96 protein-coding genes and 5 pseudogenes (1 of these 101 only partly in view) are annotated in these 97,686 nt (G+C 64.2%); 47 read left to right on the plus strand and 54 right to left on the minus strand.

Annotated elements, in window-relative coordinates:
* From E2L06_RS19100 to E2L06_RS22850, 14 genes are all read right to left on the minus strand, one after another.
* On the minus strand, positions 1-745 hold the 5' portion of the coding sequence (locus tag E2L06_RS19100) for a hypothetical protein (protein WP_138783144.1). The gene continues 500 nt to the left of window position 1, outside the view; only the first 745 of its 1,245 coding nucleotides appear in the window; the start codon lies at positions 743-745; its stop codon lies off the left edge, out of view.
* Positions 746-883: 138 nt separating this feature from the next.
* Complete coding sequence (locus E2L06_RS19105; protein WP_138783145.1) at positions 884-2,464, minus strand: tryptophan--tRNA ligase; 1,581 nt, start codon at positions 2,462-2,464, stop codon at positions 884-886.
* Between the two features lie 65 nt (positions 2,465-2,529).
* Positions 2,530-3,681, minus strand: a complete 1,152-nt coding sequence (locus tag E2L06_RS19110) for a cell division protein FtsZ (RefSeq protein ID WP_138783146.1) — start codon at positions 3,679-3,681, stop codon at positions 2,530-2,532.
* Positions 3,682-3,780: 99 nt separating this feature from the next.
* The gene (endA, locus tag E2L06_RS19115; RefSeq protein ID WP_138783147.1) at positions 3,781-4,839 is read right to left on the minus strand and encodes a tRNA-intron lyase; all 1,059 of its coding nucleotides are present in this window, start codon (positions 4,837-4,839) and stop codon (positions 3,781-3,783) included.
* 275 nt (positions 4,840-5,114) lie between these two features.
* Entirely contained in the window at positions 5,115-5,891 is a 777-nt protein-coding gene (locus E2L06_RS19120) for an endonuclease NucS domain-containing protein (protein WP_138783148.1), read from the minus strand.
* A gap of 50 nt (positions 5,892-5,941) precedes the next feature.
* Entirely contained in the window at positions 5,942-6,172 is a 231-nt protein-coding gene (locus tag E2L06_RS19125) for an Lrp/AsnC family transcriptional regulator (RefSeq protein WP_138783149.1), read from the minus strand.
* A gap of 174 nt (positions 6,173-6,346) precedes the next feature.
* Positions 6,347-7,036, minus strand: a complete 690-nt coding sequence (locus E2L06_RS19130) for a hypothetical protein (protein WP_138783150.1) — start codon at positions 7,034-7,036, stop codon at positions 6,347-6,349.
* Between the two features lie 163 nt (positions 7,037-7,199).
* Positions 7,200-8,321: a hypothetical protein gene (locus E2L06_RS19135; RefSeq protein WP_138783151.1), complete on the minus strand. Its 1,122-nt coding sequence runs from the start codon at positions 8,319-8,321 to the stop codon at positions 7,200-7,202.
* 115 nt (positions 8,322-8,436) lie between these two features.
* Positions 8,437-8,682 (minus strand): hypothetical protein, encoded by a 246-nt coding sequence (locus E2L06_RS19140; protein ID WP_138783152.1) that lies wholly within the window; start codon positions 8,680-8,682, stop codon positions 8,437-8,439.
* A 104-nt stretch (positions 8,683-8,786) separates the two neighbouring features.
* Positions 8,787-9,137 carry a hypothetical protein gene (locus E2L06_RS19145; RefSeq protein ID WP_138783153.1) on the minus strand — a complete coding sequence of 117 codons (351 nt, stop codon included), beginning with the start codon at positions 9,135-9,137 and terminating at the stop codon, positions 8,787-8,789.
* Positions 9,138-9,232: 95 nt separating this feature from the next.
* A complete protein-coding gene (locus tag E2L06_RS19150) occupies positions 9,233-9,958 on the minus strand; it encodes a DUF4382 domain-containing protein (RefSeq protein WP_138783154.1) in 726 nt (241 codons plus the stop codon).
* Positions 9,959-10,246: 288 nt separating this feature from the next.
* The gene (locus E2L06_RS19155; protein WP_138783155.1) at positions 10,247-10,618 is read right to left on the minus strand and encodes a hypothetical protein; all 372 of its coding nucleotides are present in this window, start codon (positions 10,616-10,618) and stop codon (positions 10,247-10,249) included.
* A gap of 10 nt (positions 10,619-10,628) precedes the next feature.
* A complete protein-coding gene (locus tag E2L06_RS19160) occupies positions 10,629-11,159 on the minus strand; it encodes a hypothetical protein (protein WP_138783156.1) in 531 nt (176 codons plus the stop codon).
* A 122-nt stretch (positions 11,160-11,281) separates the two neighbouring features.
* Positions 11,282-11,416, minus strand: coding sequence for a hypothetical protein (locus E2L06_RS22850; protein WP_283241373.1), 135 nt, complete (start codon positions 11,414-11,416; stop codon positions 11,282-11,284).
* A gap of 51 nt (positions 11,417-11,467) precedes the next feature.
* On the opposite strand from E2L06_RS22850, the gene E2L06_RS19165 reads away from it, so the two are divergent.
* Positions 11,468-12,124, plus strand: coding sequence for an HAD family phosphatase (locus E2L06_RS19165; RefSeq protein WP_138783157.1), 657 nt, complete (start codon positions 11,468-11,470; stop codon positions 12,122-12,124).
* A 409-nt stretch (positions 12,125-12,533) separates the two neighbouring features.
* Here the strand turns inward: E2L06_RS19165 and E2L06_RS19170 are convergent, their stop codons facing one another.
* From E2L06_RS19170 to E2L06_RS19180, 3 genes are all read right to left on the minus strand, one after another.
* Positions 12,534-14,888, minus strand: a complete 2,355-nt coding sequence (locus E2L06_RS19170; protein ID WP_138783158.1) for a DEAD/DEAH box helicase — start codon at positions 14,886-14,888, stop codon at positions 12,534-12,536.
* A 52-nt stretch (positions 14,889-14,940) separates the two neighbouring features.
* Positions 14,941-15,540, minus strand: a complete 600-nt coding sequence (locus E2L06_RS19175; RefSeq protein ID WP_138783159.1) for a hypothetical protein — start codon at positions 15,538-15,540, stop codon at positions 14,941-14,943.
* A gap of 75 nt (positions 15,541-15,615) precedes the next feature.
* Positions 15,616-16,131 carry a PH domain-containing protein gene (locus tag E2L06_RS19180; RefSeq protein ID WP_138783160.1) on the minus strand — a complete coding sequence of 172 codons (516 nt, stop codon included), beginning with the start codon at positions 16,129-16,131 and terminating at the stop codon, positions 15,616-15,618.
* A 210-nt stretch (positions 16,132-16,341) separates the two neighbouring features.
* Between E2L06_RS19180 and lipA the strand changes: the two genes are divergently transcribed.
* The 4 genes from lipA to E2L06_RS19200 all read left to right on the plus strand — a co-directional run bounded on the left by lipA (position 16,342) and on the right by E2L06_RS19200 (position 21,268).
* On the plus strand, positions 16,342-17,307 hold the full coding sequence (gene lipA, locus E2L06_RS19185; RefSeq protein ID WP_138783161.1) for a lipoyl synthase: 966 nt from the start codon (positions 16,342-16,344) through the stop codon (positions 17,305-17,307).
* 224 nt (positions 17,308-17,531) lie between these two features.
* The gene (gene pdhA / locus E2L06_RS19190; protein ID WP_138783162.1) at positions 17,532-18,638 is read left to right on the plus strand and encodes a pyruvate dehydrogenase (acetyl-transferring) E1 component subunit alpha; all 1,107 of its coding nucleotides are present in this window, start codon (positions 17,532-17,534) and stop codon (positions 18,636-18,638) included.
* 4 nt (positions 18,639-18,642) lie between these two features.
* Complete coding sequence (locus E2L06_RS19195) at positions 18,643-19,638, plus strand: alpha-ketoacid dehydrogenase subunit beta (protein ID WP_138783163.1); 996 nt, start codon at positions 18,643-18,645, stop codon at positions 19,636-19,638.
* A gap of 1 nt (position 19,639) precedes the next feature.
* Complete coding sequence (locus E2L06_RS19200; RefSeq protein WP_138783164.1) at positions 19,640-21,268, plus strand: dihydrolipoamide acetyltransferase family protein; 1,629 nt, start codon at positions 19,640-19,642, stop codon at positions 21,266-21,268.
* Positions 21,269-21,305: 37 nt separating this feature from the next.
* Here the strand turns inward: E2L06_RS19200 and E2L06_RS19205 are convergent, their stop codons facing one another.
* The gene (locus tag E2L06_RS19205; RefSeq protein ID WP_138783165.1) at positions 21,306-22,559 is read right to left on the minus strand and encodes a hypothetical protein; all 1,254 of its coding nucleotides are present in this window, start codon (positions 22,557-22,559) and stop codon (positions 21,306-21,308) included.
* A 169-nt stretch (positions 22,560-22,728) separates the two neighbouring features.
* Between E2L06_RS19205 and E2L06_RS19210 the strand changes: the two genes are divergently transcribed.
* The 6 genes and pseudogenes from E2L06_RS19210 (at position 22,729) to E2L06_RS19230 (ending at position 26,461) form a co-directional block, all read left to right on the plus strand.
* A complete protein-coding gene (locus E2L06_RS19210; protein WP_138783166.1) occupies positions 22,729-24,450 on the plus strand; it encodes a phage tail sheath subtilisin-like domain-containing protein in 1,722 nt (573 codons plus the stop codon).
* Positions 24,451-24,504: 54 nt separating this feature from the next.
* On the plus strand, positions 24,505-24,963 hold the full coding sequence (locus E2L06_RS19215) for a phage tail protein (protein ID WP_138783167.1): 459 nt from the start codon (positions 24,505-24,507) through the stop codon (positions 24,961-24,963).
* The gene (locus tag E2L06_RS22120) at positions 24,960-25,124 is read left to right on the plus strand and encodes a hypothetical protein (RefSeq protein ID WP_171052439.1); all 165 of its coding nucleotides are present in this window, start codon (positions 24,960-24,962) and stop codon (positions 25,122-25,124) included. Before E2L06_RS19215 ends, E2L06_RS22120 begins: the two co-directional genes overlap by 4 nt.
* The gene (locus E2L06_RS19220; RefSeq protein ID WP_138783168.1) at positions 25,121-25,681 is read left to right on the plus strand and encodes a hypothetical protein; all 561 of its coding nucleotides are present in this window, start codon (positions 25,121-25,123) and stop codon (positions 25,679-25,681) included. The genes E2L06_RS22120 and E2L06_RS19220 overlap by 4 nt, the downstream gene beginning before the upstream one ends.
* A gap of 44 nt (positions 25,682-25,725) precedes the next feature.
* Positions 25,726-25,941, plus strand: coding sequence for a DUF6760 family protein (locus tag E2L06_RS19225; protein ID WP_138783169.1), 216 nt, complete (start codon positions 25,726-25,728; stop codon positions 25,939-25,941).
* A 51-nt stretch (positions 25,942-25,992) separates the two neighbouring features.
* Positions 25,993-26,461 (plus strand): annotated as a pseudogene (locus E2L06_RS19230) (phage tail protein).
* Here E2L06_RS19230 and E2L06_RS19235 read toward each other — a convergent pair.
* The 3 genes from E2L06_RS19235 to E2L06_RS19245 form a co-directional block, all read right to left on the minus strand.
* Positions 26,458-27,458, minus strand: a protein-coding gene (locus E2L06_RS19235) for an IS630 family transposase (RefSeq protein WP_138782927.1) whose coding sequence is annotated in 2 segments (ribosomal slippage) — positions 26,458-26,966 and positions 26,966-27,458 — 1,002 coding nt in all. Because the reading frame shifts where the segments join, the coding sequence is not laid out codon by codon here. The pseudogene E2L06_RS19230 and the gene E2L06_RS19235 overlap by 4 nt on opposite strands.
* Before the next feature lie 81 nt (positions 27,459-27,539).
* Positions 27,540-29,597, minus strand: a complete 2,058-nt coding sequence (gene uvrB, locus E2L06_RS19240; RefSeq protein ID WP_138783170.1) for an excinuclease ABC subunit UvrB — start codon at positions 29,595-29,597, stop codon at positions 27,540-27,542.
* Positions 29,598-29,689: 92 nt separating this feature from the next.
* Positions 29,690-30,406: a DUF4397 domain-containing protein gene (locus E2L06_RS19245; RefSeq protein WP_138783237.1), complete on the minus strand. Its 717-nt coding sequence runs from the start codon at positions 30,404-30,406 to the stop codon at positions 29,690-29,692.
* 273 nt (positions 30,407-30,679) lie between these two features.
* Here E2L06_RS19245 and E2L06_RS19250 point away from each other — a divergent pair, with 273 nt between their 5' ends.
* Together E2L06_RS19250 and E2L06_RS19255 are read left to right on the plus strand one after the other, a co-directional pair.
* Positions 30,680-30,949, plus strand: a complete 270-nt coding sequence (locus tag E2L06_RS19250; protein WP_138783171.1) for a hypothetical protein — start codon at positions 30,680-30,682, stop codon at positions 30,947-30,949.
* Positions 30,950-31,188: 239 nt separating this feature from the next.
* Positions 31,189-33,195 carry an SLC13 family permease gene (locus tag E2L06_RS19255; RefSeq protein ID WP_138783172.1) on the plus strand — a complete coding sequence of 669 codons (2,007 nt, stop codon included), beginning with the start codon at positions 31,189-31,191 and terminating at the stop codon, positions 33,193-33,195.
* Positions 33,196-33,222: 27 nt separating this feature from the next.
* On the opposite strand, the gene E2L06_RS19260 is transcribed toward E2L06_RS19255, so the two are convergent.
* Positions 33,223-34,353 carry an ORC1-type DNA replication protein gene (locus E2L06_RS19260; protein ID WP_138783173.1) on the minus strand — a complete coding sequence of 377 codons (1,131 nt, stop codon included), beginning with the start codon at positions 34,351-34,353 and terminating at the stop codon, positions 33,223-33,225.
* A gap of 131 nt (positions 34,354-34,484) precedes the next feature.
* Here E2L06_RS19260 and E2L06_RS19265 point away from each other — a divergent pair, with 131 nt between their 5' ends.
* Positions 34,485-34,805, plus strand: a complete 321-nt coding sequence (locus E2L06_RS19265; RefSeq protein WP_138783174.1) for a hypothetical protein — start codon at positions 34,485-34,487, stop codon at positions 34,803-34,805.
* 129 nt (positions 34,806-34,934) lie between these two features.
* Here E2L06_RS19265 and E2L06_RS23060 read toward each other — a convergent pair whose 3' ends face one another.
* Together E2L06_RS23060 and E2L06_RS19275 are read right to left on the minus strand one after the other, a co-directional pair.
* A complete protein-coding gene (locus tag E2L06_RS23060; RefSeq protein WP_394348751.1) occupies positions 34,935-35,060 on the minus strand; it encodes a hypothetical protein in 126 nt (41 codons plus the stop codon).
* 120 nt (positions 35,061-35,180) lie between these two features.
* Complete coding sequence (locus E2L06_RS19275) at positions 35,181-35,876, minus strand: hypothetical protein (protein ID WP_138783175.1); 696 nt, start codon at positions 35,874-35,876, stop codon at positions 35,181-35,183.
* A gap of 151 nt (positions 35,877-36,027) precedes the next feature.
* On the opposite strand from E2L06_RS19275, the gene E2L06_RS19280 reads away from it, so the two are divergent.
* The 6 genes from E2L06_RS19280 to E2L06_RS19305 all read left to right on the plus strand — a co-directional run bounded on the left by E2L06_RS19280 (position 36,028) and on the right by E2L06_RS19305 (position 40,714).
* Positions 36,028-36,798, plus strand: coding sequence for a GTP cyclohydrolase IIa (locus E2L06_RS19280; RefSeq protein ID WP_138783176.1), 771 nt, complete (start codon positions 36,028-36,030; stop codon positions 36,796-36,798).
* A 4-nt stretch (positions 36,799-36,802) separates the two neighbouring features.
* A complete protein-coding gene (locus E2L06_RS19285) occupies positions 36,803-37,867 on the plus strand; it encodes a zinc-binding alcohol dehydrogenase (RefSeq protein ID WP_138783177.1) in 1,065 nt (354 codons plus the stop codon).
* Positions 37,868-37,956: 89 nt separating this feature from the next.
* Positions 37,957-38,334 (plus strand): 6-carboxytetrahydropterin synthase, encoded by a 378-nt coding sequence (locus tag E2L06_RS19290; RefSeq protein ID WP_138783178.1) that lies wholly within the window; start codon positions 37,957-37,959, stop codon positions 38,332-38,334.
* Between the two features lie 4 nt (positions 38,335-38,338).
* Complete coding sequence (locus E2L06_RS19295; RefSeq protein ID WP_249361525.1) at positions 38,339-39,427, plus strand: glycosyltransferase family 4 protein; 1,089 nt, start codon at positions 38,339-38,341, stop codon at positions 39,425-39,427.
* Positions 39,428-39,470: 43 nt separating this feature from the next.
* On the plus strand, positions 39,471-40,394 hold the full coding sequence (locus tag E2L06_RS19300) for a bifunctional 2-polyprenyl-6-hydroxyphenol methylase/3-demethylubiquinol 3-O-methyltransferase UbiG (protein ID WP_138783179.1): 924 nt from the start codon (positions 39,471-39,473) through the stop codon (positions 40,392-40,394).
* A 65-nt stretch (positions 40,395-40,459) separates the two neighbouring features.
* The gene (locus E2L06_RS19305) at positions 40,460-40,714 is read left to right on the plus strand and encodes a hypothetical protein (protein WP_138783180.1); all 255 of its coding nucleotides are present in this window, start codon (positions 40,460-40,462) and stop codon (positions 40,712-40,714) included.
* 24 nt (positions 40,715-40,738) lie between these two features.
* On the opposite strand, the gene E2L06_RS19310 is transcribed toward E2L06_RS19305, so the two are convergent.
* Positions 40,739-42,724, minus strand: a complete 1,986-nt coding sequence (locus E2L06_RS19310) for a helix-hairpin-helix domain-containing protein (protein ID WP_138783181.1) — start codon at positions 42,722-42,724, stop codon at positions 40,739-40,741.
* Positions 42,725-42,966: 242 nt separating this feature from the next.
* Between E2L06_RS19310 and E2L06_RS19315 the strand changes: the two genes are divergently transcribed.
* The gene (locus E2L06_RS19315) at positions 42,967-43,926 is read left to right on the plus strand and encodes a DUF368 domain-containing protein (RefSeq protein WP_138783182.1); all 960 of its coding nucleotides are present in this window, start codon (positions 42,967-42,969) and stop codon (positions 43,924-43,926) included.
* A 434-nt stretch (positions 43,927-44,360) separates the two neighbouring features.
* On the opposite strand, the gene E2L06_RS19325 is transcribed toward E2L06_RS19315, so the two are convergent.
* Positions 44,361-44,921 carry a hypothetical protein gene (locus tag E2L06_RS19325; protein WP_138783183.1) on the minus strand — a complete coding sequence of 187 codons (561 nt, stop codon included), beginning with the start codon at positions 44,919-44,921 and terminating at the stop codon, positions 44,361-44,363.
* A 147-nt stretch (positions 44,922-45,068) separates the two neighbouring features.
* On the opposite strand from E2L06_RS19325, the gene larE reads away from it, so the two are divergent.
* Together larE and E2L06_RS19335 are read left to right on the plus strand one after the other, a co-directional pair.
* On the plus strand, positions 45,069-45,914 hold the full coding sequence (larE, locus tag E2L06_RS19330; RefSeq protein WP_138783184.1) for an ATP-dependent sacrificial sulfur transferase LarE: 846 nt from the start codon (positions 45,069-45,071) through the stop codon (positions 45,912-45,914).
* A 184-nt stretch (positions 45,915-46,098) separates the two neighbouring features.
* Entirely contained in the window at positions 46,099-46,455 is a 357-nt protein-coding gene (locus E2L06_RS19335) for a hypothetical protein (RefSeq protein WP_138783185.1), read from the plus strand.
* A gap of 6 nt (positions 46,456-46,461) precedes the next feature.
* On the opposite strand, the gene E2L06_RS19340 is transcribed toward E2L06_RS19335, so the two are convergent.
* From E2L06_RS19340 to E2L06_RS19350, 3 genes are all read right to left on the minus strand, one after another.
* The gene (locus tag E2L06_RS19340; RefSeq protein ID WP_138783186.1) at positions 46,462-46,746 is read right to left on the minus strand and encodes an amphi-Trp domain-containing protein; all 285 of its coding nucleotides are present in this window, start codon (positions 46,744-46,746) and stop codon (positions 46,462-46,464) included.
* A gap of 286 nt (positions 46,747-47,032) precedes the next feature.
* Positions 47,033-49,096, minus strand: coding sequence for an assimilatory nitrate reductase NasA (gene nasA / locus E2L06_RS19345; RefSeq protein WP_249361528.1), 2,064 nt, complete (start codon positions 49,094-49,096; stop codon positions 47,033-47,035).
* Between the two features lie 116 nt (positions 49,097-49,212).
* The gene (locus tag E2L06_RS19350) at positions 49,213-50,133 is read right to left on the minus strand and encodes a twin-arginine translocase subunit TatC (protein ID WP_138783188.1); all 921 of its coding nucleotides are present in this window, start codon (positions 50,131-50,133) and stop codon (positions 49,213-49,215) included.
* 140 nt (positions 50,134-50,273) lie between these two features.
* Between E2L06_RS19350 and E2L06_RS19355 the strand changes: the two genes are divergently transcribed.
* Entirely contained in the window at positions 50,274-52,634 is a 2,361-nt protein-coding gene (locus tag E2L06_RS19355; protein ID WP_138783189.1) for a twin-arginine translocase subunit TatC, read from the plus strand.
* Positions 52,635-52,711: 77 nt separating this feature from the next.
* A complete protein-coding gene (locus E2L06_RS19360) occupies positions 52,712-52,888 on the plus strand; it encodes a CopG family transcriptional regulator (protein WP_138783190.1) in 177 nt (58 codons plus the stop codon).
* Here the strand turns inward: E2L06_RS19360 and E2L06_RS19365 are convergent, their stop codons facing one another.
* Positions 52,889-53,665, minus strand: a complete 777-nt coding sequence (locus tag E2L06_RS19365; protein ID WP_138783191.1) for a 23S rRNA (uridine(2552)-2'-O)-methyltransferase — start codon at positions 53,663-53,665, stop codon at positions 52,889-52,891.
* Between the two features lie 293 nt (positions 53,666-53,958).
* Here E2L06_RS19365 and E2L06_RS19370 point away from each other — a divergent pair, with 293 nt between their 5' ends.
* Together E2L06_RS19370 and E2L06_RS19375 are read left to right on the plus strand one after the other, a co-directional pair.
* Positions 53,959-54,702 carry a DNA polymerase sliding clamp gene (locus E2L06_RS19370; protein ID WP_138783192.1) on the plus strand — a complete coding sequence of 248 codons (744 nt, stop codon included), beginning with the start codon at positions 53,959-53,961 and terminating at the stop codon, positions 54,700-54,702.
* A 97-nt stretch (positions 54,703-54,799) separates the two neighbouring features.
* Positions 54,800-55,111, plus strand: coding sequence for a HalOD1 output domain-containing protein (locus tag E2L06_RS19375; protein ID WP_138783193.1), 312 nt, complete (start codon positions 54,800-54,802; stop codon positions 55,109-55,111).
* 39 nt (positions 55,112-55,150) lie between these two features.
* Here E2L06_RS19375 and E2L06_RS19380 read toward each other — a convergent pair whose 3' ends face one another.
* Positions 55,151-56,020, minus strand: a complete 870-nt coding sequence (locus tag E2L06_RS19380; RefSeq protein ID WP_138783194.1) for an alpha/beta fold hydrolase — start codon at positions 56,018-56,020, stop codon at positions 55,151-55,153.
* Positions 56,021-56,132: 112 nt separating this feature from the next.
* On the opposite strand from E2L06_RS19380, the gene priL reads away from it, so the two are divergent.
* Positions 56,133-57,212: a DNA primase regulatory subunit PriL gene (priL, locus tag E2L06_RS19385; protein WP_138783195.1), complete on the plus strand. Its 1,080-nt coding sequence runs from the start codon at positions 56,133-56,135 to the stop codon at positions 57,210-57,212.
* A 179-nt stretch (positions 57,213-57,391) separates the two neighbouring features.
* Here priL and E2L06_RS19390 read toward each other — a convergent pair whose 3' ends face one another.
* Positions 57,392-57,646: a hypothetical protein gene (locus tag E2L06_RS19390; RefSeq protein WP_138783196.1), complete on the minus strand. Its 255-nt coding sequence runs from the start codon at positions 57,644-57,646 to the stop codon at positions 57,392-57,394.
* A 199-nt stretch (positions 57,647-57,845) separates the two neighbouring features.
* Here E2L06_RS19390 and E2L06_RS19395 point away from each other — a divergent pair, with 199 nt between their 5' ends.
* On the plus strand, positions 57,846-58,466 hold the full coding sequence (locus tag E2L06_RS19395; protein WP_138783197.1) for an SWIM zinc finger family protein: 621 nt from the start codon (positions 57,846-57,848) through the stop codon (positions 58,464-58,466).
* A 27-nt stretch (positions 58,467-58,493) separates the two neighbouring features.
* Here E2L06_RS19395 and hjc read toward each other — a convergent pair whose 3' ends face one another.
* The 3 genes from hjc to E2L06_RS19410 form a co-directional block, all read right to left on the minus strand.
* Positions 58,494-59,021 carry a Holliday junction resolvase Hjc gene (gene hjc, locus E2L06_RS19400; protein WP_138783198.1) on the minus strand — a complete coding sequence of 176 codons (528 nt, stop codon included), beginning with the start codon at positions 59,019-59,021 and terminating at the stop codon, positions 58,494-58,496.
* Positions 59,022-59,083: 62 nt separating this feature from the next.
* Complete coding sequence (locus E2L06_RS19405; protein ID WP_138783199.1) at positions 59,084-59,893, minus strand: CPBP family intramembrane glutamic endopeptidase; 810 nt, start codon at positions 59,891-59,893, stop codon at positions 59,084-59,086.
* 73 nt (positions 59,894-59,966) lie between these two features.
* Positions 59,967-65,285 carry a PAS domain S-box protein gene (locus tag E2L06_RS19410; RefSeq protein ID WP_249361526.1) on the minus strand — a complete coding sequence of 1,773 codons (5,319 nt, stop codon included), beginning with the start codon at positions 65,283-65,285 and terminating at the stop codon, positions 59,967-59,969.
* A gap of 271 nt (positions 65,286-65,556) precedes the next feature.
* On the opposite strand from E2L06_RS19410, the gene E2L06_RS19415 reads away from it, so the two are divergent.
* Genes E2L06_RS19415 through E2L06_RS19420 form a run of 3 tightly spaced genes read left to right on the plus strand, consistent with a single transcriptional unit; the run spans position 65,557 to position 66,742 of the window.
* Positions 65,557-65,814, plus strand: a complete 258-nt coding sequence (locus E2L06_RS19415; RefSeq protein WP_138783200.1) for a HalOD1 output domain-containing protein — start codon at positions 65,557-65,559, stop codon at positions 65,812-65,814.
* Positions 65,801-65,929 (plus strand): hypothetical protein, encoded by a 129-nt coding sequence (locus E2L06_RS22855; protein ID WP_283241374.1) that lies wholly within the window; start codon positions 65,801-65,803, stop codon positions 65,927-65,929. The genes E2L06_RS19415 and E2L06_RS22855 overlap by 14 nt, the downstream gene beginning before the upstream one ends.
* Positions 65,930-66,742 (plus strand): PAS domain-containing protein, encoded by an 813-nt coding sequence (locus tag E2L06_RS19420; protein ID WP_138783201.1) that lies wholly within the window; start codon positions 65,930-65,932, stop codon positions 66,740-66,742.
* A 174-nt stretch (positions 66,743-66,916) separates the two neighbouring features.
* Here E2L06_RS19420 and E2L06_RS19425 read toward each other — a convergent pair whose 3' ends face one another.
* The 3 genes from E2L06_RS19425 to E2L06_RS19440 all read right to left on the minus strand — a co-directional run bounded on the left by E2L06_RS19425 (position 66,917) and on the right by E2L06_RS19440 (position 71,081).
* Positions 66,917-68,206, minus strand: a complete 1,290-nt coding sequence (locus E2L06_RS19425) for an adenosylhomocysteinase (protein WP_138783202.1) — start codon at positions 68,204-68,206, stop codon at positions 66,917-66,919.
* 269 nt (positions 68,207-68,475) lie between these two features.
* Entirely contained in the window at positions 68,476-69,582 is a 1,107-nt protein-coding gene (locus E2L06_RS19435) for a hypothetical protein (RefSeq protein WP_212750814.1), read from the minus strand.
* A 200-nt stretch (positions 69,583-69,782) separates the two neighbouring features.
* Positions 69,783-71,081, minus strand: coding sequence for an amidohydrolase (locus tag E2L06_RS19440; protein ID WP_138783203.1), 1,299 nt, complete (start codon positions 71,079-71,081; stop codon positions 69,783-69,785).
* A gap of 94 nt (positions 71,082-71,175) precedes the next feature.
* On the opposite strand from E2L06_RS19440, the gene E2L06_RS19445 reads away from it, so the two are divergent.
* Both E2L06_RS19445 and E2L06_RS19450 read left to right on the plus strand, forming a co-directional pair.
* The gene (locus E2L06_RS19445; RefSeq protein WP_138783204.1) at positions 71,176-71,850 is read left to right on the plus strand and encodes a stage II sporulation protein M; all 675 of its coding nucleotides are present in this window, start codon (positions 71,176-71,178) and stop codon (positions 71,848-71,850) included.
* 95 nt (positions 71,851-71,945) lie between these two features.
* A complete protein-coding gene (locus E2L06_RS19450) occupies positions 71,946-72,809 on the plus strand; it encodes a DUF4382 domain-containing protein (protein WP_138783205.1) in 864 nt (287 codons plus the stop codon).
* A 132-nt stretch (positions 72,810-72,941) separates the two neighbouring features.
* Here the strand turns inward: E2L06_RS19450 and E2L06_RS19455 are convergent, their stop codons facing one another.
* Together E2L06_RS19455 and E2L06_RS19460 are read right to left on the minus strand one after the other, a co-directional pair.
* Positions 72,942-75,548 (minus strand): heavy metal translocating P-type ATPase, encoded by a 2,607-nt coding sequence (locus E2L06_RS19455; RefSeq protein WP_138783206.1) that lies wholly within the window; start codon positions 75,546-75,548, stop codon positions 72,942-72,944.
* A gap of 191 nt (positions 75,549-75,739) precedes the next feature.
* Positions 75,740-76,327: an AsnC family transcriptional regulator gene (locus tag E2L06_RS19460; RefSeq protein ID WP_138783207.1), complete on the minus strand. Its 588-nt coding sequence runs from the start codon at positions 76,325-76,327 to the stop codon at positions 75,740-75,742.
* A 126-nt stretch (positions 76,328-76,453) separates the two neighbouring features.
* Between E2L06_RS19460 and E2L06_RS19465 the strand changes: the two genes are divergently transcribed.
* Positions 76,454-76,651, plus strand: a complete 198-nt coding sequence (locus E2L06_RS19465; RefSeq protein WP_138783208.1) for a heavy-metal-associated domain-containing protein — start codon at positions 76,454-76,456, stop codon at positions 76,649-76,651.
* Positions 76,652-76,942: 291 nt separating this feature from the next.
* On the opposite strand, the gene E2L06_RS19475 is transcribed toward E2L06_RS19465, so the two are convergent.
* A complete protein-coding gene (locus E2L06_RS19475; protein WP_138783210.1) occupies positions 76,943-78,340 on the minus strand; it encodes a permease in 1,398 nt (465 codons plus the stop codon).
* A gap of 406 nt (positions 78,341-78,746) precedes the next feature.
* Here E2L06_RS19475 and E2L06_RS19480 point away from each other — a divergent pair, with 406 nt between their 5' ends.
* A complete protein-coding gene (locus tag E2L06_RS19480; RefSeq protein WP_138783211.1) occupies positions 78,747-79,121 on the plus strand; it encodes an SHOCT domain-containing protein in 375 nt (124 codons plus the stop codon).
* On the opposite strand, the gene E2L06_RS19485 is transcribed toward E2L06_RS19480, so the two are convergent.
* Positions 79,113-79,388: a hypothetical protein gene (locus tag E2L06_RS19485; RefSeq protein WP_138783212.1), complete on the minus strand. Its 276-nt coding sequence runs from the start codon at positions 79,386-79,388 to the stop codon at positions 79,113-79,115. The genes E2L06_RS19480 and E2L06_RS19485 overlap by 9 nt on opposite strands.
* A gap of 144 nt (positions 79,389-79,532) precedes the next feature.
* Between E2L06_RS19485 and hisG the strand changes: the two genes are divergently transcribed.
* On the plus strand, positions 79,533-80,393 hold the full coding sequence (gene hisG / locus E2L06_RS19490; RefSeq protein ID WP_138783213.1) for an ATP phosphoribosyltransferase: 861 nt from the start codon (positions 79,533-79,535) through the stop codon (positions 80,391-80,393).
* A 22-nt stretch (positions 80,394-80,415) separates the two neighbouring features.
* Here hisG and E2L06_RS19495 read toward each other — a convergent pair whose 3' ends face one another.
* Together E2L06_RS19495 and E2L06_RS19500 are read right to left on the minus strand one after the other, a co-directional pair.
* Positions 80,416-80,823, minus strand: coding sequence for a hypothetical protein (locus E2L06_RS19495; protein WP_138783240.1), 408 nt, complete (start codon positions 80,821-80,823; stop codon positions 80,416-80,418).
* A gap of 408 nt (positions 80,824-81,231) precedes the next feature.
* Positions 81,232-81,792: a TATA-box-binding protein gene (locus tag E2L06_RS19500; RefSeq protein ID WP_005554970.1), complete on the minus strand. Its 561-nt coding sequence runs from the start codon at positions 81,790-81,792 to the stop codon at positions 81,232-81,234.
* A gap of 346 nt (positions 81,793-82,138) precedes the next feature.
* Here E2L06_RS19500 and E2L06_RS19505 point away from each other — a divergent pair, with 346 nt between their 5' ends.
* Positions 82,139-83,251 (plus strand): THUMP domain-containing protein, encoded by a 1,113-nt coding sequence (locus E2L06_RS19505; RefSeq protein ID WP_138783214.1) that lies wholly within the window; start codon positions 82,139-82,141, stop codon positions 83,249-83,251.
* On the opposite strand, the gene E2L06_RS19510 is transcribed toward E2L06_RS19505, so the two are convergent.
* From E2L06_RS19510 to E2L06_RS19520, 3 genes and pseudogenes are all read right to left on the minus strand, one after another.
* Positions 83,245-83,682 (minus strand): acyl-CoA thioesterase, encoded by a 438-nt coding sequence (locus E2L06_RS19510; RefSeq protein ID WP_138783215.1) that lies wholly within the window; start codon positions 83,680-83,682, stop codon positions 83,245-83,247. The genes E2L06_RS19505 and E2L06_RS19510 overlap by 7 nt on opposite strands.
* Before the next feature lie 121 nt (positions 83,683-83,803).
* Positions 83,804-84,807, minus strand: a pseudogene (locus tag E2L06_RS19515) (AAA family ATPase).
* A 38-nt stretch (positions 84,808-84,845) separates the two neighbouring features.
* Entirely contained in the window at positions 84,846-85,943 is a 1,098-nt protein-coding gene (locus E2L06_RS19520; protein ID WP_138783216.1) for a DUF4179 domain-containing protein, read from the minus strand.
* Between the two features lie 321 nt (positions 85,944-86,264).
* Here E2L06_RS19520 and rnz point away from each other — a divergent pair.
* From rnz to E2L06_RS19545, 5 genes and pseudogenes are all read left to right on the plus strand, one after another.
* A pseudogene (gene rnz / locus E2L06_RS19525) lies at positions 86,265-87,197 on the plus strand (ribonuclease Z).
* 275 nt (positions 87,198-87,472) lie between these two features.
* A pseudogene (locus E2L06_RS23065) lies at positions 87,473-87,610 on the plus strand (PAS domain-containing protein); the annotation flags it as partial.
* 25 nt (positions 87,611-87,635) lie between these two features.
* Positions 87,636-88,379: a GAF domain-containing protein gene (locus E2L06_RS19535; RefSeq protein WP_283241375.1), complete on the plus strand. Its 744-nt coding sequence runs from the start codon at positions 87,636-87,638 to the stop codon at positions 88,377-88,379.
* Positions 88,380-88,528: 149 nt separating this feature from the next.
* Entirely contained in the window at positions 88,529-88,960 is a 432-nt protein-coding gene (locus E2L06_RS19540; protein WP_138783219.1) for an ATP-binding protein, read from the plus strand.
* Positions 88,961-89,053: 93 nt separating this feature from the next.
* Positions 89,054-91,027 (plus strand): annotated as a pseudogene (locus tag E2L06_RS19545) (DUF460 domain-containing protein).
* A gap of 21 nt (positions 91,028-91,048) precedes the next feature.
* On the opposite strand, the gene E2L06_RS19550 reads toward E2L06_RS19545, so the two are convergent.
* The gene (locus E2L06_RS19550) at positions 91,049-91,309 is read right to left on the minus strand and encodes a hypothetical protein (RefSeq protein ID WP_138783220.1); all 261 of its coding nucleotides are present in this window, start codon (positions 91,307-91,309) and stop codon (positions 91,049-91,051) included.
* Between the two features lie 66 nt (positions 91,310-91,375).
* Positions 91,376-91,555, minus strand: coding sequence for a hypothetical protein (locus tag E2L06_RS19555; RefSeq protein WP_138783221.1), 180 nt, complete (start codon positions 91,553-91,555; stop codon positions 91,376-91,378).
* A gap of 144 nt (positions 91,556-91,699) precedes the next feature.
* Here E2L06_RS19555 and eif1A point away from each other — a divergent pair, with 144 nt between their 5' ends.
* Together eif1A and E2L06_RS19565 are read left to right on the plus strand one after the other, a co-directional pair.
* Entirely contained in the window at positions 91,700-91,990 is a 291-nt protein-coding gene (gene eif1A, locus E2L06_RS19560) for a translation initiation factor eIF-1A (RefSeq protein WP_138783222.1), read from the plus strand.
* A 134-nt stretch (positions 91,991-92,124) separates the two neighbouring features.
* A complete protein-coding gene (locus E2L06_RS19565) occupies positions 92,125-93,036 on the plus strand; it encodes an alanine--glyoxylate aminotransferase family protein (protein ID WP_138783223.1) in 912 nt (303 codons plus the stop codon).
* A 234-nt stretch (positions 93,037-93,270) separates the two neighbouring features.
* Here E2L06_RS19565 and E2L06_RS22125 read toward each other — a convergent pair whose 3' ends face one another.
* The 3 genes from E2L06_RS22125 to E2L06_RS19575 form a co-directional block, all read right to left on the minus strand.
* The gene (locus E2L06_RS22125; protein ID WP_343192877.1) at positions 93,271-93,504 is read right to left on the minus strand and encodes a plastocyanin/azurin family copper-binding protein; all 234 of its coding nucleotides are present in this window, start codon (positions 93,502-93,504) and stop codon (positions 93,271-93,273) included.
* A gap of 238 nt (positions 93,505-93,742) precedes the next feature.
* On the minus strand, positions 93,743-94,249 hold the full coding sequence (locus E2L06_RS19570; protein ID WP_171052429.1) for a hypothetical protein: 507 nt from the start codon (positions 94,247-94,249) through the stop codon (positions 93,743-93,745).
* A gap of 514 nt (positions 94,250-94,763) precedes the next feature.
* Positions 94,764-95,180 carry a hypothetical protein gene (locus E2L06_RS19575; RefSeq protein ID WP_394348752.1) on the minus strand — a complete coding sequence of 139 codons (417 nt, stop codon included), beginning with the start codon at positions 95,178-95,180 and terminating at the stop codon, positions 94,764-94,766.
* A 494-nt stretch (positions 95,181-95,674) separates the two neighbouring features.
* Here E2L06_RS19575 and E2L06_RS22130 point away from each other — a divergent pair, with 494 nt between their 5' ends.
* On the plus strand, positions 95,675-95,848 hold the full coding sequence (locus E2L06_RS22130; protein ID WP_171052440.1) for a hypothetical protein: 174 nt from the start codon (positions 95,675-95,677) through the stop codon (positions 95,846-95,848).
* Positions 95,849-95,962: 114 nt separating this feature from the next.
* Here the strand turns inward: E2L06_RS22130 and E2L06_RS19580 are convergent, their stop codons facing one another.
* Together E2L06_RS19580 and E2L06_RS22135 are read right to left on the minus strand one after the other, a co-directional pair.
* Entirely contained in the window at positions 95,963-96,469 is a 507-nt protein-coding gene (locus E2L06_RS19580; protein WP_138783224.1) for a hypothetical protein, read from the minus strand.
* Positions 96,470-96,719: 250 nt separating this feature from the next.
* Complete coding sequence (locus tag E2L06_RS22135) at positions 96,720-96,881, minus strand: hypothetical protein (protein ID WP_171052274.1); 162 nt, start codon at positions 96,879-96,881, stop codon at positions 96,720-96,722.
* A 132-nt stretch (positions 96,882-97,013) separates the two neighbouring features.
* Between E2L06_RS22135 and E2L06_RS19585 the strand changes: the two genes are divergently transcribed.
* Positions 97,014-97,686, plus strand: a 673-nt coding sequence (locus tag E2L06_RS19585) for a CBS domain-containing protein (RefSeq protein WP_138783225.1), incomplete at its 3' end; no start/stop codon positions are given.

The raw sequence follows: 97,686 nt of genomic DNA on the forward strand, positions 1-97,686 counted from the left end.
TACCAGTCGACGGTTCCGCTTCGTCGATGAGCGATTCGACGCCGTCGTGTTGCATAGCCGTGTCCGTTCTTCGGGTATCGTGCTCGAGTGCCCACTCTGGCCACGGTTCGCCGTCTCCCGACTCGATCGCGTCGTCAGGCTTCGCATCGGGGACGTACGCCGCGAGGCCGTGGTCGGGACACAGCGGCTGATCGGCCACGTCGATTCGCGGGCCATAGTGATCGCGGAGCCGCTTGAGTTCGGTTTCGTCGGTCAGGGCAGCCCGCCAGCGATCGATGCCGGCCGAAAGGAGGACGAACCGCGCGTCGGTTCCCGTGAAGATGGCGTCGTTGATCGCCCACAGGACGGCCGGGAGGTTGTCGGTTCCAAGCGGGGTGTCGGGATACGTGACGGTCGTCTCACGCCGTCGATCGTGGTGATCGGTCGCGGTGAGAGCCAATCCGTCAGGAGTGTGAGAGACGGACAGCGACCAGCCGATGGCCTCGAAAGCGGCGACGAGTTCGCGCTCGAGGTCGACCGTCGAGTACCGGGCTGGGCAGGCGAGCCCGCGGTCGCTTCGGGTGATGGTCCGGCGCAACACCGTCGTTCGGTCGACACCTGCCGCGAGCGTGTCGGCAAGCGCCGCCTCGAGAGAGCTATCGCTGGCCGGTGCATGCTCGAGGTCCGCCAGTGTGACGCCGAACGCACCGAGAACGTCAGCGGAGACCCAGAGGTCGTCGTCCGACGGGCGGAGGGACCGACCCATCAGTACTGCTTCGTTTCACGAACAACCGTATATAGCTTCGTCAGACATCAAGTCCCGTCCTCGTTCGCGCCCGAAACTCGGTCGCACGCACGGTAGGTGGTGCCACGACCGGGCGGAAACCGCGTGTGGATCGCCCTGCTAGCGACGCCGTGGCGACTCGAGTTCGATGTCGACGTCTGCGAGCAGGTCCTCGACTTCGTCGCGTTTCTCCTGGTGGTCCTCGAGGAACTCTCGCATCAACTGTGCCGCCTGTTCCTTGCAGTCGCCACAGAGGCGCTCGCCGCCGACACATTCGTCGTAGACGCGTTTGGCGAACTCGTCGTCGTCGCCGGACAGCAGATAGGCGTAGAGTTCGTAGACGGGGCACTCGTCGGCCTTTCCGCCTTTCTCGCGCTGTTCCTCGGCGGTCTCGCGGCCGCCGGTGGTCGCCGCCTTGACCTTGTCGTAGCCGTCCTGAGGATCGTCAAGCAGCGAGATGTGGGAGGCAGGGATCGAGGAGGACATCTTGCCGCCGGTCAGGCCGGTCATGAAGCGGTGATAGATCGACGACGGTGGCTGGAAACCGTAGCCGCCAGTGTCGACTTCGACCTGACGGGCGAGTTCTTCGGCCTCGGCGAGGTCGATCTCGAAGGCGTCGACGTGGTTCTCGTAGACTCGCTTTTCGCCGTCGATGGCGTCGATGAGCGCGTCGAACGCCTCGTCGGTCGCCCGTCGATCGAAAAAGCGCGTACGCGGTCGGATCGGCTCCATGCCGGCTTCGTTCAACTTCGTCAGGACCGAATCGAGCACGTCGGCACCGATGTCGAGGTCCGATAGCGGCGTCCCCTCGAGCTCCTCGGCGACGTGGACACACCGGAGCGTGTCGTCGTCGAACTCGGCAGGCTCGAGTCGCTCGTAGAAGTCGGCGACCAGACCCCGTTCGTCGGGCTCGAGTTCGAAGCTGGCGTAGGCCTCGCTCACCTTGAAAAAGCGCATCCGTTCGGCCAGGTCGCGGGCCAGCCGGACGTGGGGGTCCTGGTCGGGGCCGACGGGGATAACCGTGGGTTTGGGCTCCTCGAGTTGCGGGTAGAGGATGTCGGCCATCTGGGTGACGACCGACTGCATGTGCGAGACGTCGGTTTCGCCGTCGAAGCCGTAGATCGCCTGCAGCTCAGAGAAGTTGGCCTCCGCGCCGAGTTCGAACGCCAGATCCTGCAGTTCGCGGTTTTCCGACTGGCGGTAGAGTTCTCCCTCCTCGGGGTCGAAGCCGAGCGCGAGCAGCGAGAGCAGGTAGTCGCGCGCGTGTTCGTCGATTTCCTCCCAGCTCATTCCGCGGGCCGAATTGGCCTCGAGGTCGGCGATCAGGGCGTAGGCGTCGGCCCCCTGTTGCTGGTGCCAGATGATCTCGTCGAAGACCAGCTTGTGGCCGATGTGCGGATCGCCGGTCGGCATAAAGCCCGAGAGGACGGCCGCGGGCTCGTCGTTTTGTAGCGCCTCGGCGACCGGGCGATAGTCCCGGTGACCGAAAATGACGCCCCGTCGCATCAGATAGTGCGGGTTCGGTACCTCCTCGAGTACTTCGTCGAACTCCTCGATCCCGAACTCCTCGAACAGCTTGCGGTAGTCGGAGACGCTCGAGGATCCCCAGGGGTCCAGCGCAACGTCATCGGCTCCAGCGGCCCCTCCGTCAGTCAGCGGTTCCCCTGACTCGGACTCCTCGAGTGGGTCGTCTCCGGTCATTACCCGGGTTTGGCTCGGCAGCGCGCAAAAGCCTTCGGCTTCGGTCCTGGTCGTGGCCCACTAACCTACGGCTCGGGCGGCCGCTCGGCTGCCGCCCGCAACGCCGCGAGGCGGTCCGACTCGACGCCGGCGAGGACGACCCCCGCGAAGACGGACTCACCGTCGGGTCGCGGCGCGTCACCGCCGAGGACGCCCGCCCCATCGAGTGCCGACTCGAGGGTTTGCCGACCCCCGGCGATCGCCTGACGGTTGAGCCACACCGGCGGCCCGCCGACAACCAGCAGGCCGCGTGCGGCCGTTTCAGGGTCACACTCGAGGGTGAGTTTGCCGCGAATCCCCTTCCTGACCACGGTCTCGATGGCGCTGACTGCTTCACTCGTCTCGACGTCGGGCGACGACGAGAAGAGTCCGAGGCCAAAGCGCGAGCCGCCCGTTTCGACAGCCTGCTCGTCGTAGCCGAGCGTGACGATGGCCGACTGGTCGCCGACGATCCGCCGAACGTCGCTCGCGTCGATGACGGTCTGGGCGACTGCCCCGTCCGACCGCTCGCCGGCAGCGAAGACGGCCTCGACTCGCGTCGCCAGTTCGCGGTTACAGCGGTCGCGAGCGTCAGCGAGCGTTTCGCCGGGGCGGAGCCACGCCTCGTTGTCGAAACAGATGATGGCGCTTGCGATCCCGTCGAGTCGCTCGAGGGTGGCGACCGCGTTCGTCGCTGCGTTCGGTCGCGGTGGCGTCTCGTCGGCAGCGGTCTGATTTCGCTTACGGCGTCCCGGGCCCGACCCCGAGGTGGCGGCCGTCGCGTCGAACTCGCGATCGGCCGGCAGCGTCGCGAGGACGGAGACCGGCACGTCGGCGCGCTGCTGGAGTGCCGCGACGAGTGCGGGGGCCGTTCCGCCGCCGGTCGCCCCGCCGAGGCCGACCGCGACGAGAACCGCGTCGGCCGTCGGAGCGTCTCGATCACGCCGCTCGAGCAGGTCGTCGGCGGACTCCTGGCCGAGTGTCAGACCCCGCTCGAGATCGCCCTCGAGTCCGCCGTCACCGGCGGGGCCGTACTGGACGCAGTGTGACTCGGGGACGACGGTTCGGTTCAGGGCCGCTTCGTCGGTGTCGAAAACCGTGACATCGGTGAGAAACGAATGCTCTGCCGGCTCCGCCGCACGGATCGCGTCGGCGATCCGACAGCCTGCGCCGCCGACGCCGAGTACCTCGAGTTGCATGGTGCGATCCTCGTCCGTCGGGGCTTTCAGGGTACCTGTTTGCCGGCGGGTACACGCGACAGGGAAGGTGTCTGTCGCGTCGACGTGCAACGGGCAGTTTCAGGGCGTCAGCCGCTCGATCGACCACCACTCGGTCGTTGCCTCGGCGTCGTCCACCAACGCGAACACCATCGTCTTCCGGACGCCGTGGGCGAGCCGAACGTCGAGTGCCAGATCGCGCGGTTCGAAGACGTAGTCGGCCGGATGCACCCGTACGAGCAACTCGGAGTGACCCAGGTTTTCGACGGACTCGACGTCGGCGTAGGTTCGAAAGTCCGCGCCGAACTTGTAGCCCGTCTTGGGGACGACGTTGCGGTCCCGAAGTTCGGTGTAGACGGTCAGCCGCCGATCGAACCGCTCGCCTTCGACCTCGCGGCCCCGCTCGCGGACCGTTTCGGGATCGAGGTCGATCGCCCCACGTTCGGCGAGATACGCCGCCTCGAGCAACGAACACTGCAGCGTCGGCTCGTCGTACTCCCGTCCCTCGAGCGGCTGGCCGTAGAACGTCTGCTCGTAGAGCTCGAGTGGCGGCTCCCAGACGACGACCCGGTCGGCGAGCAAGTCGGCCGCACAGTTGTCAGGAAGCGTCGCGTCGGTGCCGGAGGTCCCGGTCGGGTCGCGACGATCGACTTCGAAGTAGGTAATCTCGCTTTCCTCGTCGACGACCGCCAGCATGCCCGCTCTAAGTTCGCTGGCGGGAACGTCGGTTCGCTCGCCGATGACCCGCAGGGCGTACTCGATCTCGCCGTCACGTGGCCCCTTGCCGCGCGGGAAGACCGCGAAGTCGGCCTCATCGCCGGGCGAGTTCGGCACCCACGGCTCGGCAGCCGGCGAGAGATAGAAGCCACGCGAGCGCAAGTCCGCATAGACCAGAAACCGCACGTCGAAGTTCTCGCCGGGCTCGCGCGCGACGAACTCTCGAAAGGAGAGTCGCTCACCACGTTCGTCGACCACCGCCTCGAGATCGCCCCGATACAGCAGGTGGGCCGCCTCGACGGGTGCGAGGGCGATTTCGTTGCCCTCGAGTGGATAGCCATACCCCCGCGAGTCGTGATACCGCTGGCGCGCGTCGCCGCCAACATGGACGACGCCATCCTCGAACCGCCCCTCGAGTGTCATAGCGGGTGTTGGGCGGCCGCGACTAAGGGGCTGCGGATCGATTCCTATCCGTAAGTGGCTATCGGGTGTCCGTTTCGGATACATCCCTCCGAAAGCCCCTGGCACGCTCAGCTCCCACGACTCGCTGTGGTCCTCGTTCGCTCGCGGTGCTCGCTCACTGCGGTCCTTGTGTCGTCGGGGTTCGCCGAGCGCGCCAGCCCCTTTCAGTCCCACCCACCGCAGCGGCGGCTGGCCGGGGGCTATCGCATAGTGGCTGGTCCAGTATCGATTGGTGATCAATCGTCAGCCGCGGAATCAACCTCGAGCGGTCTCTCGAGTGCGCGCTCACAGGTTGCATCGAGACATCGAACGCCGCTTGCGGTCTCGAAGGTTGGCAGCCCACAGCCACACTCGCCGTCGACGACGCCGGCGGGGACGGCAAAGCCGGTGTCACAGTCCGGATAATGCTCACAGCCGGCGATGAGGCCGCCACGCCGGAGGATCCGGAGGTCGCCATCGCAGCCGGGTTCCGGACAGTCCCACTCGCGGTCGAACGCCTCTCGGACCGCAGCGTCGAGCGACTCACAGTTTCGGTCGAGGCAGACGTTGAACGCCAGCCCGCGCTCGACGCGCATCTTCGGGAGCCCACAGTCACAATCACACTGGTCGTCTCGGATCGTCGCGTCGGCTGGCACGCCGTACCGGTCGCCACAGCCCACGCAGTGGACGCCGCTCGAGCGCACGAGCGCCCCACCACAGTCAGGGCACGTCCCGACGGGTGTGCCGGCCGCCGACGACGGATAATGTGCGAATCCGTCTTGCTCGTGGGCGGCGATCCGCAGCGTCTGGGTGTCCTTTTTTGCAACGAGCATAAATCCATCTCGGCGGTCGCTCGAGACGCTGTCGGCGCGGGTCAGCCACGCGACGGGCTGATAGCCGTCGATGTCGTGGACGAGGACGGTGTTGTCGGGTTTGACGATCGTCGTCACCCGGCCGCGGTACTCCTGGCGGTCGTCGCCCTCGGCGATGACGGTACAGTCACCCGCGAGAACGCGGATCGCATCGTCGATCATGGGCGGTCTGGCCGCGGCTTCGTATGTAAACCCGCGGGCCGACGACGGCGTTAGTCGATACAGACGTACGTTCGTGTCGTTCCAACGCCCTCGAGCGGTCGGATCGTGTCGGTGACCGTCTCGAGGAGGTCGCGGGGGTCGTCGCCGGTCAGCTCGACCATGACATCGAAATCTCCCGCGATGGCATATACCTCCACGATACCTGCTGTATCGTGCAGTGACTGACACACGTCGTCGGTGGTTCCAGCCGCAGTATCGAGCATCGTGTACGCGTCGACCATCCCACCGAAATACGGTCTGAGGAACCAAAAAAGAGGAGTGCGATCGTGAGACGACCGATGATATCGTACTGTTGGACAGCAGTCAATACGAAGTCGGTCGCGGATTCGCGGCCGTCTCCACCGGTGACGGCTGCAGCAGCGCGACCGATCGTCACGTCGTTCTGTCCGGCAGTATCAGTCCTCGCTCGGCGGGCCAGTAGTCCCGTTTTGGCCGTCCGTGCGCTCGTTGGAGTCCTGTTCGGGAGGTCCACGCGCCTCTCGACTGTCGCCGATCGGCTGGCCAACGTCGTTGCCGGCGATCGAGCGAGCGACCGACGCGGTGTCGGACCCCCCGAGTTCGCCCGCTCGATCACGCAGCGAGCGGATCGAGTCGACATCGACGCCGCGTTCGTCGAGCGCCTCGGGGGGTAACTCGGCTGCCGTCGTCTCGACGGCTGCAACCTGTCGTTCGACGGTTCGCAGCTCGGCGACGGTCGTCGCGACTTCGGCGCGATAGCGTCCCTCGCTTATGTCGCCGGCCTCATGGGACTCGTTCAAGCGCTCGAGTCTGGCCTCGAGCGCCGCGAGGCGAGTCTGGCTCGCCATGAATTGCTCGTCGACGATGGCCGCTTTCGTCTCGTTCGTCTCGGCGGTAGCGATCCTGACGCCGAACGCTCGTTCCGACACGTCGCCCTTGATCTCGGCGTTCTGAACACCGATGGCGGCGCTAAACTGTTCGCCAGGCTTGATCGATTCGGTCCCGCCGTCCGCGGCGGGATCGCCCTGTACAGTCCCACTCGAGACGACGCCTGCCGTAGCGATGGGAACTGCGACCATCGCAACGGCAAGGATCGCTATCAGTGTGATCGACGTGGTTCGGTTCATTGCTCGTTGGTCGTATTCGCGTCGTGATATACACTCGAGACGATGGCGTGGATTCAACGACGTTTAACGCCGTTCAACGCCATTTTCGATCCGGTGTTGTCTGGCGATTTCGTCGGCTATCGACGTGTCGTACTCGGTGGTCGGTTCGCGTGGCGGATTCGTGTCATTCTGCGCTGTCACTGTCGGGGTCCGCCATGGGGTCGTCCGCGTCGGGCAACGAGAGCACGTTCTCGCGACCGAGGCGGAACGAGTCGAGTTTTCCATCCTCGCGTAAGCCACTGACCACCTTGCTGGTCTTTGCATCGGTCCAGCCCAGTTCCTCGACGACCGCCTGCTGTTTCATCCGACCGCCGTTGTCCCTGACAAGTCGGAGGACCTGCTCTTCGTTGCTGAGCAGTTCCATATCGGGTGTGCCAGTCGCACTCGAGCCCGCCGATTCGTCGGGTGGCTCCGCCGGCGCCGTCACGGAGCTCGACTCGTGGTCGGATGCACGATTCGACTCCCCGTCGCCGTTGGTTGTCGGCCCCGCCGTCGACAGCCGATCCCGGTACCACACGCCGACAGCACCGAGTCCGATTGCAGCGACCACGACGCCCGCGATCAGTGTCGTACTGAGTCCGCTTCCCCCGCCAGTGACGACGATCCGAGGCTCTCCAGAGACGAAGTCAGTCTCGCCGCCACGCCAGATCACCGCCTGCTCGCGGTCGTCATCCGGATCGGGCGTGACCGACGTTCGCTCGTAGCTCTCGGGCCACGTGACCAGCAATCGTGTGCCCTCGTCGAGATAGATCCCCTCGATAGCGTCGCCCGCCCGGAGTTCGTTGCCCTCGACGGCGGCGAACCCGTGCCAGCGGAACGTGTATCTGACAACGCCGTACTCGCGGGCGAACGATTGGCGCTCGGTCTCGACGGCGAACCCGTCGGCTGACATCTCGCGGCCCGTGGCATCGCTCGCCGTGGCAACGGTGTCGTTCATCCGCGCAGCAAAGGTCTGGGTGTGGCTCTCCGGGTCGTCCCGGATATCGTCTTGCAACGATTCGAACGCCGTCGTGCTCTCGTTGTCGTCCAGTCGGACCCAGAACTCGAGAGTCCATTCTGCGGTGCCGTTGGGCTGGAGCGCGACGTCCATCTGGACCTCGTCCGCGTCGACCCCGTCTTGCTGGAGTGCAAACGGGCTCGAGTGGGCCTGTTCGGTGTCCGTCGCTCCGGTAGCGGCAGCAACCGGCCCCGTTCCGGTGAGGAGTACCGCGACGACCACGACCGTCACGACGACGCGACCGTTCATACGAGTCGGTATCTGCCACATCGGTTAAAACATACGGAAGTCGTAGAAGGCGCGTTCTTGTGCTGTTCCGGCGCCATACGCCGGTTCTGGTGTGAAACCAGTCACTTTCATGTCACTACCAGTCGCGGGCCGACTCGACTGCGTCACCACCGGGGATGAGGGTTCGAACGGCCTCGCCGAGCGACTCGAGTGTCCCACTAACGAAGTCGGATATCGGCTCGAGGATCTCGGAGACGAACTCCGGGACCGGAGCCGGCATGTCGTCCAGTGGGCCATCGGCTGGCTGTGCCGTCGCGGTACCCATCGGACCGACGAGGAGTGTGAGTCCGATCGCGATCGTGAGTAGCGTTCGTCGTTGCATCACGACCGGACGACGGACGGTCAGCAGGATCAACCGGTCAGTTCGTGACCCCGATTTGAGCCGGTTTGTGCCGAGTATCGAGCGCTTTCAGCGTCCGGGAACCGCTACATGCCGGGGACACCGAACGCGCCGACGCCGAGCCGGAAGATGGCGTTGAGTACGAACAAGATGACGAGCGCGGCGAGCCAGGCGACGAGCCCGATAGCCGCAGCCGTCCCCCAGCCGCCGGGGTAGCGCCAGTTGATGACCCAGATCCAGGCGACCAGCGCCAGTATCGGGCCGAGCAGCGGGACCCACGACGTGAGCGCCCAGGCGATCGCGCCGAGAAGGGCCGTGACGATCGCGTGTGAATAGTCGTCGACGTCGACGACGATCCTTGCGCTGACGAAGATCGCCAGCCCACCGACGAGGAGTGCAACGATGAAGGCGACGAGCGGGCCAATTAGTGGGACCATGTTACGTATCCTCCGTTAGGACGGATATAGATCGGGTCCCTCGGTCGAGTCGTTCCTGACGCTGCTGCGGTCTCGTCCGGAGATGGACACAGTGATCACGCATTGCTCTCGGAGTCGTTAGTCTCGTTACTGGCTTCGGGAGTGTCGTCCGCGTCGGCTTCGTAGATGACCCGCGTTCCCTGGGCGACCGGCTGCAGGAGATAGCGATCCTGCTGTCCCCGGCGAACGGGCGTGAAGTCGCCGACGAACGTGGTCCGCTGGTCCGGCCGAATCTCGAAGCGCTCGGTGAACTGCAGCGGTGCGTTTCCGGGCGTTGACACCTCCGCGTCGCCGCCCCCTTTCAGCTTGCCTGCAACGTCGGAGACGTCGAGCTGGAGGAACTCGTACTCTTGAGCCGTCAGTTCACGCTCGTCGATCAGCTGGGTGTTATCGCCCTGCAGGTCGACGAGGTCCGCCTCCTGTGGCTCGTCGAATTCGTGGTACTCTCTGTCTTCACTCTCGTCGACGTCCGCGTCGTCCTCGTCTTCGGCGGTGTCGTTGTCGGTTTCGGTACCGTTCTCCGCGGCTCCAGAACTATCGTCCTCGTCGCCTTCCGCCTCGTTGTGCGATTTGACCCAGATTCCCTGAATCGTCACCACACAAGAGTCGAAGTCGTCGATATCGCCGGGCTGGTCGGTTACCTTCGTGCCGAGCGTCCCTGTTTCGGCCTCGTCGCCACCGTTCCCTCCGAGACAGCCACTGAGCCCGACGGTACTGCCAGCGGCGACACCGCTCGTTAGCTTGAGATAGTCGCGTCGTCCGACGGCATCGACTGGATTCATTGCGACTGGAGACAACCACTGTCGACGGATATACCCCGAAGACGGTTACTCCGATTTTCCTACCGTTGATTTCGTTTGTGCCGTCGAAAAACCCCCTCACGGGTGTGCTACGAACCGACCGGATGTCGACCGGCTGCGGCTTCGAAAACGGATCGTCCGAAGTAGACTTCGGGACGGATACGGCGACCGAAAGGGTCGTCGAGGAACGCGTCAGCGGGAGTGGCGTCGCGAAGGAACGCGCCAGCGGGAAGGGTTGTCAGTTGAGGGGCGCGCCAGCGGGGACACAATTCAGGTACCCGGCACACCGAGTGCCGAGACCGAGCCGATACCGATCAACTCGAGGGCCGCGAGGACGACGACAGCAGCCGTCCAAGCGACGATACCGACGCCGGCGGATCGCAGCCAGCCGAGTCGGTAGCGCCACCTGACGAGCGCGACCCACGCGAGCAGTGCCAGCAGCCCGCCGAGCAACGGCACCGGCTCGAGGAGGGCCCAGACGACTGCGCCGAGCAGCGCGGTCAGCACTGCGTGGGCGTAGTCTCGAGCGTCCGCAACGACGTGTGTGCCGACGTGAAGGGCTACACCGCCGACCAGCAGGCTCACGGCGAACGCCAGCAGCCGGTCTTCGATGCCGAGCGACGGCGGCGCTGGTGTTGGCATGGCGTGTCAGTTAGGCATCGGACTGCGTGTCGTCCGACTCCGTCTGTTCGTCGTCGGTCTGCTCGTCGTCGGTCTGCTCGTCGTCAGTCTGTTCGTCGTCAATTTCGTCTTCGCTGGCGTCGCCTGCCTCGTCGCTCTCGTCTGCGTTCTCGTCACCCGGCGTCACTGCGCTGATCGCGTCGCCGAGCGAGGTCTCGAGGTCACCGCTCAGGAACGACGAAATCCGGTCGTGGATCGTGGAGACGTGGTCGGGAACCTGAGCTGGGAGATCGACGTTCGGTCCCTGTCCGTTGCGTTCGTCGGTGGCACCGTTCCCGTTGCGCTCGCCAGCAGCGGCATCGTTCTCGGTGTGTTCGGTAGCAGCGTTTTCGCTTCGATCGTCGCGGTCGTTCGCGTGCTGTTGTTCGTTCTCTGCGTGGTCGTCGATACGATCCGCGCCCGTGTCAACGTCGACGGGCGCGTTTCCGGGTGCCGCGGCGGCGAACCCGGTCGCCATGATCAGTGCTGCGAGCACGGCAGCGATGAGCGTCGTTCGTTTCATAGCTTGCACTCGATGCTCGGTGGCTGAACCGACTTGAAGGGGAAGCGTCGTAAACGCGCTTTTCTGGCGTTTGAAGCCATTTGACCGACGTTTTCGTCAGTTTGTGTCCCGTTCAACGCGGATCAGAAGGGGTCGTTCGGCAGCAACCGGGCGGCCCCGGCGACGCCGAGCGAACCGACGCCGTGCGCGTCGTCAGCCGACGGCTCGAGACGGTGTTGGTGTCCGTCCTCGAACGGCGCGACGTGTGCGGGGAGCATACGGCTGCGTGCCAAACGGCTATACGGGCCGATCGACTATCCCCGGCGTACATGACCGCTGTGTTGTTCGATATGGATGGCGTCGTCGTCAACAGCGAAGATTTCTGGGTCGACTTCCAGCGCGAGGAAATCCTGCCGGCTGCCGTCCCTGACACGAATGTCGCTGTCGCCGAGACGAGTGGCATGAACTTTCGCGAGATCTACGACTACCTCGAGGCCGAGTACGGGACTGCCATCACCCGCGAGGAGTTCATCCAGCGATTCAACGCGGCCGCCGAGGAGATCTACACCGAGCGCGCGAGTCTCCTCGATGGCCTGCCCGCGTTGCTCGCCGAACTGGACGCGCGCGGCGTTCCGACGGCGCTCGTCTCGTCGTCACCCCACGACTGGATCGGCATGGTGCTCGAGCGATTTGCCCTCGAGGACTCGTTCGACCGCGTCATCAGCGCCGACGACATCGATGCCGCGAGCAAGCCCGAACCGGACGTCTTCGAGTACGCGGCCGGCGAACTCGGCGTCCCTGCCAGCGACTGCGTCGCCGTCGAGGACTCGGCAAACGGGATCGAAGCGGCTGCGCGGGCAGACATGACCGTCGTCGCCTACCGGATCGACGCTCACGGCGACATCGATCGCTCGGCTGCGGACGTGATCGTCGATTCGGCCGCGGAGCTTCGTGAGCAAGTGCAGGGGTTGACCACACAGCAGTGAAACAGTGTTCTAGAATTCGTGCCACGGTATTGATTGTACAGGCTTATAGAATGAATTGACCAGCAAGTAGATCTGTAAACCGACCAGTTCTGTTCCCGTTGATGAGCAATTCGTTAGAGAGCGTCAGCGATCCCCTCCACAGCGGCGACAAACCGCCACAAGAGATAGAGAATTCCGAGCAGTATGCTAAGCCATAGTATGGAGGATAGTTATTGGGAAATGAACAAGTATCCTGTCAAAAGCGCGTAGAGGACACCGAGTCCAATAAACCAGTTCCGAGAAATTGTTGGCGGGGACCAACCAAACATATTTCTCTTTTCTGAGAAGGAGTAGATAAAATCAGTCATTCTGATCGACATGATCTGCCCTTAACACAGCAATAAAGGAGCCGCCCTCGGGTGAATCGTCGCTACCGGACTTCGACCGTCCGTCTCGCTTCGATCGGCACCAGCGGCTCCTCGGGGAAGGCGATGCTGACGGTAAACTCGAGTTCGTCTGCGTCGGCGCCGAAGACGCCGACCGGGACGGTTTCGGCGTCGCGCAGGTAGGTGTTCGCGCTCGTCATTTCGACCCCATTGACCGTCACGCGGATGCCGGCACGGGCGGGCTCGCCGACGTTGCGGACCGTCACCTCGCAGACCTCGTTCTCGCCGGTCGCGATGGTGTCGGGGAACTGCCCCCACTCGAGGTCGATCGCGGGCAGCGACTGAGCACCTTCGTAGACGCCCTCGGCGACGCCCTCCGAGAGGCCGGCGTCGACGAGACCCGCGACGCCCGCCTCGACGACGTCACCGGGGGTCGACAGTCCCTCCGTCGCTAACTTGCTCGCACGACCCGGACCGACGCCGTCGATGGCGGTGAGGCCGACCGCGTCCTCGGCGACGCCGTTCTCGATGCGGGCCTCGACCCGACGGGCGAGGTTGGCGGCGTGGGGACCGACGAAGCGATCGAGGAACGCCTCGAGCGCCGAGACGAGCCGTGTGGCGTTTTGGCGGATGACCCAGGCGTCGCTACGCAGTTCCGCCGGCGTCGAGCCACTGGCCGCCCCGCGGAGGATCGCGAGCACCTTCCGTTCGCCCGCCTCGAGGTCACCCGTCTCCTGGCCGACCAGCACCGCGCTGATCGCGTCGCGTTCGTCCTGGCGGGCCGAGACGGAGTCGAACTCCTCGGCGGTCGCGATCGTCTCGAGGACATCACTGGTCGTCAACTCACCCCCGTCCTCGACGCGGTCACACAGCGCCGCAAAGCGGGCCGCCGTGTCGAGTCGGAGGTAGTACTTCGAGGTCAATACGCCCCGGGGTGTAGCCTCGATCGAAAGGTCCTCGCCTGTCTCGACGAAGCCACGGTCGACGAGTCCCTCGAGACAGTCCCGGACACGCTCGCGAAGATTTGGAAAGTCGTAGTCGTCGGGTTTGGACTGGCCGCGGACGTAGTAAAACGTCGTCTCGAGCCAGTCCATCACGTCCTCGAGATCGGTGATCGTGCCCATCGCGATCTCGGCGTTGAGGTGGGTCGCCAGACTCTCCGCGAGGCGGGACTCGATCTCCTTGCCGTCACGCAGGAGGCGGCGGTACTTGTCCGCCTCCGCGGTATCGCAGATGACCCAGCCGTAGCCGACGTCGTCGTAGCCCGGCCGCCCCGCGCGCCCGAGCATCTGGAGCACGTCGAGAGGGCTCATATCGATCTCGCCCTCGAGCGGGTCGTGGAGTTTCGTATCGCGAATCACGACGCAGCGGGCGGGTAGATTGACTCCCCAGGCCAGCGTCGAGGTCGAAAAGAGGAGTTCGACGTGTCCCGCCTTGAACCACTCCTCGACGAGGTCGCGGTCGTTCTTCGAGAGGCCGGCGTGGTGGAAGGCAACGCCGTCTAACACCGAATTTCGAAGGGTATCGTTCTCGAGAGCTTTCGATTCGGTATGAAAGTCGTAGTCGCCGCGTGCGCCCATCGGAATGTCACGTTCGGCGATCTCGTCTCGAGCCTTCTCGGCGGCCCGGACGGTGTCCTGGCGGGAGGAGACGAACACGAGCGACTGTCCGTCCTCCCGGAGGTGCGGTTCCGCGAGATCGAGCGCCCGATACAGCCGGCGGTACTTGTCCGCGAAAGAGTTCTCGCCGTGCGTGTAGGTCTTGACGCCCGCGTTGAGGTCGACGGGGCGATACTCCTCGCCGAACTCGAAGGTACACTCCTCGGGCGCGTCGAGCCACGCCGCGACATCGCCGACATTGGGCATCGTCGCGGAGAGCGCGACGATCCGAGGACCACAGAGCCGGCGCAGCCGTGAGATCGTTACCTCGAGCACGGAGCCCCGGCGATCCGCATCCAGCAGATGAACCTCGTCGATGACACAGACGTCGATGTCGGTGACGAAGTCGTACCGCCGGGAGTCGTGTTTGCGGGTCGCCGAGTCGAGCTTTTCGGGAGTCATCACGAGGATGTCAGCCCGGCGCGCGCGGCGCGGATTCAGGTCGCGCTCGCCGGTGACGACGTACACCGAGTAATCCAGCTCCTCGAACCGGTCCCAGTCGTCTTCCTTTTCGTTCGTCAGCGCTCGCATCGGGGCGATAAACAGCGCGGTACCGCCATCGGCGAGCGCCTTACAGATCGCCAGCTCCGCGAGTGCCGTCTTTCCCGAGGCTGTCGGTGCGCTCGCGACCACGTTCTCGTCGGACTCGAGTAATGCGGGCAGGGCCTCGCGTTGCATTCGGTTGAACTCCTCGAACGCGAACGCGTCGGCGAACTCCGGGAGAACTTCGGCGACCTCCATCAGGCAGAAACGGGTGGCGGTCTCTCAAAGGCGTTTCCTTCGCGTCCGCCGCCTATCGCGTGGCGACGGCAGCGGCGATCGCTGCCCCAGCAGTCGCAAAGACGAGTGGATACAGGACACCCCCGAGGACGATCGCTGGCAGGAACGCCGGTGCGATCGAACTACTCGCTTCGATACCGAGCGCGGACGCTTCGGTGGTGGATTCCGTGACGACGGCACCGAGACCCATGACGACGGCATAGCCGATCGCCACCGGTGCGCCGGCGACGACGGCCTCACCGAGATCGGTCACGTTCCACCGCACGGCCAGCACCGCACCGGCCGCGAGCAACACGAGCGGCGGCACCACGTACAACAGGGTCGCGCTCGCGGTGTCCGACTGGGCGATCAGATCGAGCGTACTCATCCCGGTAAACGAGCCGATTCGACCGCTGACCTCGATATCGACCATGTGGGCCTCGTAGAAGAACCAGGCGACCGCTTTCCACTCGGCGACGGTGTCGCCGACGGCCTCGCGGACCTCACTGGCGACCAGCAGGTACGTCAGGAGATAGCCGATGACGGCGGCGAAGACGCCGATTCCCGCACTCGCTGCAATGCTCGAGCGACGCGAGACCGGCGGCTCTTCAGCGGGGGCTGATTGGGAGGGCATCGTACCGACTCTCGAAGCCGAGTCGGCTAATGGGTTTTGTGGTTTCTCGAGCGACCGGTTCCGACCGCTTGTCGATCAGAGCGCCGATTCGTCGGTCGCGACGGCCTCGAGCCGGTCGCTGAGACGGCTGCTGGCTACCTCCGGGTTTGGGACCCGTTCGAACGTCAGCTCCGGCTCGCCGGAGCCGGCGGTGTAGACCGTCAGATCGCCGTAGCCGAGCAGGCGGCCGAGCCCGCTCTGACTGAGGCTGGTGTTCTGGACGCGCTCGAGGCGAAACTGGGTGACGTCTCTCGAGACGATGCCGCGTTTCTTGTAGAGTTCCGCGGAGGTGATGACGTAGCGGGTGTTCGTCCAGACGAGATAGCGGGCGGCCGCGACGGCCACGCCGACGGCGAGCAGGCTGAGACCGAGAAGTGCCACGAGGATGCCACTGTCAATCACGCTCCAGCCCGCGACGAGCAGGCCCACAAGCGCGAGTCCGACCCCGACCGGCAGTCTGGCTCCCATCGTGATCGGATGGGGCCGGCTCTCCCAGACGATGTCCTCGTCCTCGCTGATGTGAAACCAGTCGGGCGTCGAGCCGAAGGCCATCGGCGTGGGGTACCTCACTGCCATCCGTAAAGCTGTCGACGGAATGGATCGCTTACCGGCTATGAGTGGGTGCTTCAGCCGATTTGGCGGACCATACCAGGACGGGCACTCGCCAGCTGCGGCCCCCATGTAACGCTTGCCGGCACAGCCGGTCGTCGGACCGGGGCGGCGACCGACATGGTTTTTCACCGCGCGGCCCCATGACATACCATGAGCCGCGCGCGAAAGCCTGACTGGCTGAAGAGCCGTCCGCCGTCGGGACGGGAGTTCGCCGGTATCCGGGAGACGCTGCGGGACCACGGGCTTCACACTGTCTGCGAAGAGGCCAACTGTCCGAACCTGGGTGAGTGCTGGTCCGGGCGCTCCAAGGCCGGCAGTCAGGACCGCGGTGGCACGGCGACGTTCATGTTGATGGGCGATCGCTGCTCTCGAGGCTGTAACTTCTGTGACGTCCAGACGGGGGGTATGGAGCCGCTCGACCCCGATGAACCCGAAAACGTCGCGAGCGCGATCGCCGAGATCGGCCTCGACTACGTCGTGCTCACGAGCGTCGACCGCGACGACCTCCCCGATCAGGGCGCGGGCCACTTCGCGGAGACGATCCGCGAGATCAAAGCCCGCCATCCCGGCATCGTAGTCGAGGTGCTGATCCCCGACTTCCAGGGCGAAGACCACCTAGTCCGGAAGATCATCGACGCCGAGCCGGACGTGATCGCCCACAACGTCGAGACCGTCGAGCGGCTGCAGTTTCCCGTTCGCGACCGGCGTGCAGGTTACGAACAGTCCCTCTCGGTGCTCGAGCAGGTCGAGCGCGAATCGGACATTTATACCAAGACCTCGATCATGCTCGGCCACGGCGAGTACGATCACGAGGTTTACCAGACCCTCGCGGATCTGCGCGAGCGCGGCGTCGATATCGTCACGCTCGGCCAGTACCTGCGGCCCTCGCGAAACCACCTCGAGGTCCAGCGCTACGACCACCCGGACAAGTACGAGACGTGGCGTCGTGTCGCCGAAGAGGAACTGGGCTTTCTCTACTGTGCGAGCGGCCCGATGGTCCGGTCGTCGTACAAGGCCGGCGAACTGTTCGTCGACGCCGTCCTCCGTGAGGGCAAAAGCGTCGCGGAAGCGCGAGCTGATGCACGCCGGACACACCCACAGCAAACCGAGACCTGAGTCGCGATCGAACGCCGTTTTGTCCAGTCTCGGTTCCGTCCTGTGCCCGCAGTTCGATAATTGGCAATAAATGGCCACTTTCTCCCAGTTCCGTCCAATATCGTCCGGATGAGTGTGGTGATTCTGTGAGGCGCTGGCAAGAATCTCTCTGATAGTAAACTATTTTGGGAAACTCCTTTACCCTGAGCGGTCGTGTGCTAGGGTATGTATAGGTGGGTTTTCCCGTGAGTACGATACAGCGCGATCCCCGCGAGCGAGTCCAGATACTCGACGATGCGGGCCGGGTCCGAGAGGGTGCCGACGTCCCCGACCTCACCGAGGACGAACTCGTCGAGATGTACGAGCAGATGCGGCTCGTGCGCCGCTTCGACGAGCGGGCCGTCAGCCTCCAGCGCCAGGGACGGATGGGGACGTATCCGCCGCTGTCCGGCCAGGAAGGCGCACAGGTCGCCAGTGCTCACGCTTTAGACACCGAAGACTGGGTCTTCCCCAGCTACCGCGAACACGGCGTCGGCCTCGTTCGGGGCCTCTCCCTCGAGCGAACGCTGCTGTACTGGATGGGCCACGAGCGGGGCAACTACATGCCCGAAGACGTCAACATCTTCTCGGTCGCAGTCCCCATCGCGACCCAGATCCCCCACGCGACGGGAGCGTCCTGGGCCTCGAAACTCGACGGCGAGGAAAAGGCGTTCATCTGTTACTTCGGCGACGGAGCTACTTCAGAAGGTGATTTCCACGAGGGGTTGAACTTCGCCGGCGTCTTCGATACACCGACTGTCTTCTTCTGTAACAACAACCAGTGGGCCATCTCGGTCCCCCGCGAGCGCCAGACGGCGAGTGCGACCTTAGCCCAGAAGGCCACCGCCTACGGCTTCGATGGCGTGCAGGTCGACGGAATGGATCCACTCGCTGTGTACAAGGTCACCCGCGAAGCCGTCGAGAAGGCCAAAGACCCCGATGAAGACGAACCCCGCCCGACGCTGATCGAGGCCGTTCAGTACCGCTTTGGCGCTCACACGACCGCCGATGACCCCTCCGTCTACCGCAGCGACGAGGAAGTCGAGCGCTGGAAACAGAAAGATCCCATTCCGCGCCTCGAGACGTACCTGCGATCGAACGGAATACTCGACGACGAGCGGGTCGACGCGATCGACGCACGGATCGAAGACGCGGTCGCGGACGCGATCGACGCGGCCGAATCGTTCGAGCGACCCGAGCCCGAGGAGATCTTCGCACACGTCTACGAGGGGATGCCCCGCCGGCTGCAACGGCAACTCGAGTACTTCGAATCGATCCGCGAGCAACACGGCGACGACACGCTCCTGGAGTGACACGATGGCCACACAATCACAAACCGAGAACCTCACGCTGGTAGAGGCGGTCCGCGACGGATTACACACGGAGATGGAACGTGACGACGACGTCATCGTCATGGGCGAAGACGTCGGCGAGAACGGCGGCGTCTTCCGCGCGACCGAGGGCCTCTACGAGGCGTTCGGCGAGAACCGGGTGATCGACACCCCGCTGGCGGAATCGGGTATCGTCGGCACCGCGGTCGGAATGGCCGCCTACGGGAAGCGCCCGGTCCCCGAAATCCAGTTCATGGGCTTTATTTACCCCGCGTTCGATCAGATCGTCTCGCACGCAGCGCGCCTGCGAACGCGCTCGCGCGGCCGGTACACGTGTCCGATGGTCGTTCGAGCCCCCTACGGCGGTGGCATCCGCGCACCGGAACACCACTCAGAGTCGACCGAGGCGATGTTCGTCCACCAGCCCGGACTCAAGGTCGTTATCCCCTCGACGCCGTACGACACGAAGGGGCTGCTGACCAGCGCCATCCGAAGTCCAGATCCGGTGGTATTCCTTGAGCCGAAGCTCATCTATCGGGCCTTCCGCGAGGAGGTTCCCGACGAATCGTACGAGGTGCCACTCGGCGAGGCCGCGGTCCGCCGCGAGGGATCCGATATTTCGGTCTACACGTGGGGCGCGATGACCCGACCGACGCTTGAGGCAGCCGAGAATCTCGCCGAGGAAGGAATCGACGCGGAAGTCGTCGACCTGCGGACGCTCTCGCCGTTAGACGAGGAGACCATCGTCGACTCGTTCAAAAAGACCGGCCGCGCCGCGGTCGTCCACGAGGCACCCAAGACCGGCGGGCTGGGTGCCGAGATCACCGCGACCCTCCAAGAGGAAGCACTGCTCTATCAGGAAGCGCCGGTCGAGCGCATCACGGGCTTCGACACGCCGTTCCCGCTGTACGCGCTCGAGGACTACTACCTGCCCGAGCCGGCCCGCATCGAAGACGGCATTCGAGACACCGTGGGGTTCTAACATGGTCAAAGAGTTCGAACTCCCCGACGTTGGCGAAGGCGTCGCCGAGGGCGAACTGGTCTCGTGGTTAGTCGAAACGGGGGACGAAGTCTCAGAAGACCAGCCGGTCGCAGAGGTCGAGACCGACAAAGCCCTCGTGGAGGTCCCCGCGCCGGTCGACGGCACCGTCCGCGAATTACACGTCGAGGAGGGCGAGGTCGTCCCGGTTGGAACGGTGATCATCTCGTTCGACGTCGCGGGCGAGACCGAAGCCGAACCGACGGAAGCGGCCGCGGAAGCCGAAGCAACCGAACCAGTCGACGACACTGCCGGGAGCCCCGGCGCGACCGGAGCCGAAGCCGAGGACGTCACGCCGCCCGACAACAGGGTCTTCGCACCGCCGCGCGTGCGTCGCATGGCCCGTGAGGAGGGACTCGCCCTCTCCCAGGTTCAGGGCAGCGGTCCTGGCGGCCGGATCACCGCGGCCGACGTGCGGGCCGCCACAGGCGATGGTGACGGCGCTGCGGGTGGGCAGACCCAATCACAGCCCACCGACGTGTCCGCCGGCGCGGCCGAGGCCGAATCGGGTGACTCGAGGAGCACGAGCACGGGGGCCGACTCCGGTGTCGTCGAGGAACCAGCCACGGAAGGCGAGACGATGGCCTCGAGCACGCAGCACACCGCGTCACCGCCACAGGACGCCGCTGCCGATCGCGAGACGACCCTGGCAGCACCCGCGACCCGGCGGCTCGCCGAAGAGGAAGGCGTCAACATCGACGCCGTCCCAGCCACCGACGAGCGCGACGGCGAGGCGTTCGTTACGCCCGAGGCGGTTCGGGAGTACGCCAAGGCACAGCGGCAGGCACAAGAAGCGGATCGCGAGGCGGTCGAAGCGGGCGAACCGGTCGGAACGACGGGGACCGAATTCGAACCCGGCGAGCGCGAACGCCGCGAGCCGTTCCGTGGCGTTCGCAAAACGATCGCCGAGGCGATGGTCGAGTCCAAATACAGCGCGCCCCACGTCACCCACCACGACGAGGTCGACGTGACGGCCCTCGTCGAGGCACGCGAGACGCTCAAACCCCACGCCGAGGAGAAGGGGATCCGATTGACCTACATGCCGTTTATCATGAAAGCCGTCGTGGCGGCCCTGAACGAATACCCCGAAATGAACGCGGTCATCGACGAGGAGAACGACGAGATCGTCTACCGCGACTACTACAACATCGGTGTCGCAACCGCGACCGATATCGGGCTGATGGTGCCAGTCGTCGACGACGCCGACCGGAAGGGGCTGTTGCAACTGTCGTCGGAAATGAACGAACTCGTCCAGACGGCTCGCGACCGGACGATCAGTCCCGAGGACCTCCAGGGATCGACGTTTACGATCACCAACGTCGGCGGCATCGGCGGCGAATACGCCACGCCGATCATCAACTACCCCGAAGCAGGCATCCTCGCGATCGGCGAGATCAAGCGCAAGCCACGCGTCGTCACCGACAGAGACGGCACGGAATCGATCGAACCCCGCTCGGTGCTGACCCTCTCGCTGTCGTTCGACCACCGGCTGGTCGACGGTGCTGTCGGTGCCCGGTTTACGAACACCGTCATGGAGTACCTCGAGCAGCCGGATCTCCTCTTGCTCGAGTGAGTCGCGTGTCCGTCGGGGCAGTACCGACGGCCGGTCGTCACTCGTCCGGGACGATATCGACGAGCACCTCGAGTGCGTCCGCGGCCTCACAGACGCGATCCTGGGTCTCGGCCAACGCGAGCACGGAGCCGTCGTCCTCGAGCGTTTCCCGAAGGTCGGAGACGGATCTGAGATAGCGCTCGAGACTCGCTTCGGTCGTCGCCCCTTCGAGTCGGTCGCCGAGGTCGATCAGTTGCTCGAGGACGTGTCGGACGTGACGGCGGTAGGCGTCCTCGCTCTCACAAGCCTGTTCACTGGCTGTGCGAGCGGCCGTCGCGATTTCACGAGCCAGTCGGCTGCCGTCGCCCTCGCTCGTCCGCCGTTCTAACTGTTCGGCGAGAGCGTCGAACACGCGTGCCCTCGCTGTGATCGTCTTGCGCATGACGTATCTGGTCAGCGCAGTTTGCTCTCGTTTGACATGCTCGACTTCGGTCTCGAGGGCGTCGAGTCGATCCGAAACCGCGGTGAGATCGTCCGGACTGGCCGATGACTCCCGTTCGGTCGGTGTTCGATGTGGATTGTCGGTGTCCGTGATATGGTCGATGATCGTCCCAAAGAGCAGTTCGTGATCGTAGACGAACTCCCGAGGTGCCAACGCCTCTGAGTCTGTCCAGTCACCGTCGGGTGTCCGCTCGAACGAACCGAGAAACACCCCCGTCTCCGAGTCGGATGGGATCGAAGACCGGTATTGGTCGTGGTACTGCTCGAGGAGTCGATGAGAGAGCGACGCTGTGTTGGCACAGTCCGTTCCGAGATCGGGGATGTCGACAGTCAGCCGCTGCGTTCGCTCATCACTCGTTCCCTCCCGGTACGTCAACTCGAAGCTCTCGAGCGTCCGGTTCGCTGTCGATTCGTCGTCGATGGCATCATCGGTGTTCGGGACTGGGACCGGTTCCATCTCGACCTCGTCGTACTGGATGTAAAGTGAGAGTTCGTTTTCGGTCGGACACGGAAGCGACGTCGTCGTTACTCGGTCGACGACGATCGGGCGGCCGTTTCCATCCAGCGCTATGCCTGGCTCGATCGTTACCTCGAGCCCGTCGTCGGTGTCGCTGATCGATTGCACCTCGAGTCCGTTGACGATACCACTTCCCACCACGAACTGGGAAAGCGTGTGCAACCGCTCGGCGTGGTACTCCTGTTCTGCTTCCATATCACGGGGCGTCATTAGCTTCCCGCTAAAGAAGCGATTCTTGCGAAACTGGGAGAGATCCCTACGCATCCCGTTACTGGAGTCCGGATCGTGACCCATGCAAATAATTCGGCATTTTGAATGTATTAATTATGGTGAAAAACAACGAATTCATTGTGCATGGATGGAATCACGACCGAGATCTTGACTCAGCAATATAAACTATAATTTTGTCAGTCTAGAGTTTAAATACAATTCCGAGACACTTTCGGATAGAGAGTTGACGAAAATGCCGGAGTATCTCTCACCAGGCGTGTACGTCGAAGAAGTCGACAGCGGCACCAAATCCGTCGAAGGCGTCAGCACCAGCACTGCTGGCTTCCTCGGTGAAACGGAGCGTGGCCCTGTCGAACCAACGCTCGTAACGAGCGTTTCCGAATTCGAGCGAACGTTTGGCTCGAGTCCACGGTCATCCGACCTCGACGTGGCCGTCGACGGGTTCTTCAAGAACGGCGGGAGTCGCTGCTACGTCGGCCGCGTCGCAGCCGCCAAGCCGGTGGATGTCGCGACGACGACGCTCGTCGACGAGGATCGAAACGACGTCATCACCGTCGAAGCGATCGGGCCGGGCGCATGGGGAAGTTCCATCGCCGCGATCGTCGACGACGGCGAGGACGACTATTTCACCCTGACGTTACGATACTGGTCGTGCGATCTCGAGGCGGTCAGCAAACCCGCATCCGACCAGCCGGATCCCGTGCCCGACATCGAAGAAGTCTACGAGGACATGTCGGCCGATCCCGAGTCCAGCCAGTTCTACGAGAAACAGATCCCGGGATCGGTGCTCGTCGATCTCGAACAACAAGGAGCAGGACGACCCGCCGACGGACTGTCGTGGCTCTCTCGAGAGGGTCCCGAGGAGTACGCCGACGGCGGTTTGATCGAGGTCGGTGCCGAGTCGGAGACTACTGCCTACATCCCCGACGACCTCGAGGAACGGGATTACACCGAGCTCCAAGGGATCGCCAACCCGTTCGATATCGACGCATCTCAGTCCCAGAACGACCTGCAAGCGGACCTCGAAGCGATCCGATCGGGTGAGAAAGAGGTCGATGTCGATGTCGTCTCCGATCTCTCGGCAACGTCTGAGACCGAGGAGGTGTCCCTCAGCGACTACGAGGGCGTCAACGAGCCTGGGATACGAACCGGTCTCGCAGCGTTCAGGGAACTCGACGATGTCTCGCTCGTGTGTGTCCCTGACGAAAACGACATCGAGGGGCTGACCGAAGCAGTCGTCAGCCACTGTGAAAACATGGGCGAGCGGTTCGCGATTTTGCAGGCACCACAAAACGCGGGTGCGATATCGGAGATCGAGACGCCAGTGGATTCCACGTATGCGGCCTACTACTATCCGTGGGTGAAAACGACGGATCCACAGACCAATCGGAAGCGAGTCGTCCCACCTGGCGGCCACATCGCCGGTATCTTCGCGCGAAGCGACGTCGAACATGGCGTCCACAAGGCCCCTGCTAACGAAGTCGTCCGGGGCATCCTCGGCACACAACACACGATCACGAAGGGTGAACAGGACGTCCTCAACCCGAAGGGCGTCAACTGCATCCGCAGCTTTCAGGGCCGTGGGATCCGTCTCTGGGGTGCACGGACGACCGCCAGTGATCCGTCGTGGAAGTACGTGAACGTCCGGCGACTGTTTCTCTACATCGAACAGTCGATCGACGAGGGGACCCAGTGGGCGGTCTTCGAGCCCAACGACGAGGATCTGTGGGCCCGCGTGCGCCAGTCCGCGGAGAACTTCCTGACGACGGTCTGGCGAGACGGCGGATTGCAGGGAAGCACTGCCGACGAGGCGTTCTACGTCAAGTGCGGCGAGGAGACGATGACGCGGGACGACATCGACAACGGCCGACTCATCGTGGAAATCGGTATCGCGCCCGTCAAACCGGCCGAGTTCGTCGTCTTCAGAATCAGTCAGGACACCGGCGACACGTAGCATTGCTCCAGCCACAGCTGACACCGACACACTGAACACACGACTGATACGACAATGCCAGATTCACACGGACCACTCCGACAAACCGAATTCAAGGTCGAACTCGACGGCGTCGGCGTTCCCGGCTTCGTCGAGGTCGAACTGCCAGCGATGCGAACCCAACAGGTCGAATACCGCGAAGGTAACGATCCATCACACAACCGGAAGCTCTGGGGGGACACCCAGTACGATGACCTCGTCCTCGTTCGCGGTGCAAACGAGAAAAACGAGGAACTCTACAAGTGGCGGAAAGCCGTCGATCAGGGGAAGATGGACGACGGCGGCCGCAAGAACATCGCCGTCATCATCATGAACGAAGTCGGCGACTCGGTGCTTCGATTCGAGTTCACGAAAGCGTGGATCAAGGAGTACCGACCGCCGACGCTCAACTCCCACGGCGGAGGTGGACAGGGAAACCTCGCAACCGAATCCTACGTCGTCACATTCGACGAAATGGAGCGCAAGAACGTATGACACGGCCAACCAACCAGCCTCTGGATGCGGTCACCGTTCCACCCTCCCGGTTCGATTCGGATTGGCACGTCGATGACGAGGGTGTACTTCACACCGGTCGGTCAGCACCGTTCGCCGAGTGTGTCGTCGTCGCCAACGACTGTGGTGGTGACCGGCCATGACCGGGGGCACGCTCCAGACCGAGTTCGAATTCACCCTTCCACAGGGGTACGTCGACGACGAGGGAACGCTCCACAAGGAGGGGCGCATGCGCCTCGCGACGGCAGCCGACGAGATCGAGCCGCTCCAAACCCCTCGCGTCCAGTCGAACTCCTCGTACCTGACGCTCGTCTTGCTGTCGCGGGTCATAACCGAACTCGGCGACCTCGAGACGATCGACATCAGCGTCATCGAGGACCTGTTCGTCTCGGATCTCGAGTACCTGCAGGCGCTGTACGAACGGATCAACAATCAGGGGAGAAACGCCATCGAGACGGCCTGTCCCGAGTGTGGCGAGCGATTCGAGGTCGACGCCGAAAGCGGTGCCCACCTCACGACGGACGGTGCAAGCAGTCCCATGGCTCAGGCTGGAAGGGACGCCGGCGCGACCGGCGTCGGCGGTGATCTCGATGGAATCGGTGCGATCGACTCGTCCGGACTCGAGGCCACCGAGAGGCACGCAGCCAGTGCCGAGTCGAACGACAGTGAGGAATCGGCGTCGGGAAATCCAGTGGAGTAATCCGGCTATACGAGCCGGATCGGCTCTACGAGGAGGTCGCGTTCGTGGCCTACCACTTCGGGTGGAGCCACGAGACGGTGTTGAACATGCCCCACTGGAAACGCCAGCGCTGGTGTAGGCAGATCAGCGAGATCAACGACCGAATGACCGAGACAGCCTCCGAACGAGGCCAGAGCCACCGGCGCGGTGGCGCTCGGAGTCGCGGACGTGACGATGCCGGCGGTGGGATCGTCCTCCGTAACCCGCCGGAGTCCAGCTAACTACGAACCACGGTATCTGGGGTGCAGATACCACCGCGCAGTACCGAAGAGATGGCACCAGACACGCACGAAACCGATCCCTACGCACAGTATAATTTCGAGGTCGAGGTAGACGGCGAGGCAGTCGCCGGCTTCGCCGAGGTCGTCGGCATAACGATGGAACTGGAAACCGTCCCGTACCGAGAGGGTGGCGTCAACGATCACGTCCATCAGTTACCTGGCCAGTTCGCACACGCGAACCTCGTTCTCCGACGCGGACTGACGAAAAACACGACCTTCTGGGAGTGGATCCAGACGGTTATGAGCGGGACGCTCACCAGAAAGAACATCGTCGTCACGGTGAAAGACGGCTTTCGCGGCGAGAGTCAATGGGGGGTGGGAGTTCGCCGGTGCGTATCCGACGAAGTGGTCTGGGCCGGACCTCGTGAGCACCAGCCGAGGGATGGCGATCGAGTCGATCGAGTTGGCCTACGAGCGCTTTTCGACGCTGTCAGGGATGCCGGACTATAGTAGACATTAGAAGTAATTGCTCATATTTGGTACAGAGATCTGATCAATAGCAGTATCAATCGCTGTTGTGAGATCGTCGAGTGAGCCAAAGAAACGGTTGCTGAGTGCCGCTTGTAGTTGTCTCCAGCACTCTTCGACAGGATTTAGCTCTGGTGAGTACGCCGGCAATGTCACGAAGTCGAGGTCGTCACGGGCCGCTAGGTCCGTGACGACCGACGCCCGGAAATATGGTGCTCCATCCAGGACAATAATTAGATCATCTTCGAACTCTTTGCATAACGCAAGAATGAAATGTTTTGCATGATCGGCGGTAACGTACTCTTCAAATCGAGAGAAAAAGCGATCACCGTCCTCGGTGATCGCGCCTAGCAGACACGTCCAGTCACGTTGCCCAGATAACTCAACGGACGGCCGCGTACCGCGGGGAAACCACGCGGCACGCGGCTCAACTTGGACGGATTTCTTGGTTTGATCGATGCAGACTACTGTGGCGTCCATTTCCCGCCTCTTTTTTTGAGCTCCTCACGGAACGTTTCTTGCTCATCAGAATCAGACTCAGCGGCTGTGCGGCGAGGTTTTTGATAGCTCAATCCCGCTTCTTTGAGCAACCGCCGACAGCTCGGGATTGAGTAGTCGACATCGTACGTCTCGTCAAGATACTGCTGGACGAGCGCCGGCGTCCACGCCGGCGCATCAACCCCAACATTCTCTGGCGATTCGTGGACAGCTTCTTCGAATTCTTTTTGCTCTTTTTCTGAGAGCTTCCGTTTTCTCCCAGAGCGATGAGCATCAGTAACGGCCTGCTCAAGCGACTCGTCGGTGTCGAGTCGCTTGAGCCAGCTATAGATTGTTCGTCGCTGAACGTCGTACCACTCGGCTAGTTCAGTCTGCGTGACGCCGTTCTTGTATGCTATTGCTGCTAAGAGCCGTTGTGTCGGCTTCTTACCCTCCACGTTGTCAAGGGCATCTTGCAATTCCTCGACAGAAGTCTCGTCGAGATGATCCACTGTGTTTAGTAACACTACCTGAGTAGAAAGTTCTAACGGATACTATAGCAGTACGGCTGGGTAGCTGTCTCCCGCAGCCAGTCAGAACTCCTCGGTCGGCGGCGCGATCCCTTCGTCGTCGCCACCGTCGAGCTCGAACTCCTCGCGCACCTCACGAATCCGGTCGCGAATGTCGGCTGCGAGCTCGAACTCGAGGTTGTTCGCCGCTTCCTGCATCTGGGTCTCGAGTTCGTCGATATAGCGCGCGGCGTCGTCTTCGTCCTCGAGTTCCCGACCGGAAACCTCGCTGGTGTCAGTCTTCGACCCGGGGAGGTTCGTCTCGCCGATTTCCTTATCGATCGTGGTCGGCTCGAGGCCGTGTTCCTCGTTGTACTCCTGTTGAATCTGCCGGCGGCGCTGGGTCTCCTCGATCGCAGACGCCATAGCGTTCGACGGCTCGTCGGCGTAGAGGACGACCTCGCCGTTGACGTTGCGGGCGGCCCGGCCCATCGTCTGGACGAGCGTCGTTTCCGAGCGCAGGAATCCTTCCTGATCGGCGTCTAAGATCGCCACCAGCGAGACCTCGGGGATGTCCAGCCCCTCCCGCAGGAGGTTGATCCCCACGAGCACGTCGACCTCACCTAATCGTAGCGAGCGGATGATCTCGTGGCGCTCGAGCGTGTCGGTCTCGTCGTGCATGTAGGCGACGTCGACGCCCGCTTCCTCGAGATACTCGGTCAGGTCTTCGGCCATCCGTTTGGTCAACGTCGTCACGAGGGTGCGCTCGCCGCGGTCGATCCGCTCGTCGATGCGGTCCATGAGGTCGTCGACCTGGCCGGTCGCGTTCGCGACCTCGATCGCCGGATCGACGAGATGCGTGGGCCGAACGATCTGTTCGACGATCTGATCGCTCTTCTCATGCTCGTAGTCGCTCGGCGTCGCCGAGACGTACAGCGTCTGGTCTGTTTTCTCCTCGAACTCCTCGAATGTGAGCGGGCGGTTGTCGTAGGCCGTCGGCAGCCGAAAGCCGTTCTCGACCAGCGAGTCTTTGCGGGACTTGTCGCCGGCGTACTGCCCGCGGATCTGCGGGAGTGTAACGTGGGATTCGTCGACGACGGTCAGGAAGTCGTCAGGGAAGTAGTCGAGCAGGGTGTACGGCGCGTCGCCAGAGTCGCGATCCGAGAGGTAGACCGAGTAGTTCTCGATTCCAGAACAGTAGCCGGTTTCGGCCATCATCTCGAGGTCGAACGTCGTTCGCTCGTCGATGCGCTGGGCGGCGATCATGTCGCCCTGTCGCTCGAAATACGAAATTCGAGAGTCCAGGTCGTCACGGATTTCGTCCATCGCACGCTCGAGTTTCGTCTCCGGGATCGAGTAGTGCTCTGCAGGGTGGATCAACACGGCCTGCTGGTCGCCCTGGGTCGTCCCCTCGAGGGGGTCGACCTTGACCATGCGGTCGATCTCGTCGCCCCAGAGTTCGACCCGCACCGCGTAGCGGCCGTACATCGGGTAGATCTCGATCGTGTCGCCGCGCACGCGGAAGGTGCCCTGTGTGAAGTCGACGTCGTTGCGCTCGTAGTTCAAGTCCACGAGTTGGGCCAGCAGGTCATCGCGGCCGATCTCCTGGCCGACCTCGAGGCGCAGGGACATGTCGACGTAGTTGCGCGGGTCACCGAGCCCGTAGATAGCGGAGACAGAGGCGACGACGATGACGTCCTCGCGGGTCAGCAGCGACCGGGTCGCGCTATGTCGGAGGCGGTCGATCTCGTCGTTGATCGAGGCGTCCTTGTCGATGTACGTATCAGTCTGTTCGACGTAGGCTTCAGGCTGGTAGTAGTCGTAGTAGGAGACGAAGTACTCGACGGCGTTCTCGGGGAAGAGATTCCGGAACTCCTCGTAGAGCTGGGCCGCCAGCGTCTTGTTGTGGGCAATAACGAGGGTCGGCTTCTGGATCTCCTCGATCACCCACGAGACAGTGTTGGTCTTCCCGGAGCCGGTCACCCCGAGCAGGGTCTGTTTGTCCAGCCCGGACTGGAAGCCCTCAGCCAGCTCCGCGATCGCCTCGGGCTGGTCGCCCGCGGGCTCGAAGGGAGCGTCGACTTCGAACGGTCGGTCGACGTCAGGACGATCCGGCTGCAGCGGGCCTTGCGCGTCGCTCATTGTCGGGATCAGGGCCTCGAGCCACTTGACCCGCTCGCATACCCGGCCGGGGATGTCGAGTTGCGAAAAAGGTGGTTCGCCGTACCGATCAGCTACATATCGTCGTCGGTCGTCGGCCCGTCAACCGTCACTTCGACGGTGAACTCGCGATCCATCGTGTCCGCCGGCGGCTCGAGGTAGCCGATCGCGTAGCCGGTGTAGGCCATCCCTCGCTCGAGCGTGACGTCGAACGAGGCGACGGTCGTCTCGGGATCGCCAGCCGGCCGGACCGAAAGGGTGTACGAGCCGGCGGGAACCGGGACGTAGTCGGTCGCGTCGGTGAACGCAACGTTTTCGAAGAGCAGTTCGTCGTCGGCATAGACATCAACCGCTGGCGCGTCGGGCGCGGCGTGAACGAGTCGGGCGAGCGCCGATCCCGCGTCCACGAGGACCGCCGGCTCGAAGGTGCTGGCCTCGAGTTCGCCGATCGCGGCAACAGTGTAGTACGCGGCCCCAAAGGTCACGTCGCCCTCGAAGGCGACCGTCTTCGGGTCGCCGGCGGCCGTGATCGTCACCGTGTAGGTGCCCGGCCTGAGCTCTAGGTACGGCGAGACGTCACCGTAGGCGACGTCTGCGAGTACCTGCTCATCGTTGACGTAGACGTCGACGTTCGGCGCGTCCGGGGAGAAGTGTGCGACCCGGACGGCCGCACCCGACATGTCTTTCGACGTCTCGACCGAGTCCGCGTCGCTCGAGCGCTCGTCGTGTTTGTATTCGCCGCCGGCCAAAACGGCGCCACTCGCTGCCGTTACCCCACCTGCGATGCCCATCGTTTTCAGGGCAGTTCGTCGTGATACTGGCATGCTGCGAGTGACAGCGGGGACGCCGAAGGAAAAAAGCGCCCAGTCAGTATCACGGGTAGTTTCGACGTTTCTTGCGCCGCTTTCCGTGTATGTGAAACCTGCCGTCTGAAGGCCACCCATACACCGACGAGTAAGGGACGCCAACGCGAGTAGCGGTCGCGAACACCTGCGGACCGTCGGATACGGCGGCACGCCACTGCTCGCCCAACCGTTATGGATCGGCTCGTGGTGAATCCGACAATGACGGAGCAGCTCCAGCAAGCCCGCGACGACCTCGAGGAAGCGGCGAAGTCGGCAGATAGCGACGATGTCCGCAGCGATATCCGCGAAACGACAGACGCGTTCGCCGACTACGTAAGGGGGGATACAACGCCAGATCACGCGCTCCTCGATGAGCGACTCAACGCGCTCCGACAGGTCCGTGAGTGGGCCGACGGCACCACCGAAGGCAAAGTCGAATCGGCCATCGAAGCGGTCGAGGACTACCGTGAAAGCATCGAGCAGGCCTGATACGGCCTGCTATAACGAGTTACCGGTAGGACCGCGAGCCGTCCTGCGGCCCCACCGGAACTGACTGAGTCCGTATGACCGTCGGCCGCAACGCTCGGTGGTCTCTGCCATCCCTTCTCCGAAGTCATCGGCTGACGCCTCGTCCACACCGGTGGGTCGCGTGGCCGTTCTCGAAACATAATTCTGTCAATAGCTCACAGAGAGCGTATGATCGGCACGCGGCGTTCGGAGTTGGCAGGATGATCGGCGCGGACCCCACCGGCGGTGCACTCGTGGTGTTCGGGCTCATCACCGTCGCGCTCGTCCTGTTCGTGTCGGAAGTGATTCCGAACGACGTGACGGCGATCGGCATCATCGTCTCGCTGGCGGCGCTCGAGCCACTGACCGGCGTTGGCCACCGGGCGGCGATCTCGGGCTTTGCCAACACTGCAACGGTGACGATCGTCGCGATGTACATGCTCAGCGCGGGCGTCCAGCGAACCGGCGTGGTCCAGCGGCTCGGCCTCTCGCTGGCTGCGTTTACGAACGGTAACGAGACGCGCGCGCTGGCGGCGACGATCGCCACCACGGGACCGATTGCCGGGTTCATTAACAACACGCCCGTCGTCGCGGTGTTCATCCCGATGATCTCCGATCTCGCGGAGAAAACGGGTATGTCGCCGTCGAAACTGCTCTTGCCGCTCTCGTACGCGGCGATCCTTGGTGGCACGCTAACGCTCGTCGGCACGTCGACGAACCTGCTCGCCAGCGAGTTCGCCGTCGAATTGCTCGGACGGGACCCCATCGGTATGTTCGAGTTCACGGCACTGGGACTCGTGATCCTGATCGTCGGCCTCGCCTACCTCATGACGGTCGGTCGATGGCTGACGCCCGCACGGATCCCCGTCGACGCGGATCTCGTCGAGGAGTTCGATCTCGAGGACCACCTGACGCAGGTCCGCGTCGGAGCCGACTCGGCCCCGATCGGGCGGACGGTCGACGAACTCGAGGCCCAAACCGAGGCGGACGTTCGCGTCCTTCGGATCCGGCGCAACGGTGACGCTGAGACGCGACCCGGGGGAGACGAGCGCGTGTTCCAGTACGGTGACGACGGCGACGACCACGGCACTCGAGCCGACACATCGAGTCGCGACCAGCAGCGCCACCCCACCGGAGCTGTCGAGACACGACCCGAGGAGGACGAGCACGACCATCGGACGGGCGAAACGTTCGTCGCAGTCGGGACGGACCAGCGGATTCGAGAAGGCGACGTCCTCACGGTCCACGGCAGCCTGCAGGCGGTCAATCGCTTCGTCGAGAACCAAGGACTGCGACAGCTCCACCGGCTCTCGGTAACTGAGGCGACGTTCGACGACATCGACAGCGACGACGTGCTCGCCAGAACGATCGTCCACGGAGAGTCGCCGTACGTCGGGGAACCGCTCTCGGAAACGCCCCTTCGAGCGGTATATCAGTCGACCGTGCTGGCGATCCGTCGCGACGGCGAGTTACTTCGAACGGACCTCGGCGACGTTCGACTCGAGGCCGGCGACCTCCTCTTGCTTCAGACGGTCCCCAGCACGATCGAGTACTTCGCCGAGACGGGCGAACTCGTCGTCGTCGATGACGCCGTCGACCGGCTACGCGAGGACGGGGTCGACGAGCTCGCCCCGCTGTCGCCGACCGCGCCGGTCGCGCTCGCGATCATGGCCGGCGTGATCGGGACCGCCGCGCTCGGTCTCGTCTCCATCGTCATCGCGGCGCTGGCCGGCGTCTTCCTCATGATCGTGACCGGCTGTCTGTCAACGGCCGACGCCTACGACGCGGTCTCGTGGAACATCGTGTTCCTGCTCGCGGGCGTGATCCCCCTTGGTGTCGCCCTCGAGGCGACCGGCGGCTCGCAGATTATCGCCGGCGGGCTGGTCGCGACCGCGGAGTTCCTCCCGCTTATCGCGGTCCTGCTGTTGTTCGTCATCGTGACGGGACTGCTCGCGAACGTCATCACGCCGGTCGCGACGGTGGTGTTGATGGTCCCCGTCGCGGTCGACGCCGCGGGTTCGCTGGGAGCGACGCAGTTTTCGTTTCTCCTCGCGGTGACGTTCGCCTCCGCGACCTCATTTATGACACCGGTGGGCTATCAGACGAACCTGATGGTCTACGGCCCCGGCGGGTACACGTTCACCGACTTCCTGCGCGTCGGCGGCCCGCTACAGCTCCTGCTGGCGTTCGTCACGACGGGCGGGATCGCCCTCCTCTGGGGGATCTAAGAACGTGACCGCCTCGAGAGCTCATGCTTACTCGAGGCGCTCTAACACCGCCGCTTTCTCGTAGGACAGCGACAGCGACCGTGAGCGACCGCGACCGTCGACATCGGTGTAGTCGGCATCGATCAGGCCGAGCTGGTCGAGTTTGTTGACGATCTCGGAGTAGCGCGTATAGCCCAGGTCAGTCCGCTCGTGGAAGGCGTCGTAGACCGCGCCGGCCTGTTCGCCGTCGTTGTGGGCGATCACCTCGAGCAGCGCCTGCTCGGTGTCGGTCAGTCCCGACAGCGACCGGGTGAGGTTGATGTATTTGGACTTTTCGTAGGCGTTTTCGACATCTTCGCGCTCGACAGTGCGGCTGGCTCGCATCTCGGCGTTGAGCCCCGCCCGGCGCAACAGGTCGATCCCGACCCGGAGGTCGCCGCTCTCGGCGGTGAGTTCGGCGACGTACTCGAGGGTATCGCGGTCGATGACGCCGTCGTGGAAGCCACGGTCAACGCGTTCGGCGAGGATGTCGACGATTTCGGGCTGGTCGTAGACCGGGAAGTAGACGTCTTCGGGGCGGAAGACGCTCTGGACCCGCGAGTCGAGCTCATCGATGACGTCGAGCGACGGATCAGAGGAGATGACGATGACACCGATCTTCGCACCAGGATACTCCTCGTGGGCTCGCAACAGCGAATAGAGCGTGTCGCTAGCCTCGTTCTCGTAGAAGAGGTAGTTGACATCGTCGAGTGCGACGACGAGGACCCGGTCGTCCTCGACGAGTTTCTCGGCGATCTGTCCGAACAGCTTCTTGAACGAGATGCCCGACGAGGGTGGCTCGTAGTCGAACGTCCCCTCGAACAGCCGTGAAAAGACCGAGTACCGGGTCGCGTTGACCTGACAGTTGACCCGGATCGTCCGAACCTCGCTCGTCTGGGCACCGACCTCGTCGAACAGTTTCTGGACCGCCGTCGTCTTCCCCGTTCCGGGAGGTCCCCGAACGACGACGTTCAGCGGCCGCGACCCCCGCACCGCCGGGCGCAGCGCGTACGTCAGGCTCTGAGTCTGGCCCTCGCGGTGCTTGAACGTCTCGGGGACGTAGTCGATTTCGAAGACGTGCTCGTTTTTGAACACGGATTCGTCCCACGACAACATCCCCTCGTCGGGGTCGTCTGCCATCACTTTCACCCTGCTTCCGCAGCGTCTTAACCCTTCGGTGGATTCGGATTTCGAACAGAAACCATGATACCTGTTACTTTTTGACACAGTCACAAGACTTAATGATCATTATACACATATAGGTGACAGCAATGGCACCACCGTCACCCCCGGACGTGATCCCGGAGTTCCTGCTCGAGCAGTTCGACGATCTCTCTGCGGAGACGCTGCGGGGCACCGGTGACTACGCGCGGAAAGAAATGTACGTTACACCCGACGAAATGCCCGATACAGTAAAAGAAGCGTTCGCGCTCCAGGACGACGAAACGCGTGCAGCGATCGGCGACTACGCCGACGAACTCGCCGCGTTCCTGGAGGAGCGCGACGCCGATTCACTGCAGGAGATTACCGGCGGCTCGAGCGACGACGAAGAGTCATGGGGACACCAGCGGATTCTGGAATGGCATGAGTAACGACGACGGGACCACGGACCGACGAACGCGGGCGAACTGACCGCAGTCAGACGGACTCCTGTCAGTCAGTGCCGACGCGACCGCAGGACGGCTCGCGGTCGCGCCGGGAACCCGTGACAGCAGACCGCATCAGGCAACCTCGACCCGTTCAGTACGGCGCTCGATATCCGCCACGGTCAGCCGACTGTTGTGAGTCATTCGGGCGTGAGCCCGCACGAGTCGTTCCACCTCGTCGGCACTACTCGAGCGAATCATGAACTGACAGCTCCCCCGTCGAGCACTTGAATTGGAATGGCATGCCAAGACAGTCGGGCGAGAAGGACATAATCATTGGACATGCATGTCCCGCTCCCGTCGTTCGCCTGGCGAGTTGGGTCAGAGACCTCGACTCCCGCGACGGCCGATCGATCGGCCGGCCAGTCGCTGGAGCAGGCCCCAAATCCGGACGAGAATCGGCTCGAGAACCGGGTTCGCAGTCACGGCGACGTACGCCGGCACGGGCTCGTACCGGTCGGTTTCGAGGGCATGCAGCGCCGCCGCCGTCGCCCGGTGGTTCCCGTCGGCGACGAACCACGGAGTCGCGCCGCGTCTGGTCCGGACGATCAGCGGGTCGAACTGAGCTCCGGCGGCGAGGTCGTCGCGGTAGGTTCGGATCGCACCGGCATCGATTCCTGCGTCCTCGAGCGGACCGAACCCCTCCTCGGAGATCCGCTCGGCCACGCCGAAGAGAGTGCCATCCGTGGAGACGTCCCGCCATAGGAGGTCGTCCGGCCCGTCCACCGGCCGGAGGTCGACGAACTGGTCCCACTCGAGGACGAGCCGGTACCACCGGATCGGTTGCTCGCGCCAGACGAACGCAGCCGCTCCCGGCTTCGCCGAGAGGAGCGCGTCGAGCATGGCTGCCGTGTTCGTTGAGACCGCCTCCGAGTCGATGGCAACCGCGTCGTGCTCGATCTCGTGGGCGAGCCATGCCCGGAGTACCCGCTCCTCGGGAACCGGTACAGGTGTTCGGTTCTCCGGTGGCGGCGACCGCGGGGAGCTGGTGCCGCTCGAGGCGTCTGTTCGAGACATGGGCCGGCGTTCTGGACAACCCCTACCGTAGTGACTAACATATATCTGGGGACGGGACCGTTATCTCTCCGGAACAGACACGTTACCGAGAATTGCAGTCCGCTAGCGCCCACAAATTATACCAGTGGACATGGTACGGGGGGGAGTGACCGTGACTGAAACGCAGGTAACGTTGATCCAGATCGACAACTACGGGCCGTGGACGGTGGCGCCATCACCGAAACGGGAGCCGGACCTGCAACTGCTCCAGTCCCGGCTGTACGCGGACCTCTCACAGCTCGTCGCGCATCACGACGGCTACGTGTTTTCCACACGGTTCGACAACATGATCGCCGTCACAAACGGGATCGACCTGGCGGGACACCGGCGCATTCAGGACGCCATCAGCAACCGCTATCCCGTGACGGTCAGCCTCGGTGTCGCCACGGGGACCTCGCCGCGGGAGGCAGTCGGTGAAGCGACGGCGAACCTCCAGGCAGCCGGGAGTGCCCAGGACGGTGAGCGGACCGAAATCCTGCGCGGCGATCCGTTGTGCGGGGAAGGGGCCGTCCAGATTGCCCACTTCGACGTCAACGACGCGACCAGCCAGTACACTGACGAACTCAACGCGTTCGAGGTGTTCCGGCACATCGAACAGGGATATTCGGCGCTGCTCGAGTACATGTACGACGCCCACGACTCGCTGTCGTTTTTCATCGGCGGCGACAACGTCATCTCGGTGACCGCCGGGCTCGACCGGCCGGCGTTCGATGCGGCGATCGATCACGTCGAGGAGACAGCGGGGATCGACCTCAAAGTCGGCGTCGGCCACGATCTGAGGGCCGTCGACGCCGGAATGGCGGCCAAGGAGGCGCTCGAACGCTGCCGAGAGCAGGGGACGCGTGTCGAGGTTGGCGCCGGTGAGAGCGCGGGGAGGGCGTAACCCGATGCCGGCCCAGTCGGTATACTTCATGGGTCCCTGTGAAGTCGAAGTCCGGGAGACAACCGTGCCCGACCCCGGCCCGGATGAACTCAAAGTGGCGGCAACGGTATCTGCCATCAGTTCCGGGACGGAGCTGTTACTCTATCGGGGCGAAATGAACCCCGAGATCACCGCGGACGAGACGCTGGAGACACTCTCGGGATCGTTCTCCTACCCGTTCCCGTACGGCTACGCGGTCGTCGGGACGGTGACCGCCGTCGGCGCGGACGTCGACCCGGCGTGGCACGGCGAGACGGTGCTCGCGTTCCATCCGCACGCCAGCGAGTTCGTCGTCGGGGTCGACGAGGTGAGCGTCGTGCCGGCCGACGTTCCACCCGCGGTGGCAGCGTTTCTTCCGAACGTCGAGACGGCGGTCAACTTGGTCCTCGATGGGGAGCCTCGCATCGGCGAGCGAGCGATCGTGTTCGGCCAGGGCGTCGTGGGGCTGCTGACGACAGCACTGCTGGCCGAGACGCCGCTCTCGTCGCTCGTGACCGTCGACCGCTACGAGAAGCGACGACAGCTCTCGACGGCGTTCGGAGCCGACCGGAGCCTCGACCCCACCGAAGCAGATCCGGTCGCGGCGGTCCACGAGCAGCTGGGGCCGCCCGACCGTCCGGGGTCGCCATCCGGACGGACCGAACAGGAGCAGCTTCCGCGCCGGGCGGACCTGACCTACGAACTCTCGGGCAACCCGGTGGCACTCGACGCCGCCGTCGACGCGACCGGATACGGAGGCCGCGTCGTCGTCGGGTCGTGGTACGGGACCAAGACGGCCGAGCTATCGCTCGACGGGCGCTTCCACCGAAGCCGAATCCGCCTGATCAGCAGTCAGGTGAGCACCATCGCCCCGGCACGGCGCGGGCGCTGGACCGTGGCACGCCGGCTGGCGACCGCGTGGCGGCGCCTCGAGGACGTCGAGACCGACCGGCTGGTAACCCACCGCGTCCCGGTCGCGGACGCCCCGGAGGCCTATGAACTACTGGACGAGCGCCCGGACGAAACGGTTCAGGTGCTGTTGACGTACTGACCCCTGCAGCCCGTTCGACTGTGCCTCGTCGGTCTCGCCTCGAGTCGCGCCACCCCAGACTTTAGTTCGCACCCGTGGTCCGAGGGGGTATGTACACAGTGACAGTCACACGCGATTTCGTCGCTCAACACTGGCTCACGGTTCCCGACCCTGGACCCGAGGGAGACCTCCACTCCCATCATCTGACGGTCGAGGTCGAGGTGGAGGGCGAGCAACTCGGGGAGTACGGCTACCTCGTCGACATCGACGACCTCAAGGCTGCCGTCGACGCGCTGGTCGACCGGTACCGGGACGCGACGCTCAACGACCTCCCGGAGTTCGAGGGGCTCAATCCGAGCGTGGAGCACTTTTCGCGATTCTTCGCCGAGCGGGTCGCGGACGGGATCGAGACCGACCGTCTCGACGCCATCGAGGTGACGATGTGGGAAGAGGACGCGGCGGCCGCCTCCTACGCCACGACCCTCTGACCCGATGCGACTGGGGCTGGTCGTCTACGACGGGCTCGAGGGAACGTCCGGCGGCTATCGCTACGATCGACGGCTCGTGGCGGGGCTCCGCGAGCGGGGCCACGAGGTCACAGTCGTCTCGATCCCGAGGGAGGGGTACGGCCGGAACCTGCTCGACAACCTCTCCCCAACGGTCGCCGCCGATCTGACTGCCCTCGACGTAGACGTACTGCTACAAGACGAGCTCTGTCACCCGTCGCTCATCCGACACAACCGCCGGCGCGACGACGCCACGCCGGTGGTCGCCATCGTCCACCACCTCCGGTGTCAGGAGCCGCGGGCGGCGTGGCAAAACGCGTTCTACGGGGCGATCGAGCAGCGCTATCTCGAGACCGTCGACGCCTTCGTGTACAACAGCGAGACGACCCGGGAGACCGTCGAGGCACTCGTCGGTCCGACGACTGGCATCGTCGCGCCACCCGGCGGCGACCACATCGATCCGGGAGTTACGCGGACTCACATATGCGCACGTTCCCACGAACCGGGACCGCTCAGAATCGTCTTCGTAGGGTCGCTTATTGACCGGAAGGGACTTCACACGCTGCTCCGGGGACTGGCCGCCCGCCCGGCCGACGAGTGGACCCTGACCGTCGTCGGCGACCCGACGGTCGATCCGGAGTACGCCCGCCGGATCGACCGGCTGATCGACACGCTGGGTGTCGAGGAGTCGGTGACGGTCGCGGGCCGGCTGCCCGACGCGGCGCTGTCGTCGGTCCTCCGGGAGGGACACCTCCTCGCCATGCCCTCTGGCTACGAGGGGTTCGGCATCGTCTACCTCGAGGGGATGGGATTCGGGCTGCCGGCGCTCGCTTCGACCGCCGGCGGCGCAAGCGAGGTCGTGACCGACGGGGAGACGGGGGTGCTGGTGCCGCCGGACGAACCGCCGGCCGTCGCCGAGGCGGTAGGCTCGCTCGCGGCCGACCGCGAACGCCTCGCCGAGATGGGAGCTGCCGCCCGGGACGCCTACGAGGCCCATCCAACCTGGAGCGACACCGTCGACTGCGTCGCGTCGTTTGCGGCTGTCCTCTGTGAGCCCGCGAAACCGTTCCCGTGACGGCCGGACTTAACCCGCCACGAGTTGACGGGCCGATAGAGGCGTGACTGAACCCGATCACTACTCGTTCCGTCGCTACCTCGATGCCAAGCGAACCGTCGACCAGCGCGCCCGGAACCGGCGTGTCGTGGACGCGTTCCGCCGCGCGCTCGAGAGGGTCGACGAGCCCGTCGACCTCTGCGAGGTCGGAGCTGGGACGGGCGCGATGGTCGAGACGGTCCTCGAGTGGACGGCCGACACCGAGGTCCGGTACACGGCCATCGACGCCGACCCGACCCTCGTCAAGGCCGCCACGGAGGGGGTCGCGGACCGCGTCGCGGACCGGGGCCACGATCCGGACCGCTCGGACGGGTCGCTATGCATCGATCGCGACAGGGCAGCGTTCGAGGTCGCGTTCCGTGCCGAGGACGCGCTCGCTCACCTCGCGGCCCGCGAGGAGACGTACGACGTCGTCGTCGCCCAGGCCTTCCTCGATCTGACGGACGTACGGGCGGCGCTAGAGACGGTCGCGGACGGGCTTCGCCCGGGCGGCGTCGCCTACTTCCCGATCACATTCGATGGTGTGACGTCGCTGTTACCGCCGGTCGACGCTGAACTCGAGAACCACATTGAACGGCGATTTCACCGCCGGATGGATACGACCGAGAAAGTCGGCGGCGAGACGGGCGACAGCACCGCCGGCCGCCACCTCCTCACTGCGGTCCCGGCGACTGGCGGCCGGGTCATCGCGGCCGGCGGCTCCGACTGGGTAGTCCGGCCAACCGACGGCGGCTACGAGGCCGACGAGGCGTACTTCCTCCATCACATCGTCGACACCATCGAGTCCGCACTCACGGCCGACGGGACGATAGACGCCGAGCGATTGGGCGAGTGGGCGGCGGCCCGCCACGAACAGATCGAAGCGGGGGAACTCGTCTACCTCGCCCACCAGCTAGACGTCCTCACCCGGTGGCCGGGGTCAGCGTAGCGGACGAACCGTACCGACAGCGGCCCCCGTCCGGTTATACATCGCTCGCCCTCGTAGCTCGAGCCATGCACTGGAAACGCCGACGCGACCTCGAGGGCGGGAAAGAACTGGGTGTCTGGCTCCTCGTCGACGACGACGGCACGGTCGACGAGGAACTGTACGTCGAGACCCACGAGTACCGCGGTGGGGGGTTCGACGTCTACACCGCCACTCCCGACGGGGAGTGGACACAGGAGGGCGAGTTCGGAGACGTCGAGGCCGCCTTCGAGCAGGCGCTCGACGTGATCGAAGAGAGTCACCATCCGCTGGAGGACCTGTAGCCGTCCAGGGCGGAGACGCGAACGCTACTCGAACTTCTCTAACAACTCCCCGTAGAACGCGCTGTCGTGTTCGCCTGCCAGTTTCTCGACGATCAGCTCCGGTGTCGACCGCGCCAGATGGTCTTTGACTGGCGAGCGATTGACCTCGAGTTCGCCGTCGACGAGGCCGACGGCTTCGATCCCGTCGACGGTCACGGCGAAGTCGGCCATTTCGCGGATTTCGCCGGCAAGATGGGAGACGAACACCGCCGTCGCGCCGTTGTCCGACAGTGCCTCCAGGATGCCGGCGATGATCTTCGCCGACGCGCCGGGCTCGGTGATACTCTCGAGTTCGTCGACTAACACGAGCGAGCCCTCGCCGCCCTGTGCGAGGTCGGCGAACTCGCGGACGGTCGACTCGAACGCGCCCGCGTCCAGCGTCCCCTGGGTCTTTGCGTGGTAGTGGAGATCATCGAATCGCCGCAGGCGGACGCCGTTGGCGGGGACGGGCAGTCCCATGTGGGCCAACACCACCACGCTCGCGACCAGATCCAGCGTGGAGGTCTTCCCGCCGCTGTTGACCCCCGAGAGCAAGGCAACGCCCGACACCGCGTAATCGACGGGATCGATGCGCTCGAGCGGTTCCTCGAGCAGCGGCGAGCGGCCGCCTTCGATGTCGAAGCCGACAGCCGCGGCCGGGTCGACGAACTCCGGCAGCACGCAGTCGAAGTTGTCGGCAAAGCGGGCGATCGCGAGTTCTACGTCTAACTCGAGTGCGTCGCGGACGAGTTGGCGGGCACCCTCGCGCTGGTCGGCCAGCTCGGCAGCGAGCGCGCGTTTGAGCCGGCCCGCACGGCGGTCCTTGGCCGCCGTGAGTTCCTCGCGCAGCCGGCCGACGACATCCTCGTCGCGCTCGACCGGGAACGTCGGCTCGTCGCCGAACGCGCGGCGAGCGGTCTCGGCCTCGCCGGCCTCGAGATCGAGCGCATCGACGAGGTGCTCGCGGGCCGCCGCGACGGCGTCTGCGTACTCGTCCGCCAGTTCCCGCGAGAGCAAGGAGTCGACGCCGGCCCCGCGCTCGACCAGCGACAGCAAGTCAGAGCCTTCGATGGTAACGTCCTGTTCGCGGATCGCCTCCCGAAGCCGGTCGTTGGCGACGCTTTCTGCCGCACTCGCCGCCGCGTCCAGATCGTCGACTGCCGTCGTCAACCGGTCGAGTTCGTCATCGCCCGCGACCGTCCCGTCTTCGGCCAGCCGCGAGAGCCCATCTTCGAGCGCCGCGAGGTCGCACGGGGCCTCGAGATCGGCGGCCCGATGGACCGCGATGGCAGCCTGCAGCCGATCGCGGTTGCGCGCGAAGAAGGCGAGCGGGCGTTCGGGGACGACCTCGGCGGGGGTCTCGAGGGCGTCGGGCCGGACCTGTACGTCTCCATCGAGGGCGACGCCGGCAAAAGACTCGTCGAGGGCGATCACCGTCGCGTAGCCCCGTGCGAGTTCGGCCAGTCCCTGGGTGTCCTCGACGACCTCGACGGAGAGTTCCGGAATCGCCTCGCGGGCCTCGCTGTAGCGTTCGGCGTCGGTCGTCGCCAGACAGCGCTCGCGGACCCGTACGTCGCCGGGCTCGCGGAGCGGTTCGACTCCTGCGAGCGCCTCGAGGACGTCGGGGTCGGGGTCGCGCTCGAGTGCCTCCCGGGCGAACGCCTGCACCTCGTCGATACGCGACCGCCGCGGGCTCGGATAGAGCGTCTCGAGACGCTGGGCGGCGTAATCGGTGACCGTCCGGTCTTTGAGCAGGCCGAGGACCTCGCGGTAGATCTCGCGGGCGCGGTCGGTCGCGAGGAACCCACCCGGGTCGTCGTGCTCGAGCCGGATCGCCCCCCGTGCGATGCGGGCGGCCCGGCCCTGAGAGATTCCCGGCGCGGTCGCAAGCGTCGCCACGTCGCCCGCCCGCAGCGCGCGCTCGGGATCGTCGAGTTCGGCCAGCGCGCGGGCCGTCTTCTCGCCGACGCCCGGAATCGACTCGAGGTCCATGTCTCGAGGTGCGTATCAAACCGGAGCGAGAAAAAGTTCCCGCCCGGATCGGGCGAAGTCGGCGTGACGAGTGTCTGTGTGCTATGCCGACAGTCCACGTAGCATGGACTGACAGCGGTGTCGAGTATTTATACGGACACACGACTAGCGTCCGGACGTGCAACCGAAACGGCAGCCCGAATGGCCCGATTTGAGACAGTGGCGGCGAACGGACACACGTCGGGACCGACCGAGCCGAACGCATGGAGTATGAGCGTTCGGACGCGGTCGACGACCGCCTCGAGTGGCTGCGGACCTACGGCTACGGGCTCTGTATGGGAACGGCAGACGCCCTGCCCGGCGTCTCCGGCGGGACCGTCGCGCTGTTACTCGGCTTCTATGGCCGGCTGATCGCCGCGGTCACCGCGTTTACACCCTGGCGGGCAGCCGCCGTGCTCCGGGGGTACCATCCCGACCAGCGGACGAAGGCGCGGGAAGCGCTGCTCGAGTTGGATCTCGGCTTTCTGCTCCCGCTCGGCGTCGGCATCATCACCGCGGTCGTCGTCGTCGCCGACGCCGTCTCATCATTGGCACAGTCCCATCCGGTCGCGATGTTCGGCTTCTTTACCGGCCTGATCGCCGCCTCGGTGATCACGCTCGGTCGAAGCCTCACGATCGACTCACCGACACACATCGGCGTCGCGATGACGGGGGCCAGCCTCGCGTTGCTGGTCGCCGCCGACATCGTCTCGCTGCCCGGAAGCGGCCCAATGGTGATCGTCCTCGCCGGTGCGATCGCCGTCAGCGCGATGATCCTGCCGGGGATCTCAGGGTCGCTAATCTTGATCCTGCTCGGTCAGTACGTCTTCCTCTCGTCGGAACTGAGCGCGTTCGTCCACGCGCTTGGTACCCTGCCCAGCGGAGGCTCGCTCGCGGCCGTCACCGATCCGGGAACGACCGTGGTGCTGTTCGTCGTCGGCGGCGCAACCGGTCTCCTCACGATCGCCCGCGTCGTCCGCATCGCATTAGATCGCCACCGCGGGCTCACGCTCGTTTTCCTCGTGAGCCTCATCGCCGGCTCGGTACCGGCCCCGCTGACCAACATCGCCAAGACGCACGCGTGGACGACGGAAACCATAACGCTGACCGCCGTATGGGCGGTCGTCGGTGCGATCGCGCTGTTCGGCCTCGAGTATCTCGTCGGCGGGTTCGAACCGGAGTAACGCCGATCAGTCGTCGAAATCGGCGTCCTCGAAGTGTTCGTTCGCGAGGTCGTCGATCAACTCCTCGACGAGTCCTGTTTGTCACCGTCTATATCGTCGATCGCGCCGATGCCGTGGCCGCCGCTTTTCGCCGTCTGCAGGGCGTTCTTGTTGAGGTCGCCGTCGGGCTCGACCACCGGGAGCTTGAGGTCAGTGAAGTTCTCCGGCGGGAATCCGGATGCCGAGAGGATGAAGTGATCCGCGACCTCGCTCAGGTCGTCGGTGTCGAAGTCCTCGAGTCGTGGCTCGTCCCATTCCTCGGTCGTCGTCCCCGAAACGTGGTTCGTGCAGCGAGTAGTCGGTCACGGCAGCGGCTATGCGACGGCGGACGATCGGCGTCCGGCTTGCGTGTTCAGCCACCTCGAGCCCGCTTCGTGGACGACGACGGACTGCGATCAGTTGCCGTCGGCGTATTCGTACTCTCGTTCGGGATCGTCTACGCCTTCGGTTCGGGAGCCGACCCAGGCACCCAGCGAGAGCCCGTAGACGAGGTGGCCAGCGTGGAAGAGCGCGAGCTCGTCGGCCTCAAGGCGGATGTCGAGCAGTCCCTGCAACACGACCTGTACGCCAAAAGCGGACAGGGCCAGGCCGTAGATCGACCCCCAGACGAGCCCGCGCTGTTCGGGTTCGATCGATCGGCCCGCGTCGTACAAAGAGAACAACACGCCGAAGACCACACCCGAACTGATCCCGTAGAGCAGGTGCAGGGCGAGGGCGGCAACCGAGTGGTCGTCCGGATCGCCGCCGGCGACGTACTGCGACCAGAAGTTCGCCGACGGAGGCAACGATCGCAAGAGCGGCAGGCGGAAGGCGGTCATAATGAGCGTCGCAACGAACCCGCCTTGAATCCCGCGAACAACGGCGTCGGCGATGTGCTCCTCGCGTGAGTGTTCGTCTACGTCTTCAGTATGCCCCTCGGTTTCGGAAAGGGATCGGAGGCGATCGACGAGGATCATGGTCGTTTCAGGGACCCTACGCCGGACGACATCTTAACCGCCGGGCGCGCTGCTGACTGCATCCGTCCACCGTCTCGGCGACGGGCGAGCGGGACCGCACGGTGTCGTGACAACGTCCTTTTGCCCGCGCGGCCCGAACGACGGGCCATGACATCGGTCGAGGCGAAACGCGCGGCCGCCCGCGACGACCTCGCGGCCCGCGATGGGGTCCTCGTGGCCTTCTCCGGCGGGGTCGACTCGAGCGTGGTGGCCGCACTCGCCCACGACGCACTCGGCGACGACGCCGTCGCCTGCACCGCAAAGAGTGAGACGCTCCCCGAGGCCGAACTCGAGGACGCCAGACGCGTCGCCGACGAGATCGGCATCCGCCACGAGATCGTCTCCTTCTCGGAACTCGACAGCGACGCGTTCGTCGAAAACGACGACGATCGCTGCTATCACTGCCGGACGATGCGCCTCGGCGAGATGCAAGCGACGGCCCGCGAACTCGGGATCAGGACGGTCTGTGATGGGACCAACGCCGACGATCCGGGCGCTGGCCACCGGCCCGGCCTGCAGGCCGTCGACGAACTCGACGTCCACTCGCCGCTGCTGGCTCACGACATCACGAAAGCGGAGGTCCGCGAGATCGCCGCCCACTACGACCTCTCGGTCGCCGACAAACCCTCGATGGCCTGTCTCTCCTCGCGCATCCCGACCGGCCTCGAAGTCACCGACGATCGACTCACGCGGATAGAACGGGCCGAGGCCCTGTTGCGCCAGTGGGGGTTCGACCAGTTCCGCGTCCGCGACCACGACGGCCTCGCGCGCATCGAGGTCGCGCCAGAGGAACTCGAGCGCGCGCTGACCCGCGAGTTCGCGGAGACGGTTCGCGAGGAACTCTCGCGGCTGGGGTTCGATCACGTCACGCTCGACCTCCACGGCTACCGGACCGGCAGCGTCAGCCCCGCGGGCGACGAGGAGGCCACGGCGGAGTCGACGAGCGACGACTGACCCGCGTCCATCAGCCCGGCGTATTCGTCGATCGTCCGACTCGACACAAATCAAGTAGACAAACGGCCAAAATATAACCGCATTTCGCAGTATGAATTCGCCAATAGTGAAGATAGCGGCAGTGTGTTCGGGAATATTGCACGTTGCGATACGGACGTAGCTTTTGGGCTGATAGGAGTGATCGATGGATGCTGACGTGCCGCTCGAGTGGACTACCGAAGAGTCTCGGACCTACACCCCGACGCATACCGACCGAGAGATGGAGTATCGGACGTATCGCCACGAGTCAGGAGATCTCCGCCTCAAAGTCGCGCCGGCCTCGCTCGACGGCGAGGACCACCCCGGCTACGCGCTGACCGCGACGAGCTATCCGGGGCTGGATATCTCGGACACGATGCGAGTACGACGGGTTCTCACGTTCAGACGGTGTGATCGGATCGCACAGCAGTTCATGGATCTCTTCTCGGCCAGCTACGACGGCCCCGGCTCGCTCGAGGATGCACTCGAGTACGCCTACGAGCGCACCCGCGAACACCGGTAGTTACAGTTACTCGATGGACAGGTCGCCACCGGTGCCGTCGTCGCCGCCGTCCTCGTCCCACTCGAGTTCGAACTCGACGGAGAGTTCGCCGGGTGCGTCGGTCGGGCCTTCGCGTTCGGCTTTGACCTCGAAGGTCGGCCGAGCCGGCGGCTCGAGGGTGACCGACTCCGAACCGGCCGAGAGCGTGATCGCCTCGTCGGCATCCAGATTATCAGCGACGCGGCGGAGCAGCGACGCGATTTCGGCTCTGTCTAGATTGCTTTCGGACTTGAAGAGCACTTCTTCAGGCATACACCCAAATACGTCTCGAGCGTTGATATACTATCTGGCGCGACTGGTCGCAATACTGTCGGTCATACTGCCGGACAACAGTCAGTAAAGACTCGATCGCGTCCCGACGGCTGTCGCCGTCGGTGACAGCGACTCGAGTGCGATCGATGTCCGATACGGACTACTGTCAGTCATTGCTGGTGCAACCGCAACCCGCACTGCGGTTGCACCGGTACATTGGTACAGCAGACCGTATGAACCGTTTTGTCCGGCAGTATCAGTAGTCGCTGGCCAGTCCGTCGATCCATCACGACAGAAACTCGAGACGAACCGCACACTGCTTGAAATTCGGCTCCTTCGACCGTGGATCGACGGCAGCGGTCGTGAGGGCGTTGACGCTCGGATGGTGGATCGGCAGCCAGACGACGCCATCGGGGATCGCCGCGTCGGATTCGACGCGGACGGTGATCGCGGCACGCCGAGAGACGAGGCGTGCCAGCCGACCCCCGTCGCTCGTGTTCCCGGCGGCGGACAGCTCGAGGGAATCGACGAACGAAGCCGCCGTCGCCGGGCTGAGCCGCGCCGTCGGAGGTCCCTCCGCGCGGGTTCGTACCCCGGTGTTGTACGCGTTCGGCCGGCGCGCGGTCGTCAGCGTGAGCGGGTAGATGTTGTCTGGCGGGTCAGGAAGCGGCCGGCCCTCGGCGCTCGAGAACCGCGCCCGCCCGGACGGCGTCGGGAACGACCACGATTCGCCGGCATCCGCGTCGCCGTCGGGTCCGCCGTCGTAGTACCGGTAGCCGACTGAATCGTTTGCCGTCGGTGCCGGCCAGCGGACCGCACGATCGGCCTCGAGTCGTTCGTAACTGATTCCCGAGCAATCGGCCGGCGTGCCGGCGGTCAGCGCCGCGAACTCGTCGAAGATCGTCTCAGGCACGGGTCGTTCATCGAACAGGCTGGGGACGAGACGACCGGCGAGCTGGCCGATGATCTCGAGGTCCGTTTGCGCCGCCGCCGGCGGCGCCGTCGCAGCCCGCACCCGCGAGACGGTTCGATCCATGCTGATCGTTGTCCCTTCGGACTCACCCCAGGTTGCCGCGGGGAGGACGACATCGGCGTACGCGACCGTCTCGCTCCGGAAGGCATCCTGGACGACAAGGAACACATCGTCGAGTTGCTCGCGGACGCGAGTCGCGTCCGGCATACCCGCGACGGGGTTGGTCGCGACCGCGTAGACCGCGTCGATCTCATCGCCGATCGCGTCGACGAGGCCGACCGGGCCCGGCCCTGGCTCATCGGGAAGCCGCGAAACAGGGACATCCCAGGCCTCGGCGACCGCTCTGCGGTGGTCGAGGTTACCGAACGGCCGGTGGCCGGGCCAGGTTCCCTTCGCGGAACAGACGCGGGTTCCCATCGAGTTCGCCTGTCCGGTCAGCGAGAACGGCCCCGACCCCGGCCGCAGGTTGCCGGTCGCGAGACAGAGATCGATCAGTGCGCCTGCGGCCGCGGTCCCGTTGACGCTCTGGTTGATCCCCATCCCCCAGTACAGCAAGGCCGGGTCCTCGAGCGCGTCGGCCAGCCGGTCGACGTCGGCCATCGAGACGCCCGCCCGCTCGGCGGCGCCGGCCGCGTCGGGGAGGTCCGCACGGAGATCGTCGAAGCCAGTCGTCGCCGCGGCGACGAACGCCTCGTCGACCCGGTCGGTCTCGAGGACGCGAGCGAGGACCGCTCGAGCGAGCGCAAGGTCGCCGCCGGGCTCGAGCGGAACGTGGTGATCGGCGGCCGCGGCGGTCTCGCTGTGGACGGGATCGACGACGATGAGTCGAGAGTCGTCTTGGACCGCGGACTGGCGGATCCAACGGAATAGGACTGGATGTGCGACTGCTGGGTTCGCTCCCCAGATGACGTGGCTCTCGGCCACGGGGATGTCGTCGTAGGTCGGCGGCGGCGCATCGCTGCCGAAGGCGTCGTCGTAGGCGGTAACCGCCGACGCCATACAGAGCGTCGTGTTTGCATCGTAGTACCGCGTGCCGACGCCGCCGCGGGCAAGTTTCCCCAGCGCGTAGGCCGCCTCGGTGGTCTGCTGGCCGCTGCCCAGGACGGCGACGGCGTCGCTGCTCCGGGCGAGCGCGGTCCCGAGTCCGTCAGCCGCGCGCTCGAGCGCCCTCTCCCAGGTCGTCGCGACGAGGTCGCCGTCCTCACGGACGAGCGGCTGAGTCAGCCGCTGGCCGTCCGGCTCGGCAGTCTCGCGGATGCCACGGCGACACGCGAGGCCCTGGCTAACCGGATGGGCGGGATCGCCACGGACGGCCTCGAGGCTGTTGCTCCCGTTCGTGGCCGCCTGAAGCAATCCACAGCCGACCGCACAGCGCATACACGTCGTCGGGACGCGGTCAGTCACGACGCTCACCTCCGACGAGCAGGGCGACACAGGTCAATGACGATTCGTTCCACCGATCACGAGCGTCGAGTCGAGACGACATCGGTCGATTATCGGCCGACCCACTTCAGGACGAACAGCGTTCCCTCGAACAGCAGGATCATGGTGACGGCCACGAGGATCGGGGCCATCCCCGTCGGATCGAGCGTGAACATAAAGGACAGCCCCGCGAACGCCGCCCAGAAGTACAGGCGCTTCTGAGCCAGCCAGCGACGGGTCGTCACGCCCATCATGATCGCGAGCATGATAAAGAGCGGAATCTGGAAAACGATGGCGAGAAAGCCCATCAGCGTGATGACCAGATTGAACGTCTCGCCGAGTGCGTAGGCAACGATCGCACTGTCCTCGGCGTAGTAGGTGAAATACTGAAAGAGGATCGGCAACACGAGGACGTACGAAAACAGCATGCCGACCGCCCCGAGCACGACGCTCGTCGGCACGGCCGCGAGGTAGTACTTGCGCTCGTTTGGATACAGTCCCGGCCGCATGAACAGGTAACACTCGTAGACGAACGCCGGCAGCGCGACCATGATCCCGAGCAGCGACGCGACCTTGATCCGGGTCAGCCACAGCTCGAGGGGCTGGTAGACGTGCGGTGGCGGCGCATTGCCGCCGGAGGGGAACACGGAAAACCAGACGAACTCGATGGCCTGCGAAGCCCACAGCAGACCGATCGCCGTCCCACCAGCGCCGAACAGCAACACGACCGCCAGCCGAAGCACCATCTCTTCGATGTGATCGGCCAGCGGCATCTCCTCGTCGTCCGGCGGCGTCGAGACCCCACCGATGTCATCGTCGGAGTCCGGATAGGTCGGCTCGGGAGACGGGTGATCGCCGACGACGCCCTCGCCGTCGGTCTCGAGAGGCGGCGCCGCGTCGGCGTCCTCGAGGGGTGGCTGGGGCTCATCGGAGCCGTCCCGTGACTCTGTGGAACCCTCGGGGTCGCGGTCGTCCACCGGCTCGTCCGACATCTACGGGTTAGTGATAGGCCACCGGTTATAGGCCTTTTTCTTACGGTGACCGCGAGAAGGTGAGAAGGTCGTTCGATCAGGCCTCGAGCCCGCAGATCCACTCGAAAGGTTGATAACTGGATGTCAGTTACCCCAACCCAATGAGTTCTGCCCTCGACGAGGATACCGCCCGCGCCATCAACACCGGCCGGGAGACGGTCGGCACACTCCTCTCGAGCGCCCAGCAACACCTCCAGAAGGTGTTTATCGTGTTTCTCGTGGGCTTTATCGGCTCCTTCTATGCCCTTCGCATGGTCGTCTGGGACTTTCTCGAGGCGACTGCGACAAAGCAGATGAGCCAGACGGTCGCCGGCTCGACCGACATTATCACGCGGACGCCGTTCGAGGTGATCCTGTTACAGGCGAAAATCGGGATGATAACGGGAATCATCGTTGCCATTCCCGCATTGCTCTTTTTCTCCCGGGGCGCGATCCGTCGTCGTGGCTACCACAGCGTCGTGCCGATCTCGAAAGGCTACGTCGCCGGTTTCGTCGGGCTGTCACTGTCGCTGTTCGTCGGTGGGATCGTCTACGCCTATAGCGTCTTCTTCCCCTTCGCGTTCGCGTTCCTCGCAAAGAACGCCGTCAGCGCCGGCATCAAACCGAGCTTCGGCATTACCGAGTTCACCGAGTTCATGGCGCTGTTGACGCTGTCGTTCGGGCTCGCCGCCCAGTTGCCGCTCGTGATGAGTATTCTAGCCTACACCGAGATCATTCCCTACGAGACGTTCCGCGACAGGTGGCGACACGCCTTCGTCCTCATCGCCGTCTTCGGGGCCGTGTTCTCCCCGCCGGACCCGTTCACACAGGTCATGTGGGCGATGCCGATGATCACCCTCTACGTCTTTAGTCTCGGTCTCTCGAAGGTCGTCTCCAACGTTCGCCGACGCGGGGCGGCGAACTCCGAGGGAACAGGGACCGACCACGTCAAGCGACGCCTCCTCCAGTTCGGCGGCGCTCTCGCTGCCATCGCGGCCGTCGTCGCCGCCGCCGTCAACCAGGGGGCGTTCGACTACCTCCACGCGTCGGTCTTCCCTGCCCTCCCCGATCTGATTCGGCCGACGGGACCGCTCGGCCTCGAGACGACGGCGAACACACACGGCCTCGCCGGCGACATTGCGGTCGGCGTGACCGTTGCCGCTGCCATCGGCTTCGTCGTCCTGCTTGGCTACACGATTCGCGTCCTCCGGGGGCCGGTCTATCCGCGCGAAGACGACATCCGACGCGCCGACACCCACGAGGACGTCGACTTCGAGACGCTCGGGGCCGAGGACATCGCCGACATCCCGACGCCGGTCTTCCAGAATATGAGCGAAGACCAGGCGCTCGAGTATTCCCGGGAGGCGATGTACGACGATAACCGGGAGAAAGCCCAGGCCATCCTCGATCGGTTCGATTCGCTGGACGCCGGCGAGGGCGGTGACGCCACGGCCGCAGGCGACGCCGGTAGTGCCACAGCAGGCGGTGAAGGCGGCGGCAGCGGAGGCGATGGAGGCGGCGGAGGCGGCGGAGGTGGAAGCCTGCTTTCGAGTACCGCCGCGGGCATGCTTGATCCCTTCACCGAGGACGAGACGACCGAAGACGACATCGGCGGCTACGGCTACGATATTGCCTTCATCCTCAGCAGTCTCACCTCGAAGATGTTCTACATCGTCGGCTGGTTCATGCTCGTCGCGGGTGGGTCCTTCTTCTGGCTCTACTCGGGCGGGCTCCGGGACGTCTTCGTCCTGTTCCTCGATCGGGTTCCCCAAGACGTCCTCGCGAAAGTCGCCGTCCGCAACGACGTCGATCCCAGTGGGATGACCCTCCAGCAACTCATCAACGAGATGGACATCGTCGTCGCGTTGCACCCGGTCGAGGTGCTCATCTTCGAGGTGAAAGTGAGCACGCTACTCGCTGCCGTCGCCGTGTTGCCGATGGTCCTGTACTTCGTCTGGCCGGCCGCCAAAGAACGCGGGCTGGTCTACGGCGACCGGCGGACGTTCGTCGTCTGGGGCGGCTCCCTGCTCGTCGGCTTCGCCGTCGGGACCTACCTCGGGTTCTTCTGGGTTGCGCCGACGATCATCTCGTATCTGGTCTCCGATGCGATCAGCAACGGGATGGTCATCTCCTACCGGATCAAGAACTTCTTCTGGCTCGTGATCTTCACGACCGTCGGCATCGGCTTCCTCCTGAACATCATCGTCACGATGGCGTTGTTCCACGTCGGCGGCATCGTCAGCTACCGCTCGATGCTCGAGCGCTGGCGGCCGATCGTCGTCGGTATCTTCGCTCTCGCTGCCTTCGCCAGCCCGAAGGGTGTACTCACGATGTTGCTGGTCGCCTTCCCGATCGCGCTCACGTACCTGCTCGGTCTCGCGGTCCTCTACGTGCTGACCGGCGGTGGCCGGCTGTTCGGCGGTGGCGGCGGATCGGCGGCCGACCCCGACGCCGAGGAATCCGGAGCAGCGACCGCGGAGTGACAGTGACGGCCGTGTGTTTCCGGTGACTGGCGACCAACTACCCTTAAGTTGGAACCGTGCGAACGAGTTGCTAACTGATGCCCAAGATCAGCGTCGAAATCCCGCAGGAACTCCTCGACGACCTCGACGATCACGTCGGCGACGACGGAAAGTTCGTCAACCGTAGCGACGCGATTCGATCCTCGATTCGCAAGAACCTGGATATCTTAGACGAAATCGACGAGCGCCACGACCGCCTCGAGAACCAGGAGTAACTAGTCGCGCTCGAGTCGCTGTGCGAACCCGAAGTTCGGTTTCATATCCTCGACGCGGACTGTGACCGTCTCGCCGACCTCGGCCCCCGAGATGAACAGCCGGTAGCCCTCGACCGATGCGATACCGTCACCCTCGCTGCCGACGTCGACGATCTCGACCTCGAGTTCGTCGCCCGGTCGCACCGGTGCGGTGAGCCGCCCCTTGCCGATGAGGTAGATCTCGGAGGACTCGTCGCGGCTCGCTTTGGGAGAGGTCGCACGGACGTACTGGAACTCCTCCTCGACGTCGGCCCGGAAGTCGTCGACGTCCGGTCCTTCGAAGACCTTCACGACGAAGTCGCCGCCGCTGTCGAGCAACTCGAGGGCGGTCTCGAAGGCCTGCCGGGCGAGATGGAGCGAGCGAGCCTGATCGAGCGAGTACTCGCCGGACATGTTTGGTGCCATGTCGGAGATGACCGCATCGACCGAGCCGCCGGCGGCGTCGATGACGCGGTCGCGTGTTTTCGCCTCGGTCATGTCCCCACGCAGCGTCTCGACGTTGTCGTGCTCGTCGAAGTCCTTGATTCGCTGGAAGTCGACACCGATCACGTTCCCCTGTGGGCCGACCTCCTCGGCGGCGACCTCGAGCCAGCCGCCCGGTGCGGCACCCAGGTCGACGACTGTGTCGCCGCGGTCGAAGACGTGCTCGAGCTCGTCGAGTTGTTTGAGTTTGTAGGCCGCTCGCGAGCGGTAGCCTTCCTGTTTCGCTTTGTTGTAGTAGTGGTCTTTTCCTGCCATCGCGATATTACTCAGTTACCGCCAGTAGACGGTCGAGACGGATAGGTGACGCGACTTGCCGGGACGTGATCCGTAGGTGACGAGGAATCGGAGGTATCCCCCTCGAGGCGGAGCCAACTGCTGGTCACGTCGTCGCTATGAGAGCCGGTTAGCAGTCAGTGTCGACATCACCGCGACCGTCGTGCAGCGGAGTCGAGAAAGGGAGACAACCGACAGTCCGGGCCGGGGTCGATGCGAGCCCGCCCGCGCGTAAAGGGTGCCTTTTTATGGCAACCGTCCGTACGCCGAGCTATATGTTCAAGGCCATCGTGAGCGCCGAAACGCTCACCAGCGCGCTCGACTCAGTCAGCGTGCTGGTCGACGAGTGCAAGATCCACCTCGAGGCAGACGGCCTCGAAATCCGGGCCGTCGACCCCGCGAACGTCGGGATGGTCGACCTCTCGCTCGATTCGGCTGCGTTCGAGTCCTACGAAGCAGACGGCGGGCTGATCGGTGTCGACCTCTCGCGGCTGGAAGACATCGCCGGCATGGCCGACTCCGGCCAGCTCATCCAGCTCGAACTCGACGAGGAGACCCGCAAACTCCACATCCAGATCGACGGGCTCGAGTACACGCTCGCGCTCATTGACCCGGATTCGATCCGCCAGGAGCCCGACATTCCGGACCTCGACCTGCCCGCTGAGGTCGTCCTCGAAGGCAAAGACGTCAACCGCTCGGTGACCGCCGCGGACATGGTCTCGGATCACATCGCGCTGGGCGTCGACGAGGGCGAGGAGTTCTTCTATGTGAATGCGGAGGGCGACACCGACGACGTTCACCTCGAGTTGACCCAGGAGGACCTGATCGACCTGCAGGTCGGCCCCGCTCACTCGCTGTTCTCGCTCGACTATCTCAAGGACATGAACAAGGCAATCCCGGGCGATACCGAGGTCACGCTCGACCTCGGCGAGGAGTTCCCCGTCAAGATCTACTTCGGCTTCGCGGAGGGACAGGGACAGGTCACCTACATGCTCGCGCCGCGCATCCAGAGCGACTAAACGGCCGTCGTCGACTGTTCTGCCGGCCTGCTCTGATACTTAAAACGTCGATATGGACAGGGGAGTGGCTACTCTGTGACGTCCCCTCCGGTGTGCTATGCCCTCCCCGAACGATTCAGCAGACGAGCCGACAGAGGAGTACGTCACGGTGTTCGATCCGGCGGATGGCCGGCCAAGCGAAGCCGTCGTCACCGCGGTCGCCACACGACTCGAGCGGGACCCGACCGAGCTGTCGCCGCTGTACGATGCCGTCGACCCGGGCGCGCTCAACGAGCTGGTCGAACACGCACACAGAAAAGCCACCGACAGTGTCCATCTGATCTGGTTTACCTACGAGGGATTCTCCGTCGGCGTCCGAAGCGACGGGAGAATCCAGATCGAAGACGCCACCACGGCCACGGCCAGTTGACCGGATCGTCTACACCGCCAGTTACCCTGCCTGCATCACTTAGTCCTGCTCGTCGAGGAATTCCAACAGGTACTCGTTGACCAGCTCGTCGTTCTCGATGAAGAAGAGATGCGAGCCGCCCTCGATCAGTTCCAGCTGACTATTGGGCAGTTTCTCCTCGAGCAGGCGCGCGTTCTCGACGGGGACGACGCGGTCGTCGGTTCCATGAAGGATCAGCGTCGGCACGCGGACCCGGCCCAGACGCTCGCTGACGTCGAAGCTCTGGACGGCGGCGGCCTGGGCCTCGCGAGCCGGATCATCGGCATCCTGCTCGAGTCGCCACTCGATGATCTGATCCATCAAGTGGGGGTTCCGGTTGGTGAACCGCTCGGTGAACGCGGGACGCATGCGGTGACGGATGAGCTGCCGCTCGTTTGCCCCGTCGGGCGTCTCGAACATGTGTGCCTGCGTTTCCTCGGGCACCGGTGCGGCGTCGGGCCCGCCGTGGGAGGTACAACACAGCGTCAGCGACTTCGCACGGGTGTACTCGACGGCGTAGCGCTGGGCGATCATCCCGCCCATGCTCGCACCGACGAGGTGGGCGTTATAGATCCCCGCATCGTCGAGGACGGCCTCGAGGTCAGCGGCAAGCCCACTCATCGAGTAGCCCGCCAGTTTGAGCAAGACGAGTCCGCGGAGCATCCCGGGCAGCCGCGGGACGAGCGGCGGTAAGCCGACGTCGGAGCGGCCAGTCCCCCGGTTATCGGGCGCAATTACATTGTAGCGATCCGTGACGGCTTCGCGTTGCCACCGCCACATCCATCGCCCGAATCCCAGCCCCTGAACGAAGACGACGGGCGCGGTTCCGTCGCCGTCACTCTCGTCGCGCTCGTAGTAGATCGACACACCGTCTCTCGTCGCCTGTGGCATACTCGCAGTGACGTGTCGAACGCTCTTGAAATCGATCCTCGAGCGCGGCGGTGATAAAACGTGATTACGATAATCAGCGCGTTTATCCCGCCGGAGTAATTTCGTTTTACCGATGCAGCGACTCCACGCCCGGTACCCGTTTCTCGCGGCCGCTCGCGAGTCCGTCGCGACGGAAGCGGTCGATCTCGCGACCGTCGTCGAGCAAGACCGGGCGGTCGTCGACCGCGCGCGCCAACGTGTAATTACCGCGCTCGAGGAGGGTGAAGTCGGCGAGCCACACCGCGATCCGCGCGTCGAGTTGCTCTCCTATCCCGTCGCGCGGGTACTCGTCTCGCTGGTCGGCGAGCGCGTGCTCGTCCGCAAGTACGCCCGCGGGGAGGCCGCGACGGCCTACGACCGCTTTACCGCCGACATGGCCGACACCACCGAACTGAAAAGTGTCGCGTCGACGGGGCTCGAACTCGCAGACCTCCTGACTGAATTCGACCTGCAGGACGACGTCCGCGAGGAACCGGGCGGCGACAGCTACCGCATCGACGTCGGGGCCTACCTGCCGCTTGCCGAAGACCTGTGGGAAGATCGGTGGCGGCTCGTCAACCGACCGCTGGAGAGGGGCGAGGTGCCCGTCGATGAAGACGAACTCCTCGCGCTGCTCCGAGAGGCGATCCGGGGCCGGATCGAAGACGGGCTGCCCTTCGAAGTTCCCGAGACGATTGCACGTGCGCTCGAGGACGACGTCGCCGACGTTCGTGAGGTCTTAGCAACGCTCGATCTCACGCAGGACATCGACACCGTCGTTCCCGACCTCTTCCCGCCGTGTATGAAGGCGTTGCTCGATCAGGTCCAGAAGGGCGAACACCTGCCACACCACTCCCGCTTTGCGATCACCGCTTTCCTGACGAGTATCGGCATGTCGACCGACGAAATCGTCGACCTCTATCGAGTCAACTCGTCGTTCGGCGAGGAGATGACGCGCTATCAGACCGATCATATCCGCGGCGATAGCTCGCCGACGGAGTACTCGGCACCGGCCTGTGCGACGATGCAGTCCTACGGTGACTGCGTGAACAAAGACGACCTCTGCGAGCGGATTCCACATCCGATGGCCTACTACGAAAAGCGACTCGAGGAAGCGGAGGACGACGACCTCGAGGACTGGCGGGAGGACGAGCAGTCGGCGAGCGGCGACTGAGACGGTCTGCTGTCCCGAGTTACCGGTGCACCCGCAGCCAGGTCGCGGGTGCGCCCAAACTGACTGACAGTGGTCCGTCTGAGATGGCTCCCGTTGCTGGTGGTTCCGAGTGTTGTTTCGAGATCGGTGAGATAGTCACCGAGACGACCGAGAGAAATGAGCCAGCGCTAATGTAGCTCTCAGGCGCTGACGTCGCCACCGTCGGACTCGAGGCTGTCGTCGGAATCGTCCAGCAGGTAGGCCAAGGCGACCCCGACTGCCGTCATCACCAGGATGAAGCCGACGATCACCCAGACGAGCATCCACCCGCCTTCGAGCGAGAGCGTGCTGTTTGCGGCGCCGTAGGACGATCCGATAGCGAACATCGCCGCCAGCATCAGTAAGACGGCACCGACGGAAACGACGATTTCGATGAGCGATTCACGTTCGACCATTGCCTGAGCGATTTCGCCGGCCCAGTCAAAAGCGCTTCGAAGGGGTTCTTGGACGGCGATCGGGCGATAATTCCCTGTGTTCTGTCGTCGGTCGCGTATAAACGACGGACATGGGCATGCAGGCATGGTGATTATGTCCGTCGGATTCCTATAAACGTCGAATAGCCAGCCGACTATCGCTTCCCGTTCCGACGCATCCATGAAAACAACAGCGTCACCGAAAGCACCGCTACCAGTACCACGCACAGCCCACCTCCCGAAGCGATCGCGCCGCGCACACACCGAACCAATGTCGGTGTTGCCACTCGGCGACGGCCTTTACGAGGTCGAGTCGGCGAGCGGCCACACCTATCTCGTCGATCTCGAGGCGAGCCGCTGTACGTGCCCGGATCACGTCTTCCGCAAAACCCGGTGCAAGCACATTCGCCGGGTCGCCCTCGAGATCACGGCCGGCCGGACGCCGCCGCCGGGCGAGGTTGCGGTCGACTGTCACGACTGTGGCAACTCGGTCTTCGTCGACGAGGACGCGACCGCGCCGTTTTATTGCGACGAGCATACGATCTATCCGGGCGACACCGTCATCGACCGGGAGACCGGCGATCGGCTCACCGTCGTCGACGTCTCGGACCTGCGGGCCGACGCCGTCGAAATCGGGGCGGCCGACACGACCGTCGCCGAGTACGCGACGAACGAGGACTACGACCCGGACGTGCCCGTCGTGGGCGCGGTCTATCCACACGCGACCGTCGCATCCAACGGCGTCGTTCCCGTGTCGCTGAAAGTCTATGTCTTCCCGCGAACGCGGCTCCGAAAGGTGTAACGGCCGACCGAGACTCGATTCAAGAGCTTACTCGAGCAGTTCCGCAGCCTCTTCGACATCCATGACGCCTTGTTCGACGGCATTGAGCACACGGAGGAGTTCCTCGTCCGGGCCGTCATCGACACTGCCATCGGCAGCGGCTTCCGCCAGCGTGACCTTCTCCGATTGGCCAGTGAACTCGGAGAAATCAGTACCCTCCGCGAGTGCCGTCTCCTTTTTGACCCGGTAGTTGCCGCCGTCGGTCACGTAGAGGTCACCAGGATGGAAGAAATACCAGTCTTCGCGGTCGAAGCGGACGCCGATCCGGGGTTTCGCGCCGAAGTTCTGGGCGAAGTAGATGAGCGCTTCGACCTCCTCGCCGGTGAGATAGATCGGATCGCCCGCGCTCGATTTCGCCTCGATGGCGTAGAACTGGTCGCCGTCACCGGCGAGCACGTCGGGGAGTTCGCGGTCGGTCGCAGCGCCGCTGGCGGGCGCACGCATCACCGCGAAGCCGGCCTCGTCGAGCGCGTTGACGAGTTCGCGTTCGCGGCGGTCGCCCTTCGCATGGGACATATAGCCCTCTCTCCCGCGGGCAGTAATAAAAGACCGGACGGCGGGACGGCCAGACGGGACGGTTACAGCGGGACTGTCGCCGCGAGGTCGACCAGCAGCGACGTCGACGGATCGGCAGCCTCGAGGTCATATTCGAGGGCGAGATACAGCAAGCCGAACTGGATGGCGTTGAACGCGGCGTGGGCACCGATCGGCACGACGAGATTGTCGGTTTTCGCATACAGCAGGCCGAAGATGATCGAGCCGCCGAAGACGACCACGACGGGAACGAGGGTCGCGAGCAGCGAGTCGGAGAGAACGGCATACGACATGATGTGGATCAGCGCGAAGATCGCGCTGGCGACGACGACCGCGGTGACCCGGTCGAACGCTGCATAAAGCCGTTTCTGAACGATATTTCGAAAGAGGAACTCCTCGGCGGGCGCGTTGAAGAAGAAGACGATCCCGATCATGATCAGGACCATCGTCTGATCGCCGCCGATGTAGGTCGCGACCTGGTTCTCCGCGGACGGCAAGGCGAGGACCTGCACGACCAGGCTGACGAAGATGTAAAAGACGAAGCTCCCGAGGACGCCGGCGAGGACGTAGAGCCAGCCGCGTTTCGTCGGCCATCGGAGGTCGACGTACGACCACCCGCGGCCGGTCGCGGCGAGATAGAGCGCGCCGGCGAGGACGAAGCCGAGGAAGTTCAGGATCAGCAGGAGCGTTCGGCTCACGAGCGAGGCGTCCGTCGGAGACGTCGCCAGCGCCGGCTCGAGCGCGATCGCGGGGAGGGTCGTAAACTGGCTCGCGAGGATTCCGAACGCTGCCAGGCCGATCGCGACGAGCGTCGTCCGGACTGGCCCGTCGCGATAGCGTGATGACGTTTCCATAGGAGGAGGTACGGCGACTGGGCCCTTGGGCGTTCCTCTCTCCGAACCGGTCGGCTCGGCGACCCGTCACTGGTCAATCAGCGAGGACCGGCCCGCTCTCCTCGAACAGCTGTGTCAGCAGCCGCTGCTGACCGATCCGCAGGTGGCGGTTGACCGTCGGCTGTGTCACCTCGAGCAACGCGGCGATTTCCTCGCCGGTGCTCTCGCGAGGCCACTCGAAGAAGCCGGCGAAATACGCCGTCCGGAGCACCTCGAGCTGGCGATCGGTCAGCGCATCGAGCAGCGACGTGACGTGTTCGCTTCGGGTTCGCATCGATCGCTCGACGTCGTGGCGGGCCTGTAGTTCGACAGTCGGATACCCTTCGCGGAGCATCTCGACGAACTCGCGGACGTCGGTCCCCGGCGGGACGTCGACCGTGACCTCGGTTCCGGTGGCATCGGCGTGCATCGAGCGTGGACTGCCGCCGTGGCGGACCAGCCGCGAGGCGATGACCTCGCCGGCGACGGTCGCCTCGAACCGGCAGTCGGTTTCAGTCTGACTGATGAGCCGGGAGTCAGTCACCGAGACGAGGTCATCGAGCGCCGCGTGTACCTCGTCGGGCGACACGCCACTGGTCTCGAAAAACAGCAGCGTCTCGTCGCCTGAATGCGTCCCAAGTCCCGCATACTCGACCCTGACACCAGTTTTCGCTGCGATCCGAGAGAGGAGGTCGTCCGACCCCTCGAGTCGGAGCGTCAGCTCGAGCGTCCGTTCGGCGTGCAGCGCCTCGCGCGTTTTGACGGCGTTGATCGCGTTTGCGATCCCGTCGCCGAGTTCCGTCACGACGGTCTGCTCGAGGTCAGCAAAGGCACCCGGTTCGTCCGCGTACAGCGTGAGGACGCCATACGAGTACTCCGCATGCGAGAGTGGAACGCTGATGACCGACTGGAAGCCCCGGTTGAGGGCAGGTCGCCGCCAGTCCTCGCTCTGGAGCCCGTCGACGACGTTCGAGACGACCGTCGGCGTCTCGGTCCGGGCGGTGCGGACGGCCGGCTCGGCTGACGCGTCGTATGCGAGTTGCATGTTGTCTAAGTAATCCTGACCGGAGCCGGCCCAGGCGCGGGGTTCCAGTCGCGTGCCGCTGGCATCGAGCTGGCCGATCCACGCGAACGCGATGTCATTGGCCTCGACCAACCGTTCGGGGACGGTCTGTTCGATGTCCGTGCGGCTGTCGGCGCCGATCAGCGACTGGTCGATCCGTCTGATGAGTTCGGTGATCGAGATCTGGCGGTTGAGCCGGCGGTTGCGCTCTTCGAGTTCCGTTTCCCGCTCGCGAAGACTGGCTTCACTCTCGAGGCGGTCGAAGGCGGCTTCGGTCGTCGCGACGAGCGTCTCGATCAGCCGCCGGGCGTTGGCGTCGATCGGCTCGCCGCCCGACGCGACCGCGAAGACGCCGTGATCGCCGATCGGAACGACGACCCCACTCTCGACGCCTGGCCCGAAGATCCGCGACTGGTCGAACGACGCGGGATCGTCGACGACCATCCCCGTCCCCGTGACGTAGACGTTCCAGAGGGCAGTATCAGTGTCACCGACGGCGACCGACGCGGTACCGTCACAGAGGTGTGCGAACTCGTCCGTGTAGGCGATCGGCTCGAATCGGTTCACATCGGGGTCGAGGTGATACACCGCGACGCCCGCGGCCTCGAGGACGTCAGCGGCCGTCTCGACGACCAAGTCCGCGACCTCGTGCTCACTGTCAGTACCGAGGAGGTCGCGTGCAGCGCCGTGGAGCGATTCGAGGGCGAACTCGTGTTCCTTTTGCCCGGTGATGTCCTGAATCGTCCCCCGGACGCCGACGATGTCGTCGGCTTGGTGGCTGTCGTCGGTGCCGAGTCGGTCACCTTTCCGGACAGGTTCGCCGATAGAGCGGACCCACCGTTCGTTCCCGGTAGCCGTTCGGGCCCGGTGTTCGATATCGTAGCTCTCGCCGGTCTCGAGTGCCGCGTCGACGGCCTCGTGGACGGTCGCTCGATCCGCTGGGTGTGGAAACGAGGCCGCGCGATCGGGGCTAACGTCCGCGTCCGATGGCAGTTCGTACAGCCGACGCATCCCGTCCGTCAAGACCACGTCCGGTTGGTCGTCACTGACATCGAGTTCCCAACCGCCGATACTGGCGAGTCGCTCGGCCTGTTCGAGCAACTCCGTCGTCCGCTCGAGTTCGTTTTCGTGTCGTTTGCGCTCGGTGATGTCGTTGTTGATCCCGACCATCCGAGTGCCGTCACCGTCGTCGACGACCCGACCGCGGGCCCCGACCCAGACCCAGGCTCCGTCCTCGTGACGGAGCCGAAACTCCGTCTGGAACAGTTCGTCGTTCTCGATCGCGTCACTGACTTCTCGCTCGACGCGGTCGACATCGTCCGGATGGACGCGCCGTGTGAAGGCGTCGAACGTGCCCCCGAACGCGCCCGGTTCGAGTCCGAGCAGCCGCTCGTACGTCTCGTTCCAGGTGACTTCGTCGGTGTCCAGATCCCACTCCCAGACGGCCGTGTTCGTTCCTTCCAGTGTGAGTTCGAGCCGCCGTTTCGTCTCGCGGAGATCCCGCTCGCGCTCTTTGCGTTCAGTGATATCGCGACTGATCGCCAGATACCGGTTTTGGTTCTCGAGATCGAGACAGATGAGGTGGACCTCGACGGGAAACGTCGAGCCGTCGTGACAGCGGTACTTGCCCTCGAACTTCCGACGGTCGCCGACCGCCATCTCCTCGAGCATGGAGAGGGCCTCGGCTTCATCCACGTACATATCGTATTTCCAGACATTCGTGCCGAGCAGGTCGTCTTCGGTGGACCCGAGCGCGTCTACGAGCCGCTGATTGACGTCGACGATCGTCCCCTCTGTATCGAGCACGTTGATCATATCGGGGGAGTTCTCGAACAGCGCCTCGAGTCGGGCGCTCGTCGTTTCCAGGCGGCGCTCGCGCTCTTTGCGGTCGGTGATATCGCGGACGACGCCTGCGGTGCCGGTGAACTCGCCGTCGACCATCGGCAACAACGCCATGTGGTTTTCGACGTCGATCGTCTCGCCGTCGACGGTCTCGAGGACCATCTCGAACGTCTGTGACGGTTCGCTTTTGCTGAGCAAATCCCGAATCCGATCCTGTGCCGTCTCGATGTCCTCGGCAGCCATCACTGTCGAGACGTGTTCGCCGAGCAACGAATCGGGCTCGTAGCCCGTGATCTGTGTCAGCGCGTCGTTGACAAAGCGGAAGTTCCCGTCCGCGTCGATCGTATATACCACCTCGTCGAGCGCCTGAATGATCGTCTCGGTACGCTCGAGTTCGCGTTCGCGTTCTTTGCGCGCAGTGATGTCCTGTGCCGCACCGCGGAGCGCGACGATCTCGCCGTCGTCTCGAACGGGCTCACCGATACTTCGGATCCAGCGCCGGTCATCATCCGCTGTGATGATTTGATTTTCGATATCGTACGTCTCACCAGCCTCGAGTGCGCGGTCAATGACTTCACTGAGTCGCGCCCGATCCTCTGGCGCAATGTATTCGAATACCTGATTGAGATCGAGCTCCTGCTCGGGTGAGAGCCCAAAGATCCGGTAGGTCTCGTCAGTCCATCGCACGTCGGCGGAATCGTCGGTCACGTCAAGTTCCCAGGCCCCCACGTTCGCCAGCCGCTGGGACTGCTCTAACAGATGCGTCGTCCGCTCGAGGTGGGCTTCGCGTTCACGAAGCCGGCGTTCTTTTGCCATGCGGTCGGAGATATCCCGACCGATGCCGACTTCGACCGGGTTGCCGTCGGGATCGGCGAGGACCGACGCGATGAACTCGTAGGGGATCTGCTCGCCCGACTTCGTCTGCAGCGCCGCTTCGACGCGGGTCTCGCCCGTCTCGAAGGCTTCGGTGATCGAATCGCAGATCACGTCCCGATCGTCCTCGTCGAAGAAGTCGAGGGCATGCATGTCGTCGATCTCGGCATCCGAATACCCCGACACCTCGACCAGCGTCTCGTTCCAGCGCTGGAGGTCTCCGTCCTCGTCGAGGATATAAAAGACGTCGTCTAACGCATCGATGACGTCGGTGGTGAACTGCTCGTGTCGCTCGAGCCGCCGCTGTTTCTCGAGGCGCTCGCTGACATCGCGACCGACGCCAACGATTACCTGTTCGCCCGCCGGGTTCTCGAGGGCCGACGCGACGAACTCGTAGGGAATGGACTCGCCATCGCTGGTTACGATCGGGGCGTCGACACGTGTGGACCCGGTCTCGAGAACCTCGTCGATCGAGTTCGCGAGCCGGTCGTGATCCGCCTCGTCGAAGAACGCCAGCGCATGCATCGACTCGACCTCGGCGTCGGTATACCCTGTCGTCTCGCACAGACTCTCGTTCCACTGGCGTACCGTGCCGTCCTCGTCGAGGAGATAGACGACATCGTCGACCGCATCCAGCATGTCGTCGGTAAACGCCCGTGCTCGCTCGAGACGGCGCTCCCGTTCCCGAATCCGCTGGACGTAGGTGCGGTGTTCGAACGTCTGGCTCACCCAGCGAGCGATCAGTTCCACGAACGACGTTTCAGCGGGCGTAAACGGCCGCTCCCGGGGCTCGCGGTCCAGAAAACAGATCGTTCCGCAGTAGTCGCCCTCGACGATGATCTGTCCACCGAGATGGCAGTTGACGTCGAGTTCGTCGGCGATCGGATGGTCGCCCCACTCGACCACAGCAGCGTCGTTTGGTCCCTGCCGGTCGTCCGACTCGAGCAGGTCGTCACAGGGCTCGGAGAGTTGCAGGACCGTCCCTTCGAGGTCGGCCTGGTGTCCGACGGCCGCCTCGATCTCGTATCGGTCGGTCGATTCGTCGAACCGGGAGACGAACCCAGTCTCGAGACCGAGCCGATCACAGCCCAACTCGAGTAGGTGACGGATCGTCGCCTCGTCATCCATGTTCGGATCGGACGTGATCCGGGACAGTTCCCGCCGGTACCGTTCGCTCTCGGCGCGTCGCCGTTCTCGATCACACACTGCAGCCGTCAGGTCGGTGACGGTCTCGGAGAGGTGCTCGAGTTCGTCGTCGCGATCGACCTTAACGTCGATCGGCTCGTCGACGGTCGGCGGTTGCGCCGGGGGTTCAGACGCGGGCAGCGGCGACTCGTCCTCGAGTCGCGAGGTGAACTGCCGAAGCGCGTCGGTGAGGCGCTCGATGTCGTTCGACCGATCGGAGCCACTCCGTGCAGCAAGACCCACGACGAGCAATCCGGGTCCCGTCTGCGTGCCAACTCCTCGAGGCACCCCCTCAGAGAAGAAGACGCCAGCGGCGATCAAGACTGCAACACCGATCACTCCGAGCAGACCCGCACGCGACCACCTCGTGTCATCTGCGAGCAGTCCGCGCTGAACCGCGATCCCGTCCATAGTACGCCTATGGAATGACTGGCAATGATATGAGCGGTTTATTTCAGTCAGCTATTCAAATCATCATCACAGTGGTGGTCGAGTACAAACCGTGTCGGTCGCAGCGTCGGCGGATTTGGGACGTGTGAGGCACGTTCCGGCCGTTTCGCGGGGCGAGAAGCGGGTGGGCGATGCCGATTTCGAGATACTATACACGTAGTGTCGGGGCGGCAGCGAAATTACGTGTATAACGGGCAAGCCGATACCGACGGATCGTGTTAGTCCAGCCAAGATGTCCGGAGCTACACTCGATTATTACAACGATTCGATCAGTCTACGCGTCATCGAAGCTCTCGCGGACGCGACAGATACCGCCCCGAACGAACTCGACCCGCTGTACAACACCATCGATCCCGAGGCGCTCGATCAACTGTTCCGGCCGGACTCGAGCGACGAGATCCGTGTCACGTTCGAGTACGGCGACTCGCACGTCGAGATTCGAGGCGACGGCACCGTCGTGGTCGATGGAACCGTCCATGACGGCCGATAAGCGGCAAGCCAAGCCGACCTCCCCCAGTCGAGACCGACAGGAGACGACCGATGGAAACAGCCCCGCGTCCGTCTCGCCGGACACGTCAAGCGACCCACCACCGGAGGCGATCTGAATGCGAGTCCCACCAGCGGGGGGAATCGAGCCATCCGTTCGAAGCCAGCCGGCACAGCGTACCGTCCTCGTCGTCGATCAGGACCGCGACCGCGACCGCGACCACATCGAACGCGCGCTCGACGACGAACCAATAGTCGTCGAGACGGCCGCCACGCTCGCGGCCGCACAGTCCAGCGTCGACGAGATCGACTGTCTCGTCGTTCCGTCGACTGTGACGGACGAACGCAGCGACGTGGCCGCTACCGACGGGTCGGGCGCGCACGTCGAGTGGCTCGAGACCGTCAGGACCGACGCGCCGGAGCTCCCGGTCGTCGTCCTCGCTGACGAGGTGACGCTGGAGCTCGCACGCGCGATCCGGTCGTACGAGTGGACTACCGTGATCGACCGGAACGAGCCGCGCGAGCGACTCGCGACCCGCGTCACAGATCTCCTCGAGCGCCATCGGCTGACGCGCCTCTCGCAGCGGTCGCTCGCGAGCATCGCGCTCGCCGGCGACGCGATCGCGATCGTCGATCCCGCCGGGGTAATCCAGTTTGCGAGTCGCTCCTTTCGGATGCGGTTCGGTGCCGCTGCCGACGATCTCGCCGGCACCCCGTGGCAGGAACTGTTTACTGACGACGCCGTCTCCTATCTCGAGTCAGTGGCGTTGCCAACCGTCACGGAAGGGTGGCGGTGGACCGGCATCTGCACCGGCCGGCGACGGACAGGTGTGACGTTCTCGGTCCGCGTTCGGCTCGGCGGCCTCGAGGATGGCAGTCTGGTGTTCGTCGTCAGCGAGCCCGATGAGAACGCTTCTGAACACGGAGACTGATCTCCCGGCGCTCACTCGTCTTTCTCGCCGTGCCGTCTACGATCCGCTGCTGATACTACGGACAGCAGCCGCGACCGGCTTCAGGTGGTTCTGTCGGGCAGTATACCGACCCAAAATCCAGTGTGCGGTTCGACGGGGCTCGAGCCGTCTGAACTGTGCCTTCCCGAACTCGAGTTATGTTCCGTGATCCCAGCTTCCCATGTACTCGCGCTGGGTATCCGTCAGCGAGTCGAAGTCGACGCCTTCGGCCTCGAGTTTGATCTCGGCGATCTCTTTGTCGAGGTCGTCGGGCACGTCGTGGACGCCGGCGTCGTAGGCGTCGCCGTTCTCGAGCAGCTCACGCACACAGACGGCCTGAATCCCGAAGCTCTGGTCCATGACCTCGACGGGGTGGCCAAGCGAGACCGGCGCGGCGAGGTTGACGAGCCGTCCCTCGGCGATGATGTTCAGCCGACGGCCATCCGCGAGTTCGTAGGCTTCGACGCCGTCGCGAGCCTCGTAGCGGTCGACCGCGAGGTCGTCTAAGGCCTCGAGATCGATCTCGATGTCGAAGTGGCCCGCGTTGGCGAGTAAGACGCCGTCTTTCATCTTCTCGAAGTGCTCCTCGACGATGACGTCACGGTTGCCCGTCGTCGTCAGGAAGACGTCGCCGACTTCGGCGGCCTCGGCCATCGGCATCACGTCGTAGCCCTCCATGTGGGCCTCGAGCGCGCGGCGGGGCTCGACCTCAGTGACGATGACGTTCGCGTTCTGGCCCGCTGCCTTCTTCGCGACGCCCTTGCCACAGTAGCCGTAGCCGGCGACGACGACGTTCTTGCCGGCCCACGAGAGATTGGTCGTCATCGCGATGGAGGCCAGCGAGGATTCGCCGGTGCCGTGGACGTTGTCGAACAGCCGCTTCATCGGCGTGTCGTTGACCGCGAAGACGGGGTAGTCAAGCGCCCCGTCGTCGTCCATCGCGCGCAGGCGGTGGACGCCGGTCGTGGTCTCCTCGGCACCGCCGATGATGCCGTCGATCAGTTCGGGGTAGTCCTCGTGGATCGCCGCGACGAGGTCCATCCCGTCGTCGACGGTGATCGTCGGCTCGTGGGCGATGACGGCCTCGATAGCCTCGTAATACTCCTCGTCGTCGACGCCGCGTTTGGCGTAGCTGGTGATGTTCTCGTGGGTATCCAGCGCCGCCGAGACGTCGTCATGAGTCGAGAGCGGATTACAGCCCGTGACGGCGACCTCCGCGCCACCTTCCGCGAGCGTCTCGACGAGGATCGCCGTCTTCGCCTCGACGTGCATCGCCATCGCGATGCGCTCGCCCTCGAAAGGCTGGTCGGCGACGAACTCTTCGCGGACGTGCTCGAGAATCGGCATGTGCTGGGCGGCCCAGTCCATCTTCCGGCGTCCCTCCGCGCGAGCGGACTCGAGATCGTCCAACTGCTCGCTGATCGGGGGATACGCAGTATCGGTCATAGATCGATTGAGTGGGAGCGCGGCAAAAACGCTACCGAACCGCTCCGGCGGCCGATTTCTGCCGGCGGTTCGATCGTGGCAGGGGTGACATGTCTCGAGCGGGTTCGAAATAAACAGCGAAAACGGTGGGTGAGTCGTGATTACTACGTGCCTGATCGATCGGGGTGGCCACGGTTCGGTGGCGAGCGCCGCGATCGTGGTTCAATACTGGCGATAGCTGACGGACCGTACGCCAGCGTCAATCCTTCGACCGACGGTCGAGAGCGATATCAGTTCGGACCGGCGTGGCTGGGTGGGCCGCCGCCGTTTCCGTTATTTCCGCTGCTACCGCTGCCGCTATCGTCGCTGTCGCTGTCTTCGGTGTCGTCGTCGTCGCTGTCTTCGGTGTCGTCGTCTTCGCTGTCTTCGGTATCGTCGTCGTCATCCACATCGTCGCTATCAGTCGGCGGGCCCGCGTGTTCCGGTGGCCCCCGTTTGTCGTCATCGTCGTCGTCAACGTCCTCGCTGTCGTCGTCAGTCGGCGGACCAGCGTGTTCCGGTGGGCCTCGTTTGTCGTCTTCGTCTTCGTCATCATCGTCGCCCGGCGGGCCAGCGTGGCCCGGTGGACCGGCGTGGTCCGGTGCGTTACCCGGGTTGTGCTCGACGACAAAGTTCGCGATTCGAAGGCCACGCGTCGTGTCAGAGTCGGATTCTGCCTCTTGCTCCTCGGCGAACGCGGAGACGAGCGCGCCGAAGTTCTCGTACTCGGCTGCCTCGAGCGTCACCGTCGTCTCAGCGGATTCGCTGTCGGCCGTCGCGGTGATGGCGACCTCGACGCTGTCGTTCCCGAACGGCGCGGACAGACTCACCGTGCCGTTCTCGTCCGTCGTGTACGTGCCCTCGTCAGTGTAGGACACGTTCTCGTCGACGGTCGAGACGTTGACCGTCGCGTTCGGAGCGGCAGTGTCGTTCTCCGTAACCGTCACGGTGACGTCGTCATTGTTCTGTTCGACGGAGATGTCGAGCCCTTCGGATTCAGTCTCGGTCGTCGGCTCGAGCATTGCCACCGTCGTCCCCGAAGCGTTTCCGGACGACGCGTTGACTGTCACGTTGACTGTCGTCTCGGGAGCAGAGAGGTCGAGCGTGCCGTTGGTGTCAGTCGTCCCGTTTGCGGCATACGAGACGTTCTCGTCGAGGCTCGTCACGTTGACAGCCGCGCCCTCGACCGTCCCGTTCTTGGTGGTCTCGTTTTCAAATGCACTCTCGTTCCACGTAACCGTCACAACGGTGTCGTCGACGGATACGTTCAGCTCGTCTGTCTCATCGGGCGATACATCAGTATTGGCTGCTGCTGCCGCCGACACTGTTCCCAGCGGGGCGGCCACAGACAGGATCATCGCGGTAGCCAACGCCACCACGAACAATCGATTTTGCTTCATCTCATCCAAGAAATTCAGGCATTCATGAATAAAGCCACCCGGCAGTTCTCAGTGTTTTCCGGATCCAGAAAACTAGTAGAAAATAGTTTTTAGAGTTTATAGCAACTTCTGAGCGTTCAGTTTTCGTTCACCAGCCTGAATGGAAGGCGGCCCAGAGATCAGTCTTCAGCGCGGGCGATCAGCGCCTCAGCCGCCTCGAGCGCTCGCTCACGAACCGCCCGTTCGTCCAGCGTCAGCACCTCGCGGTCGCGCATGAGTACCTGTCCGTCACAGACGGTGTGGCGGACGTCCGACGCCGCGGCCGCGTAGGCGAGGTGACTGACGAGGTCGTGCGGCGGGGTGAGGTGAGGTTGCTCGAGGTCGATTACGGCGAGATCGGCCGGCGCACCAGCCTCGAGCCGGCCCGACTCGAAGCCGATCGCGTCGGCGCTGCCTCGAGTCGCCATCTCGACGACGGCCTCGGCGGGCACCGCGCTGGCGTCGTCGGCCGCGAGTTTGCCGAGCATGGCCGCGTCGCGGGCCTCGTCCAGCATGGAGAGGTCGTTGTTCGAGGCCGCGCCGTCGGTGCCGAGCCCGACGGTGACGCCGGCCTCTCGCATCCGCTGGACGGGGGCCATCCCGCTTCCCAGTTTCATGTTCGACGCCGGGCAGTGGATCACGGCGGTCCCGGCCTCCGCGAGCAGGTCGATCTCGCGGTCGTCGACGTGGACGCCGTGGGCGACGAAGTCCTCGGGCTCGAGCATCCCGTGCTCGGCGGCGTACTCGAGCGGCCGCTGTCCGTGCTCCTCGACGATCGGCGTGACTTCGGCTTCGGTCTCGTTGGCGTGGTAGTGAACCGGGATCCCTGCCTCGCGCGCCTTGGGGATGAACTCCTCGAGATACTCGCCGCCGACGGTCGTCAGCGAGTGAGGCTTGAACGCCGTCGAGATCCGACCGTCTGCCGCGCCGTCGTACTCGCGGGCGATCTCGAGGCTCGTCTGGGCGTCCTCGCGGGCGGCCTCGTCGTCTTTTCCGACGGTGACGATACCGTGACCGAGTCGCGCCCGAACGCCGGCGTTCTCGACCGCCGCGGCGACCTCGGGGACGTGAAAGTACATATCCGCAACGGCAGTTGTTCCGGATTTGATCAGCTCGAGCAAGCCGAGTTCGGCACCGATGCGGACGTCCTCGGGGGTCATCTCGCCTTCGGCAGGCCAGATGTCCTCCTGAAGCCACGCGTCGAGCGGTTTGTCGTCTGCGTACCCCCGCAGGAGCGTCATCGCGACGTGACAGTGGCCGTTGACGAATCCCGGCGTCACGAGCGAACCGGCAGCGTCGAGCGTCTCGTCGGCGTCGGCCGCCAGTTCGGGGGCGATCTCGCGGATCTCGCCGGTGTCCTGATCGACCAGTACGTCTGCGGTTGTCACCGTCAGATCGGGCCGGAGTACCTGTCCGTCGGTGATCGCAAGTGTCGTCATTAGATTGGGGTTCTCGCCGGGCGGCCTTAGCCTGTCGATGACCCGCGACGAGCCGAGCCGCGGGGTTTATGGAACAGTTCGACAATATGAAACTATGGACAATCGGACCCAGCGCGAGCGCGACCGATCCAACAGCGGCTATCCACCCCGTGCCGCGCTCGCCGACGCGTGGGACGAACACAGCCGATACGTCGGCTTCGCCGCCGGCCTGTTCGCGGTCGGGATCGTCGTCGGCATCGCGCTCATGATCGCCGGCTACAACTTGCTCGAGATCATCCAGGAGGTGGTCGGCGAGCCGCTGTTTCCCGACATCAGCGACCGGAGCCGGCTCGAACTGGCACAGTTCCTGCTCGTCAACAACAGCCGGGCGTTCCTGCTGTCGATCCTCGGCGTCCTGACGCTCGGGCTCCTGACGGCTTGGGCGATGGTGTTCAACGGGATCATCGTCGGGAACGTCGGTGCCTTTATCGCCGGCAGCGTCGGCGTCGGCTACATCCTCGTCGGCCTGTTACCTCATGGCATCTTCGAGCTCCCCGCGCTCTTTATTGCCGCCGGCGTCGGCTTCCGGCTGCTCTACCGCGTCGGCCAACGGATTCGAGGGTCCCGCAGTTCAATCATCACGAAACGCTATCTCTACCGGACCGGGCTGCTCGTCCTCGCGGGCTGGCTCTTGCTCGTCGTCGCCGCCGTCGTCGAGGCGTTCGTCACGCCTGCGCTGCTCGAGACGCTGTTTGCCGACCGGCTCGAGGCGATGGGGTCATCCCCGTAATCGGGGCCGTTTATCCAGTTTATAAGCTGTTGAACGGTCGTAAACGGATCGAATCGTCGTCCCCCTTTTTCTCGAGATGGTGACTGTGCTCGGATATGAACAGACGCACAATCCAACTCGTATTGGTGGCAAGCCTCGTCGCCATCGCCGGCTGTGCCGGTGGGATGGGCGGCAACCCGGGAACCGACGCGCCGACTGACGACAGCTCGATGACGGACTCGAGCGGCGGGACGGGAACGGCCGCGTTCTACGTCAGCGACGAGCCGAGCGTGATCGACGACTTCGAACACCTCAACGTGACGATTACGAAAGTCGGGTTCAAGAAGACCGACAACGTGACCGCCGACGCGACGAACGAGACCGACGGTAACGTCACCGATGGCAACGTCACGGAGGCCGAGTCGGACAGCGCCGGCAACGAATCGACGACCGAAACGCCAACTAACGAGACGGCCGAGAACGACAGCGAGGACAGTGCGGCCGACGAGCAGTGGATCGAGCGCGAGGTCAACGAAACGACCGTCGACCTCACCGAGCTGAAAGGCGCGAATGCATCCATGATCGACGAGTTCGAACTGCCCGCCGGTGAGTACGAGACGGTCTTCATCTACGTCAGCGACACCGAGGGCGTCCTGACCGACGGCACGGAGACGCAGGTGAAGCTGCCGAGCAACAAGCTCCAACTGCACACGACGTTTACCATCGGGAACAACGAGTCGGTCGACTTCGTCTACGACATCGCGCCCCACAAAGCCGGTAAGAGCGGGAAGTACGTCCTCAAGCCGGTGATCAGCGAGAGCGGAACGGGCGACGAAGTCGAGATCCACGACATCGACGAGCAGAAGCCTGACGAATCGACGGACGGTGAGCAGCAAGACGACACGACGGGAGACGAAACCGAAGCAACGCAGGCAAAAAGCGGCGGACAGCAGCCCACGGACACACCACAGCAGGGCTAACGCGACCGACAGCCGTCACAGAACGCACGGAGTGGGCCGTCGACACTAACAGCGGTGGCACCTCACTCGCCACCCGAATCGAACGCTATTTTGCAGGCAGATCGACAGCGCAGAAGCAGTCGGCTCGAGCCGTCAACGCCGGAGCCACCCGAACAGCCGGTAGTCGTGGTCGGGCGTGTACCGGCGGAACAGCAGGCTGTTCGAGAGGACCGACACCGACGACAACGCCATCGCACCGGCCGCGAGCACCGGCTGGAGCAGGCCCAGCGAGGCGAGCGGGATCATCGCGGTGTTATAGCCAAGCGCCCAGACGAGGTTCTGCTTGATCTTGTCCAGCGTGGCCTGCGAGATCCGGATCGCCTTCACCACGTCGAGCGGGTCGTCGCGCATCAGCGTTACGTCCGCTGCCTCGATGGCCACGTCCGTCCCCGACCCGATGGCGGTACCGACGTATGCGACCGCGAGCGCGGGCGCGTCGTTGACGCCGTCGCCGACCATCATGGCCTTGCGACCCCCGGACTGGATGTCTTCGACCGCGTCGGCCTTGTCCTCGGGGAGGACACCCGCCCGGACGTTGTCGGGGTCGATCCCGACCCGTTCGGCGACGGCGCGGGCCGTCCGCTCGTTGTCGCCGGTGATCAGCATGACGTCGAGGTCGCGCTCCTGCAGAGCCGCGACCGCGTCAGCCGAACTGTCCTTGACCGTGTCGGCGTCCGCGACCACGCCCGCGACCGCGCCATCGACTGCGACCAACATCGCGGTCTTGCCCTCGTGCTCTAAGCGTTCCATCTCGTCGGCTGCAGGCGCAGGGTCGACGCCCTCGCTCTCGAGCAGCCGCCGATTCCCGACCAGCACCTCGCGACCCTCGACGGTCGCCCGGACGCCCTGTCCAGGGACGTTCTCGAACTCGTCGGGGGAGGCGGGCTCGAGACCGCGTTCCTCGGCACCCTCGACGATCGCCTGTGCGAGCGGGTGTTCGCTGTTGCGCTCGGCGCTGGCCGCGAGGCGGAGCACTTCGTCACCCTCGAGCGGCGCTCGAGTCGCCACTGCGCCGCCGTCGGTCGCCGGTTCGCCACCGTCGGTCGCCGCCCGATCGCCCTCGAGGGCGACCACGTCGGTCAGCGTCATCTCGCCGGTCGTCAGCGTCCCGGTCTTGTCGAAGACGACGGTGTCGACGTCCTTCGCGCGCTCCAAGACGTCACCGCCCTTGAACAGGACGCCGTTTTGTGCGCCGAGGGTGGAGCCGACCATCGTCGCCGCGGGCGTTGCCAGCCCGAGCGCGCAGGGGCAGGCGATCAACACGGCGGAGGCGAAGACGACAATCGCGAACTCGAACGTCGAGAGCGCCGCCGGGCCGCCGCCGACCAGCCCCCACAGCGGCAACGCGCTGACGAAGCCGGCCAGCGCCTCGGGGAAGAGGAACCAAATCAGTCCCCAGAACGTCGCGTTGAGGATGACTGCGGGGACGAAGTACGCCGAGATGCGATCGGCGAGATTCTGAATTTCTGGCTGGCGCGCCTGTGCCTCTTTGACCGTCTGGACGATCCCCTGTAGCGCCGTGTCCTCACCGACTTTCGTCGCCTCGACGACCAGCACGCCGTTCTCGTTGATCGTCGACCCGATCACCTCGTCGCCGTCCTCCTTCTCGACGGGGACGGACTCGCCGGTCACCATCGACTCGTCGACCGCGGACTGGCCGTCCACGACGACGCCGTCGGTCGGGATCTTCTCGCCCGGCCGGACCTTCATCCGGTCGCCCACGTCGACATCCTCGAGTGGCACCTCACGCTCGGTGCCGTCGTCGTCGTCGACCAGCGTGGCCGTCTCGGCCTCCATCTCGAGCAGCTTTCGCAACGCATCGCCGGCCTGGCCCTTCGAGCGGGCCTCGAGGTAGTTGCCCAGCGTAATGAACACGAGGATCATCGCGGCGGTGTCGAAGTAGAGGTTCCCCGCGAGGAGGTCAAGCAGGACGACGAGGCTGTAGATGTAGGCCGTCGACGAGCCCAGTGCGATCAGGACGTCCATGTTGGCGGTCCGGTTTTTGACGAGCGCCGTGTACGAGTTCGCGAGGAACTCGCGGCCGAGCACGACGTAGACCGGCGTCGCGAGCAGGAACTCGACCCAGCCGAAGGTCACGCCGAAGACCGTCTCAGGCAGCAGCTCCCCGCCGAGCAGGAACCGATTCGCAAGGAAGAACAGGAACGGGGCCGATAGCACCGCGCCGAAGAGCGTCAGCCGAAGCTGCTTGCGGATCTCGGCCTGTCGGGCCGCGTCGCGGCGCTCCTGGTCCGACTGCCCCTCGCCATCGTCGCCCTCCTCCTCGCGAACGGGCATGTAGCCAGCGTTCTCGATGGCTGTGTACAGCTCCTCGAGCGAGGCGTCGACGGGGTTGTGCTCGACCTGGGCCTCGTCGGTCGCGTAGTTGACCTCCACGTCGATGACGCCGGGGACGGACTCGAGTGCCGTCTCGTTGGCCTCGGCGCAGTTCGCACAGGTCATGTCCGTAATGCCGATCGACCGGCTGGCACGGTCGGCGTGGTAGCCGGCGTCATCGATCGTCTCGTAGATCGTGGCGAGTGACACCTGCTCGGGATCGTACTCGACGGTTCCCTCGTCGGTAGCGAAGTTGATACTCGCCTCGTGTACGCCATCTGTGGACTCCAGGGCACTGTTGATCGACTGCGAACAGTTCGCACAACTCATGCCCCGAATATCCAGGTGTGCGGTCCGGGTACTCATTAGTAACTACTAAGGAGTGGTGACTTACCCTCTTTACTGGTTAGAACGCAAAGTTTCGAGCCGTGATTTCTTTCGAGTCGTAACTCATACTGCCAGACAGAACGACGTGCAGCCGGTCGCGACTTCGCGGCCGTCCCCAGTGACGGCCGCACACATGCGACCGGCGTCGTCGTGACTGCTGTCCAGTAGTATCACGCGGCCTCCTCGAGCCGGTCGTACCGCTCTTCGAACCGGCCTCGACAGGATTGACAACAGAAATGGTACACTTCGCCGTCGATGCGGGTCGACTCGCCTTCGCTGTCGACGGTGTTGCCACACTCCGCGCAGGTGAGCGCGAACGCCGTCCCGTCGAGCGACGGTGTCCACTCGGCGTCGTCGATCAGCGTCACGTCGTAGTCGACGCCGTCGACGGGAAACAGTCCCTCGAGCCACTCGTGGACCCGCTGGAGTTGCGCGCGCGCGTAGAACCAGCAGTCACCGTCGGCGGTGACGAACACGTGTTCGACCGCGTCGGCGTCGACGAGCGCTGCCTTGCAGTCGGCGACAGTGCCCGGCGGAACGGTCGCGCGCACGAACACCGGAACGCCCGCCCGAAGCTGTGACTGGTCGACATCGACAGTGAAGCCGTTGATGACGCCCGCCGCCTCGAGGCGCTCGACGCGGTCGGAGACGGCCGGCCCGGAGAGGCCGACCGCCTCAGCGATCTCGCTGTACGGTCGGCGAGCGTTCTCGGCCAGCAACCGCAGGATCTCCATGTCTGTTTCGTCGAGGTCGCGCATACAGACGGGTGGTGCTCGATAGCAAAGAGTGTAGCGGCAGCTACTTTCGGGTCGAAAGTTTCGGTCGCGCTCGGTTTGGAATCGAAAGTAGAAATGTACAAAGATCGGGTGTCCATACACGGCCGTATGAGCCAGACGATCACCGTCGAGGGGATGTCGTGTGAACACTGCGAACAGAGCGTCGAAGAAACGCTCGCGAACGTTCAGGGTGTCCAGTCGGTCGAGGTCGACCTTGACGCAGCGCAGGCGACCGTCGAAGGTGACGCGGCGACTCAGGACCTCGTCAGCGCGGTCGACGAGGCCGGCTACGACGCGTCAGCGTAAGTACCGCCTCGAGTCGGTCACCGACCGGACGATCAGACAGCGTCCACTCGGTGGGACGGTGATACTGCCGGACAGAACGACGTGAAGATCGGTCGCGGATTCGCGGCCGTCTCCACCGGTGACGGCCGCAGCAGAGCGACCGACTTCGTATTGACTTCTGTCCGACAGTATGAGAAGAGCGCTATAGTAGCAACTGAAACGATTTACACACCGATCGCACAGTCGTCGTGCGATCGGGTGTGCAGTAACGTTCAGTGGCTACGATAGTTTTTCAGCGGAGCGCAGCGGGAGTCAGTGATTCTCGTGTGACCGGTCGGCATCCGAAATGCGCGGAGAGGTGTCCGCGAATTGGGCAGGTGCATCCTCGAACGCCCGCTTGCAGGCAGTCGAACAGAAGTAGTACGTCTCACCGTCGTGTGTGGCGCTCGGGCCGTCGACATCAGTTCGCATCCCACAGACCGGATCGCGGTACTGGCCGGGTGCACCGAGTCCATGGCGATACACGTACAGGAGGAAGCCGGAAAGCGCGAACGCGACGAGGTTGAGGTGGAAGGTGTAGTTGACCGCGAAGTACGTCTGCTCGGTCGCCGTCTCGCCGCCAGCCAAGTTCGGGACGATGCCGAGCGCGTCGAAGAGCAACTCCATGAGGAACCCGGTGAAGGCCATCGTCACGAAGAAGACGCCGAGGATGTAGAGCATGACCGACCAGCCGTAGTACTTCCGGTAGACGTTCAACACTGGGATGGTGATGAGATCGGCGTAGACGAACGCGATGACGCCGGCAAAGCTGATGCCGCCGCCCCAGAGCGCGACGGCGAACGGGACGTTTCCCATGCTCCCGACGAAACTGATGACGGCGATCGTGACGCCCATGATCGCGTTTTCGGCGGTGATTAGGAGCCCATCGCCCTCGAGGAACAGCGCGTTCCAGACCCACTGCGGGACGAACACGATGACGAACCCCGAGATGAGAAAGCCCGCGACGATGTCCGTCCAGATCATCGACCACTCCTTGCGGTACTGGTTCCCGAGTTGGTACCAACCACCCCACGAGCGGAGGTCGTCGTACCACGCGCCGCTGCCCGCCGTCTGCTGACGGTAGGTCTCCAGACAGCCCTCAGAACAGAACTGCAGCGTCTCACCGCCGTCGGTGACGATCGTGTGTTCGTCGGACCCCTCCATGCCACAGGTCGGGTCCACCATGGCGCCGTGATCGTGGTCCTGGCGGGTGAGTTCCGTGCGAACGTCGTCGAACAGCGTCTCCGGGAGCGTCAGCCGGACGATAAGCGCCATGACCGCGATGAGGACGAGCCCACCGAGCAGTTCCGCGACGAGGAACTCCCAGCCCAGCAGGATCAAGATCATCAGGCCGAGTTCGACGATGAGGTTCGTCGAGGCGAACATGAACGCGAGGAAGTTCACCACGTGTGCGCCCTTCGCGAACAGCCCCTTGCCGATGGCGACCGCACCGAAACTACAGCCGCTACTCGCCGCGCCGAACGCCGTCGCCATCGCGAGACTCGAGAGGTCGTCGTCCCCGAGCACCCGCGCCATTCGTTCCTTCGAGACGTACACCTGGACGAGACTCGTAATCGTGAGTCCCATGATGATCGCCCAGGCCGCCGTCCAGAGGAATCCGAGCCCGATCCGGAGCGACTCGAGAACCCCTTCGAGAGGTGGCACCACCATACATAGTCTATCGGATGGATCGGCTATTGCGATTGCCCTTCGAAAATCGGCATCGTTGGCCCCTCAAACGACCGATTCGAAAGTGATCGACCCTGTAGGGTTAGGATAGCAGCGTGAGGACGATCGATATCTCGACGCGCCAGTACGGAGGTTTCGAGGCGACCATCGCACACTCGAGACGCCGCTACAGACGGACACGACGCTGCATAGGACCGCGAGCACGTCGCGTACCCCCTCGAACGTCTGATTGTGACGACGTGCGATTCAATCGCGATAGTTGAATTGATCGGATCTAGAGATCGAAGTTTACTCTCCCACAGGCATTGGATTTGAAGGGAGAACTGCATTGACTTGGGAGGCCGTACACCTAATTGGAGACGGGACGCTCCGTCGCCGGTGAATGAACATGGCAACAGACACACGCGATACACGACTGGTCACAATCGTCCTCATCGTCATCGGCGCTCTCGTCGTGCTGCCGATGGTCTTCATGGGGTTCGGAATGATGGGCTTCGGGCCGATGATGGGCGGCATGTGGGGCCACGGAACCTGGGGTGGCGGAACAGTACCCGGCTGGATGCCCCTCGTCGCCGTCCTGATGCAACTGCTGTTCGTCGCCGCCATCGTCGGTGGCGGCTATCTCCTCTATCGAGCGGTCACTGGAACGGACGGCGACGGCGACCGCGCGCTCGAGGAGCTTCGCCTCGCGTATGCCCGCGGCGAGATGAGCGACGAGGAGTACGAACAGCGCCGAGAAGCGCTCGAGCGCGACTCACGCTGAGGGAGACTCGCCAGCGTGTGACGTCTCCAGGGCCGTCCCGTCGCGCGGACAGTACTCGTACGCCGGATCACGTGTCTGAAACCCACAGACGGGACACGTTCGAACCGGTGGTTCCGACGACTTTCGTCCCGACCTACCGAACAGAAACGGAACGAAGGGAACGAACAGAAAGACCGCGACCGTATCGAACCGCCACCAGAGGACGGCACTCACGAGGAGACTCCCCAGCAGTCCGACCACGGCGGTCGCGGTTCGCGACCCGAACATACGGTGGTCTAGGTGGTCGTCGATGAAAGGCACAGCGGATCGACGCCGCCGACCCACGGCTCGAGCGAGGTCCACGCCGTCGGCGACGCCGACCGTTTGCCCGGATGAAAAGACAATTCCCCACTGCAATCCAAACGGTGTCACATGCGAATCGCCGTTCCCAACAAGGGCCGCCTGCACGAGCCGACGATCGATCTCTTAGAGCGGGCGGGGCTCCATCTCGAGAACGGAGCCGACCGGAAACTCTACGCCGATACGGTCGATCCCGATGTCACTGTGTTGTTCGCCCGCGCAGCCGATATCCCGGAGTACGTCGCCGACGGCGCGGCCGATCTGGGGATCACCGGCTTCGACCAGGTCTGTGAGGCCCGCGTGGACAACGTCGCAGAGTTGCTCGACCTCGAGTTCGGGCGCTGTCGGCTCGTCCTCGCAGCGCCCGAAGACGGAGACATCACGTCCGTCGACGATCTGGCTGGCAAGATCGTTGCCACCGAGTTCCCGAACATCACCGCCGATTTCTTCGCTGACACCGGCGTCGAACCCGACATTGTCGAGGTCTCGGGCGCGACGGAACTTACCCCCCACGTCGAGATGGCCGACGCCATCGTCGACATCACGAGCACCGGTACCACGCTGAAAATGAACCGGCTGGCCATCGTCGACGAAGTCCTCTCGAGTTCGGTGCGGCTGTTCGGCCGCGACGACGTCCTCGATGAACCGAAAGTCGGGGAGGTCAGGACCGCGCTGTCCTCGGTCAAACACGCCGAGGGCAAGCGCTACCTGATGATGAACGTGCCACGAGCCGAACTCGACGACGTCCGCGACGTCATCCCAGGTCTTGGCGGCCCGACGGTCATGGACATCGCCGATGAAACGGACGGCGACGGGAAGGTCGCGGTACACGCCGTCGTCAACGAGACGGACGTCTTCGAGACGATCACGGACGTCAAAGCGGCCGGTGCGAGCGACATTTTGGTGACCGAGATCGAGCGTCTCGTCGAGTAATCACGGGCGAGCGCGGCGCGGATTATTGTACCGACTGCTCGAGCGACTCGGACTCGAGCAGGGATTCGAACGCCGAGACGTTTACCGCTGGCCCGACGAGGCTTCGCGCCCGGTCGTAGCGAACGATATCGTGTTCCTCGAGCAGCGGCAGATGCGTCCGACACAGCGAGACGTGGATCCGCTGGCGGAGCTGGTGGATCGGCGTCCCGACCGTGGGATCGTATTCGGCGTCGGCAAGTTGGGCGACGAGCCGCTGGACCGAAATCAGCTCGTCGGCTGCGAGCACGCAGCGAAGCACCCCACGCCGTCGGTCGTTGTCGACGATACGGTCGATCGTCTCGCGTGGGAGCGAACGGCGATCGATCACGCCGTCGTTACCGAGGTGAAATCGATCCGAAACGGCGAGCGATCGATCAGAGTTGATCGTCATGGGCACGTGAGAGTCAGCGACGAGACACCGGATAAACGGAGTCGGTCGTTTCACTTACTATGGCCCGATTCAGGCCAGTAAGCCGCTCTGCGGCCGGAATGAACGGTCGATAATCCGGATAAAGTAACGATTATTCGGGTGATCGATACGGAAGTGACTGCGAACGATCCTCGAGACAGTTCCGAACGGCGGTACGTCATCACTCTTGAAAAGTAGTAAAAGCGGACGGTCGCGGGTGCGTGACCGACGGCAGTCGGTCACCGGCGATACGTCGCTGCAACTGTCGGACAACAGTCCGTGGAGACCGTCGTAGCTCGCGTGCGAGCGGCGTGTGAACCGTGTTGGCCGGCAGTATGAACGGACTGACGCTGGTGGCGTCGCCTCGAGTGAAACCGAACGCGGACGGCGTTACTCGAGCAGCCCCAGATCCTCGAGGCGGGAGACGATCTTGTCGACGGCGTGCTCGGCATCTTTTGGCTTTTTGCCCCCAGTGATCACGAGTTTGCCCGAGCCAAAGAGCAGCGCGACGACTTCGGGTTCGTCGAGTCGGTAGACGAGGCCGGGGAACTGCTCGGGTTCGTACTCGATGTTCTCTAAGCCGAGCCCGATGGCGATCGCGTTCAGGTTGAGGTTGCGGCCCAGGTCGGCCGAGGTGACGATGTTCTGGACGACGATCTCTGGGTCTTCGTTGACCTGAATCTGGAGTTCACGAAGCTTGTCGAAGACGATCCGCAGGCTCTCGTGGACGTCGTCGGTGCTTTTCGCGCCGGTACAGACGATCTTCCCCGACCGGAAGATCAACGCGGCGGATTTGGGATTCTGCGTTCGGTAGACGAGACCGGGGAACTGCTCGGGGTCGTAATCGGCACCCTCGAGGTCCATCGCGACGCTCTGAAGATCGAGTTCCTGTCCGATACCGGTCGACGCCACCACGTTTTCGATGTTGATAGTGTCCTTCGGATCCGTCATTAGTCGCTTAAAAAGACGTATTTAAGGTTTATAAAGGTTGGTGCCGACACCTGATATATCCGGTTCATACACCGGTACCGGTCCAGAACGCCCTGATTTTTGGGTGCAGGAGATCAAACGCAGCGACACTCTCCGGAAAGCAGACAGTTACTGCCGGACAGACCGACGTGCAGTCGGCCGCAAATTCGCGACCGGCGCGTATTGACTGCTGTCCAGTAGTAAATGGCAAACGAGTGCCATGAGCCGCCGACGAACGGCAACACGGCGGGACGCAAACCGAAGCCGTAGTGGGGTGTCGTTTACGAAAAGCGGTAGGCTCATAGCCGACCCGAAGTGACCATCGACCGTGTATCTGCTCGAGTTAGGTGGCGAGGACGACGCGTTCGCGGCCCGTGAAGCGGCACACGCCGCGACCGGCGTTGCTCGAATCGCACCAGGACTCGCCGTCGCGAAGACGATCGTTCCCGAGCGCGTCCGTGGGCTCGCCTATACCCACCGCGCCAGCGAGCTGCTCGGCCGCGGCGACGCCGACATCGCGAGCGCTCGCGCGGTCCTCGAGACCGCACCGATCGAACGAGAGGGGACGGTCGCGGTGCGGGCGACCGACGTCCACGGCTCGAGCGGCATAAGCACCGAGCGCGCGGAGCGTGAACTGGGACAGATCCTGGTCGATCGCGGCTTCACGGTGGATCTCGACGACCCCGACCACTGTCTGCGAGTCGTCTTTGCTGAGGGGACATTCGAGAGCGGAGACGCCAGCATACTCGAACCGCTCGAGGGCGATGAAGGGACCACAGGCGAGCAGGTCTCGGCCAGTGCGATCGGCTGGCTCGCAGCCGAGAGCGTCCGCGATTTCGGGACGCGCGCCCCGACGGACAAACCCTTCTTCCAGCCCGGCAGCATGGATCCGCTGTTGGCTCGCGCCGTCGCGAACATCGCTGGTGCGCAACCAGGACGGACGATTCTGGACCCGATGTGTGGCACCGGCGGCGTCCTCGTCGAGGCCGGCCTCGTCGGTGCGGACGTGATCGGGACCGACGCGCAGGCGAAGATGGCCGAGGGCGCGCAGACGAACTTACGGCACTTCCTCGCGCGCGACGACCCCTCACCGACCGGCTGCGACCGCGGAACGTGGCACGTCGGCCGTGGCGATGCGACCAGACTCCCCTTGGTCGACGACGCGGTCGACGGCGTCGTCTTCGACGCCCCCTACGGCCGCCAGTCGAAGATCGATACCCACCGGCTCGAGGACCTCGTCGCGGGCGCGCTCAGCGAAGCTCGGCGGGTAGCCTCGCGAACGGTCGTCGTCGCCGATCGCTCGTGGGCGAGCGAGGCCCGGGCGGCCGGCTGGGAGATCGAGTCAGTCTTCGAACGCCGCGTGCATCGGTCGCTGACGCGATACGTGATGGTGCTCGAAGATCGTCACAGCGACGGCGACCCCGCCGGGCAGGGTCAGTAGTCGGCCTCGATCGCGCGCTGACGAAGCCGTTCACCTTCCTCCGTGTCGACGGTGAGATCGGGAACCTGAACCGGTGAGCCGTCCTCGTCGATCGCGACGAAGGTAAACGAGGATTCGGTCGTCTTTTCGGTCTCGCCGGTTCGTGGATTCTCGCGTTTGGCCCGTAATGCGACGTGGACGCTCGTTTTCCCCGCGTCGTAGACGTAGGCCTCGACCAGTGCCGTGTCGCCGATCTGGATCGGGCGTTCGAACGCGAGGCTGTTGACCTGTGCGGTGACGCAAGTCTCGCCGGCGAATCGCATCGCCGCCATGCCGGCGAGCTCGTCGAGCCACTTCATCAGGTTGCCGCCGTGGAGCGTGCCGTTGCTGTTCGCATGGTTTGGCTGCACGCGAAAGCGATTCTCGATGTGCGTCTCACGAACCGTTGGCATACAGCGTGTTCACCCACAGCGCGGAGAAAGGTGCTTCGATCATACTGTCGGACAACAGTCAGTGAACACGCGATCGCCGTGTGAATCGTGTCGTCCGGCAGTATCACGAAGCGAGAGTCGGCTATTCAGCGTTGCGACCCAGTTCGGCCAGCAAGTGTGAGACGTGGACGCGGTCGCTGGTCCCCTCGTGCATCTCGAACTCGACGTCGGCAGCGAGCCAGTGGACCCGCGCCAGTTGTGCCCCTGATAGCGCGTACGGGCCACCTCGAGGATCGACTCGACGACCTCGGTCCCGTCGAGGCCCTCGTCGACGAGCAGGTCGTCGAGCGTCGACCGGGCGTCGGTGAACGCGCCGGCCTCGGCGTCGTCGAGCATCGACTCGATCTCGTCTTCGAGGCCGACATCGCCGAGCGTCTCGTAGGCCGCGCTCATCGTGAGCTCGCCTTCGTCCTCGACGGTCGTCTGGGCCGCCAGGATCGCCTGCCGGAGGTTGCCATCGGCGTAGCCCGCGACGAACTCGAGGCCGTCGGCGTCGTAGTCGACGCCCTCGCGCTCGACGATGCGCTCGAGGACGGTCACGATCTCCCCACTGGTCGGCGACGGGAAGGAGACGGGGAAACACCGCGAGCGGATCGGGGGGATGAGCTTGGTGGGCTGGCGGGTCGCGACGATGAACTGGGTCGTCCGGTGGTGTTGTTCCATGATCCGGCGCAACGCCTGCTGGAAGTCCTCGCGGACGTTCTCGGCGTTGTCGAGCAAGATCGTAGTGTAGCCGCCCGAGACGGGGCGTAGCTCGCGGATTCTTGAGGACGTGGTTGATCATGTCCGTTTGGACATCGACGAGCGGCCGACGAGGAAGTGCTCGAACCGGGGGTCGTTCTTGATCTCGGTTTTGGTCCGCCCGAAGAAGTCGGCGACGTTGATCTCGACGAAATCGTTGTCCGGATCGGCGTGGGCCTCGCGGGCCAGTGCGCGCGCTGCGGCCGTCTTCCCGCTCCCGGGTGGCCCCTGCAGGAGGAGGTTGATCGGCTCTGCGACGGCCCGTTCGAGGTACTCACGAGCGTCGTCCTGTGGCAACTCGGCCAGCTCCGGGGCGTGGGTTTCGGTCCACAGCGGCGCGTCCATCGCCAGCGGCTAGGATCGGGCGGGTAAGAATCGGTCGGTTACTCGTCGCCGTCACCGGACTCGTCGGCCACGACCCCGAACGTGAACGACGTCCGTACCGGCTCGCCCTCAAACTCGAGCGGCGACGCCGACTCGACGTCACCGGGGTCGCCCGCGTAGAGGGTCACCGTCAGTTCGTCGTCCGCGTCGAACGAGACGTCATCGTCTACGTCGACGGTGACGTTCTCGTGCTCGCCGGGCTCGAGTCGCTCGCTCGTCCCGACGACCGACCCGTCGCGCTCGAGTGCAACGACCCCCTCCTCGGGAATCGCCGCGGAGACCGTCACGCTGTCGTTGCCCGCGGCGTCGACCGCGACGTTCGGCTCGGTGTGGAACTCGAGGTCGATCCGACTGAGTTCGCCGTCGTCGTCGGTGAAGACGCCGATCGACTGGTTGCCAGGTGGCGCGCCGTTCGTCTCCGTCTCGAAGGTCACGTTCCGGACTTCGCCGGGCTCGAGTTCGAACATCTGACGAGCGAAGACGGCCCCGCCGATTCGAACCGCGACGGGCTGTTGGGCTTGGAACTCGGTCGGATTGCGGATCCGGGCGCTCACCGAGATCGTCTCGTTGGTGGTCGCCGACGACGGCGCGTCGATCGATTCGACGACGAACGAATTGCTACCCGCGCTGTCGCCGCTCAACACCGTCGCGGTGGCGCTGACCGGGAACCCGTCCTCGAGATAGGGCTGGTCCTCTTCGCCATCGGTTGTCTCGTAGGCGTAGCCCTCCTGGGAGGCCGTATCCTGATGGACTGTCGCGGTGAGCTGTCCGACGAGCTCGCGGGACGCGTCGTCCTCACGCTCGATGGTCACGTTCTCGTGGGTGCCAGCCTCGAGCCGATCTGAGACGGCAAGTGGCACGTCACCGCCGTCGGTGATGACGACGTAGCCGCCGTCCGAGAGGGTCACCTCCTGGATCGTGACGCTGGTGCCGTCGCCCCGCTGGTCGTCGAACGTGATCGACGCCTCTGGTGGTTCCTCGACGCCGAAGATGGCAGGTGCCTGCCCGACGAGGATCCCGGCTGCGATGACGATCGCGATCGCGATCACGATCGCGCCGATCCGCTTGAGCGTGCTGAACGTCACTCTCGAGCTCATTGGAGGTGTCGTCGTCCCGGTGTTCGGGTTCGACGACCGTAAAACGCGCCGACCGTCGCAGGTCGGTGAGCCAGTCGAAGACAGGGGCACGATCCTCGGCCATCACGACATCTCAGCGACGGTACCTGCCGTCAGAAACGCGCGTTCAGAGACGACCCGCCCGATCCGCCGGCCAGTAAGCACAGCCGACAGGTCGTTTGGGCGACCCTACCACGGAAATAGGGCTGGAATCCGCCCGACTCGAGCCGCTGGGATGGAGATACAGCCCAGCGACACTCACGATCCGAAGCCGGTTAGCTACGGCCCGCCGAGCATGGATCGATGCCACTGTGCGTGACGTTTCTGGGGAGGCCGGGGCGATTCCGACGACCGAACGGAATCCAAGCAGCGTCTTCATCGCCCGTGAGGGCGAGGACTGTTGTTCGATGCCGGCGAGGGAACCCAGCGCCAGATGATGCGCTTTGGGACCGGCTTTTCGGTCTCGCACTGTTCGTCACGCACCTTCACGGCGATCAGTCTCGGGATTCCGGGACTGCTCGAGACGATGGCGTTCAACGATCGGACGGAGCCGCTGGCGATTCACACGCCACAGGGCACGCGTCGCCAGCTCAAGTCGCTGATCAACGCCCTCGGGAACCGCCCGGCGTTTCCCGTGCGGATCAACGAAGTCGGCGGCGGCGACGTCGCCTACCGTGCCGACGAGTACGAGGTGCGCGCGTTCGGCACCGACCACGACACCAACTCGGTTGGCTACGCGCTCGTCGAGACGACCGTAAGGGCCGGTTCGACCGCGAACGCGCCGAGGAACTGGGTGTCCCTGTCGGCCCGAAGTTCTCGAAACTTCACGAGGGCCAGTCCGTCGAACTCGAGGACGGCACCGCTGTCGACCCCGAGCAAGTCGTCGGCGAGCCCCGCCCCGGCCGGTCGATCGTCTACACCGGCGACACCCGCCCGCGGAGGCGACGATCGCCATCGCCGACGAGCCCGATCTGTTGATCCACGACGCGACCTTCGCCGACGACATGGCCGATCGGGCGACCGACACCGCCACTCGACGGCCCGTCAGGCTGCCGAGATCGCCAACCGGGCCGGCGTGGACCGGCTCGCACTGATGCATCTGTCCTCCGCGGTACCCGGGTACACCGACGACACGAACGCCAGGCCCGCGAGGTCTTCGCGGGCGACGCCGAGAACGTGTGCGTCCCCGACGACGGGCAGAAACTCGAGCTCTCCTATCCCGACGGCGACGCGTAACCGGTCCCGAACCGGCGGGCGACAGCGACCGTCCCACTGACGAGGGCCGACCGGAAAACCGATCGACACACTGCTCGCCGGCGGTCATCCGACCTCGGCACTAACTATCAGTGGCGGCGATAGCTCTGATACTGATACTGATACGATCGCCCGAAGGCGAAGCGGATCCGTTCCAGCATGGCGCACAGATCAGCGCTTCCACCGCTGTGAGAGACGATATCACGTACGCTACTTCCGTCAGACTTTTATCAACTAGTCGATGAGTGAGTTGGAAAATGACGGAGTCACCGCAGTACACCGCGACTGCGTTGCTGAACGCAGCGCCGGACGCGGTCATCACCGTCAACGAGGGTGGGGAGATCACGTACGCGAACGATCGAATTCGAGACCTCTTCGGCTACGAGCCGCGGACATCGTCGGCGACCGCGCGAGCGACTCGTGCCGAAGGACATCCGCGAGACACACGTCGACCAACGAGACGCGTTTCTGGCAAATCCGTCGCGGCGACCGATGGGCGTCGGCCTCGAGCTCAGGGGCCGCCACGCCGACGGATCGACGATTCCCGTCGATGTCAGTCTGAGCCCGATCGACACTGAGGTAACACCCGTCGTAGCAGTCGTCCGCGACGCGACCGAACGACGGGAACACCACCGACAGGTCACGAGGCTCCGCACGGCGACACGGGAGTTGATGGAGGCCGAAACGACGGAAGCGGTCGCCGAACTCGTCGCGACCGCTGCGACGAACCTCTTCGGCTACGAGAGTAGCGTATTCCGGATCGTCGAGGGCGGACGCCTCCTCCGGCCGGTTGCCCTCGCTGAGAGCGACGGGATCGACCTGGGCGAGCGACCGGACTACCCGATCGACGAGGAAACGCCGGTGACACGCGTCTACAAGCGAGGCGAACCGGAGTATCACGACGATGTCCGCGACCTCGACGACGGCTACGATCGTGGCGACGCCCGCGGGGCGATGTACATCCCCATCGGCGAGTACGGCGTGCTCAGCGTCCTCGAGCGCGCAGTCGGTGCCTTCGATCGGCCCGATCGACATCGCCTCGAGTCTCGCAGCCAACGCCGAGACCATTCTCGATCGCCTCCATCACGAACACGAACTCGAACGACAGATCGAACGCCTCGACGAGTTCAGCGGCGTCGTCTCCACGATCTCCGGAATCGCTGAACGTCGCCCAGGTCATCTCGAGCTCGCCCAAGAGGGGAACGGGCAGGAGAACCTCGAGGCGATCGACGACGCCTCGAGCGGATGAAAACGATCGTCGAGTCGACGCTGACACTGGCCAGACAGGGCAACGTCGTCGGTGAGACCGAGCCATGGCCGTCGACAGCCTCGCAGAACGTTGCTGGAAGCGGATCGACACACCCGACGCTTACCTTCGGCTCGAGGATCGGTTCCGCGTCGACGGCGACCGCGACCGTCTCGAGCACGTCTTCGAGAACCTCTTTTCTAACGCCGCGCGCACGGTCGTCAGGACGATACCGAGCACGGCACGCCGGAGATTACGGTACGGGTCGGCCGACTCGACGACGAAGTCGGGTTCTACGTCGAAGACGACGGTCGCGGGATCCCCGCGTCGAAGCGAGATCGGGTTTTTCGAGACCGGCTACACGGACTCAGCGGACGGTACCGGGTTCGGGCTGGCGATCGTCAGCCAGATCGCCAGCGCCCACGGCTGGCAGACGCGAGCGACCGAGGGTCGCGATGGCGGTGCCCGGTTCGAGTTCGCTGATGTCGAGTTCGCCTGAGCGACGATCGGACCTGTCTCTCACGACGACCGCCGCCACGGAGCCACGCGAGGCCGCGCCGGATTTATAGCTGACTCGTTCCTAGAGGCTCCTGTGAGTACGCGAACGAGTGCGCTCGATGCGGTCGTCTTCGGTGTCGACATTCAGAGCGGTGACGTGCGCGGTGACGCGCCATCGTACGCACTGGCGGTTTACGACGGCGACGACGTCACCCGGGACGTCGTCTCCCACCGGAAACTCAGGCGGTTGATCGACGACGAGGAGCCGGCGATCGTCGCGACCGACAACATGTACGAACTCGCCGCCGACAAAGACCAGCTGATCCACTTTCTTGGCTCGCTGCCCGCCGAGACGCGGCTCGTCCAGGTGACGGGTGCCGAACAGCCCGAACCGCTGTCTCGCGTCGCGAAACGCCACGGCATCCCATACGGCAAAGAGCCGATGAAAGAAGCCGAGGCCGCGGCCCGGCTGGCCGCCCACAACGTCGGCCACGAAGTGTCGGCCTTTACCGACACGACGGAGGTCAAGGTCTCCCGGGGGCGCTCGACCGGCAGCGGCGGCTGGAGCGAGGATCGCTACACCCGCCGCATCCACGGCTCCGTGCGGAAACGGGCCCGCGAGGTCGAGTCCGCCCTCGAGGAGGCGAACCTCGCATACGAGCGCGACGTCCGCGAGGCCTACGGCGGCTTCGCCAACGCCGTCTTCACCGTCGAAGCGCGACCGAGCGATATCCCCGTCTCGCGCAACCGGTCTGGTGACGTTCGCGTCGAGATCGAACGCGAGCGCCGCGACGGCATCGAATTCCGGCCGCTGGTCAAACGCCGCGATCACGTCATCGTCGGGATCGATCCCGGGACGACGACCGCCGTCGCCATCGTCGGTCTCGAGGGGGAGGTACTGGACGTCTGGAGTTCTCGGACCAGCGACACCGCCGAAGTGATCGAGTGGATCGTCGAGCGCGGCCGGCCGATTATCGTCGCGGCCGACGTGACGCCGATCCCCGAAACCGTCGAGAAGTTCCGCCGGAGCTTCGACGCCGCGGGCTGGACGCCCACGCGGGATCTGCCGATCGACGAGAAACAACATCGCACGCGCGAGCATCCGTACGAGAACGACACCCAGCGCGACGCGATGGCCGCCGCACTCTATGCCCTCGACGCCCACGAAGACCAGTTCGAGCGGATCGCCGCCAAGCTCCCGCCGGGCATGGATCGCGGCGAAGTCACCCCCGCGTCGTCGCCGGCGAGGAGAGCGTCGAGGCCGTCCTGCGGGACCTGCGCGACGACGAGGGCGACAGCGACGACGACGCGACCGAACACGAACCCCGCGAACTCACCGCCGAAGAAAAGCGGATCAAATCCCTCGAGCGCCAGGTCGAACGCCTCAAATCACACGTCGATACCCTCGAAGGGCGCGTCGAGGACCGCGACGAACGGATCAACGAACTCGAAAATAGCCTCAGCGGAGCCCGCCGCCAGGAGCGCAAGGAAGTCCGCAAAGACCGCGAGGTGAGCCGCTTAGAGCGGAAAGCGAACCGGCTCGAGCGCGAGCGCGACGAGGCCCGCGAGACGGTCGAGCAACTCGAGAAGAAAGTCGAGCGGATGAAGGCCCTCTGGAAGCTCGATCACTCGAAACTTCAGCGACGTCTCCGCGAAGAAAGAGGGGCTGGTCCCGGTCAAGGTCGTCGAGAAGTTCACGAAGGGCGCGATCCGCGAGGCCGACGACCAGTACGGCATCGCCAGGGGGACGTGGTCTACATCCGGGACGCGAGCGGCGCGGGTCGGTCGACGGCCGAGCTCGTGGCCGAGTTCGAGCCCCGCGTGATCCTCAAAGACGGCGGCCTCTCGGAGATCGCCGACGAGATCCTCTTCGACGCCGAGATCCCGGTCGGTCCCGCCGACGACGTCGCCATGCAGGAAGTCGACGAACTCGCCGTCGCCCGCGAGGACGACGTCGAAGCAGTCATCGACGACTGGCACGAGCGCGCCGAAGCCCGGAAACGGGATCGGAAAGCCGCGATGGTCGACCAGCTCATCAGCGAGCACCGCCGGGAACAACGAGGTCTGACCGGGTTCGAGTCGCCGTCCGTTACGTCTCGGGACCGGCTTCTATCGGCGACAACACCTGTGGCACCTCCTCGAGGGCGACCTCCTCGGTCAGGTCCTCGGTGTCGTCGACCGGCCCGTTGATGAACAGCGCGTGGGTGATGAGCGCGATCGCGACGACGCCGAAGCCGACGATCGCAGCCAAAAACGAGACGGCGGTCGCGTAACCGATGAGCGCACCGAGCCCGAGGCTCGCTCCGATACCGCTCAAGACGAGGTCGTAGTACTGGAGCGTGTATTCCATACGGTCGATACGCGACGTAGGGGCAAAACGCTTGACCCGGTGTTCGAGTCGCGCTCGTTCGAGCGATCAGAACATCCCGAAGCTCTGGAGCATCCCCGAGATCAGGGATTTGACGACCAGTCCGAGGCCAGCGAGGATGAGGGCCATCCCCGCGGCGATCAAGAGACTCTCGTACGCGACGAGTGCGATGCCGGCGAGCAAGAGCACGATTCCGACGACGCCGACCGCACCGAGGTTTCGTAACATATCCACGCGTCGAGAGCCAAGCGAAATAAGCAGCGTGGTTCCACGTCCTGCTCGAGACGGCACACCGAGCTGGGACGGTCGCATCGGGTGACGGGCGGATCAAGACAATAAAGGGTTAAACCGCTTGAACGCGAAGCCGCGGCCATGAGCGACGACGGAGATGGCGGTCGGAAGAACCTCCGGATGCCCGAGGGCGACGAGGTCTTCGCGACCGTCACGAACATGCTCGGGGCGAATCGCGTGAAAGTACGCTGTGCTGACGGGAAAGAGCGCACCGCACGCATTCCCGGCAAGATGCAAAAACGCATCTGGATCCGCGAGGACGACGTCGTCCTCGTCGAACCCTGGGACTGGCAGGACGAAAAGGCCGACATCACCTGGCGCTACGAAAAGAGCGAAGCCGACCAGCTCCGTCGCGAAGGTCACATTCAGTAATCGACGCTCGTTTTGCAGTGCTTCGTCCGGGACGAACGCAGTTGCGAGAGTTCGACCACGCAACCCGGTTCCGGTGCGGTATCAAAAGTACCATACCACCTCGTGACCCAGTGGAGCGTACTTAGGTGGTTTCCGTGACCAAGAAACAGGAATACAAAGACGACTATCCCGACAAAACGCTGTATATCCCGGGGCCGACTGAAGTACGCGACGACGTCATCGAGTCGATGTGCGAGCCGATGTTCGGCCACCGCATGGACCGGATGACCGACCTCTATACGACCATCGTCGAGGACACGAAGGAGTTCCTCGGCACCGACAACGAGGTCGTCATCCTCACGGGTTCGGGCACGGAGTTCTGGGAGGCGTCGACGCTCAACCTCGTCGACGAGAACATCCTCGTCCCGACCTGTGGCAGCTTCAGTGAGCGCCGCCAACGTCGCCGAGCGACTGGGCAAAAACGTCGACCGCCTCGAGTACGAATGGGGCCAGGCCATCAAGCCGAGGACATCCGCGCGGAACTCGAGGAAAGCGATACCGACTACGACGTGGTCGCGACCGTCATGAACGAGAGTTCGACGGGCGTACGCAACCCAATCGAGGAGATCGGCGACGTGGTCGCCGAATACCCTGATACCTACTTCGTCGTCGACGCCGTCTCCTCGCTGGGTGGCGACTACGTCGACATCGACGAGCACAACATCGACGTGATCTTCGCTTCCTCACAGAAGGCCTTCGCCATGCCGCCGGGCCTGGCGATTTGTGTCGTCAGCGACGACGCCTACGAGCGCGAACTCGAGAAAGATTCGGCGTCGTGGTACGGCGGCTTCCAGCGCACGATCGACTACTACGAGCGCAAAGGCCAGACCCACTCCACGCCCGCGATCCCGATCATGCTGGCCTACCGCAAGCAGATGAAACACATGCTCGAGGAGGGCCACGAGGCCCGCGACGAGCGTCACCGCGAGATGGCCGAATACACCGCGAGTGGGCCCGCGAACACTTCGATATGTTCCCCGAAGAGGGCTACGAGTCCCAGACGGTGAGCTGTATCGAGAAACACGCAGGGCATCGATGTCGCGGAAACCATCGAGACCGTCAGCGAAGAGTACGACTTCGTCTTCTCGAACGGCTACGGCTCACAGCTCGGCGAGAAGACGTTCCGCATCGGCCACATGGGCGAACACGACCTCGAGAGCATCAAGGAACTCACCGACGCGATCGAGGACGTCGCCGGGTTGTAATCTGCGCTCGAGCGTTCGGTTTCGAATCGCCGGCCGTTATTCGACCTGAATGGAACCGATCATCGTGATCTCGTGTGGGTGACAGGCGTACGTAGTCATCTCACTCCTGGCGGTAAATTCGAGGAGCTGTTGCTCGCCAGGATCCGTGACGGGATCGCCCGTCGTGAGGTCGTCGACGACCTCGTCGCTGTCGTTGCGGATCTGTAGGTTGTGCGCAGCACCGTCGCCCTCAGTCCAGCCGATCGAGTATCGCTCGCCTTCCTGCAGCACGAGTGTTGGATTTTCGACGCCTCGAGTGCGGACGGCGCGAGTCCCTCCCAGTGAGCCGTCTGGCCGCTGAACCGGATGTCCGCTCCGGGCTCGAGTTCGATTTGCTCCCCGGCAGTATCCGTGGTCTCCTCCGTGTCGTCGTCAGTGGCTGTATCCGACTCTACCACCGTCCCGTCACTGTCCACGACCACGATTTCGCCGACCATCGTCGTCGTGTGGAACTGACAGGTGTACGTGGTCATCTCGCTGCTGACCTCGAACTCGAGCCGCTGGTGGTCGGGCTCAACGGCTCTCTCGTCGCGAGGTCGTTGACGACCTCGCCGTCTGCGTTACGGATTTCGATGTTGTGGTAGGCACCGTCACCGACCGTCCAGCCCAGCTCGTACGTTTCTCCTTCTTGGAGGACGAGCGTCGGGTTCGTCGTCCCTTCGATCGAGGAAGGTGCGATGCCTTCCCAGCCAGTCGTCTGTCCGTCGAACTCGAACGTCGTGCCGGGATCGATTGCGATACCCTGCGCCGCCTCAGCACTCTCGCCATCACTGCTGTCCTCAGCAGCGTCACCATCGGCTGCGTCCGCACCGTTACTGGCATCGGTGCTGTTGCCGTCTGAGTCATCGGTCGGTGACGCAGCCGCGTTGTTACTGGTACTATCGTCCAGACAGCCCGCGAGTGACCCTCCTGCAATCGCGACGCCAGCGAGTTGAAGTACTGTTCGACGGGTGCGGGAATTCTTCTCATCAGACATGTTCGATCACTTCCTCGCTGATAGTATAAGTCTTCCTGATAGGTTGATATGTAAATATATTCGGCCGCGCGCCCTTGTCTTCCATCTGCAGTGGGGTTCACAGCGGGACGTCACCAGCTCACTGCTGGCCGTATCATCGCGGATTGCGCTCTCTCAGAGGGGAACCGCACTCGAGGCAGTGAAATCCGTTCGCAACACGTTTGACGGGTCCGCTGATCGGAACCAGTCGTATTCTGTAGTTGGTGGCGAAAATTTGAACGTGTTTATTCCTGTATTAAATGGGGGAGAAGAGCCGCGACCGCATTCGCTATCGGCGGTCATCCAGTGTTGGCGGAAAAATACGAGAGAAACGGAACGAACAGCGACGAATTCGATGTCCGTTAGAGTTCGAATTCGGTGTCGTAACCCAACTGGTTGTGGAGTTACTCGCTGGATTCGTTGCCGCCACCGCTGCCACTTTCGACCTGCAGCTCGCCGACCATCGTCGTCGTGTGGAACTTACAGATGTACGTGGTCATGTCGCTGCTGGCCGTGAACTCGAGGAGCTGACCTTCGGGTTCTTCGGAGGCGGTGCCCTCCGTCGCGAGGTCGTTGACGACGCGCCGCTGTCGTCACGGATTTCGATGTTGTGCTGGGCGCCGTCACCGGTTGACCAGCCAATCTCGTACGTTTCTCCTTCCGTGAGGACGAGCGTCGGGTTCGTCGCGCCTTCGATCGAGGAGGGAGAGATGCCTTCCCAGCCGGCCGTCAGCCCATTGAGATCGATCGTCGTGCCGGCCGAGATCTCCGTGGGGCCGTCGCTACTGCCGTTGCCGTTGCCGTTGCCGTTGCCGTTGCCGCCACCGCTACAGCCAGCGACGAGCGCCGTCGATGCGGCCGCACCCGTCAGCTTCAGCGCTGTCCGCCGCGAAACTGGATTGTCTTGTGCCATCATCGGACGTTTAGCCTCGAAACATAAAAATTGATACCTTCTTCAGCTAGAGTGTTATGGTAATACATACCACAATATAGCACTACCATAGACTACTGAATAGTGAGGAGACAAACCGAGAGAGCTGTAAGAAAACTGTTATTCGGTTGGGGACGATCGGACAGAAGGTCATCGCCGCTGGACTGTGAGCGTCTTCGGAGCGCGTCGGCGATGTCATCCCACCATCGATGGATACAAAGGGACACCGATGGACAACGAGCGGACTGCTTCGGCAGTTGGCCGAACGGATCGCCACCCGACTGGACGAGATCGGCTACGGGGCGGACGTACAGGTGCTCGACTTCGCGACGCTGGTCGCACCTACACCAGCGGCAGCGCCGACGACTACCAGCTGTACCTGCCGATATTGCGGCCGCCGGCCGTCACGGCCGAACCAACACGATCGTTCATCTCTCGAAAATACTTATGTAATTGCTGTCCCTCTTTACTCATGTATGAGTAAAATACTCGCCACCGTCACGGCAAGCACGCAGCGAATCGCAAAGACCCGGCGGACGATCGCACACTCCCCTGCGTTCGGTGAAGACCGGACGACTGACGCGGAGGGGCGTCCCGCGACGCGCATTCCACCAGGGGCTTCCTCACTGGGTGAAGGGGCGCGTCGATGACCGACCAGCACGGCTGCGGCTCTCTTTTTCCAGCGTCCGCCGACCGACACAGTCTCTCACAGCAACCGACAGTTGCACGAGCCAGACGACCCCACGGCGCTCGTGACGGTCTGATCAGTCGAACAACGACGACGGCCGCTTGAGATACACGTCCTGGTCGGTCACCCGCTGGTAGACATCGTACAGCGTCTCCACCGCCGCCTCGTCGGGGTCGAACCGAATGTGAGGCGCAGTGTGATAGCCACGACAACTGACGAGGAAGAAATACAGTGTCCGGTGGTGATCCGGCGTTGCGTCGACGACACCCATCGATCGGCTCCCGAGGTCGTCCGAGAAGTCATTGAGCATGGCCGCGATATCGTCGTGGAGCTGCTCGTCCGGTCGATACTGTGGCAGCCCGAACGCCTGTTGCATATACGTCGTCGCCGCCTCGAGAAACGGATTCGCATCGAGACCCGTCGGATCGACGTCCTGAAACGTCTCGTACAGTTCGAGGATCGTCGACAGTTCCGACCGCGTGACCGCGATCGGCAACACAGGCTCGCCGCGTGGCAGCGAGTAGTCGGGAAACGAGTGCGATCCCGGATCCGGAAGCTGATCGAACAGTCCCTCGAGCGACATGTGCAACACTATTTACAGAGTGCCAAACGATTACCGGTGTGAACGCGACTCGAGCGTGATACGGTTGGACAGAAGTCAATACGAAGTCGGTCGCGAATTCGCGACCGATCGTCACGTCGTTCTGTCCGACAATATGAGCAACGGATAGACGGGACAGCACAGCAGCCAGCCGTGACTGTTGAACTGTCGGTTTTGGCCACGATCGATGTCGCGACCGGTCTCGCTGAAGAAAATCCCGTTCCAACCCCAGTTATCGCCAGGCCGGCAACGTCGGTGCGTCCTCGGCCTGCATGGAGAGCCAGGCACCGTCGGCAGAGATGTCCGCAATGACGTACTCATCGCTCGCGGCCGTCGAATCGATCGAACCGACGATAGTGTCGTCGGACGCCATGGCGTTGGGGGATACTGCCATGATAGTGAGCCACACCCACCACCATATAAAGTCATCGGATCTTACTGTCCGTTCGCGATACCGATCGGAAATCGAATCAATCCTGGGTGTGAAACACTGGGTTTATACTCATTTTAGCCGTACGGTGGGGATATGAACGTAGCCGACGCGATGACGCCTCGCGAGGACGTGGTGACCGTCGATCTGCCGGGTACCCGGACCGACGTGCTCGAGTATCTCCAGGAGCAGTCGTTCTCGTCCGTGCCGGTCGTCAAAGCGACCGACGACGGGCTCGAGTACCGCGGGCTGGTCACACGGGAGACGCTGATCGAACAGCCCGACGAGGACCAGCTCGTCATGCTCTTAGAAGAGGACGTGCCGACGACGACGGCCGACACGAGCCTCGAGGCCGTCGCCCGGACGATGGTCGAGGCGGGCGCACGGCGCGTGCCCGTCGTCGACGGCGAGTTCGAGGGAATCGTCACGGTGACGGACGTGATCCACGCGATCGCGACGGGCGACCAGGAGACCGACGCCACCGTCGAGTCCTACGTCAGTGAGGACGTGAACACGACCTACGAGGGAGCGCCGCTGCCCGTCGCCGAACGGGGACTATCCTACGCGAACGTCCCCTACACCGTAGCGCTCGACGACGACGGTCGGATGAGCGGGATTCTCACGGAAGTCGACATCATCGACGTCGCCCGGATCGTCGAGGGCGAGGAGTCGACCGGTGACAACTTCGGCGATCAGGACGACGACTGGTCGTGGGAAGGGATCAAGGCCGTCGGCAGCCGCTATCTCCCCACGCGGGACATCGAGCTCC

It is taken from the genome of Haloterrigena sp. H1 (assembly GCF_005938085.1).
Taxonomy (GTDB): Archaea; Halobacteriota; Halobacteria; order Halobacteriales; family Natrialbaceae; genus Natrinema.

Bases quoted from the DNA above. Each gene is read 5' to 3' on its own strand.
- E2L06_RS22855 (WP_283241374.1), top strand. From the start codon at position 65,801: ATGACGGCCGATAAGCGGCAAGCCAAGCCGACCTCCCCCAGTCGAGAC.
- E2L06_RS19325 (WP_138783183.1), bottom strand. From the start codon at position 44,921: ATGATCCTCGTCGATCGCCTCCGATCCCTTTCCGAAACCGAGGGGCAT.
- E2L06_RS19395 (WP_138783197.1), top strand. From the start codon at position 57,846: ATGAAAACAACAGCGTCACCGAAAGCACCGCTACCAGTACCACGCACA.
- E2L06_RS19445 (WP_138783204.1), top strand. From the start codon at position 71,176: ATGGACAATCGGACCCAGCGCGAGCGCGACCGATCCAACAGCGGCTAT.
- E2L06_RS19555 (WP_138783221.1), bottom strand. From the start codon at position 91,555: ATGTTACGAAACCTCGGTGCGGTCGGCGTCGTCGGAATCGTGCTCTTG.
- E2L06_RS19290 (WP_138783178.1), top strand. From the start codon at position 37,957: ATGTACACAGTGACAGTCACACGCGATTTCGTCGCTCAACACTGGCTC.
- E2L06_RS19250 (WP_138783171.1), top strand. From the start codon at position 30,680: ATGACGGAGCAGCTCCAGCAAGCCCGCGACGACCTCGAGGAAGCGGCG.
- E2L06_RS19375 (WP_138783193.1), top strand. From the start codon at position 54,800: ATGCCCTCCCCGAACGATTCAGCAGACGAGCCGACAGAGGAGTACGTC.
- E2L06_RS19550 (WP_138783220.1), bottom strand. From the start codon at position 91,309: ATGGAATACACGCTCCAGTACTACGACCTCGTCTTGAGCGGTATCGGA.
- E2L06_RS19355 (WP_138783189.1), top strand. From the start codon at position 50,274: ATGAGTTCTGCCCTCGACGAGGATACCGCCCGCGCCATCAACACCGGC.
- E2L06_RS19260 (WP_138783173.1), bottom strand. From the start codon at position 34,353: ATGGCAGACGACCCCGACGAGGGGATGTTGTCGTGGGACGAATCCGTG.
- lipA (WP_138783161.1), top strand. From the start codon at position 16,342: ATGAGCCGCGCGCGAAAGCCTGACTGGCTGAAGAGCCGTCCGCCGTCG.
- E2L06_RS19365 (WP_138783191.1), bottom strand. From the start codon at position 53,665: ATGGCAGGAAAAGACCACTACTACAACAAAGCGAAACAGGAAGGCTAC.
- E2L06_RS19500 (WP_005554970.1), bottom strand. From the start codon at position 81,792: ATGACGGATCCGAAGGACACTATCAACATCGAAAACGTGGTGGCGTCG.
- E2L06_RS19390 (WP_138783196.1), bottom strand. From the start codon at position 57,646: ATGGTCGAACGTGAATCGCTCATCGAAATCGTCGTTTCCGTCGGTGCC.
- E2L06_RS19105 (WP_138783145.1), bottom strand. From the start codon at position 2,464: ATGACCGGAGACGACCCACTCGAGGAGTCCGAGTCAGGGGAACCGCTG.
- E2L06_RS23060 (WP_394348751.1), bottom strand. From the start codon at position 35,060: ATGATTCGCTCGAGTAGTGCCGACGAGGTGGAACGACTCGTGCGGGCT.
- E2L06_RS19205 (WP_138783165.1), bottom strand. From the start codon at position 22,559: ATGGGTCACGATCCGGACTCCAGTAACGGGATGCGTAGGGATCTCTCC.
- E2L06_RS19160 (WP_138783156.1), bottom strand. From the start codon at position 11,159: ATGAAACGAACGACGCTCATCGCTGCCGTGCTCGCAGCACTGATCATG.
- E2L06_RS19215 (WP_138783167.1), top strand. From the start codon at position 24,505: ATGCCAGATTCACACGGACCACTCCGACAAACCGAATTCAAGGTCGAA.
- E2L06_RS19180 (WP_138783160.1), bottom strand. From the start codon at position 16,131: ATGGCCTTCGGCTCGACGCCCGACTGGTTTCACATCAGCGAGGACGAG.
- E2L06_RS19295 (WP_249361525.1), top strand. From the start codon at position 38,339: ATGCGACTGGGGCTGGTCGTCTACGACGGGCTCGAGGGAACGTCCGGC.
- E2L06_RS19125 (WP_138783149.1), bottom strand. From the start codon at position 6,172: ATGGTCGACGCGTACACGATGCTCGATACTGCGGCTGGAACCACCGAC.
- E2L06_RS19200 (WP_138783164.1), top strand. From the start codon at position 19,640: ATGGTCAAAGAGTTCGAACTCCCCGACGTTGGCGAAGGCGTCGCCGAG.
- E2L06_RS22135 (WP_171052274.1), bottom strand. From the start codon at position 96,881: ATGGCAGTATCCCCCAACGCCATGGCGTCCGACGACACTATCGTCGGT.
- E2L06_RS19480 (WP_138783211.1), top strand. From the start codon at position 78,747: ATGGCAACAGACACACGCGATACACGACTGGTCACAATCGTCCTCATC.
- E2L06_RS19220 (WP_138783168.1), top strand. From the start codon at position 25,121: ATGACCGGGGGCACGCTCCAGACCGAGTTCGAATTCACCCTTCCACAG.
- hjc (WP_138783198.1), bottom strand. From the start codon at position 59,021: ATGTCCCATGCGAAGGGCGACCGCCGCGAACGCGAACTCGTCAACGCG.
- E2L06_RS19570 (WP_171052429.1), bottom strand. From the start codon at position 94,249: ATGTCTGATGAGAAGAATTCCCGCACCCGTCGAACAGTACTTCAACTC.
- E2L06_RS19285 (WP_138783177.1), top strand. From the start codon at position 36,803: ATGCCGGCCCAGTCGGTATACTTCATGGGTCCCTGTGAAGTCGAAGTC.
- E2L06_RS19495 (WP_138783240.1), bottom strand. From the start codon at position 80,823: ATGACGATCAACTCTGATCGATCGCTCGCCGTTTCGGATCGATTTCAC.
- E2L06_RS19130 (WP_138783150.1), bottom strand. From the start codon at position 7,036: ATGAACCGAACCACGTCGATCACACTGATAGCGATCCTTGCCGTTGCG.
- eif1A (WP_138783222.1), top strand. From the start codon at position 91,700: ATGAGCGACGACGGAGATGGCGGTCGGAAGAACCTCCGGATGCCCGAG.
- E2L06_RS19305 (WP_138783180.1), top strand. From the start codon at position 40,460: ATGCACTGGAAACGCCGACGCGACCTCGAGGGCGGGAAAGAACTGGGT.
- E2L06_RS22850 (WP_283241373.1), bottom strand. From the start codon at position 11,416: ATGCTCCCCGCACACGTCGCGCCGTTCGAGGACGGACACCAACACCGT.
- E2L06_RS19120 (WP_138783148.1), bottom strand. From the start codon at position 5,891: ATGATCGACGATGCGATCCGCGTTCTCGCGGGTGACTGTACCGTCATC.
- E2L06_RS19435 (WP_212750814.1), bottom strand. From the start codon at position 69,582: ATGATCCTGTCTGTGGCCGCCCCGCTGGGAACAGTGTCGGCGGCAGCA.
- E2L06_RS19195 (WP_138783163.1), top strand. From the start codon at position 18,643: ATGGCCACACAATCACAAACCGAGAACCTCACGCTGGTAGAGGCGGTC.
- E2L06_RS19350 (WP_138783188.1), bottom strand. From the start codon at position 50,133: ATGTCGGACGAGCCGGTGGACGACCGCGACCCCGAGGGTTCCACAGAG.
- E2L06_RS19265 (WP_138783174.1), top strand. From the start codon at position 34,485: ATGGCACCACCGTCACCCCCGGACGTGATCCCGGAGTTCCTGCTCGAG.
- E2L06_RS19460 (WP_138783207.1), bottom strand. From the start codon at position 76,327: ATGCGCGACCTCGACGAAACAGACATGGAGATCCTGCGGTTGCTGGCC.
- E2L06_RS19370 (WP_138783192.1), top strand. From the start codon at position 53,959: ATGTTCAAGGCCATCGTGAGCGCCGAAACGCTCACCAGCGCGCTCGAC.
- E2L06_RS19110 (WP_138783146.1), bottom strand. From the start codon at position 3,681: ATGCAACTCGAGGTACTCGGCGTCGGCGGCGCAGGCTGTCGGATCGCC.
- E2L06_RS19540 (WP_138783219.1), top strand. From the start codon at position 88,529: ATGGCCGTCGACAGCCTCGCAGAACGTTGCTGGAAGCGGATCGACACA.
- E2L06_RS19315 (WP_138783182.1), top strand. From the start codon at position 42,967: ATGGAGTATGAGCGTTCGGACGCGGTCGACGACCGCCTCGAGTGGCTG.
- E2L06_RS19145 (WP_138783153.1), bottom strand. From the start codon at position 9,137: ATGGTCCCACTAATTGGCCCGCTCGTCGCCTTCATCGTTGCACTCCTC.
- endA (WP_138783147.1), bottom strand. From the start codon at position 4,839: ATGACACTCGAGGGGCGGTTCGAGGATGGCGTCGTCCATGTTGGCGGC.
- uvrB (WP_138783170.1), bottom strand. From the start codon at position 29,597: ATGAGCGACGCGCAAGGCCCGCTGCAGCCGGATCGTCCTGACGTCGAC.
- E2L06_RS19310 (WP_138783181.1), bottom strand. From the start codon at position 42,724: ATGGACCTCGAGTCGATTCCGGGCGTCGGCGAGAAGACGGCCCGCGCG.
- E2L06_RS22120 (WP_171052439.1), top strand. From the start codon at position 24,960: ATGACACGGCCAACCAACCAGCCTCTGGATGCGGTCACCGTTCCACCC.
- E2L06_RS19405 (WP_138783199.1), bottom strand. From the start codon at position 59,893: ATGGAAACGTCATCACGCTATCGCGACGGGCCAGTCCGGACGACGCTC.
- larE (WP_138783184.1), top strand. From the start codon at position 45,069: ATGACATCGGTCGAGGCGAAACGCGCGGCCGCCCGCGACGACCTCGCG.
- E2L06_RS19245 (WP_138783237.1), bottom strand. From the start codon at position 30,406: ATGGGCATCGCAGGTGGGGTAACGGCAGCGAGTGGCGCCGTTTTGGCC.
- E2L06_RS19455 (WP_138783206.1), bottom strand. From the start codon at position 75,548: ATGAGTACCCGGACCGCACACCTGGATATTCGGGGCATGAGTTGTGCG.
- E2L06_RS19510 (WP_138783215.1), bottom strand. From the start codon at position 83,682: ATGCCAACGGTTCGTGAGACGCACATCGAGAATCGCTTTCGCGTGCAG.
- E2L06_RS19165 (WP_138783157.1), top strand. From the start codon at position 11,468: ATGACCGCTGTGTTGTTCGATATGGATGGCGTCGTCGTCAACAGCGAA.
- E2L06_RS19580 (WP_138783224.1), bottom strand. From the start codon at position 96,469: ATGTCGCTCGAGGGACTGTTCGATCAGCTTCCGGATCCGGGATCGCAC.
- hisG (WP_138783213.1), top strand. From the start codon at position 79,533: ATGCGAATCGCCGTTCCCAACAAGGGCCGCCTGCACGAGCCGACGATC.
- E2L06_RS19520 (WP_138783216.1), bottom strand. From the start codon at position 85,943: ATGAGCTCGAGAGTGACGTTCAGCACGCTCAAGCGGATCGGCGCGATC.
- E2L06_RS19210 (WP_138783166.1), top strand. From the start codon at position 22,729: ATGCCGGAGTATCTCTCACCAGGCGTGTACGTCGAAGAAGTCGACAGC.
- E2L06_RS19380 (WP_138783194.1), bottom strand. From the start codon at position 56,020: ATGCCACAGGCGACGAGAGACGGTGTGTCGATCTACTACGAGCGCGAC.
- E2L06_RS19155 (WP_138783155.1), bottom strand. From the start codon at position 10,618: ATGCCAACACCAGCGCCGCCGTCGCTCGGCATCGAAGACCGGCTGCTG.
- E2L06_RS19485 (WP_138783212.1), bottom strand. From the start codon at position 79,388: ATGTTCGGGTCGCGAACCGCGACCGCCGTGGTCGGACTGCTGGGGAGT.
- E2L06_RS19440 (WP_138783203.1), bottom strand. From the start codon at position 71,081: ATGACGACACTTGCGATCACCGACGGACAGGTACTCCGGCCCGATCTG.
- E2L06_RS19335 (WP_138783185.1), top strand. From the start codon at position 46,099: ATGGATGCTGACGTGCCGCTCGAGTGGACTACCGAAGAGTCTCGGACC.
- E2L06_RS19420 (WP_138783201.1), top strand. From the start codon at position 65,930: ATGCGAGTCCCACCAGCGGGGGGAATCGAGCCATCCGTTCGAAGCCAG.
- E2L06_RS19425 (WP_138783202.1), bottom strand. From the start codon at position 68,206: ATGACCGATACTGCGTATCCCCCGATCAGCGAGCAGTTGGACGATCTC.
- E2L06_RS19410 (WP_249361526.1), bottom strand. From the start codon at position 65,285: ATGGACGGGATCGCGGTTCAGCGCGGACTGCTCGCAGATGACACGAGG.
- E2L06_RS19475 (WP_138783210.1), bottom strand. From the start codon at position 78,340: ATGGTGGTGCCACCTCTCGAAGGGGTTCTCGAGTCGCTCCGGATCGGG.
- E2L06_RS19275 (WP_138783175.1), bottom strand. From the start codon at position 35,876: ATGTCTCGAACAGACGCCTCGAGCGGCACCAGCTCCCCGCGGTCGCCG.
- E2L06_RS19140 (WP_138783152.1), bottom strand. From the start codon at position 8,682: ATGCAACGACGAACGCTACTCACGATCGCGATCGGACTCACACTCCTC.
- E2L06_RS19465 (WP_138783208.1), top strand. From the start codon at position 76,454: ATGAGCCAGACGATCACCGTCGAGGGGATGTCGTGTGAACACTGCGAA.
- priL (WP_138783195.1), top strand. From the start codon at position 56,133: ATGCAGCGACTCCACGCCCGGTACCCGTTTCTCGCGGCCGCTCGCGAG.
- E2L06_RS19150 (WP_138783154.1), bottom strand. From the start codon at position 9,958: ATGAATCCAGTCGATGCCGTCGGACGACGCGACTATCTCAAGCTAACG.
- E2L06_RS19175 (WP_138783159.1), bottom strand. From the start codon at position 15,540: ATGCCCTCCCAATCAGCCCCCGCTGAAGAGCCGCCGGTCTCGCGTCGC.
- E2L06_RS19255 (WP_138783172.1), top strand. From the start codon at position 31,189: ATGATCGGCGCGGACCCCACCGGCGGTGCACTCGTGGTGTTCGGGCTC.
- E2L06_RS19170 (WP_138783158.1), bottom strand. From the start codon at position 14,888: ATGGAGGTCGCCGAAGTTCTCCCGGAGTTCGCCGACGCGTTCGCGTTC.
- E2L06_RS19135 (WP_138783151.1), bottom strand. From the start codon at position 8,321: ATGAACGGTCGCGTCGTCGTGACGGTCGTGGTCGTCGCGGTACTCCTC.
- E2L06_RS22130 (WP_171052440.1), top strand. From the start codon at position 95,675: ATGAGTAAAATACTCGCCACCGTCACGGCAAGCACGCAGCGAATCGCA.
- E2L06_RS19360 (WP_138783190.1), top strand. From the start codon at position 52,712: ATGCCCAAGATCAGCGTCGAAATCCCGCAGGAACTCCTCGACGACCTC.
- nasA (WP_249361528.1), bottom strand. From the start codon at position 49,096: ATGCGCTGTGCGGTCGGCTGTGGATTGCTTCAGGCGGCCACGAACGGG.
- E2L06_RS19340 (WP_138783186.1), bottom strand. From the start codon at position 46,746: ATGCCTGAAGAAGTGCTCTTCAAGTCCGAAAGCAATCTAGACAGAGCC.
- E2L06_RS19575 (WP_394348752.1), bottom strand. From the start codon at position 95,180: ATGGCACAAGACAATCCAGTTTCGCGGCGGACAGCGCTGAAGCTGACG.
- E2L06_RS19450 (WP_138783205.1), top strand. From the start codon at position 71,946: ATGAACAGACGCACAATCCAACTCGTATTGGTGGCAAGCCTCGTCGCC.
- E2L06_RS19415 (WP_138783200.1), top strand. From the start codon at position 65,557: ATGTCCGGAGCTACACTCGATTATTACAACGATTCGATCAGTCTACGC.